Below are 109,313 nucleotides of genomic sequence, written 5' to 3'. Positions count from 1 at the left end.
GAAATCCGCCTGTGCCTCTTCGGTTTTCAAGGATACCGGATGACGCACCTCAAGGCCCAGCGCCTCTGCGCGGGCATGCACCGGAGTCGGGCGATCCTTTTTACCGCGTCCTGCCGGACGGGGCGGCTGGCAATAGACCGCCGCAATCTCGTGCCCGGCCCCAATCAAAGCATCCAGAACAGGCACAGAGAAATCCGGCGTTCCCATGAAAATGATACGCATAGCTACCTCCTGTTCACGGCCAAAGGCCTTGTTTAACCTTTAAGTTTTTGCGCCTTGCGCAGCAGCATGTCGCGTTTGGTCTTGCTGAGCTTGTCAAAATACATCCGCCCCGCCAGATGGTCGATCTGGTGCTGCACGCTGGTTGCTTCCAATCCGACAAATTCACCCCGCGCAATCACACCATCAGCGTTCAGATAGCGCACAGAGACCGCGCGCGGGCGGGTGATCTTGGCCGATACACCGGGCAAACAGGGGCTCGCCTCTTCATGCACATTTGGTTTTGCCGAGGATTCGATGACCTGTGGATTTGCCATCAGAATCCGTTTGTTCCGGTCACTGGAGGCATCGACCACGGCCAGTTGCAGCATCACACCGATCTGCGGCGCGCCAAGCCCCACGCCCGGCATGGCATCCATGGTATCGACCATATCCTGCCAGATCGTGCGAATTTCATCGGTGATCTCGCTTACCTCTTCGGCTTTGGTACGCAGACGTTTGTCGGGCCATTGCAGGATTTTGCGGACTGTCATTGTGCGTTATACTCCGCAATCAGGGCCGTGCGATCGTCAGCCGCAAGATGATCAAAGGTGACCACCCCGTCCAGATGATCCAGTTCATGTTGGACACAGGCGGCGGCAAAGCCGTCAAAACTTTGGACATAACGCCCGCCGTTCAGGCCGGTCCAAACAATTTGCACCTGTGCGGGCCGGTTCACGGATGCCGTCACCCCCGGAATGCTGAGGCAGCCTTCATCATTGACCTGCCGCTCTTCGCTGATTTCCTGCAACATCGGGTTGATACAGACCAGCGGGTCGGATTTGCCTTCTTTCCAGCCAGCGTCCATCACAAAAATCCGCTGCATCACGCCAACTTGCGGTGCGGCCAGCCCACGGCCGGGGGCGGCATACATCGTCTCCAGCATATCGGCAGCCAGTGTTTCGATCTCTGGTGTGATCTCTTCGACCGGCACAGCTGTCTCGACCAGACGCGGATCAGGCCAGAGCAGGATCGGCAGGATGCTCATCCGCGTGCCAGTTCACGTTTCAGTTTCACCATCTTGCGGGTCATCATCTGTCGTTTCAGCGGTTTCAGGTAGTCAATGAACAGCTTGCCATCCAGATGGTCAATTTCATGCTGCACACAAGTCGCCCACAGCCCGTCGAAGGTTTCGCTTTGGGCGTTGCCGTCACGGTCCATCCACTCCACATCCACCACCTTGGGGCGGGTCACATCGGCATAAAGGTCAGGCAGCGACAAACAGCCTTCCTCATAAGTGTTTTCCTCGTCTGAACTGGCCAGAATGCGTGGATTGAACATCACCAGCGGGCGGGGTTTCTCACCCTCTTCCTTGACGCAATCCAGCACGATCACCCGGTCCAGCACACCGACCTGCGGTGCGGCCAGCCCGATGCCGGGGGCCTCATACATGGTGCGCAGCATATCATCCGCCAACAGACGCAAATCGTCACTGAGATCAGCAACGGGTTTGGCCAGTTTCTTGAGGCGCGGGTCGGGGTGCAAAAGGATCGAGCGTTTCATTGGGCTGATGTAGGCCAAGCCCCCTGTCTGTGCAAGCAAGGGGTTGCAGCCCGCCTGTCAGTTGCTAGCTTGCGCTTCGACTAACAGGAGCATCCCCCATGAGTTTTGACGAAATCATCGACCGCCGTAACACCCATTGTGCCAAGTGGGACAAGATGGAGGCGCTTTATGGTGTGCCACGTGATGAGGGGATCGCGATGTGGGTTGCGGACATGGATTTCCGCCCGCCCGCGGTGGTGCAACAAGCCGTGCGGGATATGACTGATCATGGGGTTTACGGGTATTTCGGCGATGACAGCAAATACCTGAACGCAATCCAGTGGTGGATGAAAACGCGCCATAACTGGGAGATTGACCCCTCCTGGATCTTTACCACCCATGGTCTGGTGAATGGCACGGCGATGTGTGTGGACGCCTATACGGATGCCGGTGACGGGGTGGTTTTGTTCACCCCGGTATACCACGCCTTTGCACGGGTCATCGAAGCGGCGGGCCGCAAGGTCGTTGAATGCGAGATGCCGGTGGTCGCGGGCCGGTATGAAATGGACTTTGACGCCTGGGACGCGCAGATGACCGGCGGCGAAAAGATGCTGATCCTGTGTTCACCGCATAACCCCGGTGGCCGTGTCTGGAGCCGTGCAGAGCTGCAAGGTGTCGCCGATTTTGCCAAACGACATGATCTGATTCTGGTCTCTGACGAGATCCACCATGATCTGGTGATGCCTGGTAACTCTCACATCCCGATGGCGCATATCGAGGACATCAAGGATCGGCTGGTGATGATGACCGCCACCACCAAGACATTCAACATTGCAGGTAGCCATTCGGGCAATGTGATCATCGAAGACCCTGATTTGCGGGCAAAGTTTGCCGCACGGATGATGGCAATGGGGCTGTCAGCGAACTCTTTCGGGTTGTTCATGGCAACTGCCGCCTATTCGCCGGAAGGGGCCGCTTGGGTGGATGATCTGGTCACCTATCTGGATGGCAACCGGCAGCTGTTTGATGAGGCGGTCAATGCCATACCGGGGCTGAAGTCGATGAACCTTGAGGCCACCTATCTGGCTTGGGTCGATTTTGCCGATACTGGCATGGCGCGGGATGAATTCACCCGCCGCGTTCAGGAAGATGCCAAGATCGCGGTCAATCACGGCCCTACCTTTGGCAAGGGTGGCGAGAGCTTTTTGCGGTTCAACATCGCCACGCCCCGTGCACGGGTGCAAGAGGCGTGCACCCGTCTGGCAGAGGCGTTCCGCGACCTGCAATAGGCTCTCGCGGATCAGGATCAGCCCCCTTTGGACAGGTCCTGCGCAATCATCAGGGCGTTGCCGTCGGGGTCATAGAGAGAGGCGAGGCTGACCATACCTTCCATGGTTTCGGTCGGCCCGTCGAACTTCACGCCCGCCCCTTCCAAGGCACTGCGGGCAGCGGCGATGTCGGCCACACCAAATACCGGCACCGCGTTGCCCGGTACCGGCTCTGCCTGCTCTCCCAGACCCAGAACAACGCCTTTGGTATTTGTGGACATCTCGCTCCACCCGGCGTCATCTATATGAACATTCAGTGAAAACCCCAGCATCTCCTCATACCACTTCGCACTTGCGTGGCGGTCACGGACCGACAGCGCAATGGTGATCTGGTCATCAACGGTTACAACAGACATGGGCTTTTCCTTTGTATAAAAATTATATATACTATACTTTATGGACATAAATCTGATTGTCAAGATTACAACGCGCGCATGGTCGCTGCGCATTCTCGCTCTGCTGGATCAGGGCGTTCCCGGACGACAGGCTGCCTTGTTGCAAGCCACCAAGGCAGGGCGCACGGCCTTTGCCCAAAGCCTGCATCACTTGATCGACCTTGGTCTGTTGGAGCGCAATCCGGGGCATGGTCACCCCTTGCGACCGGAATACCGCCTGACGCCAAATGGCATCGAAGCCGCCGCCATGGCGCATCGCGTATTGTGTGCTGTACCCGATGAACAGGACGCCCCCTTGCTGAGACGCGCATGGACACTGCCGGTCCTGACGGTCAGCCCGGAACCGCGTTCCTTTACCCAGATTAAGACAGCCCTGCCTGCCATCACCGACCGCGCACTGTCGCAAACCTTCAAACAGCTACAGGGCCACGGCTGGCTGATGCGACATGTCGACACAGCGGCACATCCCCCGCGTGCAACCTACCATGCGGTGAACGCCGGATTACGCATCAACAAGGCCGTATTACTGTCTGCATAGCGCAGAAAGCCGCCGAAAATTACCCCTGAACAGATTATTAAGGTTCATCGCGCAAGTGTCGTTTGCGTGAACCGGCGATTGCTCTATGAAGGGGGCTAACAACAATGAAAAACAGGCACATGTCCGAACATTCCCCTACCACACCGCCGCAGGCCGAAACGCGCGCTGCAAGAGACTGGGTCAAAATTCTGGCCGAATACCGTGAACCAAGCAGCTGGCGCAGCTCTTTCGAACTGGCCGCAACGATCGGTCCGTTTTTGCTGATCTGGATACTTGCATGGCTCTCCCTCTCCGTCAGCAATTGGCTGACCTTTGGCCTTTCCCTGCTGAATGCCGCGTTTTTGCTGCGCCTTTTCGCGATCCAGCATGATTGTGGCCATGGTGCCTTCTTCAAGAACCGCACGCTGAGTGACTGGCTGGGCCGCGCGTTGGGGGTGCTGACGCTTACGCCTTATGATGTCTGGCAACGCACCCATTCGATTCACCACAGCTCTTCGGGCAACCTTGGACGCCGGGGCATGGGCGATGTTCACACGATGACATTGGCCGAGTATCGCGAGGCCGGGACGGTTGAACGTCTGATCTACCGCCTCTACCGCCACCCGATCATTCTGTTTGGCCTTGGGCCGGGATATCTGTTCTTTCTGCAAAACCGTATCCCCTTGGGTTTAATGAACAATCTGCGTTACTGGATCAGCGCCATGGGCACCAATCTGGTGATCCTCGCGGCCCTCGCGGCGATTCTGTACTTCGGTGGGCTGATGCCGATTCTGTTGATCTTTGTACCTTCGACGCTGTTGGCCGCGACTGCCGGTGTCTGGCTGTTCTACGTTCAGCACCAGTTTGAAACGACCCATTGGGAAAATGATGAGGACTGGCAATTGCACGAGGCCGCTTTGCATGGCAGCTCGCACTATGTAATGCCATCGATCCTGCAATGGCTTAGCGCCAATATCGGGGTGCATCACGTGCATCATCTATACAGCCGCATCCCGTTTTACCGCCTGCCCGAGGTGCTGCGTGATCACAGTGATCTGGCCGAAGGCAACCGGATGACGATCCGCGAAAGTCTGGCCAATGCCCGCCTGCACCTATGGGACGAGGAAGGCAGAAGACTGCTTTCCTTCTCGCAGGCCCGCGCGCGGTTCAAGGAACTTGCCAAACCGACCTGACTTTCGCCGCCTCTAGTCTGCGGCGATCAGGGCCACCGGCGCGTCAAAGGCGCGTTCAAAATCAAGCGCGGCTGCTGTTGCAACAGCGGTCGCGCGTTTGAATTCAAACTGCATTTCACCTTCTTCTTCCTGACTTGCGACAATCAGGCATTGAAACAGGTGGTCGCCGCCGTCGAACAAATCCACCAATCCACGCAGATGCGGCGCATTTTCAGCCGCAACCGCAAACCCGCTTTTCCACTTGCGCAGCACAGGGTAGCTTTGCCCCTCGACCTCCAGACGCAACCTTGACGCACGGCGCAGGTTTTCGCGGCGCGCGGCCTCAAGCCCCGCAAGTATCTCTTTCGACAACATCGCTTCCATATACATCTCCACCCCAATACTCCTAACGTGGCCTATGCCACAGAAAAATCAACCGAATTCGGGCTGTGCACTGATGCAGCCCCGCTGCGCCTCCGACTGATATGGGCAGAGTATGACAACAAGGCTACAATCCCGCTAACAGGCAAAGGAGCATGAAACATGGGGCTGTTGGTCGACGGAAAATGGCAGGACAAATGGTATGATACCAAGTCTTCTGGTGGCAAATTCGAACGCTCCGCTGCGCAGTTTCGCAATTGGGTCACCGCCGATGGCACTGCGGGTCCCTCAGGGCAGGCAGGGTTCAAGGCAGAAAGCGGGCGTTATCATCTTTACGTCAGCTATGCCTGCCCATGGGCCCACCGCACCCTGATCTTTCGTGCGCTGAAAGACCTGAGTGATCACATCACCATCAGCGTGGTACATCCCGAAATGCTAAGCGACGGCTGGACGTTTGACGACGGCTATCCCGGTGCCACGGGCGACACGCTTTTTGGTCTGCCATTTGCCCGCGACATCTATACCCGCGCAGATCCTGCGTTCACCGGCCGGGTGACCGTGCCGATCCTGTGGGACAAGGTGCAGGGCACCATTGTGTCCAACGAAAGTTCTGAAATTATCCGCATGTTCAACAGCGCGTTTGATGATATTACCGGCAATACTCAGGACTACTGGCCCGCGGACCTGCGCGACGCCATCGGTCCGGTGAACGACCGCATCTACGACAGTTTCAACAACGGCGTGTATCGCTGCGGATTTGCCACCACGCAGGATGCCTATGACGAGGCTGTTGTGCCATTGTTTGACACGCTTGACTGGATCGAGCAGCGGTTGTCAAAGAACCGCTATCTGATGGGTGCACAGCTGACCGAGGCCGATTGGCGGCTGTTCCCGACGCTGGTGCGGTTCGACATGGTGTATCATCTGCATTTCAAATGTAACCGCCGCCGGATCGTGGATTACCCGAACCTATGGGCCTATACCCGCGCATTGTATCAAACGCCCGGTATTGCCGCGACGGTGAACATGGATCACATTGTGCGCCATTATCACTACAGCCATGAAACCATCAATCCAAACCGGATCATCCCGATAAACCCCCAGCTTGATTTTAACGCCCCTCACGAACGCGCATGAAACTGGCGGCCTTGGGTGCCATAATGTTCGACCATGACGGCCAGATCTTCCGGCGGAGTGCCAGCGGGCAGAAAGGCCCGTGCATTTGCCGCAAGGCCAAAGATTGATCCATCCGAGAAAAAGCGGGTATTGGTCACAAAGATGATCCGCGCATCGGGTTGGTTCAGTGCGGCAAAATCAGAGACCGCCAGTGCAGACCCACCTTCGATCACCAGGTCCAGAATGATGATATCCACCTTATATTCAGCAACATAGGCCATTGCCGCGTTCTGCGTGGTCATACAGCTGACCTGCATCCCGTGACGCTCAAGATGCCGCTGCCAAAGCGCACCAAGCTCGGGTCGGCTTTCCACAATCAAGACCCTCATGAAGCTGTCCTGCACCTGCGCTAGGATATGATGCTCGGCACTCATAAGCCTGTCGTCCCTGTTTTTCGTTAACAAAGCGTTAATTCGGACCACAAAGGATTAACCAACCAAAACTTCCCTTGAAAAAGCGGCGTTTTTCCGCTCTGCCAGTGCAAGGTAACGGCACCGCTTTGCCGGAAGGGTTTGTAAAGGATACGCCAGATAGATGCAGGACAAGCGCGACCATGGCGGCAATCTGGACGCCGCGATCGACCGTTTCGGCGGCAACCGCGAAAGCTGGCTGGATCTGTCGACGGGCATCAACCCCGATTCCTACCCCCTGCCCCCGATCCCACAAGCCGCCTGGACTGCCCTGCCGGATGTGGCAGCACGGCATGCGCTGATCGACGCGGCCCGCCAGTTTTGGTCCGTGCCCGACAGCGCGGGTATTTTGCCCGTTGCCGGTGCCTCGGTTGCCATTGCGCATATTCCCCTGCTTGCCACGACAGGGCGCGTCAACATTCCCGGCCCTACCTATAATGAACACGCCGCCAGTTTTGCAGCCGCAGGCTGGGAGGTGGGTGATGCCGCCCCCCATGACGCCAACGTGCACGTCCACCCCAATAACCCCGATGGCCGGTTGTGGGGACCGCAGGACTGCATCGGCAGTTTACGCGTGATCGACGAGAGTTTCTGTGATGTTGCACCGGATAGAACTCTGATGGCCGAAGCCACCAAACCCGGCACGCTGATCCTAAAAAGTTTCGGCAAGTTCTGGGGCTTGGCAGGGGTGCGGCTTGGGTTTGTCATTGGCGATCCTGCGCTGCTGGACCGGCTGGCTGGGATGCTGGGGCCTTGGGCCGTTGCCGGGCCCGCGCTTGAGGTCGGCACCACTGCCTTGCGCGATCTGAACTGGGCGGAAGCCACGCGTGCGCGGCTGGCCCAGGATGCCATCCGGCTGGATAGGCTGTTCACCAAACAGGGTGCAAAACCCGTTGGCGGCACATCGCTGTTTCGGCTTTACGAGGTTGAGAACGCCAGCCAATGGCAGGACCGTCTGGCCCGCCACCACATCTGGAGCAGGGTCTTCCCCTATAATCCGCGCTGGCTGCGTCTTGGCCTTCCGGCCACCAACCGCTGGTCACAACTGGAGGCCGCTCTGGCATGAGCAGCGCCTGCATCCTGATCATTGCGCTTGTGCTTGATGCGCTCATTGGAGAGCCAAAATGGCTGTGGAACCGCCTGCCCCATCCCGCCGTTTTGATGGGCCGGCTGATCGGCTGGTGCGATCAACGTTTCAACCGTGGATCAGGCCGCAAGGGCAAAGGCATCTTCGTAGTGCTGGGGCTGGTTATGCTGGGCTGTATCCTTGGCGCATTGCTGAGCCTGTTTGGCCCCATCGTTGAAATGATCATTACCGCCATCCTTCTGGCCCATCGGTCACTCGTGCAACATGTCTGCGCTGTTGCGGACGGGCTGCGCCTGTCCTTGCCGCAGGGGCGGCGGGCTGTCGCAATGATTGTCAGCCGTGACACCCGGAACATGGACGCACCGGCGGTTGCACGATCTGCCATTGAAAGTGGTGCCGAGAACCTGAGCGACGGGGTGATTGCACCCGCCTTCTGGTTTCTGATCGGCGGGCTGCCCGGGCTGCTGGTCTATAAGTTGATCAATACCGCTGACAGTATGATCGGATATCTCACGCCCCGTTTCGCCGATTTCGGATGGGCCGCCGCGCGGCTGGATGATTTGCTGAACTGGGTGCCCGCCCGCCTTACCGCATTGCTGATCGCTTTGCCTGCGCATGGCCTGTCGCAATGGCCCGCAATCCGCCGCGATGCGGCGCTGCATAAATCGCCCAACGCTGGCTGGCCAGAGGCGGCAATGTCGCGTGCCATCGCTGTGGCGCTTGCCGGGCCACGTGCCTATGATGGCATCATGCAGGAATTTGCATGGGTGAACCCGCGAGGTGCGCGCACTATTGGTGCCCCCCATATTGATGCCTGCATCACCCGCCTGTGGCAGGCATGGGCGACAGGTCTGGCGCTTCTGTTTGTCATTGCGATGTTACTTGGTTGAGGATTTTCGATGCGACGTTTGTTACTTTCCCTTATGTTTGCCGGTCTGGCACATTCCGCGGCAGCCGAATGCGGCGGGTCCTTTACCAATTTCATCGGGGGGCTGAAATCCGAGGCCGCGGCAAAAGGCATTCCCCAAATCACCGCAGATGCATTCTTTGCCAGCGTCCGCCAAGATCCCGCAGTGCTGCAAGCGGACCGCAAACAGGGTGTATTTCAACTGCCTTTCGTTGAGTTCTCGCGCCGCCTGATCTCAAACGACCGCATCAACCGGGGCCGCGCAAATGGGGAAAGATATGATAGTATCTTTGACCGGATCGAGCGCGACTATGGCGTTGATCGCGGCGTGCTGCTGGCCTTCTGGGCGTTTGAAACCGACTATGGCAGCTTTCAGGGCGACTTTAACACCGCCAACGCTTTGGTGACCTTGGCCCATGACTGCCGCCGACCAGAGCTGTTTCGCCCGCAGGTCTTTGCCGCAATTGAGCTTTTCGCGCGGGGCCAGTTTGATCCGCGCAGCACCACGGGGGCATGGGCCGGAGAGATCGGGATGGTGCAGATGCTGCCCCGTGACATTCTGGAAAACGGTGTCGACGGCGATGGTGACGGCAAGGTTTCGTTAAAAACCTCTGCTCCTGATGCGCTGATGTCGGGGGGCAAGATGTTGCAGGATCTTGGCTGGCGCGCAGGGGAGCCGTGGTTGGCCGAGGTAACGATGCCTGCGACATTCGACTGGTCCTTGACCGGGCTCGAAACCGTTAAATCCACCGAAGACTGGCAGGCACTTGGCGTGACACCGCGCAACGGCCCGCTGCACGCCGGGCTTGAGGCGGCTATCCTGCTGCCACAGGGGCGCAAGGGGCCGGCCTTCCTCGCCTATCCCAATTTCCGCGTCTATTTCGACTGGAATCAAAGTTTCACCTACGTCATGACCGCCGCATATTTCGCCACGCGACTGCAGGGGGCACAGGTGTTTGATGCGGGCAACCCCGATCAGGGGCTTGAAGGTGGTGACATGAAAAACCTTCAAACCCGCCTGCAGGCCCGCGGGCATGATGTGGGCGGCATCGACGGTATTCTGGGGGCTGCCACCCGTGCTGCCGTGCGTGTCGAACAGGCGCGCCTTGGCATGGCTGTTGATGGCTGGCCCACCCCTGCGTTGCTGTCAAAACTCTAACCCAAAGGACATACCATGGCCCTGAAAACATCCGCCGCAGAAATGGTCGCCGCCGCACGGGCGCGCATTGAAGAGATCGAAACCGCAGACGGCATCGCAATGGTCAATGATCCCGCCGTCCAGATCGTTGATCTGCGCGATCCGCGTGAACGCGCGCGCAGCGGCTTTATCCCCGGCAGTTTCCACTGTCCGCGCGGGATGCTGGAATTCTGGGTCGATCCCGATAGCCCCTATTTCAAAGACGTGTTTGCCCAAGACAAGAAATTTGTCTTTCATTGTGCCTCAGGCTGGCGGTCGGCAATTTCCGTGGCAACCCTGCAAGATATGGGGTTTGACGCCGCGCATCTGAAAGAGGGTTTCGGGGCCTGGGAAAAAGCCGGCGGGCCGGTAGAGAAGGTCGCACCAAAGTAGCGGATCACGCGACCAGCGTTTCCGCCTTTTTCAGATCTACCGAGACCAGCTGGCTGACGCCCTGCTCGGCCATCGTCACACCAAACAAGCGGTCCATCCGCGCCATGGTCACCGCGTGGTGCGTGATGATCAAAAACCGCGTGTCAGTCTGGCGGCACATCTCGTCCAGCAGATCACAGAAGCGGGTAACGTTTGCATCATCCAAAGGCGCGTCAACCTCGTCCAGCACACAGATCGGCGCGGGGTTGGCCAAGAACACCGCGAAAATCAGCGCCATCGCAGTCAGGGTCTGTTCCCCCCCCGACAGCAGACTCAATGTGCTGAGTTTCTTGCCCGGTGGCTGGCACATAATCTCAAGACCAGCCTCCAGCGGATCGTCGGATTCCACCATCACCAGATTGGCATCCCCACCACCAAACAGATGGGTGAACAACATCGAGAAATTTGAATTCACCTGCTCAAAAGCCGTCAACAACCGTTCGCGTCCCTCGCGGTTCAGACTGGCGATGCCGGAACGCAGGGTTTTGATTGCCTCTTCCAGATCGCCCTTTTCGCCGGTCAGCGTGTCATATTCCTCCTGCACCTCTTTGGCGTCTTCCTCCGCGCGCAGGTTCACCGCGCCCAAGGCGTCCCGCTGACGTTTGAGCCGGTTCACATCCGCCTCCAATGCGCCGGCACCGGGCATCTTGTCAGGGGTTGCGTTCAAAGATGTCAAAAGCTCTTCCGGCGTCATCTGGCTGTCTTCTAAAATCCGCTCAGCGGCGGCGGCGACAGTTTCTTTCGCGGCTTCGGCACGGGCGTCGGAACGGGCCCGCGCCTCTCTGGCCTCGGAGGCATCCCGCTCTGCTTCACGTTCTGCAACGGTCGCTTCGCGCAACGCCATTTCCGCAGCCGACAGCGCATCAGCCGCGCCGGTTTTGCGGGTTTCGGCGGTCTGAATCGCCGCGCTTAACTCATCACGTTTGGCAGCAATTTCCGCCGGTGCGGCGCTGGCTTCCTTCAGCTCCGCTTCGGATGCTTCCTTGCGTTCGACCAGTTCCGCACTGCGCTTTTCCGCGGTCTCAAGCCGGTGCCGCCAGCCGCTGGTCTCTTTGGTCACTTCCTGTGACCGTTTGACCCGCGCATCCCCTTCACGGCGCAACTCATCATGGGCAGAACGGCGCGACATCATTGTGATCCGCGCGGCCTCAACCGTCATGCGCAGGTCTTCAATCCCGGCGCGGGCATCTGCCAGATCTCCCAGCTCGGCCAAGGCACGTTCAGCCTCCAGGACACGACCCCGGGCGGCCATCGCCTCGTCCTCGTGACGCTTTACCGCCAACCCCAGACTCTCCAACCGCCCCTCGGCAAGGTTGCGATCTGCCTCGACACGGCTAAGCGCACGGCCGGCATCGGCCACCGCCCGATCCGCATTCCGGCGGGCCTCGCGGGCGCGTTTGTCTGCGTCGGTCTGTTCTGCCAAGCGACGCGTCAGGCTGTCATGGGCGGCACGTGCGCCTTCGGCCTGCTGGCTCGCTTGTTCCAACGCCTGTTTCAGAACCTCAAGCCGGTTCAGCTGTTGCAAACGTAAGGCTGCTGCTGATGGTGCATCCTCGGCCCATGCCCGAAACCCGTCCCAGCGCCACAGATCCCCTTCAAGCGATACCAGCCGTTGTCCAGGCAGCAAGGCGGCCTGCAATCCCGGACCCTCGTCCGGGTCGACCAACCCAATCTGCCCCATCCGCCGGTCCAGAACATCAGGCACCGACACATGTTGTGACAGGGGTGTCACACCCGCTGGCAAGGACTGTCCCTGATCGTAGCGCGGCAACACCGCCCAGCCGGAGGGGCCATCGGCCTCCACCTCGGGTGCGCGCAGATCATCCGCCAAGGCAGCACCCAAGGCTTTTTCAAACCCGTGCTCCACCTGCAAACGGTCCAGTATCTGCCCGCCTTCGGCTGTGTCACGCTCCACCAGCTTGGCCAATGCGGCAACTTCGGCACGCAACGCGTTCATCTCGCCCTCAGCTTCGGAGCGTTCCCCACGGGCATCGGCCTCGCGGGCCTGCGTTTCGGCCCGCGCCTCTTCAGCGTTGAGCAGAGCCACTTCCGCCTGTTCCGCCGCCGCGACCGCCGCCACCTCCGCCGCCTGCGCAATTTCGAAACCCGCCTTGGCCTGATCCAATGTCAACTGGCTCTGCGCCGCTGCCTCTTGTGCCTTTTGCGCTTCGCTTTCGGATTTGGCCTGTGTTTTACGGCTGTCTTCCAACAGCCGTTGTGCCGACCCGTGGCGTGCGGCCAGACGGGCAACATCTTCGGTTTGTTCGGATAGGTCGCTCTCGCGGGCTTGCAGAACGCCCGCCGCTTCCTGCGCTGCCTGGGATGCGGCCTCAAGCGCCTCGGCATGGCCCTCGCCCGCCTTGGCCAGCTCGCCCGCCTCCCATTCCAAACGCGCAATTGTCTCACCCGCATCGCGGTTCAACCCTGCCTCGCGGTCGATATCACGGGTCAATTGCGCAATCCGACCAGTCAGGGTTTCTATCGTCTGCTGGGCGCGGGTTTCCTGATCGGTCAGCGTATCGCGCTGTACCGACAATCGCTGCATCACTGCCGCAGCAATCGCGTCTTCCTCGCGCAGGGCAGGCAGCGCATCCTCGGCTACCTGCCGCGCCTTGGCAGCGGCTTGCACAACCGCTTGGGCCTGCGTTGCGAGCGTTGTCTGATTGCGCAGCTCTGCCTCCGCCAAAGCACGGGCGTCCTCTGCCTCGCGCCAGCGGCGAAACAACAGCATGCCTTCAGAGCGGCGCAGCGCATCACCGATCTCGCGATAACGTGCTGCCTGACGGGCTTGTCGCGCCAACTGCGCCAGCTGGGTGGCCAATTGTTCGATCACATCATCCACCCGCGCCAGATTGGCCTCGGCACCGTTCAGCTTCAGCTCTGCCTCATGCCGACGTTGGTAAAGCCCGGAAATACCTGCGGCTTCTTCCAAGATACGGCGGCGGTTTTTGGGTTTGGCGTTGATCAGTTCGGCGATCTGCCCCTGACGCACCAGTGCGGGCGAATGCGCCCCGGTCGAGGCATCCGCAAACAGCATCTGCACATCACGGGCGCGCACATCCTTGCCCGCCGCCTTATAGGCGCTGCCCACATCGCGGGTGATGCGGCGCACGATCTCAAGGTTGTCACTGTCGTTGAATCCGGCGGGGGCCAGACGTTCAGAATTGTCGATATGCAGGGCAACTTCAGCAAAGTTGCGGGCCGGGCGGGTTGCGGCACCGGCAAAGATTACATCCTCCATGCCGCCGCCCCGCATCGCCTTGGGCCGGTTTTCCCCCATGACCCAGCGCAGCCCCTCTAGCAGATTGGACTTGCCACAGCCGTTTGGGCCCACCACCCCTGTCAGACCATCGGCGATGATCAGGTCGGTCGGGTCAACGAAGCTTTTGAAGCCGGTCAATCTGAGTTTGGAAAAGCGCACCTGTGCCGGGTTCCCGATGATTCCTGCGTTCTGTAAAATGCGTTTTGGCAGGGGCAGCTGTCAAGCGATCCCCACAAGGGATGCCCGAATGAGCGGAGTTATCCACAAGATATGGCGGGGTTAGGCCGGATCGCAGTCCAGATCGACCCGGATTTGGCCAATCTCGGGGATACTTGATCCGCGGAGCGGCACACAATCATAAGACTGTGGATTGGAGAGGATTGGCGCGGCACCAGATCCACAGTCCAACCGGCCAAAAGCCTGCGCCTGATCGCCGGTCACGCTGACCGCCCGACAACCGCTGACCAGCGCCATTGCCAACCCAGCCCGATCACGGATCGGGCCAAATCGCGGGCCGTATTGAGGATTAATGCGGATCGCCTCTGCACGATTGCCGCGCTGACGCACATCGAAAACAGAACCCTGAACGGTAACACGCGTGGGGGTGATCCCGCGATATTCAACACTGGGTAGATTGCAACTGGCCGACAGCAGGGCCAGCGATGGTAAAAGGACGCGAAACATCTCGTGATCTTGGGGTGCTGTGGTTAATCAACTCTTAACAAGACCGTGGCGAAAGCCGCCGGGAAACCCGTTCTGTCGCAGCGCGGTCATTGCTCCGCCGGGCCAGCGGTAATATGATCGAACCAATTCAAGGAAGGTCGCATGCCGTTTCAACCCGTCGCCTCGGAAAAACTGTCCACCGCTGTTGTTCGCCAGATCGAACTGCTGATCCTGCGCGGCATCTTGCGTGCCGGTGAACGTCTGCCGCCCGAAAGGGAGCTGGCAGAACGGTTGAAGGTCTCCCGCCCTTCTCTGCGCGATGCGATTTCAGAATTGCAGACCGTGGGGCTGCTAAGCGCGAAACCCGGTGCTGGCGTCTATGTTGCGGATGTTTTGGGAAGCGCCTTTTCTCCGGCGCTGGTTGCCCTTTTTGGCCGGCATGATGAAGCCGTTTTCGATTACCTGTCTTTCAGGCGCGACATGGAAGCATTGGCGGCAGAGCGCGCCGCGCGCCTTGGCTCGGACACGGATTTGGCGGTTGTGAACGCGGTGTTTCAAAAGATGGAAGCAGCGCATGAGAAACGCGTTCCCGATGAAGAGGCGCAGTTGGATGCGCAGTTTCACATGGCGATCATCGAGGCCAGCCATAATGTGGTGATGCTGCATATGATGCGGTCGATGTACGAGCTGTTGCGGGGCGGCGTGTTTTACAACCGGCAAGTCATGTTCAAACAGCGGACCAACCGTGCCGCTCTGCTGGACCAACATCGTGCGATCAACGATGCGCTACAGGCACGGGATGGCGATGCGGCCCGCGCTGCAATTGAGGCGCATCTGGATTTTGTTGAAGCCTCTCTGGCGGATCAACAAAAGGCAGAACGCAACGAACGCGTCGCCCGCCAACGTCTGGAACATGAAACCAACGGGTAAGCTGCTTTCCCAGGCTGTGGCAAGCCGGGGTAGACACTATGCCCCTAGTTTTGGGTCCACAAACGCAAAAGCCCCGACACAATGGTCAGGGCTTTTGTCTATTCTTTTGGGAAACCCGGCTTAGTGCAGCTTGGCATCCACTTGCGCAATCGCATCGTCAATCAGCGCGTTGCCATCAGCGGCAGACATCTGTTTGGCGATCACATCACGGGCAGCAGCAACAGCGATCGCTGCGGCCTGATCGCGCACTTCCTTGATGGCTGCAGCTTCGGCTGAACCGATCTGGTCTGCGGCAGCGGCCATGCGGCGTGCCACGGATTTTTCCAGATCAACCCGCGCCTGAGCGCCGGCAGCTGTTGCCTCTTCTTTGGCAGCGGCCACAATACGATCAGCCTGTTCCTGCACTTCCTTTTGCTTGCGCTCGTAAGAGGCCAGCAGGGTTTGTGCTTCCTCACGCAGTTTGCGGGCTTCATCCAGTTCTGATTTGATGCCTGCGGCGCGTTGATCCAGCATACCACCCAAAAGGCTAGGCACTTTGAAATAGAACAACACAGCAATGAACAGAAGAAAGGCCAGCAGCACGACAAAGTCGGTGTTGCGCAGCGAGAAGAACGGGCCGGATGCGGCAAATGCCGGAGAGGCGGCGACGGTGGCCAACGCGGCTGTAAGGGTCAAACGCATGGTGTTCATCCTTTCATCCGGGCTGTAACCGCGGCAGTGATCGTCTTGGCATCAGCCTTGCCACCAAGGGCAGCGACGATTTCTTTTGCGGTGTCTTTTGCCACAACCTTCACGTTCTCCATAGCAGAGGCGCGAATCTCGCTGATGGCTTTTTCGGATTCCGCAGCCTTGGCCGCAATCTCCGCATCTGCCTTCGCGATGGCGACATCAAGATCAGCCTTGATTTCTGCCTTGGCGTTTTCAACGATGTTATGTGCTTCGGCGCGGGCGTCGATCAATGCCTTGTCATAGGCGGCTTCAGCTTCGACAGCCTTGGCTTTCAGATCTTCGGCCGCAGCCAGATCGTTGGTGATCGTGCCTGACCGCTCTGCCAGAACCGCACCGATGCGGGGCAATGCGACCCGCGACAGGATCAGATAAATTGCAATAAGCGCCAGCACGAGCCAGAAGATCTGGTTGCCCCAAGTGGAAAAATCCAGCTGTGGCATGCCGGGGGCCGAGGCCACCTCTGCGCTATGTGTTTCAGTTGCCATTTTGGCTTCTCCTTGGAAACGAGACCCGAGCGATGTGGGACTTATGCGCGGCCAAGGAGTTACCCCTGCCCGCGCATAAGAAAGTCGTTACCGAAGATTAAACAGCGAACATCAACAGCAGAGCAACGAGGAACGCGAAGATCCCCAGGGCTTCCGCAAACGCGATGCCGATGAACAATGTGGCTGTCTGGGATGCAGCAGCAGATGGGTTGCGCAGAGCGCCTGCCAGATAGTTGCCTGCAACGTTACCAACACCGATTGCGGCTGCGCCGGAACCGATTGCTGCCAGACCTGCGCCGATGTGTGCGAGTTCGCCTTCCATGAGTATTCTCCTATGGGTTGGAAGTATAAGGTAGGGCGGGGGATATCCCCGCCGTCGTTAGTGTGAGGGGTGCAGCGCGTCCTTGAGGTACACGCATGTCAGGATCGTAAAGACATAGGCCTGAATGAAGGACACGAGGACCTCCAGACCGTACATCGCCGTAATGCCGAGGATCGCAACCGGGGATACCAGTGTAAGGGCTGCGAAGCCTGCGAAAACCTTGATCACCGCGTGACCCGCCATGACGTTGCCCGCCAGACGAATAGAGTGGCTGACCGGACGTACAAAGTAGGAAATCAGCTCGATGATCGCCAGAACCGGGCGGAGGGCCAGCGGGGCCGAAGACACCCAGAACAGGCCAAGAAACGCCGCGCCGTTTTTGACGAAACCAAGAACGGTCACTGTGATGAATACTGCGAAGGCCAGAACAACAGTTACCGCGAAGTGCGATGTTGGTGTAAAGGACGTCGGCAACAGGCCAAGGAAGTTAGAGCAGACAATGAACATGAACAGGGTCATGATGTAAGGGAAATACTTGACCCCTTCCTTGCCGCAGATGTCTTCAACCATCTTATACACAAAGCCATAGGCAAGTTCCGCAACCGACTGCATCCGGGACGGCACAACAGAGCGTTTGGAGCTGCCCAGAACCAACAACAGGAAGGTCGCGATCACGGCCAGAAACATCCAGACTGTTGCGTTGGTCACTGTGTACCACGCCACATCGCTGCCTTCACCGAGGAATGGCTTGACGATGAACTGGTCCATCGGGTGGAAAACCAATCCGCCTTCTTCAGCGCCGTGTGTCTCTGTGGCCATCTCAGGCTCCTTCGTTCTTGTCGTCCCCGAGGGGCGCGTTCCTGCTGGCCTCCTGGGCCATTTTCTTGCTCTGGATTTCTTGCGCCGAGCGGAGCATCGTTTTCACCCCCGCCGCAAGACCCAGCATGACAAACAGCACCATGAAAATAGGCAGCGTGCCAAACAGCACATCCAATCCGTATCCGATGCCGAAACCGATCCCCAGACCGGCCACCAACTCTATCACCATCCGCCAGGCAAGCTGCGCCTGTGAATAGTGTTCTTCCTGATGGGGTTTTGCCGGTGCCGAGCGCGCCTTGGCGGCTTCGATCTTGGCTTCGAGATCGCGAAGGTCTTGATCTGACACGGTGCAATTCCCCACTGGAATTCTTAAGGGGTTGCTAATCATCTCCGTGCGTAGAGTCAACCGAGGGAGTATATACGCCAAAGCATTGAAAAAAATTGGCATTTTTGATCCCCTTCAACAACCGCACCTCTGCCAGACAGGAATTCACCCAACCTCACACATTCAACCTTTTGGTTGATCTTTCATTCACCGGCCCCGCGCCACAGTGCCGTTTCGGCCATCAGCCAATCCCGAAACACCCGCACGGCCTTGCGGCGCATCACGCCCTCGCCCTGCAAAAGATAGTAGCCACCTTCACGAAACCCGACCTCTGAAATGCGGATCAGACGTCCCGCTGCAACCTCGCCGGCAACCACCTCATCCGAAACCAGCAGGATGCCCTGCCCGGCAACCGCAGCCTCGACCGCCAACACCGAACTCATCCGCCATGTGGATTGCGGCACCTCTTCCGGTGTGACCTCACCGGTTAGAGCAAACCACATGTCCCATGTGCCGCTGCTGCGATCCTTCAACAAAGGATAGGACAACAAATCACGGGTTGACGTGAGGGGCAACTCTAGCAACTTGGGAGAGGCATAGGGGTGCATCGGCGCATCGCTGATCAGCTCCGCCCCTGGATACCGGCTTTCAGGGCGCACAAACCGGATGGCGAGATCCGCCTCATACCGGGCCACATCCGCCAAATGGCGCGAGGCTTCCAACCTTATTTCAATATCCGGGTGCATTGTCGCAAACTCGCCCAATCGCGGGACAAGCAGCTTGGTCGCAAACAAGGTCTCTGAATTCACCCAGACGGTCCCTTTTGGCACTTCCGTCAGGGTCTCGGTGGCAGAGGCAATTGCATCAAGAGCGGGCGACACCTGCGCCAGATACGCCGCGCCATATTCCGACAGCTCAAGACCACGCGGCAGATCGCGAAACAGCTGCACCCCAAGGCGATCCTCAAGCCCGCGCACATGCCGGCTGATGGAGGAATGGCTGACCGCCAGCTCCGCCGCCGCCCGCGAGAAGCTTTGATGACGGCCCGCCGCCTCAAAGGCGCGCAGGGCATTCAGAGGTGGAAGTTGCCGAACCATTCTTATGTGTGCGTTTTTTGCACATAAATTGTCAAGGAATTGTCTTTGTGCCCGGATCGGATTTGCTGCAAACCTGAGTAAACCAGTTAAAAAGGATGTCTAAATGGCATATTTCCCAGATAACGCGCGTTTGCGCGACCCGAATAGTTGTGTCGAAATATCACCTATCGTTAATAGGCTCCGTGCCTTTTTGCGCAGGTTCAGACCAGGCAACCACCCTCATGTCCGAAACATCACGCCACGCCACGCCCGCGACATCGGCCTGACCGAAAGCGATATGGCGGCACACAGGCATCGCCTGCCGTCACAAAACACCCATCACCCCTACGGCTGAGCGCTTTCCCTGTCTTCATCTACGCGGTAAGTGTGGTGCATGACAAAAACCATTGATCAGGTCTTTGCCGCCTTGGCGGATCCGACGCGCCGCGCCATCCTTGCGATGTTGTTGGAAGACGATATGGCCGTCACCGATGTGGCAGAGCCGTTTGACATGTCATTGGCGGCGATTTCAAAGCATCTGAATGTGCTGATGACCGCTGGCCTGATATCACAGGAAAAGCGTGGGCGGGTGAAATGGTGCAAACTGGAGCCGGACGCGATGAAGGATGCATCGGTCTGGATGCAGGGTTTTGGTCAATTCGAACCGGTCAACCTTGAAGCGTTTGAGCGCTTCTTGGTTGGGGAATTGGATCAGGGCACCAAGGATGCCCCTTGATGCCCCATGAATTCAGTCTTTGCCGAGGTCACATGACGAAGCGGACAATCGCCAGAACAATCACAACCAAACCAACAAGATAAATAATGCCACGCATAGCGTTTCCTTTCACATTTCTGTGAGGGTAACACAGTCGGGGTCCAAAAGGTTCCCTAAATTCTTAACCTTTTGTGGCACTGTCATCACGCAGCAGCAAAAGCAGTGCCAGAATGGTCAGCGCGACCCCCCCTAGGATCAGCACCGGCGGTATCCCGTTGCCCAGAGCGATTTCCCAGACGATCACCCAGCTGGGGGTCAGGTAGGTATAGGCCATCACCTTGGCCGAGGGCAGACGCAGGGTTGCAAATTGCAACAGCACCACGGTCACTGCAGTTGCAAAAAAAGCGGTGTAGAAAAGTGTGATCCAAACCGTTACCGGCAATCTGGCCCAAGGTGCCGCAATAATTTCAGGCCATGCATAGGCAGTCAGCAGCGCCCCACCGGCAATCACGGTGCCAAAGGTGAAGGTCACAGCCGTTTCACCGCGATTCAACCGACGCACCATCGGGGTATAGATGGCATGAGCAACACAGCCGAAGAAATAGATCGCTTCGCCACGCCCGATGTCGAACCGCAGCAGCGCGTTCAAATCGGCGCGAAAAATCACCCAAAGCGCGCCAAAGCCGCCGATTATCAGGGCAAGCGCCATGCGCGGGGTCAAAAGCTGGCGCAACAACACCCATGCAAAACCCGCCGCCATCAGCGGCACCAATGTAAAGACGGCAGCCACGCTGACAGGAGGCGCGGTTTTCAGCCCCTCGAACATCAAAACAAAATAGATGCCAAACAAACCGCCCAGAATTGCAAAACGCCAGGGTGCCTTGAAGCTGCCCTTGCCAAAGCCGCCTCGCATCTGTGCCAGAATGCCGACAAAGACGGCAGCAAGCCAGAAACGCACTGCGGTAAATGCTGCCGGATCGATTTCATTGGCCATCAGGCTGCCCAAGGAAAATGATCCTGCCACCAAAGCCGAAAACGCCAGCATCGCCAGATGGCCCATCATGGCAGGGTTCACAAACCACCCTCGCGGACGTTTTCCTTGATAAACCGCAACAGCGCCTGAACTTTGGTGGTTCGGTGCAAATCAACATGGGTGACCAGCCACAGAGGTGCGGCCCATTCCGGTCTGGGGGCGTGAACCTCAACAATGTCGGGGATCTGGGCGGCCCCCATGTCCATCAAGAACCCGATCCCTGCACCGGCCTTGACCGCGGCAATGACTGCATTGGTATCGGTACACCGGAAGGTGATTGCGCTGTCGGGCACATGTTCACGCATCCAGGTGTTATGCGGCGCACGGCTGTTGCGGTTGTCATCACCAACAAATCTATGATGTGCATAGTCTTCCGGCCCCTTTGGGATCCCGTGCTTTTTGACGTACCCCCTGCTTGCATAGGCCGCAATCGGCAATTTCAGCAAGGGTTGGACAACATTATCAGGCTGGTCCGGCACCACACCCGCACGGATTGCCACATGGGCCTCACCATATTCCAGCCGGAACAGGCGTTCACCCGTGAGGTAGCGGACCAGAACATCAGGGTGTTCGGCCTGAAAGGCAATCAAGACCGGTACAATCTGGGTCGCCAGCGAGGCCAGCGATGTCACGACCAGTTCACCGGATACATCCGCACCGCGTCCCTTGATCCGCCCGGCCAATTGTCCAAATTGATCATCTGTCGCCTGCGCCACCTGTAGCAGGTCCAGCCCCGCTTCGGTGGGGGTGTATCCACGGGCATGGCGCTGGAACAGTTTGACACCCAGACGCCCTTCCAATGCATCGATATGTCGGATGACGGTGGCGTGATGCACGCCCAGAACCTCAGCGGCACCGCTGACCGTGCCCTTCCGGGCAACCTGAAATGCCGTTCTGATCTCGTCCCAATTTTCCATCGACTTCATTTTGACCGCCGCGACCTTAATCACAAGTTTCTATATCACAAATGCGGCCTCACTTACGCTTGGGAAACGCGTTTTTTGCCAATAAACACAGCAAAAAGGCGAATAACGTCGCCAAATTCGCCAAAAAGGGGTGAAACGGTGGCACAGCAGCAGTATACTGGCGCGGCCTCCCACCTTCGGTGAAAGTTCCGTATGAAAATTGTCCGCGAATCCGCCGATCAGTTGATCATCGAAAACAACCCGATCTGGCTGGCGGCTTTTGTGACCCTGTTTGGCCTTGTCTTCCTTGGCATCGGTCTGTCGGTATTTGGCACCGAACCAGGGACGGGACTGGCCTTTATCGCGGGCGGTCTTGGCATCGCCATCGGGTTCAACATGATCTTCGTGCGCCGCACCCAGTTGATCCTTGATAAGCCGCGTGATCTGGTGGAACTGCGCCGGCGGGGATGGCTGGGGTATTCCAGTCTGACCTGGGAGCTGCGTTATCTTGATCGGGCAATTGTCGAAACCTCGCGATCCGGTGATACGGACACCCACCGTGCCGCCCTTGTGATCAGCGGCGGCATGGACGCAGGCACCCATCCGATCACCTGGGTCTATTCCAGCGGGCGCGGGGCAAGTCGGGCCATGAATGCCGTGAACGGCTGGCTTGACTCACACCGTTCCAACGCCTAAACGCTCCCTAATTCCCGGAAGCCTTGCCTTCCGGTCCCATTGCCATTTGGCAGGGATCGCCCTCAGTCAGCGCGTTGCGCCCACTGGGGCATTTGTGCATTTTCGCGGGCGCTCCTATATCAGGGGCATCCCGCAACCGAACCGAGAAAGGGCATCTGCCCATGTTTGAGAACCTCAGCGAACGCCTGTCCGGCGTATTCGACCGCCTGACCAAACAGGGCGCTCTGTCCGAAGAGGACGTGAAAACCGCCCTGCGCGAAGTACGTGTGGCGCTGCTGGAAGCGGATGTTTCGCTACCCGTCGCACGTGATTTCGTCAAAGCGGTACAGGATAAGGCCACAGGTCAAGCCGTCACCAAATCCATCACACCGGGCCAGCAGGTCGTCAAGATTGTGCATGATGCGCTGATTGATGTGCTCAAGGGTGAAGGCGAACCGGGTGCCTTGAAGATCGACAACCCACCGACACCCATTCTGATGGTTGGTCTGCAAGGGGGCGGTAAAACAACAACAACCGCCAAACTGGCAAAACGGCTTAAGGAAAAAGACGGCAAGCGCGTGCTGATGGCGTCATTGGATGTGAACCGCCCTGCGGCGATGGAACAGCTGGCGATTCTCGGCACCCAGATCGGCGTGGACACCCTGCCGATTGTCAAAGGCGAAGATCCCGTTGCCATCACCAAACGCGCCAAGACGCAGGCGGGCTTGGGCGGCTATGACGTCTATATGCTGGATACCGCGGGCCGTTTGTCGATTGACGAAGAGCTGATGCAACAGGTCGAAGCGGTGCGCGATGTTGTCACGCCGCGCGAAACGCTGCTGGTGGTTGACGGTCTGACCGGTCAAGACGCAGTGCACACGGCTGAGAATTTCGACGAGCGCATCGGCATCACCGGTGTGGTCCTGACACGGATGGACGGCGACGGGCGCGGTGGTGCGGCCTTGTCCATGCGTGCGGTCACCGGCAAGCCGATTAAATTCGTCGGCCTTGGCGAAAAAATGGACGCGCTTGAGACCTTCGAGCCAGAGCGTATCGCGGGCCGTATCCTGGGCATGGGCGACATTGTTGCGCTGGTCGAGAAGGCGCAGGAAACCATCGAGGCTGAACAGGCCGAAAAGATGATGAAGCGCATGGCGAAGGGTCAGTTCAATATGAACGACCTCAAGATGCAGCTGGAACAGATGATCAAGATGGGCGGCATGCAAGGCATGATGGGCATGATGCCCGGCATGGGCAAAATGGCCAAACAGGTTGAAGAGGCGGGTATGGACGACAAGGTGCTGCTGCGCCAGATCGCCTTGATTCAGTCGATGACCAAGAAAGAACGCGCCAATCCTGCGCTGCTGCAGGCCAGCCGCAAGAAACGTATCGCCAAAGGTGCCGGCATGGAGGTTTCCGACCTCAACAAGCTGATGAAAATGCACCGCCAGATGTCCGACATGATGAAGAAGATGGGCAAAATGGGTAAAGGCGGCATGCTGAAACAGGCGATGAAGGGCATGATGGGCAAAGGCGGCATGGACCCGGCAGCAATGGCCGGCCAGATGGACCCCAAGGCAATGGAGGCGGCGGCCAAGGCGATGGGCGGTAAGCTGCCCGGCATGGGCGGCGGCATGGGCCTGCCCCCCGGGCTGTCAGGGTTTGGGAAGAAGAAGTGAATGCGCACGCGACATATCCTGCGACCCTTGATGCGGAGGGTTTGACCCTGCGCGTGCCGACGGCGCAGGATCTGCCGCATTATGCGGCCTTCTACGCCGTAAGTGACGTTGAGGTCGGCGGTTATCGCGGCAACCGCACCGACGCGGAAGTGCAGACGATCCTCAACCGCGACATCGCACATTGGGAGGCGAAGGGCATTGGCATTTTTCTCGTCTTTGAGGGCACGACCTTCATGGGCGGCACCGGGCTTGCCCATCCCGACGACTGGCCCTGCCACGAGTTGACATGGTGGCTAATGCCGCAGACACGCGGCAAAGGCGTGGCGACACGCGCCAGCCGCGCGGTGATCACATGGGCCTATGACACGCTGGGCTGGGACCGGGTCGAGACGCATATGCGCGACGAAAACACACCCGCCCGCCGCCTTGCGGAACGCCTTGGCGGGGAAATCGACCGCCGCCAGACCTTCCCTGATGGGGTAACACGCGACGTCTTTCTCCTGCCCCGGAGGATCGCATGACCACGACTCTGATCATCCCCACCGTCGAAACCGAACGCCTGCGCCTGCGCGCGCCGCAGTGGTCGGATTTCGACGCATTCGCCGCTTTCCGCATGAGCGATCGCACCAAACATCTGGGCGGTGCCTGCACCCGAACGCAAGCCTTTGACAAGCTGGGCGAGATCATCGGCCATTGGCATCTGCGCGGCTATGGGCGCTGGATGGTAGCGGATAAGGTAACGGATGCGCCGCTGGGTGTCGTTGGCTGTTTCTTCCCTGACGACTGGCCCGAACCCGAAATCGCATGGTCGGTTTTTGAAGGGGCCGAGGGACGCGGCATAGCTTCGGAAGCGGCACGCGCTTCACTCGCTTTCGCCTATGACACGCTGGGATGGACCACTGCGATCAGCTGTACCACGCCTGAAAACAGCCGTTCCAAAGCGCTTGCCATCCGGATGGGCGCAACCCGCGAGGACGACTTCACCACACGCGACGGCATGATCCTTGAAGTTTACCGCCACCTTGGGCCGGAGGCACTGAAGTGATTGCCATGACCGATCCCATTCCCGTGCTGGACACCCAGCGGCTAACCCTGCGCGCACCGCGCAAGTCGGATCTGCCGACATTGACCGCCTTCTTTGAAACAGAGCGCAGCCATATGGTCGGAGGCCCCGCAGATGCGAACGAGACCTTTGCAAAGCTTGCTTCGCGTATTGGTCACTGGGCAATTCGTGGGCATGGCGTTTGGCACATAGAGCATCGCAAGACCGGGGATTTTCTGGGCTGGGTCGGCATCGGTAATCCACCCGCATTTGATGAACCCGAATTGGGTTGGACGCTGTTTGCCCACGCCGAAGGCCAAGGCTATGCCTATGAGGCCGCCCGTGCAGCGCGCGCCTATGCCGCCGTGCATTTGGATCTCGACAGGCCAATCAGCTACATCCACGCAGATAACAGCCGTTCGCTCGCCCTCGCTGCCAAACTTGGCGCGACATACGAGCGCGAAGGCGTTGTCCTGAACAAACCCTGCCAGGTATGGCGCCACCCATCACAAGTGGAGACCGCATGACCGATACCGTTAAACTTGCCGCCGAGGTGTTGAAAGAACACCGCGCCTCCATCGACCGTCTGGATGCGATCCTTGTCTATACACTGGGCGAGCGGTTCAAACACACACAGGCTGTGGGGAAACTCAAAGCCGAACACGACCTTCCCCCGTCCGATCCAAACCGCGAAGCGGATCAGATCGCGCGGCTCGAAGATTTGGCGAACAAGGCTGACCTTGATCCCGAATTCGCCAAGAAGTTTCTAAACTTCATCATCGCTGAAGTCATTCAGCACCACAAAAGTCACCAATCGTAAGGTGGGTAAGACCCACCACGACACCAACCTAAAGGACTACACACCATGGCTATGAAAATTCGTCTCGCCCGCGGCGGCTCCAAAAAGCGCCCCTTCTACCGTATCGTTGCTGCGGACAGCCGCATGCCACGCGACGGCCGTTTCATCGAGAAACTGGGCACCTATAACCCGCTGCTGCCAAAAGACAGCGAAGAACGCGTGAAAATGGACGTCGAGAAAGTAAAAGAGTGGATGGCCAAAGGCGCACAGCCAACAGACCGCGTTCGCCGCATGCTGGAAGCCGCAGGCGCCCTGCCGAAAACAGAGCGTAACAACCCCAAGAAGGGTACACCGGGCAAGAAAGCGCAAGAGCGCGTTCAGGAGAAAGCCGACAAGGCCGCAGCGGCAGCAGAAGCTGCAGCAGCACCTGCCGAGGAAGCACCCGCAGAAGACGCGGCAGCAGAATAAGCAAACAGGCATTCCGGCATGGACACGTTTACAGACGCATTCCGTGCCGGGTTGCACGATCTGATGCGGTGGCGGCGCGATGTGCGCCAGTTCCGCACCGATCCGGTGGACGAGGCGCTGCTGCGCCAGTGCCTCGACACCTTTTCCCTCGCCCCTTCCGTTGGTCTGTCCGAGCCATGGCGCCTTTTGCGCGTCACCTCATCCGAGGCCCGCGCCAAAGCGATGGCAAATTTCGAAGACAGCAATGCACAGGCCCTTGCCGGCTATGGCGGTGATCAGGCCAAGCTTTATGCCTCCCTGAAACTCTCCGGCATGAAAGAAGCACCCGAACATCTGGCGGTCTATTGTGACGACACCACAGAGAAAGGGGCCGGTCTGGGGGTTGCCAGCATGCCCGAGATGCGGCGCTACTCTGTTGTGGGTGCCATCACGCTGATGTGGCTGACCGCGCGCAGCCTTGGGCTGGGAGTGGGATGGGTTTCTGTCCTTGACCCGACCCGCCTGAATGCTGATCTTGACGCACCGGAGGGGTGGTCGCTGGTGGCTTACCTTTGCATCGGCTGGCCACAGCAGAATACACTGACCCCGGAACTGGAAACCAAAGGCTGGGAGGTCCGCGCCCCCGCCCTGCATATTGAAAACCGATGATGTACCGATTAATCCTGCCGTTACTGACACTTATCCTCGGCTTTGCCCTTGGGGTCTGGTATGATCGTCAGCAAATGTCGGTGGAATGTGCCAATGGCGAAGGCGAATGGACCGGCACAATCTGTGTGAATTCGGAGTTACTGCAATGAGCATTGGCCGCGCAATTTTAAGACAGATCGCACTCCCGTCTATCGTGCTTTCCTGCGTATTCGCCGCTGGTTTCTTTACCGGCACATCCGCCAGCCTGTCCACGATGCAGACGGAATGCGCCCTTGTGCAAGGACAATGGAAAAACAGCCTCTGTGTTGTTTCGGAGATATCTCAATGACTGATCTGATCCCCGTGGGGGCCATCGCCGGGGCTTACGGCGTGCGCGGCGAGCTGCGCATCAAAAGCTATTGCGCGGTGCCAGAAGACATCGAAAACTACAGCCCGCTTTGGACCGAAGGGCGCGGCAAGCAGCTGGCGCTGGCCATTCTGCGCCCAATCAAAAACGGGTTCTCCGCCCGCATTCCTGATGTCGCCTCCAAGGAAGAGGCAGATGCGATGCGCGGTACGGTGCTATACGCGGACCGCAGCCAGCTTCCCTCGCTACCGGATGATGAGTTTTACTATGCCGATCTTATCGGGCTCGAGGTCTATGACACCGGGGGCGTCCTGCTGGGCCGTGTCAAAACCGTGAACAACCACGGGGCTGACGACCTGCTGGAACTGCAACTGGCGGGCAAGACTGACACGGTGTTCCTGCCCTTCACCAAAGCGGCGGTGCCCACCGTTGATCTGGCCGCCGGACGCATCGTGGCAGACCCGCCGCTGGGCATTTTACCCGAAAGTGAAACAGCCGAAAGCAGCGCCGACTGATGCCGCGCCGCATTATCCTTCATGCGGGTTTTCACAAGACGGGCACCTCCAGCATTCAGGCAACACTGCGTGAGAACCGTGTGGCGCTGAAGAAACAGATCGCCCTGCGGCTGCGCTGGCATCTCAAGGATATTGTTGTCGCCGCACGCGGCTATTCCACCGACCGTGATCCGCTGACCCTGATCAAGGTACAGTCGCGTTTTGGCGAAATGGTCAATGCGATCCCCGGCATGCCGCGCCGCACCCTAGTTATCTCGGCGGAAGAGCTGAGCGGCCATTTACCGGGGCGCGGGCCGCTGGCGGATTATTCTGCCGCGCCTGTCTTGCTATATGCCTATTGGGAGATCCTGCGCAGCGCCTATCCAGAAGCCGAGATCCTGATCTATCTGAGCACCCGCGCACCTGAGGCATGGCTGGCTTCCGCCTATTGGGAACATGTGAAATCTTCCGGCATGACAATGAACTTTGACGTTTTTGAACACACCTATGGTGAGGCTGCCAATCTGGATGCAATGGTCGCCGAAATCGCCAGTCGCGTGCCTGCGGTGGTAGAGGCCCGGCGGCTGGAAGACTGCGCCGACCTGCCGCTTGGCCCTGTGGATCCTTTGCTGGACTTATGCGATATCCCCTTGTCGCTGCGTCCTTCACTGGTTGCTGTACCGGCGGCCAACCGGCGGCCCCGTCAGGATGTTCTGGATGCGCTGTTAGAGGCGAACAGAACCCATAGCGACGCTGCCGCGCGCAATGCCGCCAAGAAATCAATCCTTTCAGCAGCGGGGCTGAGTGCATGAAACCTACACGTTCCCATGGCCGCCAATCGGTCAGCGCCTCGTTGAAACCGCGCGAGCTGATGCAGGATAAACCGGCCTATCGCGATGTCTGGCAAGCGCGGATTGTGACGCTGTTCCCCGATTTATTTCCCGGTGTGTTGGGGGCGAGCCTGACGGGAAAGGCGTTGCAAGACGGGTTGTGGCAATTGCATACCCATGATCTGCGCCGCTTTGGTATTGGCAAACACCGCAATGTTGACGACACGCCGGCGGGTGGTGGGGCGGGCATGGTGATGCGCGCCGATGTGGTTGGCCCCGCGATCGAAGCTGCACAGCAGGGCAGCCATGGCCGCTGGCCTATCCTCTATATGTCACCGCGCGGTCAACGGTTTGATCAGGCGATGGCGGCGGATCTGGCAACCTGCGCCGGTGTGACCATGCTCTGTGGGCGGTTTGAGGGCGTGGACGAAAGGGTAATCGAACATTACGGCATCACCGAAGTTTCCTTGGGTGATTTTGTGATGACCGGCGGAGAACTGGCCGCGCAGGCGATGATCGACGCCACTGTGCGTTTGCTGCCGGGGGTATTGGGCAATGCCGACAGCACGGTGGAGGAAAGCCATTCCAACGGCTTACTGGAACATCCGCAATATACCCGCCCTGCCACATGGGAAGGGCATGACATTCCCGAGGTGCTGATGTCAGGCAATCACAAGAAGGTTGCCGAATGGCGCAAGACCCAAAGCCTGGCACTTACCCGTGCCCGGCGGCCAGATCTGATCAGGGACAAAGACGGCGACATCTAACCGCCGCCGCATGTCCTGTTTCAGGCCAGATCAGCCTGCGCTTTGATATAGGCAAAAATCTGATCTTTCAGGGCCAGCCGTTCCTTGCGCATCGCGACCATATGGTCATCACTGGTCGGCTCAACATCTGTTTCGGCCCGGTGAATGGCCCGATTCAGGACGTGGTACCTGTCTGACAATTTGGCGAAATGGCCGTCGGATTGGCGCAGGATCGCCATTTCATTGGCCAGATCGTGGAATTCTTCGGCCAGTTCATGAGGGGTGTGTGACATCTTTTGTCCTTTCTGGGACTCTGGTCTGAGAGGTTCGGCTTTGGCGCAGAATCCACTGATCCTGTGCCAGAGATATTCAGGTTTTACGGCTCTGCGGATGCAGGGAAGACGCAAGAATATGATCGTTGTTACGCAGCAGCGTTTGCGCCTGATGAAAGATCAGCGGGTCCGGCGGTGAGGCCACCAGAAGATCCTTGTCGGGGTAATCCAATTTGGACAGGAAATGCCGCATGCAGGTCAGCCGCGCCCGTTTCTTGTCATTTGAGCGGATTACCGTCCATGGGGCATCCGCGGTATCGGTGTAAAAGAACATCGCCTCTTTCGCTTCGGTATAGTCATCCCATTTGTTCAGACTGGCACGATCAATCGGCGACAGCTTCCACCGCTTGAGTGGATCCGTTTCACGGGCGGAGAAGCGGCGCGCCTGCTCTTCCTGTGTGACCGAAAACCAATATTTGAACAGCCTAATCCCGCTGCGGGTCAACATCCGTTCAAACTCCGGCGTCTGACGCATGAATTCAAGATATTCAGCAGGGGCGCAGAAATTCATCACCCGCTCCACCCCGGCCCGGTTGTACCAAGACCGGTCATAAAGGACGATCTCACCAGCGGTGGGCAGATGTTTGACGTAGCGCTGAAAGAACCATTGACCGCGTTCCTCATCATTTGGCTTGTTCAGGGCCACAACCCGAGCACTGCGCGGGTTAAGGTGTTCGGTGAAACGTTTGATGGTGCCGCCCTTGCCCGCCGCATCACGCCCCTCAAACAGCAGCACGAACTTCTGGCCGGTTTCCTGCACCCAATGTTGTACTTTAAGCAGCTCCACCTGAAGCGCGGATTTCTCTGCTTCATAGGTGCGGCGGTCCAGCTTTTCGGCATAGGGGTATTTACCCTGCTCAAAGCCCGAAATCGCCTCTTTCCTGCTGGCCTGTTCAAGCGTTGCGTCCTTGTTGGTATCGTCCATGCGGGCCCCCTTCATTGATTGCATTTTCAGTTTGCGGGCACAGGCTACGACATCTTGGGAACCCGGTGCATTGACGTGGATCAACAGCATCCAAATGCGTGCAATACCCTTGATCCCACATCACAACCCACATATACGGCAGGCAACTGGAATCACTTTGCGTGACTCCGGTGTTTTGCGTTATGCGCAAAGCAGACAAGCAATGACGATGCTACCTTCGGTGGGTGCCTGCGGGTCACCCGAAAGACAGACCGAAGCTCTTGGATCACTGAACAACATTCGTGGAACACCACGATCATCATAGGAGAAGCGTCAGATGAACCTGATCGCAGAAATCGAGGCGGAACAAATCGCCGAACTGGGCAAAGAAATCCCAGACTTCCGTGCCGGTGACACCATCCGCGTCGGCTTTAAAGTTACCGAAGGTACACGCACCCGTGTACAGAACTACGAAGGCGTTTGCATCGCGCGTAACAACGGCCACGGCATTGCCGGTTCGTTCACCGTGCGTAAAATCAGCTTTGGTGAAGGTGTCGAGCGTGTCTTCCCGCTGCACTCCACCAACATCGACAGCATTACCGTGGTCCGCCGTGGCCGTGTGCGTCGCGCCAAACTGTATTACCTGCGTTCACGCCGTGGTAAATCCGCGCGTATCGTTGAGAATTCCAACTACAAGCCGAAAAAAGCGTAAGGGGCGGACTGATGAAAGCCGATACACATCCCGAATACCACACGATCAACGTCAAAATGACCGACGGTTCCATCGTGGAAATGAAATCAACCTGGGGCAAAGAGGGCGACCAGCTGGCGCTCGATATCGACCCTTCCGTGCACCCTGCATGGACTGGCGGCACAAGCCGCTTGATGGACACCGGTGGCCGCGTGTCCAAGTTCAAGAACAAATATGCAGGTCTGTCGCTGTAAGCGATTTAGGACTGCATTTGGTGCCTGCCGATTTGGTCCAATGACCAAGCTCCGGCAACACCAGCAGAAAATAAAAGGGGCGTAAAGCGATATGCTTTGCGCCCCTTTTTCGATCCAACTCCCAAAAGGGCAGGATCAGAATTTATATGACATTTTCACCTGCACTGTGGTCGCATCCGCGCTCAGATCCAGACCGTCAAAGTCGTCACCAAAGTCGTGATACAGCACTTCACCACCCAGCACGACATTTTCGGACACCAGATAGTCGACACCGAAGCCTGCCACATACCCGTTTTCGGAGAAGTCAGTGCCGCCGACATTAATGTCCGCCTTAGCTGCACCCAGAACACCATAAACCAGCGTCTGGCCCATATCATACCCGAGCTTCAGCTTGGCACGGGCAACGGAATCAAGTTCACCAATGGTACCGATGTCGATGTTTGCCGCGTTATAATCCAGTTCACCGCCAGCAACAAAATTGCCGAAGTCATGCATATAGCCGATGTGGGCACCACCTATGGCACCGTCACCGTCCAGACCACCGCCAAATGCGAAGGTTTCGTCAGCGGCATCCACATCCCCGTCGCCATCCCGGTCGATCTGGTTGGCAACATTCAGGTTACCATAGCCCAGCTGAATACCGGCATAGGCACCCGTCCAATCGGCAGAGACGATTTCAGGGGCCAGAACAGGTGGTGTTACGACAGGTTCTGCGAGGCTACCGGCAAGGGCGCTGCCTGCGCCGGCAAAGACTGTCAGTGTAGCGGTTGTAAGAAGACGTTTCATGTTAGGTCCTTTCAAGGGGAAGCCGTTGGGCGTTCATTGATATGAGGAAGATATTTGTCCTCGGACCGTGTTTTTCGAGAGATACAGCCCCGTTTCACTTCCGGCTTCGGGCCAATGTGGCCTGCACGTTGCACCCCGTTGAATCGGCAACATTTGGCGCAAATTTTATCTCGCTGTTTCAAAGGCTTGTCGGGACGCCAGCAAAAGAATGCCAATCCTGCAAAATCCGGGCGAAGAAAATGAAATCTGATGGAACCATTTATTCTGTTCTCTGGCGCGGCTCACAGCCACTTCCCAAAGCCGCCCACCCCACATATAGTGGTGTTCAATAGAAACTGCATAAATTGCAGTCGGGCAGAGGGACGCGTACATGGCGCATATAATCGTCGTCGGAAACGAAAAAGGCGGCGCGGGAAAATCCACCGTCTCCATGCATCTGGCGACGGCTTTGGCGCGGATGGGACACAGGGTCAGCGGCCTTGATCTTGACCTGCGGCAACGCACGTTCGGGCGCTATGTGGATAACCGCAATGCCTTTATCAAACAGGCCAATCTGGACCTTGCCAGCCCCAAGCTGTGCGAGCTCCCCGAGATTGAGGCAAGCAGCCTGAAACCGGGCGAGAATGTCTATGACCATCGGCTAAGCGCGGCGGTGGCGTCGATGGAGCCCGATAATGATTTCATCCTGATCGATTGCCCCGGCTCGCATACCCGCCTGTCACAGGTGGCGCATTCGCTTGCTGACACTTTGGTCACGCCGCTGAACGACAGTTTTGTCGATTTTGATCTGTTGGCCCATACGGACGCCATGGGTGACAAGATCACCGGCCCGTCAGTCTATTCCGAAATGGTCTGGACCGCGCGGCAGCTGCGGGCGCAGGCCGGGCTGGCCCCCATTGATTGGGTTGTAGTGCGCAACCGGATGGGCGCACAGCGGATGGTCAACAAGGATAAGATGGAAAAGGCGATCAAGAACCTGTCCAAGCGCATCGGCTTCCGCGTCGCACCGGGCTTTAACGAGCGGGTGATTTTTCGTGAATTGTTCCCGCGCGGGCTGACATTGCTGGATCTCAAAGATGTCGGCGTCAAACAATTGAATATTTCCAATGTTGCGGCACGACAGGAATTGCGCGATCTGATCAAGGCCCTGAACCTGCCCGGCGTGACGCCAGATTTCTAGGCGCGGGCAAGATATGATGGGCTGCCCTGCTTGACCGAATGCAGTGTCTCTTACGGTTTACGATCAAACATCGCACGCCCTGCTGACCTGCACCGGGCGTTCATCGTCGTAACCCCAAATGCAAGGGACACGGCGCGAAACACCCCGAGTATGTGACTCAAACCTGCCCGCTTGCCTCTATTCCGGATGCCCGTCATTCTGGGGCGCATCGTCGCAAATATTATACCACGAAGGTTTTTCGCCAACGAATTCATGCGATTGATTCATGAGTTCGATGTCCCCATCAAGCGCATTTGCCGCAATTGGAAAACTATCCTTGGGCGAAAGTATTTCACCCAGCGAGGTGCCGCAGATTTCGCAGAAACACCGGCCATAGACATAAGGGCTGATGGGTTCGAAAACGCGAACGGACTCCTTACCTGAAATCCACCTAAGGTCTTCCCTTTTGACAAATACGATGGTGCTTGCGCCCACCTTGCGACACCTTGAACAGTGACAGGTTCCCACAAATGACGGTGTCTTTGCCAATTCAAATTGAACCGCTTTGCAGCAGCAACTTCCCTTGATCATAGTCTTCTCTTTCCTGTTTCCCTGACCTTCCTCTCATGTTTGCCCAGCGACCGAAACATGGCATGCTGACAGCATCATGGCAGCATCAAACACGGGGACTGATTTTGCGCAAAGCGGAACGACTATTCGAGGTGATCCAACTTCTGCGCCTTGCGCGAGAACCGATCTCGGCACAGCAGATTGCAAAAGAACTGGGGTCGTCCCAACGTTCGGTTTATCGAGATATATCGGCGTTAAAGGCACAGAATGTTCCAATCAGGGGCGAGGCCGGCATCGGCTATATCCTTGAAAAGGGGTTTGACATGCCGCCTTTGATGTTGACCTCGGATGAGCTGGATGCGGCAGTTTTGGGTGCGCATTGGGTTGCAAGCCGCGGTGAGCCGGATTTGGCAAAAGCCGCACATAACTTTCTGGCAAAGATCGAAGTGGTCGTTCCAGAACGCCTGCGGGGACAGGTGCTGGAACCTGCGACAAGTGTTGCACCTGTTGTGCCAACAAAGGAGATGGTCAGCTCTTCGTTTCTAAGGAATGCCATCCGACTACACCGAAAGATATCGCTGGTATATGAAGATGGTTCTGGCGCTCGCACAGAGCGGGTGGTCTGGCCCATTCTGCTTGGGTATCGGGATGCGGGGCGTATTCTGGCGGCTTGGTGTGAGTGTCGAAGCGGCTTTCGGTACTTTCGAACGGAACGTATGATTTCAGCGGATATACAAGCGCAACGGATACCGGAAAATGCGCGGGCTTTGCGTGCGCGCTGGCGTTCTGCGATGGACCATGAACGGGCAAGCTATGCCAAGCAACCCAAGGGTGAGGAATAGCAGGTTTCGTTAGCCTTTGGCACGCCCCCAATCTTGCCGCCTTCTTTGGGAACGTCCGGTTCTGCGTTTGGTCATTGCTCGTGGAGAGTTCACATTCCAGACCTCAAATAATCGGATTTACACCCGCTGCCGCGTGTTGCGCCCATTGAACTGGCGCAGCAGCAAGACCAGGTTGGAAACCACCAGCGCGCCAATCACGATACCGCCCCCAAGCAGCGCATAAGCTCCGGGATTCTCGCCCACCACAGCCCATGCCAGCAACGGGGCCAGCACCGATTCCAACAAGACCAGAAGCCCCACCTCAGCCGAGGTGATGAAACGTGGCCCAATTGCCAACAGAACCGAACTGGCCAAAATGACCCCCGCATGCCCCAACACCAAAGGGGCCTGATCCAACGGCATCGATAAGGGATCCGCAAAGGGGGCGATCAGACAGGCGGCCAAAATATATGCCATGGCCACACCGGGCACCATCGACACGTTTCGCACGCGACGCGCGGCGGTAAGGGCTGCGGCGAACAGGGCGGAAACACTCAGCGCCAAAAGGTCGCCTGTTAGGCTGGCATTCTGGGTCTCTCCCGACCCGTAGGCAATGATCGCGAGACCCGGCACAACCGCAGCAATGGTCAACCATGTACGCACCCCAAAAGGTTCGCTCAGAAAAACGCGGCTAAGGATGGACGCAAAAATTGGCAGCGAGGCGATGATAAACACCACATTGGCCACTGAAGTCAGGCTGACGGCCACCACAAACAGTACCCCGCTGGCCCCGACACCAATCATATAGATCACACCATAGCGCCCGCTGCGCAGCACCGCGCGAAAAGGGTCCGTTCCCGCAGTGAGCAAAATCCAAAGCGCCGATAACCCGCCTGCCAACAGCAAACGCCAAAAGGCAATGGTCAGGGCGTCCGCCGCAATCAGGCGCACAAACAAGGAATCCGGTACCACAAAAAGGACGCCAAACAGCGTAATCAACAATCCTTTGGCCTGATCACTCATGCCAAAGCTGTGACGCGAAACACCCCCTAAGTAAAGTCGCGCGGGGTGCCCCCACCGAGTTTGACCAATGCCCGGCGCAGGGTCATCGCCTCTTCCGGGTCCAATTGTTTCAGTAACGTCGATTCATAATTTTCTGCCACGCTGCGCAAATCATCATAGGCCGCCCGCCCCTGTTTCGTCAGCGTCAGCCGTGTCACCCGCCGGTCAGAGCAATCCAAAGCGCGTTCAATAAAACGTCGTTCTGTCAGGCGCTGAACGGCGCGGCTGATCTTGGTCTTATGGGTTTTTGCACGCAGCCCAATCTCGCTTGCCGACATCTGCCCGTATAGCCCCAGATGAAACAGCACCCGCCACTCTGTCCGTAACATTCCGTACCGATTTTTATAAACCTGTTGAAATGTAAGGGAGCTGACCTCTGCAGCCTGATTCAACAAATAGGGGAGAAAAGACTGTAGTTCAAAATTGGATTGCATCATCGGAAGCCTGTTGTTGGTTACAAAAACAACCATTACATATGCAACTGAGTCTGAAAAGAGGACATTGGAGTGCCAAAGATGAACCGTCAGCTAACGCCAAGCGATATGACAACTGCTGCGACGCCCATGGGCACGCTTGAAGGCTATATGCCCGGTTTCGGGAATGATTTCGAAACCGAAGCTCTGCCCGGCGCGCTGCCTCAGGGTATGAATTCGCCACAGAAAGTGAACTATGGCCTTTATGGTGAACAGCTTTCTGGCACGGCCTTCACCGCCCCCTCGCATCAGAACGAGCGCACATGGTGCTACCGCATCCGCCCTTCCGTCAAACATTCGCACCGCTACGAACGGATTGAGCTGCCCTATTGGAAATCCGCGCCACACATCCCCGAAGATGTGACCAGCCTTGGCCAATACCGCTGGGACCCGGTGCCCCACGGCGAGGCCCCGCTGACATGGCTGACTGGCATGCGCACAATGACCACCGCCGGTGATGTGAATACTCAGGTCGGCATGGCCAGCCACATCTATCTGGTGACCGAAAGCATGGTCGACAGCTATTTCTATTCCGCTGATTCCGAACTGTTGGTGGTTCCGCAGGACGGGCGCTTGCGGTTTTGCACCGAGCTGGGCGTGATTGATCTGGAGCCCAAGGAAATCGCCATCCTGCCGCGCGGCTTGCTCTATCGCGTCGAGGTCCTTGAAGGGCCGGCACGCGGCTTTGTCTGTGAAAACTATGGTCAGAAATTTGAATTGCCCGGCCGTGGCCCCATTGGGGCCAACTGCATGGCCAACCGGCGCGACTTCAAAACACCCGTGGCGGCATTTGAGGACCGCGAGGTTGCCTCTACCGTGACGATCAAATGGTGCGGCCAGTTCCACGAGACACATATCGGCCATTCGCCGCTGGATGTGGTTGCATGGCATGGCAATTACGCCCCGGTGAAATACGACCTGCGCACCTATTGTCCGGTGGGGGCGATCCTGTTTGACCATCCCGATCCGTCGATCTTTACCGTGCTGACGGCGGCCTCCGGCGTGGAAGGCACCGCAAATATTGACTTTGTGCTGTTTCGCGAGCGCTGGATGGTGGCCGAAGATACCTTTCGTCCACCGTGGTATCACAAGAACGTCATGTCCGAACTGATGGGCAATATCTACGGCCAGTATGACGCCAAGCCCAAGGGGTTCATCCCCGGCGGCATGTCCCTGCACAACATGATGCTGCCACATGGGCCGGACAAAAACGCCTTTGAAGGCGCATCCAATGCTGACCTTGAGGCGGAAAAGCTCGACAACACCATGAGCTTTATGTTCGAGACACGTTTCCCACAGCACCTGACCGAATTTGCCGCCAAGGAAGCGCCGCTTCAGGATGACTACATCGATTGCTGGAGCGACATTGAAAAGAAATTCGACGGCACACCCGGTAAGAAGTGATCGAAGTTTTGGGTGTAATCATGCTGCTACTTATGGCGTTTGTCCTTTGCTTTATCTGCTGGGCGTGGTGGCAAAAGTTTGTCAATCAGCGCCCGGACAGATATGGCAAGGGGCCCGGCCACGATTTGCGCGGCCCTGAACGCGGACAATGGGACCGCCCCGACTAGTCAGAACACAGGCCCATGGCCAATATAGCCAATGAAGGGCCGATGGCCCGCTCATCCGATAGGACAGGAAAAAGAATGACACGACTGACATCATGGGTCGAAAGCGCCAATACCGCTGACACCGATTTCCCGCTGAACAATCTGCCTTATGGTGTGTTTTCAACCAACAGCCTTGAGGCGCGCTGTGGTGTGGCCATCGGTGACATGATCCTTGATATGGCCGCATTGGAAGAAGAAGGCATTGTGACGCTGGCCGAAGAAGCCGTATTCGACGTGCCCTATTGGAATGACGTGATGGAATTGGGCCCGGACACATGGGCCACCCTGCGCACCCGCTTGACCGAGATGCTGACCACAGATTCCGCGGAACAGGCCAAGATCGCGCCACATCTGGTGCCCATGTCCGAGGCTGTCCTGCATATGCCGATGGTTGTTTCGGAATATACCGATTTCTACGCTGGCCGCCATCACGCCACCAATGTCGGCACGATGTTTCGCGGGGCCGAAAATGCGCTGCCGCCGAACTGGCTGCATATTCCCATCGGTTATAACGGGCGTGCTTCAACGGTTGTCCCTTCTGGCACTGATATCATCCGTCCCAATGGCCAGCTGAAAGCCCCTGACGCAGACACACCGTCCTTCGGTCCGTGCAAACGCCTTGATATCGAACTTGAAATGGGCGCGATTGTCGGCACCTCCACCGATATGGGACGGCCCATCGGCGTGGCCGAAGCGGATGATATGATCTTTGGGTATGTGCTGCTGAACGACTGGTCGGCGCGTGACATTCAGGCTTGGGAATACCAGCCACTTGGCCCGTTTCAGGCCAAGGCCTTCGCCACTTCGATCAGCCCTTGGATTGTGACCAAAGCCGCGCTTGAACCCTTCCGCACCTCGACACCGGAGCGTGAATTCGAACTCCTGCCCTATCTGCAGGAACCCGGTCCCATGCTCTATGACATCGACCTGAGTGTTCTGATTGAACCAGAAGGGGGGCAACAAGAGGTCATCGCGCGGACCAATTACAATGAAATGTACTATTCCGCCGCCCAGCAACTGGCGCATCATGCCTCTTCCGGCTGCGCCATGAATGCCGGTGACCTGCTTGGCTCCGGCACCATCTCGGGCAAGGAAAAATCCGAACGCGGCAGCCTGCTGGAACTCAGCTGGGGCGGCAAGGAGCCAATCACCCTACAAGATGGCACCACCCGCAGCTTCCTGAACGATGGTGACACCATGATCCTGACGGGCCACGCTCAGGGCGACGGATACCGCATCGGCTTTGGTGCCTGTGCCGGTAAAATCGTCCCCGCTGTTGATTTCCCCTGACCCTTATCCTTCATCTTGCCCTTAAACTCACTGCTGCACTCTCCTCGTGCGCCCCATTCGAAAGAGCCCCCAATGGCCAAAGCATTTGCCTCCCAAGGCGACATGACCGAAAAGAAAATCACCTTTGACGAGGTCGGCCGCGACCTTTGGGCCTTTACCGCTGAAGGCGACCCCAATTCAGGCGTTATTATCGGCGATGACAGCGTGATGATTGTCGAAGCGCAGGCCACCCCGCGCCTTGCCAACAAGGTCATCGAAAAAGTCCGCGAAGTGACCGACAAACCGATCACCCATCTGGTACTGACCCACTATCATGCGGTGCGGGTGTTGGGGGCCTCGGCTTACGGTGCAGATCAGATCATTATGTCCGATGTCGCCCGTGGCATGGTCGAGGAACGCGGGCAGGAAGACTGGGACAGCGAATTCCAGCGCTTCCCCCGCTTGTTCGAGGGGCATGAGTCAATTCCCGGCCTGACCTATCCGACCACAACCTTCAGCGACAGCATGACCGTTTACCTTGGCAAGCGCCGGGTTGATATCAAACAGATCGGGCGCGCCCATACTGCGGGGGATGCGGTGATCCATATGCCGGACGAAAATGTGATGTTCACCGGTGACATCGTCGAAGATCACTCTGCCTGCTATTGCGGCGATGGGTATTTTGGCGACTGGGGCCAAACGCTAGACAATATCGCCGCCTATGATGTTGACGCCATTGCCCCCGGTCGGGGCGGCGCGTTGATCGGCAAAGAGGCTGTTACCCGCGCGATCGACTCCACCCGCGATTTCGTCAACAGCACCTACGCCCCGGCAGCACGGGTCGCGGCGCGCGGCGGTTCATTGAAGGAAGCATGGGACGCCGTGCGCGCCGAATGTGATCCCAAGTTCAAAGATTACGCCATCTATGAACACTGCCTGCCCTTTAACGTCGCCCGTGCTTATGACGAGGCCCGCGGCATCGCGCACCCACGCATCTGGACCGACAAACGGGATCTGGAAATGTGGGCCGCCCTTCAGGGCTAAGCCGCAAAACGACTCTGGCAGGGGATTCGTCTCCTGCCGGTCCTTCCCCGAATCCTTGCCACGAAAATAGCCGCAGCCGCGCATTTCCCTATGAAACCCGCTGCTCACACCATTTTCCAAAGGCTAAAAAATCCTTACCTTTATGTCGTGGAACAGGCCCCCGTTAGAATGAAACCGGCAGGGATGCTTGTACGCAAACGACATCGGGGCTGGACCAAAAGACGCCTGCGGGTTAATCTGCGCATTCCCATACATTTCCAACCCGCTTGGTCTTAACCCGTCAGGCAGACGCCTTGGACCAGACCGGGTTTCGCCCTGCATAACTTCGCAGCGCAGGGTTGACCTGTGGTCTCACTGTGATTGACTGTCTGTGATGTTTCGAACCGAAGCACAATAACGACGGCGAAGAACCGCATCACCTACTTGTGGGCCCAAGGGACCGCGACAACAGAAGAGGAAGAATAATGAGTTTTTTGACACGTAACGGGACCCCCCTGCCACAATCCGTTCTTGATTCTGCCGAAGCCGCCAAAAAAGACCCGGTCAACCGCCGCGAGTTTCTGGCGCTGGCCAGCGCCTTTGGTGCAACAACCGCAACTGCTTATGCGATGATCGGCATGCCTGCGCCGGCACAGGCAGCGGGCCATAAGGAAGGCGGCACCGTACGTTTCCAGATGGAAGTGCGCGCGCTCAAGGATCCGCGCACCTATGACTGGTCACAAATCGCGAACTTTTCCCGCGGCTGGCTTGAATACCTCGCCATTTGGGAAAACGATGGTACCTTTACCCCTGCCCTGCTGGAAAGCTGGGAAATCAACGATGATGCGACCGAATACACCCTGAACGTTCGCAAGGGCGTGAAGTGGAACAATGGTGACGACTTCACCGCGGATGACGTTGTGCGCAACATCAAAGGCTGGTGTGACAAGTCTCTGGAAGGCAATTCCATGGCCGGCCGTTTTGCCACGCTGATCGACGAAGCCACCGGTCAGGCGATTGAGGGCGCAATCACCGCAACAGACAGCCACACTGTTTCACTGAAACTGCCTGTCTCTGACATCACCCTGATCCCCGGCATGGCGGATTACCCTGCGGCGATCACCCATAGCTCTTTTGACGCAGAGAAGATGGTTGAAAACCCAGTCGGCACCGGCCCTTACCTGCCAGAGTCGCTGGAAGTCGGCGTTAAAGGGGTGCTGGTTAAGAACACCGACCACACATGGTGGGGCACCGAAGTCTACGGTGGTCCCTACATCGACCGTCTGGAATACATTGACTACGGCACAGACCCTTCCGCGTGGATCGCAGCATCCGAAGCAGAAGAAGTGGATGCGCATTATTCCATGGAAGGTGAATACATCGACATCATGTCCACACTGGACGGCTGGGTCGAGAACTCCATCGCCACGGCGGCGACGATTGTGATCCGCCCCAACCAGCTGGCCGAAGTTGACGGCAAGAAACCCTATGAGGACAAGCGCGTGCGGCAGGCCATCGCAATGGCTGTAGACAACGAAGTGCTGCTTGAGCTTGGCTATGCCGGTCGTGGTATCGTTGCCGACAACCACCATGTCGGCCCGATGCACCCCGAATTTGCGGAAATTCCACCCCGCAAGGTTGATCCGGCTGCGGCCAAGGCCCTGATGGATGAAGCGGGCATGGGCGATTACGAGCACGAGCTGTTCTCGATTGACGATGCATGGCGCAAGGACACCACCGATGCGGTGGCAGCCCAGTTGCGTGACGCGGGCATCAAGGTCAAACGGACAATCCTGCCGGGTTCCACCTTCTGGAACGACTGGACGAAATATCCGTTCTCCTCGACCAACTGGAACGCACGTCCGCTGGGTGTCCAGATCTGGGCCCTTGCCTATCGTTCTGGTGAAGCCTGGAACGAAGCCGGTTATTCAAGCGAGGCTTTCGATGCCCTTCTGACCGAAGCGCTTGCAACCGCAGACGTCGAAGCCCGCCGCGAGATCATGGCCAAGGGTCAGGCGCTGATGCAGGAAGATGGCGTAACGATCCAGCCATATTGGCGCTCTCTCTACAACCACACCAAAGAGGGTCTGGTTGGCGCAGAGCACCACATCGGCTTTGAGTACCATCCAGCACGGATGGCATGGACCTAAATCAGGTTTAACATATCGGGAAAGGGCTGCGCATTGCGCGGCCCTTTTCGTTTTCGCCATTCGGATTTGGTCGAACGGTAGCATCAAAGCCAGTCAGGCACCTTGCCCAACGGGAAGTGGATGGCACAGTGCAACAGCCGGATCAGCGTGTCCTCATCCATCCCCTCTGCACGCAGCCGCGCAGAGATCGGGCGCAAAGCATCATGCATTGCCGCAACAAGCGCCGCGTCGGACAGGGCAACGCGTGTGACCTTGCCGAACCATGCTTCCTCAAGGATCAGATCCTCAATCAGCGGGTCAATCACCGCGCCACCGCCACCGGGATAACGATAATACCCAACGCCCCCGCCCTTGCCCAGACGCCCTTCGGCCACCATGCGCGGCAGGATCGGCACCGTTCTTTCAGGATTGCGCGCCAGCACCTTGTCCAACCCCAGTAGATCCTGCGCCTCACAAGGGCCCATATCATAGCCCCAGCCGCACAGCGCCTCGTCCAGCTCCCAAGGGTTGGTATGGTGATACAACAGATACGCACCCGCCTGCCAAAAGGCATCCTGCACGGCTTGCACCGCCGTTTCGGTGGTCATCTTCCGATATCAAGAAACTGGTGTTTGGCCACCGCCGCCAGCAATGTGTTCAACGAGGACCCAACCGTGCGGTTTGAGGTATCAACCTGCGCTTCGGCACGCTCATAAAGTGGGGACCGCGCCTGCAACAGATCCTTGAGATGTGCCATGGCTGCGGGATTGCCTTGCATCGGGCGGTGATCCCCCTGCCCGCGTACCCGCTGCATATGTTCAGCCGGGCTGGTCCTGATCCAGACAGTATGAAACCGCTCAAGCAGATGGGCAAAGGTGCTTTCTTCGGCCACGATCCCGCCAGCCACAGCCAAAATCATCCGGTCGTGCCGTGCACTGACCCGCTCTAGCGCCTCGGCTTCCAGCTTGCGATATCCCGCCTCGCCGTAAAACGCCATCACCTCGGCCAGCGGCATATCCGCTGCCGCCTCAACCTCGCGGTTCAATTCGACAAAGGGGATGCCCAACGCCTGTCCCGCCCGTGCGCCTAGCGTCGATTTTCCCGCCCCGCGCAGCCCGATCAGACAGATACGCCCCGCCCGCAACAGGCGTGGGTTTTGCGGGGCAAGCATGCTGCACACACGTTGCTGCACCTCCTCAGGGGCCTGATGATAAAGTGCCGCCACCCGCAAGACATCATGATCCAGCGGGGCCTGTTCGGTCAGCAAGGCCTCTATCCGCACGTCCAGCGCCCCTGCCACCCGTTGCAACAGCAGCACAGAAATATTGCCCTCGCCCGCTTCCAGCTGGGCCAGATAGCGTGGTGATACGCCGGACCGCTCTGACAAGACGCGCCGGGACAGGCCGCGTTGCTTGCGCAGCATCGCGACCTTGGCCGCAAGGGTCTGGATCATCCGGGTTCCGGGATCCGGTGGCTTGGATGATGATCTGCTCATCTTGGCTACCTGTTGGGTCATGCGTGGCCCCGCCGCCCGGTTTTCGGCACGCACTTATGCATCACGTATCAACGGCTCAATCACATGGCGCATATAGTCGGGTGCGGGCTGGCTTTTGAACTTATCCGCGATGGTGAAAACACAGGTAAAACTACCCTCAAAACACAAGACCCCGTCTTGCGAGGCATTGACGGCAAAGGTGATCGATTTGGTCCCCAACTTTGTTGGAAAGGTTTCACACATCAAGGTATGGCGCGGCGTTACAGGACTTTGGAAATTCAACTCCATCCGCACAAAAGGCGTGCCGACGTTGCGGTCAATTTCCATCTGGAACCAACCCTCGCCGTCAAAATGCGCCTCCCACCATGCATTAATCGCATCCAGCGCAAAATACGGTAATCGCGCTGTATAGGCGATGCGCGCCGGGTCACAATCCCCCCATGTCACGTTGATCGGATGGATAAAGGGCGCGCTCATTCAATAGGTCTCCACATGATACCGGCCATCCTCGCGCATGGCGTCACGCAAAGCAGTCCATTGTTGCCCCGTGCTTTCCGCGATTGAGGTCAGGGCAAGCTCCACCCCTTCCTCCATCCCGCGCAAACCGCAGATATAGATATGGGTTTTATCATCTTGCAGGATTTCCGCGATGCTGTCTTGTTCGGCAATCATCCGGTCCTGTACATATTCCTTATCCTGATCCGGCAGACGGCTGAACACCAGATGCTTTTTCAACAGGCTGTCAGGAATTTTCTTGAGCGGGCCGAAGTATGGCAGGCTTTCTGGGCTACGTGCGCCGAAGAACATCGTCATGCCGCCTGTGGCCCCGCTGCGCTGGCGCTGCATGGTGAAGGCCCGCATCGGCGCAGAGCCGGTGCCGGTACAGATCAGCAGCAAATGCGCATCAGGGGTTGAGGGCAACAGGAAGGTTGCACCAAAGGGGCCGGTGACCTCGACGCTGTCGCCCAGTTTCAAATCACACAGGAAGTTCGAGGCAAGCCCCTTTTCCTCGCGTTTCACCGTCAGCGAAATATTGTGATAGCCAGGGCGCTCCCCGTCTCGCGGGCTGGAAACTGAATAGAGCCGTGGCAGATGCGCATTGCCATCGGCATCGGTGCCGGGTGGGATGATGCCCACGGATTGCCCTTCCAGCACGGGAAACGGCAGCGCGCCGGGATCAAGGATGATGTGGCGTACATCATGATCGGGATCATCGGTCAGGCGATAATTGCCCTGCACTTTCATGGTTGCAGGTTTGCCAAGATTATACATGTTGATTGCGGGTTTGGCCGCTGACGCCGGTGCTTTGGCCTTGCCGCCTGCCCCTTTATGCGCCTCGGCCAGCAGGGCCGCGATTGGATCAGCCGTTTCCGTTTCGGCGGCCACTTCGATGTCTTCCTGCTCTGGCAGTTCGTCCATCTCGTATTGCTGTTCCAGCGTGTAGGGCTCTGCCACAACGCGCCATTCGTCGATCGAGCCGGTCGGGCAGACTGGGATGCAGTCCATGCAAAAATTGCAAATCTCGGCGTTCACCACGACATTCATATCGTCATGTTCAATCGCGCCAATCGGGCAGGTCATTTCGCAGGTATAACAACGAATACAAATCTCTGGGTCGATCAGGTGCTGTTTGACGGGCTGGTTCATGGGTTGCGGTCTTTCAGGATCAGGTTCGGGATCAAGATCGAATCCAGAAGCGCCTGACAGATGCCCTTACAGTCGTCACACCCGACGCAGACCACGTGCTGGGCCTCAAGATCGCGGGCCAGTGCCCGGGTGCGGGGCGCATAGCCGATAGCTTGTTGAGCTTGCATGAAATGAACTCCCTTTTTCGATTGACCGGCGCCCCCCGCAGGCCATGTCAAACAGGGGGCGGCGGCGATGCCTTAAGCCATGTGCAGCTTAACATATTCGTAATCACCCGGCTTGTTATCGATCCCGACTTTGGGCGCGGCAATCCAGGAGGCATATTTACCCGGCTCATAGCAAGGCACCATCAGCGACTGGATGTAATCGCCATCCGCTTTGGTCGGCAGCCATTCGTCGCGGCGCTGGTGCCATTCATCTGCTGAAATCACATCCCCCTCGGGGCTGACTGCTACAGTCGAGAAGACACCGATCTGGCGGTGAAACCCTTCATGCGGCAGCTTCAATTCGAACTCGACGCCGGATTTGGCAATCAGCTTGTTCCAGCGCCCCACACCACCGGCCGCATCCCGCACGTAGTCATCCCGCAGGCGCATGTTGATCGCGGTCAACGCAGGCACGTCTTCGGTCAGGATTTTACCATCCTTGATCGAGGTCACCGGATATGTGTCATTCTTGAGCTGGTGATCATCATCAATCCGCTGCTCCATATACCGCCCCTTGATGCCATAGTTGAAGGCATTGGCGGCATTGGTCGACACTTCCTGACCGAACAGATCAAGCGACAGCGTGTAATGAAGGTTCAGCTTTTTCTGGATCGTCGGCAGGTCGATCACCCCCAGATCGCGGATCTTGTTGATGTCATAGGGGTCGGTGATGCCGTGCTTGTTCATTGCCTCAAGTGTAGCCTGAATGGTGCGGCCCACGCCGGTTTCACCCACAAACATATGATGCGCTTCCTCGGTCAGCATGAAACGGCAGGTGCGCGACAGCGGGTCGAACCCCGATTGCGCCAGGCTTTCCAGCTGCATCTTGCCATCACGGTCAGTGAAATAGGTGAACATGAAAAAGGACAGCCAATCCGGTGTTTCCTCGTTAAACGCGCCCAACATGCGCGGCGCATCTTCGTCACCGGAGGAGCGGACCAAAAGATCATTCGCCTCTTCGCGGCCATCACGGCCAAAATACTTTTGCAGTAGATAGACCATTGCCCAAAGGTGCCGGCCTTCCTCTACGTTCACCTGAAACAGGTTGCGCATGTCGTAAAGTGACGGCGCGGTCAGGCCCAGAAAGCGTTGCTGCTCAACCGACCCCGGTTCAGTGTCCCCTTGGATCACGATCAGGCGTTTCAACATATTTCGGTATTCACCGGGCACTTCCTGCCAGGCGGGTTCACCCATGTGTTCGCCCATCGGGATTTTACGGTCCTCGACGGCGGGTGCCAGCAGAACACCCCAACGGTATTCGGGCATTTTGACGTAATCGAATTTCGCCCAGCCCTTTGGGTCAACGCTGACCGCGGTACGCAAATAGACCATGCTTTCCTGAAAGTTCTGCGGGATCAGATCATTCCACCAGTTGATATAACCGGGGTGCCATTTCTCCAGCGCTTTCAATACCTTCTTGTCTTCAGACAGACCCACATTGTTTGGGATTTGCGTGTCATAGCTTACGTTGATCAGATCGAGCATTGGTTTCCTCCAGTTGGGGGTCAAATTCTTTTGAAGAATTTGGGCCGGATTTTTCAAAAAATCCGTGCCCGTTACACACGTTCCATATTGTATTTGCCGCGCACACCTGTGCCGTAGCGTTGCAGCGCGCCCTCTTCTCCCACCGCATTGGGGCGTTGGAAAATCCAGTTCTGCCACGCGGTCAGGCGCCCGAAAATCCGGGTTTCCATGGTCTCTGGTCCGGCAAACCGCAGGTTGGCTTCCATCCCTGTCATCGCATCCGGGCTAAAGCTGGCGCGTTCTTCCATGAACAGGCGCACCTCATCCTCCCAATCGATATCATCGTAGGCATAGGTGATCAGGCCCAGCTCCTCGGCGGCATCGGCCTCCAGCGCCTCTCCAATCGCGCTGCGCAGTTTTTCAACCTGCTCTGGCGTACCAAGGAAGCGGGTTTCCAATCGGGTCAGATCGTTGCTCATTTTGTAAGTGCCGAAATTCCCGTCGGACAGGGTGATCACCGCCAGCGGGCGGTCATCATCGTCAAACTCTTCCAGCATCATATAGCTGCGGTCCACCGCCCAGAGCAGTTCGGCCAATGGCCCCGCAAAACAGGACCCGTGTTCGACAATCGCGACCAAGCTGCGCGAGGTCATATCGATGCGTTTCAGCAGCCGTTTCCAGTAATGCAGCACCTCATTGGCCAGCCAGTGGTCACAGTTTTCCAACAACAGCGCCTCATGGGCCAATAGGATCTCAGGGTCGCCCTGTGTCTGAAACTCGATCAGCCCCAGCTCTTTTTCATTATTGCGCAGGTGCAGGATTGCATCGTCCAATTCGCGCGCGCAGCGCAGCATCCATGCCTCTGCACCTTCAGCCTCAAACACGGTCATGTCAGCGGGGGCGGCAGCATCCGGCCCTTTGACCCTCACAGTTGCCCGCATTTGCTTGCGATCAAGCGCAACTTCGATGGTGGAATAACGGATGCTGTCTTCGGCAAAGCTGCGGGTGATCGGGGTCAGCTCAATGCCTTTGGCAACATCTGCTTTGGTGGAGTCATCTGCCAGCTGTTTCGCCCGCTCGGCCACTTTTTCATCAAATGTGGAGTTCGGGAATACCTCATCAACCAGCCGCCATTCGACCGCGCGTTTGCCTTTCACACCTTCCTCGATGGAACAGAACACATCCGCCAGATCGCGCCGCACCTTGCGTTTGTCGGTCACGCGGGTCAGCCCGCCGGTGCCCGGCAAAACAGCCAGCAAAGGCACCTCTGGCAGGGCCACAGAAGAGGTTGAATCATCCGTCAGCATCAGGTGGTTACAGGCCAGCGCCAGCTCGTAACCGCCACCGGCACAGGCTCCTTTGATGGCGCAGATATAGTTTTGCCCGCTGTCCGCCAATGCCGCCTCATAGGTGTTGCGGGTCTCATTGGTGAATTTGCAAAAATTGACCTTATGCGCATGAGGTGCGCCGCCCAGCATGCGGATATTGGCACCGGCGCAGAACACCTTGTCCTTGGCAGAGCGCATCACCACAACCTTCACCTCGGGGTGTTCGAACCGCATCCGCTGCACCACATCCGAAAGCTCGATATCAACGCCCAGATCATAGCTGTTCAGTTTCAGCTCATAGCCATCAAACAGCCCGCCTTTTTCATCGACATCCATCGACAGCCAGGCAATCGGGCTATCGTATTCAACCTTCCAGTGGCGGTACTTGGACGGATCGGTCTGAAAATCGATAACCTTGGTCATACAGAGGCCCCTGTTGGTCGAGAATATAATTTTGCGTATTATATTTCATCCACCCCCAAGACCAATACGGGCAAGCCCACCAATTTATCGCCCTTTCTGCACTATCATGCAGAAAACCTCTTATTCAGGGTCAAGAAACAGGCGCAGCTTCTTAACTCGGGCCCGCACCTGCGCGGGTTTCACACCCAGAATCGGCGCAGAGCTGGCGCATTTGTCCATGTGATCCTCAACCATATCGCACAGCCGTTCTGCCGCATGGGGCCGCGCCATCAGGATTTTCAACTGCGCATTGGCCAGTTGGATCAGAGCCTGCACCATCTCGCGCTCTGGAGTGGCCGCCGGGGTCTGCATCCACACGGCTTCCAGCACCTCGTGACATTCCCAATAAAAGCCCGCGTCAAGATAGATCATCCCGGCGCGAAACGCTTGGGTATGCTGCAGGTCAGCCAGCGGGATACCAGTCTGCAGACTGCTTTTAATGCCATCAAACCAATCTTCTGGATGTCGGGTATTTTGCCCGGGCACATAGGCATGTGGCGGCATCGGGATCGGTGCCACCGGATCAGGCAATGGCGACTTCTTGCTGCTCCAACCGCCATAGACGGGCGCAAAATTCGTGGATCGCGGCCAAGGTCACATCCGGTTTTTCCAGATGCGGGGCATGGCCGCAGCCCTCAAGGATCACCGTTTCAATCGGCGCATAGATCCGCGTCTCGATCTCGTCAATCTGCGCCACTGTACCATAGGGATCGTCACGCCCCTGAATGGCCAGCACAGGAATGCGCAGATGATCAATCACATCCGCAACGTTCCATTTGGTAAAATCCGGGTCGGTCCAGGCATCATGCCAGCCATGAAACGCCACATCTACATCTCTGTGATACTTGGCCAATTTCGCCCGCAGATCACCCTCGCGGTAGGCTGTGCCCGCCGCGTGGATCGCGTCCAGACCAGATGCCTCAGCAAAGAAATGCGGCGCAATCAACACCAGCCCGCGCACCCGCATGTCAGACACAGAACCCCCATAGATCGTGGCAATTGTTGCCCCATCCGAATGGCCCAGCAGCACCGCCTGCATGATGCCAGCCGCGTCCATCACCGCGCCCAGCGTCTCTTCCGCCTCGCGGGTCATGTAATCCAGCGGGCGGGGCAGCGCGACAGAATCTGACGCCCCGTAGCCCGCCCGTGAATAGGCAAAGACGCCAAATCCCGTGGCCTTGGCCAGTGCCTGCGGCAGCCCCTTCCATTGCGCGACCGATCCCAACCCCTCGTGCAGCAATACCAGAGTGGGTGCCTGATCTGGGGGTGGCCCCCAGCAAGCGTATTCAAGTGCCTTGCCCTGCACCTGCATCCGCGCCTGTGGTGTCTCTGCCCATTGCAGTGCCATCACGCCTCCTCGCGCAGCTTGAAGCGCTGAATTTTTCCCGTGGCGGTCTTGGGCAGCTCTGTCACCCCTTCGATCCAGCGCGGGTATTTCCACAGGCCGATTTTGTTTTTCACCTGTGCCTTCAGCTCGTCCTTCAAAGGCTGATCCACCTCACCGGATTGCACCACGATATAGGCCTTGGGTTTTTCCAGCCCGTCCGCATCCCGATGTGCCACCACTGCCGCTTCCAGAACACGCGGATGATCGACCAAGGCGCTTTCAACCTCGAAGGGTGACAGCCAGATGCCCGAGACCTTGAACATATCATCGGTGCGACCACAATAGATCAGCCGCCCGTCTGCCCGGCGTTCGTATTTATCGCCGGTGCGGGTCCAGACCCCTTCAAAGGTTGCGCGGCTTTTGTCACGCTGGTTCCAGTAACAATTGGCCGCCGAGGCCCCGTTGACCAACAACTCGCCAATCTCGCCGGTGCCTACCTCTTCGCCTTTTTCGTCCACCAGTCGCAATTCATATCCCGGCACCGCAACGCCAGAGGTGCCATGCACAATGTCACCCGCGCGGTTGCTCAGGAAGATATGCAGCATCTCGGTTGATCCAACCCCGTCGAGAATGCCGACACCGGTGTGTTTTTCCCAGCGTTTGCTCACGTCTTCGGGCAGGGCTTCGCCAGCGGAAATACAGATCCGCATACGGGATTTGGGCGGGCCAGTTTCGTCCATCTGCGCCACCATCGCCGCGAATAATGTCGGCACACCGCAGAAGATCGTCGGTTGATGGCTGGTGATCGTGTCAAGCATCCCCGTTGGTGTTGGACGGCCAGTGAACAGCACGCTGGTGGCCCCGACCGAAAGCGGAAAGGTCATTTCATTGCCCAACCCATAGGCGAAAAAGAACTTGGCAGCAGAAAGCACAACGTCATCCTCCCGGATGCCCAGCACCTGCGCCCCATAGGTATCTGCCGTCGCCTGAAGGGCAGAGTGAACATGCGCCACGCCTTTGGGCTGACCGGTCGAACCGGAGGAATAGAGCCAGAAGGCAACCTCGTCCTTGCTAACGGCAGCGGTTTTAACTGTGGGGGCGTCTTTGATAAAGCCGTCGAAGGTCGTCATACCCTCGGGCGCGTCGCCAATGACAACCACCTGCCGGATATAGGGGTTGTCCGCCACCGCGGGTGCCACCACATCCCAAAGCGGGGCCGAGACAAACAGGATCGCGGCGCGGCTGTCGCGCAGGATGACGTCATAAACCGGCGTGGCCAGCAATGTGTTCAGCGGCACCGGCACCACGCCACATTTCAGCGCACCCCAAAAGATTTGCGGGAATTCGATCTGGTCCAGAACCAGCACTGCCGCGCGTTCTTCGGGGCGGAAACCAGCCTGCAAAAGGGCACCGGCAACCTGCCCCGCCCCCCGTGCCATCTGTGAAAAACTCAGCGCGCGCCCTGTCTCGGCCTCAACATAGGCCAGTTTGTCACCTCGCCCTTCAGTGATGTGGCGGTCAACAAAATACTGCGCCGCATTGGCGTGAACAGATGGCATCGGTCCCTCCCGTCTTTTCGCAACATTGTGCAGCTTGAGGGAGCAGTGGCAACGGTGAAACGGCTCTGGTGCATTTTAATGCCGCGCAGCATATCGCCACGCGGCATTTTGCTTATCCGGGCAGAAGGAACAAGGTAATCGCGGGAAAGGCGACCAGGATCACCACGCGCACAATGTCGGAGCCGACAAAGTACATCACCGCGCGATAGGTTTGTGTCATCGGGGTTTCCCGATCCATCGAGTTGATGATGAACAGGTTCATCCCCACCGGCGGTGTGATCAGCCCGACCTCGACCACAATCAGCACAAGGATACCAAACCAGATCGCCACATGTTCCGGCGACATGCCGAAATCCATTGCCATGATGACAGGAAAGAAGATCGGCACCGTCAACAGGATCATCGACAGGCTGTCCATCAGGCACCCGAACACCACGTAAAAGACAAGGATCACGCAGAGCACGAGCAAGGGTGAATACCCCTGCTCGACCACCCATCCGGCCATGAACTGTGGCACACCGGAGAGGGCCAGAAACCCGTTGTAGAACCCTGCGCCCAGCACGATGAAAAAGATCATACCGGTAGTGCGCGCTGTCCCCAGCAGGCTTTCACCCAGAACTTTCCAGTTCAGACTGCCGGACATCAAAGCCGCAATGCCGGTGCCTGCTGCCCCAATGGCAGACCCTTCGGTAGGGGTGAACCAACCAGCATAGATACCGCCAACCACAACGATAAAGATCGTCAGCACCGGCCAGCAATCAGCAAGGGCACGAAACCGCTCCGCCATCGGGATTGGCGCGCGGGTGCCCGCCGCATCGGGATGCAGGCGCACATAGATCGAAATCGTCAACATATAGCCAACAGCGGCCAGAATGCCGGGAATGAATGCAGCAAGGAACAGCTTGGCGATGTTCTGTTCCGTCAGGATGGCATAGATCACAAGGATCACAGACGGCGGGATCAGGATACCCAATGTACCACCAGCGGCCAAAGTCGCCGTCGAGAAACCGCCGGAATAGCCATAGCGTTTCAATTCCGGCAGGGCGACCTTGGACATGGTTGCAGCCGTGGCGAGTGACGATCCGCAGATCGCGCCAAAGCCCGCACAAGCACCAACCGCCGCCATTGCTACGCCGCCACGCCGGTGGCCCAGAAACCCCTCCGCTGCCTTGAACAGCGCCTGCGACATGCCCGAAAGGGTCGCGAATTGCCCCATCAGCAGAAACATCGGAATGATGCTCAGCGAGTAGCTGGAAAAGGTGGTGTAGGTCTCTGATTTCATCTTGGCCAGCAGCGGTGTGGGATTACCCCCCATGGCAAAATACCAGCCTCCAAAACCGCAAAGCAGCATCGCAAGGCCAATAGGCGCGCGCAAAAATACCATCAACAGCAAGACAGGGAAGGAATAAAAGCCCAGTTCAAGATTGCTCATATCAGTGTTCCCCATTCTCGGAAGGCAGGATGTTACGATTGCCCAACGCCTCGACTATCCGCACGACCGCACAATAGACCGCAACAATGCAGGCCACGACACCAGCGGCAAAGCTGGCGGCATAGGCCCACCAGACCGGAAACTGCAAGAACAAGGTGGTTTCACCATTCCCGAGATAACGCAGCATGCCCTCATACAGACGCCAGATGACCAGAATGATCGTCGCGGCCAGCACCACCTCCCAAAAAGCGGCGATCCAACGGTTTACCCCCCGCGACAACATCGAGGTAAAGACATCAACTGTCGCGTGAGCCCCGTAGAACTGACAGAGCGGCAGGAAGGAAAAAATCGCAAAAGCGACCCCCGCTTCAAGAACTTCATAGCTGCCGTTGATCTCTCCGACCCCCAGATCGAGAAGCCATTGTGCAGGCCCGGTAAAGCTTTGGGAGAAGAAGTCATTGTGCAGGAATTTATTGATGGCCCGTCCCACAATCGACAAGGACGTCAGCACGATCAACGCGATCAGAACGAGCCCCCCGGCCAATGCAGTTAAACGGGCAAGGGAGTGTACGGCGCGGTGCATAGGGAACTCACTTGTCATAAAAAACCTGCGCCGGCTCGTCGCTGACGCAGGTTATTTTTCTGGATCAAAGCTTATTTGTCGTAAGCGTCCATCAGAGCGCGGGCTTCATCGATCAATGCCTGACCGTCGATGCCTTTACCCTTCATATCAGCGATCCATTCATCATAGATCGGCTGGGCCACATCGCGCCATGCCTGCACATCGTCACCGCTGACGGTCACGATGGTATTGCCACGGTCCACAGCGGCCTGACGGGCAGGAATGTCACTGTCGGCCTGTGTGCCACCGGCAAAGATAGAGAACTCAAGGCCGGAGTTGTCATCGATCACCTTTTGCAGATCCGCAGGCAGCCCTTCATAGCGGTCCTTGTTCATCGCCAGAACAAAGGTCAGCACATAAAGCGCGTTGCCTTCAAACTCAGTGTGATTCGACACCAGCTCTGGCACTTTGAGGGCGGCGGTTACTTCCCAAGGGATCGTTGTCCCGTCGATTACACCTTTGGACAGACCTTCTGGAACCGCGGGCACCGGCATCCCAACCGGAGTTGAGCCGACTTTTTCCAGCAGCTGGTTCACCAGACGGGAGCCACCACGGATTTTCAGGCCTTCCATATCAGAGGGCGTTTTGACCTCTTTGTTGACGTGGATCATGCCGGGGCCGTGTACCCATGTGCCAAGGATATGCACATCCTTGAACTCTGTGTCCTTCATGTGTTTTTCGAACATCTGCCAATAGGCAGAAGACATCGCACGGGCATTTGTCATCATGAACGGCAGTTCAAACACCTCGGTCGATGGGTAACGACCCGGCGTATATCCAACCACGGTCCAGACGATGTCGGCAACGCCATCGATGGCCTGATCCATCAGCTCCGGTGGCTTACCGCCCAGTTGCATGGAGGGGTAACGCTCGATCTTGATGCGCCCTTCGCTTGCCGCTTCAACCTTATCCGCCCAGACGTCCAATACCAGCTTTGGCACATTGGCCTGTGGTGGCAGGAACTGATGCATGCGCAACGTGACTTCCTGCGCCATGGCGGTGGTCGCCATCAAGGTCGCAGCGACAGCAGCGCCGGCAATCCCCATCAGAGTTTTACGTAATTTCATCGACTTCTCCCATTTGTCGGTGTGCCACCCGTCTAAGCAGGTGATCAGTTTGTTAATTCCCAGGCAACCAGACATCAGTTGCCCTGTGCCGTCAATCAACGCCAAGTTGACAGACTATCCAATCAATCTGCATCAAAACAGCAAAAATTGTAACCATCAAGCGTCTTTGGTCCGCAAATCTGCAGGGTTCACGTGCAATAAACGAAGATACCCACAACGCTTAACGACCATCAGGCCGCAAGACGATTCCGCTATCGATCTGGATATTGAGAGAGGGAGAATGGTGGCGTTACCTGGATTTGAACCAGGGACCTAACGATTATGAGTCGTTCGCTCTAACCAACTGAGCTATAACGCCGTCGCCGCGTCGATTAAGCCAGCCCTCGGGCGCGGTCAAGCCTAAAACCTCGCTGAATGTAACGGCAATGTCGCTTTGCCGGAATAAACTTGGCCAAGAGTAGCATTTATTTATTATCTTGCTGCCTGATCTGGCCCAATATTTGCGCCCGGATGCTCGGACCGCAGTTGTGATCCGAAGGGGCAAAACAATCCTTGCCCACAGACATAGCAACCGGTTCCGGCGCTACATCACATACCTAATGCGCGGGGGCGCTTACCACGTCCAGCAAACTGCGCCCGCCATCCACCACCAGCACCTCACCGGTCATGAAGCTGGAGCTGTCAGCAGCTAGATATTGCACTGTATCACATAGCTCGTTTGGGGCTGCGATCCGGCCAAGTGGCGTGTGTTTACGGATATCTTCGCGCCATTCGCGGTTTTCCGCGACAGCCACCCGAAGCGAACCGCTCATCACGGACCCGAAGGAAATCGCGTTCACCCGGATGCGATGCGGGGCCAGTGTCAGTGCCATCGAACGGGTCATTTGCTGCACCGCCCCGGCGGCGATGGAGTACCCCATCAGTTCGGGCTGAATCTGGTTTGCTGCAATAGAGCTGAAGTTGATGATCGAGCCGACCTGCCCCTCTTCCTGCAGCTCGGCCTGTTTGATCATCCGCTTGGCGACATATTGCGTCAGTTGCAGCGCCGTCATCAGGTTCTGATCCAGCAACATCTGCACGGATGTATCTTCCACATCCAACGCATCTGTCGGCAGCAGTTGGCGCGACGCGTTGACCAGAATATCCACCTGATCAAAGGCATCAATTGTCGCGGAAACAAGGTTGGCAATTGTCAGACGCTGGCGCAGATCCCCGGCGAAAGTACGAATGTTGCCGTCTTCTGGGGCGGCACCAAACTCTTCTGTCAGCTTTTTCTCATGTGCATCAGCGCACATAACGTTTGCACCCTTGTCCGCCATGTGACGTGCAACAGCCAGACCAATCCCATTGGCAGCCCCTGTCACAATGACCGTTTTACCCTTGACCGAAAAAGACATGACCTGCCCCTTTATCCCCTGCGCCGCATCCTGATGGGCCGCGCGGCGTGAAACAGCTTGAACCGCGCGTCGCCACCGATCTCGGTGACCTGAGCAAAGCGCGTCTTAAGCTCCGCCTCATAAGGTAAATGACGATTCGCCACCATCCAGAGCCCACCGCTCGGCGATAAAATGCGCGCAGCGGCGGTCACAAATGCCTGCCCGATCTGCGGCTCTGCGGCCCGGCCCTGATGGAATGGGGGATTCATCACCACCGCATCTACCCGGTTAGGGGGCTGCCATTCGGTGGCATCCGCCCAATGAAATTCTGCCCGTTCATCGGTGACATTGCGCCTTGCGCATTCCAGCGCCAGATGCCCGGCCTCGACCAGATGCACGTGGGTCACCGCCGGACGTGTCAGAACATGCGCCGAAAGGAACCCCCAGCCAGCCCCCAGATCAACGACTGTCCCGCTCAGCTTTTCCGGCAGGGCATCCACCAGCAAGGCCGAGGCCAGATCAACATCATCCGCCGAAAACACGCCCGGCCCCGTCCAGAAACCGCCCGCAGTCTGTGATGGTCCCTCTGCCCAATCGGCAAAGAAATCCGCCGCCGGTTCGGATATCCAGAACAGTTTGCCATGGGCTTTGGACACCGGCCCGTTGACCGTCACCCGCCCGCGCATTTGTTTAAGAAAGGAATCCGCACCGTCAGTCTTTTGCCCATCAATGACGATAATGCCATCCGTCACCGCACAGGCCTGTGCAATCAATGTGCGGGCCTCTGCCTTGGCGCGGGGCAGGCAAACGATGGCGGCGGCATAGGGACCTTTGGGCGCGTGGCTGACCGTATATCCACGGGCCTCCCAACTGTCGTGAAACGGTTTGAAATCATGGATGATATCGCATCGGTCCACGTCCAGCCCGCGCAGATCCGCGTCAAGCGGTGCGCGAAACACCGCGATACGTCCTTCGGCAGGCAGGTCAAGTCCGCCGCCGTTCAGCGCCAATTGCAAACGAGCGTCAATCACGTGTTGTTCTTCTTTTTCCGCTGCGCGTCACTGCGCACTACTCTTGTTATTCCGTGGCGCATCACTGCGCATTATTCTTCTTTTTCCATAGTGCATTGCAGCGGGTGCTGGTGACGTCGTGCGAAATCCATCACCTGTGCCACCTTTGTCTCTGCAATCTCGTGACTGAAGACACCAACAACTGCCAGCCCCTTTTTATGCACCGTCAGCATGATCTCAAAGGCCTGCGCGTGGTTCAGCCCGAAAAAGCGTTCCAGCACCAGCACGACAAATTCCATCGGCGTGAAGTCGTCGTTCAGCAGCATTACCTTGTACAAGGGTGGCCGCGCTGTCTTGGGTTTGGTTTTGGTCAGCAGTCCGGTATCGTTTTCGTCGTCCGAACGGTCTGCCATCATGAAATCATCAGGGCGCATTTCTGCTCCGGCGGGTTTGAGTGAACGATTGTGAGTCGCGAGAGCCGTTATATAACCCGATAACCGATTTTTGAAAGAGGTATGCAGCAAATGAGCGTCACACTCACCACAATCGGGTTGGATGCGGATGATACGCTTTGGCATAACGAACGCTTCTTTGCTCTGACACAAGATCACTTTGCTGACCTACTGCGCGATCATACCGACAAAGAGCATTTGATGATACGGCTGCTGGCCGCAGAGCGCCGCAATCTGCCACATTATGGCTTTGGCATCAAAGGTTTCACCCTGTCGATGATCGAAACTGCAATCGAGGTCACCGATGGGAAGGTGCCGGCCAGTGTTATCGGTGAACTGTTGGATGCGGGGCGCGATATGCTGTCCCATCCGGTCGAATTGCTGCCGGATGTGGAGGCGACAGTGAAAGCGCTTAAACATGAGTTCAAATTGCTGCTGATCACCAAAGGCGACCTCTTAGATCAGGAACGCAAGCTGGCACAGTCCAGGTTACGCGGCTACTTTGACGCCATCGAAATCGTTTCGGACAAGACCCCAGCTGCCTATCACGACATCTTTCAGCGCCATGGCACCGGTGCCGATCAAGGGCTGATGGCAGGCAATTCAATGGCCTCTGATGTGCTACCGATGATGACGGCGGGGGGATGGGGTGTCTTCGTGCCGCACCCCCTGACATGGGCCATCGAACAGGAAGAAACGCCCCAAGACACCACACGTTTTGGCCAGATCGACCAGCTGTCTAAACTACTGGATTTTATCCACAAATTATCGTGAATCTGCGGCGCCAAAACCGGAAAAGGAATCTGGGCAAATCCGCCCAAGTCTTGCCTTATTCCCGCCACAATACTGTCCATGGTAGGAGGCACCTTGCCACCCCCCAAATGTTGACGGCACAGTCTCGCAAATTCCCGGATTTCCCTTGATTCATAGGGTTTATTGAAAATTCGACCTGTGTTAGCCTGACATCATAAAAATATGGCCAGTCGAAAAATCGGCGGTCTTGAGGCAGAACAAGGCAGTAATCATGAGAGCGCGACGCGTTTCCTCAGCCCGTTTAGGGTTGTATTTCATCACGGCTTTTTGGTTGATCGTCATCGTACCGCTGAGTGCGATGGCAGCCCCCTATGCGGCCTATGTGATGGATGCCCGCACCGGTAAGGTGATCCATTCACAGAACGCTGATACCCGATTGCACCCTGCCTCGCTCACCAAAATGATGACGCTATATATCGCATTCGAAGCCATCAAACGTGGTGAAATCTCTCTCGACAGTAAGGTCACGATCTCCAAAAAGGCCGCCGCCGAACCGCCCAGCAAACTCGGCCTGCGCGCCGGTCAGCGCATCGCGCTGCGCTACCTGATCCGCGCCGCCGCAGTGAAATCTGCCAATGATGCCGCCACCGCCATCGGTGAAGCGATCGGCGGATCAGAAGCCCGCTTTGCCCGCCGGATGAACCGCACGGCCAAAGCTCTGGGGATGAACCGCACAACCTTTAAAAACATGCATGGACTGACAGAGGCGGGCCACCTGTCCACCGCGCATGATATGTCCATTATGGGGCGGCATCTGCTCTATGACTTCCCTGAATACTACAATCTGTTTTCACGGGTCACCGCCGATGCAGGCGTGCGCAAGGTCAGCCATACAAACCGGCGTTTTCTGAATTCCTATAAAGGCGCGGACGGGATCAAGACCGGCTACACACGTGCCGCCGGGTTCAACCTGACCGCCTCTGCCGAACGGGGCAGCGAGCGGATTATCGTGACCGTATTTGGCGGCAAATCCACCACATCGCGCAATGCTCAAGTGACCAAATTGATGGACCTTGGCTTCCGCCGCGCGCCTTCCCGTGCGCCCCTGCGCAAACCGCAAAAACCAGTCTATGCCGATGTTGAAACCAGCCCAAGCACGCCCAGCACAAACCCCGGATCCGTGGCCGGCGGCGCGGGAAAGACCATCCGTCTGGTAGGTGCAGTCAAGAAATCCAAGCGCCCGCAACTGCGCCCCGGCACAGCGGCCCCGGTTTTGGTCGCCACGGTTCAGGAGCCGCTCGTGACAAATGCAGACATCACCGCCGCGCTGAAAGAAGCCGTCAAGACACCAGAGCCGCAAGCGGCCCCTGTGCCCAATGTGACCCTCGCAGCTGCAGGTGGTGCCGTCTTGCGCCCCGCACTTCGGCCCAGCTCTGCCGCCACCAAACCCGCCGCAAAGCGTCAGAAGCGCGTGGTTGAGCAAGAGATCGTCACCCGTGTCTCCACCTCGGGCGGGCGCCATTGGGGCGTGAACGTAGGGCGCTTCCCGAGCCGTTACGCCGCCGAAAAGGTTCTGTTGAAAACCGCGCTTGCCGAAATGTCGACGCTGGACGGATCATTGCGCAAGGTTGTGCGTCGCCCACAGGGGTTTGACGCGAACTTTCTGGGTATGACCCGCGAAACCGCAGATCTGGCCTGCCGGCGGCTGGCTGCGCGTCAGATCAGCTGCTTTATGATCGGGCCGGGCTGACCGCATTGGCCGCCGCGGCCTCGCGGCGCAACCAGCTGGTAAAGGCTTTGGCCCATTTGCGCTGTACACCGGGACGGGTGACGATGTGATACCCGTCGTTTGAACGCTCCTCGACATGAAGCTCGCGCAGCCGGCCCGCAGCGATATCACGGGCAACAAATTCGCGCACGGTAACCACCACCCCCTGCCCGTCCCGCGCACCGTCCAGCATCAAATTCCCCGGCACCTGCATCATGCCCAGCTTGGCTCTGGGCACGCCGAACCGCCTGAACCAATTGGTCGCCTCTGAGGTGCAGAATTCTTCCAACCAGGGAAAGTTTGACAGGTCTTTCAGATCCTCAAACGGCTTTTCCCCCACCAGAGACGGGGCGGCAACCACAACCATGGGCGATTGCAACAATATCTCTGCCTCAACCCCCGGCCAGCTGCCCGCGCCATAGCGGATCGCAACATCAATTCCGCTGCCTTCCAGCGCCACGACAAGCGGTGACGGGTCGATCATTAAATCAATTTCAGGATAGGCCTCGCGAAAGGTCGGCAGGCGCGGCATCAACCATGAGGCGGCAAAGGTAGGGGTGGTCGAAATATGCAGGGGACGGGTTTCATGCTGCCCGGTGATTTCCTCGACCACCTCGATCATACCGGCGAAACCGATGCGCAGTGCACCTGCCAGCCGCTCCCCTGCGATGGTCAGTGCAAGGCTGCGCCCGGAACGATCCAGCAAGGCAACGTCAAGATGACCCTCCAAAGCGCGCAATTGTTGGCTGATCGCTGCATGGCTGACGCCCAAGGCTTCGCCAGCGGCGACCACATTGCGGGTCTCGGCAAAAGCGGAAAACGCGCGCAGCGCCGATAGCGGGGGAAGGTTACGCCATTGCATATTAAACCTCAGCTTACATTACCTGATTTTAGATGACTCGCTAATTATTCGTATTTCCCCATAACTATAGACATCAAGTCAACACAGAAGGGAAAGAACATGTTAAATATTTACGCGCATTCCATGATGACCGCAACCCGCATGGGCTGTGTCCAGCTGCACGAGGTCCCCCCGGCCAAACCTGCAAAACGCCGCCGTTGGTTTTCTCCTCGCAAGGTAATCTGCCTTGACCTTGCAAAACTGTGAGCCGCAGCGTGCCCTCGCCAAAAGCTCTTATTCTGGTCGACATCCAGAACGACTATTTCACAGGCGGGCTTTGGCCGGTGGATGAAATGGCGCAAGTGGCAGAAGCCGCCCGCGCTGTTCTGGAGACCGCGCGGGCGGCGGGCGATCTGGTGATCCATGTCCGCCACGAAGCGGCCAGCTCCAAGGCTCCGTTTTTCCGCCCCGGCACCGCAGGGGCGGAAATTCATCCCAGCGTGGCACCGCTCCCCGGCGAGGCCATTGTCCTTAAACACCGGCCCAACAGCTTTCATGAAACCGACCTGCACGCCCGGCTGACAGAGGCGGGCATTGCGCAGCTGACCATTGTCGGGGCGATGACCCAGATGTGTATTGATGCAACCACACGCGCGGCGCGCGACTTCGGCTTTGACGTGACGTTGGTGGCAGCGGCCTGTGGTGCCAGGGCGCAAAGCTTTGGTGATGTTAATCTAACTGCGGCGCAGGTGCAGGCCGCGTTCCTCGGCCCCTTGGAGATGTCCTATGCAACCGTCCTTTGAAAACCCAACTCTCTCGTCCCGCCTCTGGCAGCGTCGCGCGCTCAACCGCGAGAAACTTGTTTTCCTTTTGAAATGGCTGGCCTCGATCATCCAGATCATGGGCTATACCGCCACAGCTTTTGGCATGACACCGTTGAACATCTATCTGTTTCTGGTCGGGCTGGTCGGTTGGTTTACCGTGGGCCTTTTGTGGAACGATAGGGCGATCATGTTGATCCATATCGTCGCCCTTGGCGCGATGCTGGCCGGTTTGATCAGCGCCTAAGCCCCATCGGAAAGGCTGCGGTAAAGATGCCATGTGGCATGTCCAAGGACGGGCATGACCACAAACAATCCCAGAAACATCGGCACCATCGCCAAGAGGGTCAGCACCGCCACCACAGCCCCCCAACACATGTAGACAAAAGGTGCCGCACGCACCGCAGCGATAGAGCGCAGCAGCGCGGTGATAAAATCAACGTCACGGTCCAGCAGCATCGGCATGCCCATGACAGAGATCGAAAAGACAAACAGCGCAAAAACAGCCCCAACCGCCGTGCCAAACCCCAGCATCATCAGCCCTTCGGTGGTCAGAAAAATGTCCAGCGACGTGGAAACATTGGTCATCGGCGACAGACCCAGAAACAGCGCAAAGATCATATGCCCCAGAAAGAACCAGAACAGAAACGCCACGATGATGATCGCCGCCAACCAGGGCAGTTGCTCACCCCGATGAAACCAGACCACCGATGCAACCTGAGACAGGGCCAGCGACTCGCCTGCCGCGCGGCGGCGGCTGACCTCGTAAAACCCCAAGGCAGCCAAGGCACCGAGCAAGGGAAACCCCATCACCGCAAGGATCAGCCAGAAGGTCGTGCCCGTGGCATAGGTAATTGCCGCCATCACAAGACCTGCGATAACAAAGAAGCTCGCGAAAAACAGATCGGGCACCGGCGCGGCCAGAAAGTCCTGCATGCCGGCGGCAATACTCTGACGTAGATCGGTGAAGGTCGGGGGCCGCAACTGGGGCGCGCCATGGGGTCTGGTGTTCATCCGGTCAGTATTGCGCAAGGAACAGGGGTGACGAATTGATCTGGATCAACCGCCCGCCTCTCAGGTCGTCGCTTGTAACAGGCTACGGGTATATTCCGACTGTGGCCGCTCATAAAGCTCCGCCGCCGGCCCGTATTCCACCACATCGCCACGTTTCATCACCATCACCTTGTGCGACATCGCCCGCACCACTTTGAGGTCGTGACTGATGAACAGATAGGCCAGCCCATATTTCATCTGAAGGTCGCGCAGCAATTCGACAATTTGCACCTGCACCGTCATATCCAGTGCCGAGGTCGGTTCATCCAGCACCAGCAATTTCGGACGCAGGACCATGGCGCGGGCGATTGCGATCCGCTGGCGTTGGCCACCGGAAAATTCATGCGGATAGCGGTCCATCGTGGCAGGATCTAATCCAACTTCACCCATCACCTCATGCACCAGCGTGCGCTGGTCGCGGCTTTGATCAACGCCATGAATGCTCAGCCCTTCGGCGATGATCTGGAAACAGGTCATGCGCGGAGACAGCGAACCGAAAGGATCCTGAAAAACGATCTGCATGTCAGAGCGCAGTTTGCGCAGCTCGCGGGTGGACCATTGCCGTACGTCCTGCCCCATAAAGGTGATGCCCCCCTCGGAGGCAATCAGCCGCATGATCGCCAGCGCCATCGTGGTCTTACCAGAGCCGCTTTCACCCACGATCCCAAGGGTTTCACCAGCCCGCACAGACAGGCTTGCATCGTTCACCGCCTTCACGTGCCCTACGGTCCGGCGCAGCAGCCCCTGGGTAATCGGAAACCAGACCTTCAGGTGTTCGGTGCTGACAACTTCCGCTGCATCTTCGGGCACCGGGTCGGGTTCGCCCGTCGGCTCCGCCCCCAGCAGTTTGATCGTGTAGGGGTGTTGCGGATTGTCGAAAATCTCGCGCGTCACCCCTTGTTCCACAATTTCGCCATGCTGCATCACACAGACACGGTCCGCAATGCGGCGCACGATGCCCAGATCATGGGTGATGAACAACAGCCCCATGCCCATCCGGTCCTTGAGGTCTTTCAACAGATCCAGAATTTGCGCTTGAATGGTGACGTCCAGCGCCGTTGTCGGCTCGTCCGCGATCAGCACATCCGGCTTATTCGCCAGCGCCATGGCAATCATCACACGCTGACGTTGCCCGCCGGACAGCTGATGCGGATAGGCACCCAGCCGACTTTCGGCATCGTTGATCCCGACCTGTTCCAGCAGCTCCAGAATGCGGCTGCGGGCCGTGGCACCGACAAGCCCCTGATGCAGGGCAAGGCTTTCACCCAGCTGCTTTTCGATGGTGTGCAGCGGATTCAAGGAGGTCATCGGTTCCTGAAAAATGAAACTGATGTCATTGCCCCGCACCTTGCGCAGCAGCGTATCATCCGCTCCGATCATCTGTTGCCCGTCATAGGTGACAGAGCCCGACACTTCGGCACTGTCGCCCAGCAAGGACACGGTTGAAAGTGCCGATACGGATTTGCCGGACCCGGATTCCCCCACCAGCGCCACGGTTTCGCCCCGCTCTACGTGAAAGCTGACACCTTTGACCGCCTCGGACAGCTTGCCATCCTGGCGGAACCCCACACGCAGGTCTTCGACTTCTAGCAGCGGCATCAGGAAAACGTCTTTCGCGGATCAAAGGCATCGCGGATGCCCTCAAAGATGAACACCAAGAGCGACAGCATGATCGCAAAGGTAAAGAAGGCGGTGAAGGCAAGCCACGGCGCTTGCAGGTTCTGTTTCGCCTGCAAGGTCAGCTCTCCCAGGGAGGGTGCCGAGGATGGCAAACCAAAGCCGAGGAAATCTAGGATCGCCAATGTGCTGATTGTACCGGTGATGATGAACGGCAACATCGTCAGCATCGCCACCATTGCATTGGGCAGCATATGGCGGAACATGATTGTGACGTTGCTGACACCCAGTGCCCGGGCGGCACGGACATATTCAAGGTTGCGCGCGCGCAGGAATTCAGCCCGCACCACACCCACAAGGGATGTCCAGCTGAACAGCACCAACAGGAACACAAGCAGCCAGAAACTGCGCCCTAAAATCGCAAACATGATGATGATGACATAAAGCGACGGGGTGGAAGACCAGATTTCGATCACCCGCTGAAAGATCAGATCAACCCAGCCGCCAAAGAACCCCTGCACCGCCCCCGCGATCACCCCAATCAGCGAGGCAAGGCCGGTGACAATCAGGGTAAACATGATTGACAGTCGGAAGCCGTGGATGACCCGCGCCATAACATCGCGTTTGGTGCCATCGGTACCCAGCCAGTTCTGCCCATTTGGCGGCAGAGGGGCAGCACCGGGGCGGTCAACGGCGGTGTTGAAGGAATAGGGGATGATCGGCCAGATCGCCCAGCCTTTGCTGATCTCCTCACCCTCGATCACACCGTCCTGCGCATCCTCGATATAGGCATCTGGATCATCGAAACACAGATCCAGACCACCGGTCGCGATCAGGCATTTCACCTCTGGATCGCGGTACACCGCTTCGGTCTGGAAATCGCCGCCAAACGCGGTTTCGGGGTAGAAGTTGAAAATCGGGGTATAATATTCGCCGCGATAGTTCACGAGGATCGGCTTGTCGTTGGCCACAAATTCCGCAAACAGGGAAATGCCGAACAGGATGGCGAAAATCCACAGGCTCCAATAGGCGCGGCGGTTGCGTGTGAAATTGCGCCAACGGCGTTGATTAAGCGGTGACAGGACCATCAACCTTCCCTCCGCTCGAAATCAATCCGTGGGTCAACCAGCACATACATCAGGTCAGACAGGATACCAACAACCAGCCCGATCAGGCCAAAAATGAACAGGGTGCCAAATACGATTGGGTAATCGCGCGCCACCGCCGCCTCAAACCCCAGCCGGCCCAATCCATCAAGGCTGAAAATCGTTTCAATGATCAACGATCCGCCAAAGAACACGCCGATGAACACCGCCGGGAATCCAGCAATCACGATCAACATGGCGTTGCGGAATACATGGCCGTAAAGCACCGCACGTTCCGACAATCCCTTCGCGCGGGCGGTCATGACATAGTGTTTCTTGATCTCGTCCAGAAAACTGTTCTTCGTCAGTAAGGTCAGCGTAGCAAATGCGCTGATGGTAGAGGCCAGCACCGGCAGGGTGATGTGCCAGAAATAGTCACCGATTTTACCCAACAGGCTGAGCTGGTCGAAGTTATCCGATGTCAGGCCGCGCAGCGGGAAAATCTGCCAATATGACCCGCCTGCGAACATCACCAGCAACAGGATCGCAAACAGGAAACCGGGGATCGCATAGGCGGCAATGATCGCACCCGAGGTCCATGTGTCAAATCGCGAGCCATCGCGCACCGCCTTGCGGATGCCCAGCGGGATCGACACCAGATAGGCAATCAAGGTCGACCATAGCCCCAGTGTGATCGACACCGGCAGTTTTTCCTTGATCAGATCAATCACCGAAATAGAGCGGAAGTAACTCTCCCCGAAATCAAAACGGACGTAGTTCCACAGCATGTTCACAAAACGCTCAACCGGCGGCTTGTCGAACCCGAATTCTTTCTCAAGCTCTTCGATAAATTCCGGCGGCAGGCCGCGTGCGCCGATGTAGGTACTGTCAGAAGCATTGTTCAGCGGGTCAGCACCGCCGTCATTGTTACTGCCGGAAAACCCGCCAAAAACATCGCCACCGCCCTGCGCACGGGCAATCGCCTGCTCCACCGGACCACCTGGTACAAACTGCACCAGCGCAAAGTTAATCAGCATGATCCCCAGCAGGGTTGGAATGATCAATAACAATCGTCGAAGGATATAGGCGCCCATGGGGGAGTCGTTACCTCAGCGCGCCAGCGGCCTTAAGCGCCGCTGCTTTTTCGGAATTGAACCACCACCAGTCAAGATAACCCAGCGCATAGGGCGGCTGCCCTTCCGGGTGTTCGTACTGATCGTAATAGGCGGTCCAATGGTTTTGTTTGTACCAAACCGGGATCATGATGAATTCGTGGCGCAACGCCCGATCCAGTGCCATCATGGCCGCATTTTCTTCTTCGCGGGTTTCAGCGTTCAGTGAAGCCTCAATGATGGCATCTACCATCGGGCTGGCCACCCCTGCCGGATTGAACAGGGAAAAGGCCGCGGCTTCGGACCCAAAGTACTGGCGCAGACCTGCACCGGTGCCCAACATGGCCGGATAGCTTTCGAACAACAGGTCATAGTCACGGTCCCGTTCACGGGCGGTGTATTGCGAGCTATCAACCTTCTCCAACACGACATCGACACCAAAGGTCTGAAGGTTTGCCACAAAATTCTCGATCACCGCGGTACCGGTGGGCGAACTGGCGGAATCAAACAGGAAGTTCAGGCGCAGGGGTTGCCCTTCGGCATTGACCCGCTTGCCGTTCACTACTGTCCAGCCTGCCTCTTCCAGCAGCTTGCCAGCCGCGCGCACATTGCGACGATCACGCAAGGATTTGGCATTTGAGGTATGCGGCACACGCGCCTCAGTTGTCAGCATTTCCGGCGCAATCACATCGCCAAGGCTTTTCAGCAGGGCAAGCTCTGCCCCCTCGGGCGCGCCCCGAGCCATCACAGGCGTATCCTGACTGAATGAGGCGCGTTGTTTGAACAGCCCGTATTGCAGGGACTCATTCGTCCATTCGAAGTTAAAGGCCAGCGCCACCGCTTCGCGCACCCGGCGATCTTTCAGGTTCTCGGAATTCAGGTTGAAAATGATCCCTGATGAGGTTGCAGGTGCACCATCTGGCAGTTCCTCGCGGACGATATACCCGTTCTGCACCTTGGGGAAATCATATCCTGTCGCCCATTTCTTTGAATCGCCTTCGCGCCGGAAGGTATATTCGCCAGCCTTGAAAGCTTCGAATGCTGCCGTATCGTCACTGAAAATTTCCAGCCTGATCCGGTCAAAGTTATGCCGGCCCTTGTTGATCGGCAAATCGCGTCCCCAATACTCTGGGTTTCGTTCCAAAACGATACGACGGGTCATATCGACACTCCCGACTTTGTAAGCGCCAGAGCCGGGAGGGTTCTCGATCCAGGTATCCTTGAGGCCCAGACCGGTTTTTTCAAACCACGCTCTGGGCCAGGCCGGTACGCCGCCCACGCTTTCGATCAAGCTGCGGCGGGAAATGCCGTCGGCGAAATAGAATTTGATGGTCAGATCATCAATCACTTCCACCTTGGGGATACGTTTGCGTACCGCATCCGCATAGGACTTCAGCCCCTCGTCAAGTAACAGGTTGTGAGAAAAGGCGATGTCATGTGCGGTGACCGGTGTGCCGTCGGAAAACCTTGCCTCAGGCCGCATATGGAAAATGACCCATGATTTATCCGCCGGATACTCAACAGTTTCACAAAGCAAGCAATAGTATTCGCCATAGACATCCGCCGGCACAGATTCCCCTGACGGAGCTTCTGCCAGAAGGCTTTCATAGCCGAAAACCGAAAACAGATGGGCGCGCCCTTTCCCCGAATAGGGGTTCATCGAATCAAGCGTGCCAACAAAAGCGATTGAGATCTCGCCCCCTTTGGGGGCGTCAGGGTTAACATACCCCAAATGCGAAAAATCCGCCGGGTAGGACAACTCACCATAGAAATTATACCCATGGCTCTTGATGATCTCATCCTGAGCGCGCACGGGGGCGGCCCAGAGCAATACCAAAGCCATCATCCAAAATGCACACCATCGCATCCATCGATTCTCTGTCGTTGGCCCAGCGGTGGAACGATTCTGGAAGTTGGTCATCAGGCACATCCTTTGTATCGCAAATCAACAAGTGTCGAGATCTAAGCTAACGGTGCCGCATACCAAGAGACAAGTTGCGAATATGTTATCTACCGTAACGCACATAAAAAAACCGCCCCGGCAAGGGCGGCTTTCTGTCTTGTCTGGGGCAGAACCTACTGAAGGCTACTCAGATAGGCGATGACATCCGCGCGGTCGGCGGGCTTTTTCAAACCGGCGAAACCCATGGTTGTGCCCGGCGCGTAGTTTTTGGGGCTTTCAAGGAAACCCATCAGCGCCTCAATTGTCCAGTTACCTTCAAGGCCGCCCAGCGCACCAGAGTATCCAAACCCGCCAACGGCAGCGATGTCACGATCCACAACGCCGTTCAGATGCGGGCCAACACCGTCTGTGCCGTCAACCTTGTGACAGGCGGTACACTTGCGAAACACCTTTGATCCCTTGTCCGCATCGGCACTAGCCATCAACGCAACCAGGTCGATTTCCTCGGCTGGTTCGTCTGTTCCGGCGCTCGCCACTTCGATCACATAGGACGGTTCACCATGGGCATCCGCATGGTACAGCTCTTCGCCGGCCCATTTGCCAAGCAACAGGATTAACCAAGCGCCACACAGGCCAGCGGCAATTTTCGTAAGGGTCATTGTGTCGAACATAGGTTTGGGTCCGTATCTGTCATTTGATGCGTTTCAGCCGCGTATCTATTGCTTTCCCTTATCGCAAGCAAGGTGTAGTTACCGCGACCAATCGCCCAAGGGGTGCTTTAATACCAAGGATTGCACAGATGTCGGACCAACACACGCCACGTATCGCGTTTCAAGGTGCCTTGGGGGCCTATAGCCACGAGGCCTGTCTGCAAGCCCGCCCCGAGATGATTCCCGTACCCTGCAATACCTTCGAGGGGGTGATCCGTGCAGTGCGCGAAGGCCGGGCGGAACTGGCTATGCTGCCGGTTGAGAACACCACTTACGGACGGGTTGCCGACATTCACCGCCTGTTGCCTAAGAGCGGGCTTCACATCATCGACGAAGCATTTGTCCGGGTACGTATCGCATTGATGGCGCGCCCCGGCGTGACGCTGGATCAGGTCAAACATGTGCGGGCCCATATGGTCCTTTTGCCGCAGGCCCGCAGCTATCTGGATGCGCAGGGCATCACCTTTGAGGCCGCCGCTGACAGCGCCGGTGCTGCCGCTGATCTTGCTTTGGCGGAAGGGTCTGTCGAAGGGGTGCTGGCCGGTGAAGTGGCCGCTGACATTCATGGTCTCGACGTATTGGCACGCGATATCGAGGATCTGGACCACAACACCACACGGTTTTTGCTGATGGCCCCCGACATCAACCTTGCGCGGCGCGGCGACAAGATGCTGACGACGTTTGTTTTCGAGGTCCGCAACATTCCGGCGGCGCTTTACAAGGCGATGGGCGGCTTTGCCACCAATGGCATCAACATGACCAAACTGGAAAGCTATATGGTGGACGGCTCCTTTACCGCCACCCAGTTTTATGCGGATATCGAAGGGCATCCTGACGATGTGAACGTCAAGCTGGCGCTGGATGAATTGGGGTATTACACTAACATGCTGGAAATTTTGGGCGTCTACCCGGCGCATCCCGGCCGCGGGTGACTAAGGCAAGCCGCTTTCTGCGCCAATACTGTCTGGTGATCTTTTGTGCGTTTCTGCCCTTCGCCGCCACTGCCGACAATCCAGCGCAAGCCCTCCTCGCGGACAAGCTGCGCGACTTGGAAACCCGCCATACTGCCCGCATCGGTGTGATGATCCGCGATGCCAGTTCCGCTTGGCATTGGGGGTATCGGGAAAACGAACGTTTCTTGATGAACAGCACGTTCAAATCAGTTCTTTGCGGGGCCGTCCTTGATCAGGTCGACCGCAATACACTTGATCTGAATACGACAATCAACATCACCCGGCAGGATATTCTGCACTACGCCCCGGTCACGCGGCGGCTCATTGGCGGGGCGCTTTCGATCGGTGCCTTGTGTTTCGCCACACTGGACAAAAGTGACAACACAGCTGCCAACTTGTTGATTGATGTACTGGGCGGCCCGCAACAGGTCACCGCCTACCTGCGCAGTATCGGCGATATGATCACACGTCTGGACCGGAGGGAGCCGAGCCTGAACCTGTTTGTGGCAGGCGATCCGCGCGACACCACAACACCTGCGGCGATCACCTCGACATGGCAGAAGCTGTTGACAGGTAACGCTCTGCAACCTGCATCACGGGTGCAATTGGCGGCGTGGATGCGTCCGGGCAGTGTGACACAGGAACTGCTGCGCAAAAGCCTGCCCATTGGCTGGCAGGCCGTTGATAAATCCGGCGGCGGACGAGATCACACCCGCAGTCTTGTCGCCATGGTAACCACACCCTCCACCAAGGCATATCTGATCGCGATATATGTGCCGGACACACCCAGTGACTGGAAAACACGAAACGCGCTCGTGGCTGAGATTAGCGCGGCTGTCATTGGTTTGATTGCGACTCGCTAGGCAACTCCCCGCCAGTTTTAGCTAAGGCGAAGGTGAAACACCTCCCACGCCACAACCATCCCTTGTTTTACGCCCTGATACGCGACTTCGATTTGCCGCTGTCACGTATTCATGAGGCAAGGAACACCGTTTTGTGTTAAGATCCATGTATTGAAATAATTTAATATTCCTAAGGACTGACACAAATGGCTCAAGATAAAATCGCCCAGGTACTTCAAAAAACCGATGGCAAACGCGCCAAAACCAAGACGTTGGATAAAATTCCGACGGGTACCAAATCCAAAAAACTACCCTCGGAAGTGATCAAGGCAATGGGGGAGAAATTTCCCGGTGCCAAACTTTCCACGATGAAGGTACACGTCGGGGCCGAAGCGACCGAAGCCTGTAAATCACTTGGTGCCAAAGCTTTTGTCAGCGGGTCCGATATTTTTCTTGCGAAATCCGGCGATGCCAAGGACAGCAGCCTATTGGCGCATGAATTGTCCCATGTCTTGCAGCAAAGCAAAGGCAAGGTGCCATCGGCCAAAAAGGGCAAAGTGTTTACGTCAAAGTAAGGTTTTGCTGCGCGACAGGCAGGCGCATAGCTGCGTCAAGGTCAGGGCCTTAGGCTTGTCGCGCGTATTTGTCTTCCATGCCCTTGGCGTATTCCGACACCCGCTGCTTGAACTTCTTCGTCAGCGAGCTTTTCGCCAGTTTCAACGATTGCACCAACAACCGCGCCGAGAGGTTCAGCGGTTTGATTTCCAACTCGACCTTCACCCGCGTGCTGCTGCGCGACAGGGCGATCAATTCAAAACCGGTAGTCGCCAGCAACCCCGGCGAGGTGCTTTCGAGGACAATCTCATTGGGACGGTCAAAGGTCACCATCTCGACCTCCATCTGACGTTGCTTGCCACGCAGGGTAAACGCAGCCTGCCACATCATCCCGACCCCGGGTTTATGTAGCTGGTCAATCCGCTGCACCTCGGCACCGCGCCGCATGGCAGAACGTTCAAACCCTTCAAAGTCGCACAACATCTCGAACACCGCGTCCGCGGGCGCTTCGATGTCCTCATTTGTCGAAAACTTCATGTCTGTGTCCTACCTTTACCATCGACTTATCTCTGTCGACTTGACCGGAGTTAACGCCCGGTTAATCAATTCTCGCGTCAATCCAAACGATCCGCAAGCCAGTTTTCCAGAAGAAAGTGGGCAATGGCCCCTTTACGTGCGGGCAAGATCACCGGATGGGTGCCCGCAAAAACCTCCATCATTTCCTCGCGCGGGACCCACATCGCATCCTCGATCTCGACCGGATCAATAGTAATTTCCTGGCTCAACGCCTCTCCACGACATCCAAACATCAAAGAAGCGGGGAAAGGCCAGGGCTGACTGGAAAGATAGTTAACGGCCCCCACTTGCACCCCCGCCTCCTCGAAAACCTCGCGGCGCACGGCGGCCTCCAGTGTTTCACCGGGCTCTACAAATCCTGCAAGCAGCGAAAACATCCCGCGTGGCCAACCGGGAGAGCGGCCCATCAGCACCGAATTGCCATGGGTGATCAACATGATCACCACAGGGTCGGTGCGGGGGAAATGGCATGTCTTGCAGACAGGGCATTGCCGTTGCCATCCGGCCTGCCCGATAGCCGACTTTGCCCCGCATTTGGCGCAAAACCCGTGACTTTCATGCCAACTGAGGATCGCCTTACCGGTGGCGGCCAGCTCCGCATCACGCGGATTAAGCCATGTCATCACCCGGCGCAGCTCGGCAAAGACCATATTATCGTGCAGCGCCGGGTGGCGTTGCTCTGACGGATCCAGAAAGGCCCCAAGGCTGGCCTCGTCCAATCCGTCGGGTTGCCAGGATGACAGGTCAAATGCGAAGCGCGCCGCACCCTCTTCACGCCCCAGCAAAATCGGTTCCTCCCTGGCATCGGCCAGAACCGGATGGTCCATCGGCAAGCGCACCAGCGATGCGGGCCGCTCGGGCGAGATCAGCGGTTTTCCGCGCCAGAACACAATCGCACGGCTGTCCGCAGCCGCGCGGGCATATTTCACTACCGCGGGATTGTTGCGGATTTCACCGGCCCGATCCAATGCGGACCCTCCGAAGGTCACCTGTTCTGCGTGGCGCATAAACCTATCCTTTGAAACGCTTTACCTGCCCCCTTTGTGTGGCATCTGATCCACGGACACAATCCGGCCAGTGATCATGCCGTCCCGCTGGTCGCCGGATCTCAAATGGTGCCGCACAAGCTGATACTTGCACACCGTCCTTCACGGGCCTATATGGAGCTTGAGAGGTTGGTGCGGGCAGGCGCCTCGCCAACCTGGTCAGAGCCGGAAGGCAGCAGCCACAACGAGTCCCGCTTGGGTCGTTATCAATCTCTCACCCAAACCTTTTTGCACAGCAGAAAGGCCCAGATGCGTCAGTCGTTCCTTGAGAACGATGAGAACATTCAAAATTTCCGAGTGGCATTCATGATCAAGCTGACAGGCACAGCCGATCCAAAGCGCTGATGCGCCTTGCCACACCAACGCCGCCCCTCACAAATCTTCCCATTTGCTCAGCTTGTGCCGCCGCCGCGCACGCGCGTAATAGGCCGCCATCAGCACGCCAAACAGGATTCCGGCGACAGCGGATGCCCCGACAGCACTCAACAGCGAGAACCCCTGTCCGCGCCAACTGGCAAACCACATCAACACCCCCCAGACCGGCCCGAACCACAGCGCATAACCGACTGCAATCCGCCAGAACCGCGCATAATGCGGCGGGCGCATCTTCCACCCCAACCGCCGCTGCAGTTTCATCATCGGCGGATTGTAATTGCTGCGCCAGATCTTCGTCGCTTCCAGCTCGGCCATGGCTGCTGCAAACCGACGGGCGTACTCCGTCACAGCCGACGCGCCGCAAAGGTGTCACATTGCCCGACATCACCGGTTTCGAACCCGCGTGCAAACCACCGCGCCCGCTGCTCTGAGGTGCCATGTGTAAAGGTATGCGGCTGCGGCACCCGTCCGGCCTGCCGCTGCAAATGATCATCGCCGATTTTGCGCGCCGCATTCAGCGCCTCTTGCAGATCACCCTTCTCCATCAGCCCTTGCACGTTCACTGCCCAAATGCCCGACAGACAATCCGCCATCAGCTCCAGTTTCACGGTCAACAGGTTCGCTTCCGCCTCGCTTGACCGTTGCCGCGCTGCGTTGACCTTGGGCAAGATGCCCAATTGATTTTGCACATGATGGGCCACCTCATGGGCAATCACATAGGCCGCCGCAAAGTCACCGCCTGCCCCCATCTGCTGGCTCAACATGGTGAAAAAGCTGGTGTCGAGATAGGCCTTGCTGTCCGCCGGGCAGTAAAACGGCCCTGTTGCTCCTGATGCCCCGCCACAGGGGCTTTGCGTCACACCGGAAAACACCACCAGTTTTGGCGGCACATAGTCGCGTCCCAACTGGTCGCGAAAGATCTTGGTCCAGACATCCTCTGTTGTGGCCAGCACCTGCGCCGAGAATTCCGTCGCCGGGCCGTCAGCCTGGCTGACCGGTGCGCTCTGCTGTGTTTGCGTGCCGCCTTGCAACAAGGGGCTGACATCGATGCCGGTGAAATATCCGATGGCAAGAACGGCCAGCACCCCCATCACGCCAAGCCCACCGGCCCTGCCGCCAACGCGTCGTCCACGCCCGCCTTTGCGCACCTCGACATTGCTGCTTCTTCTGATGCCCCGTAACCGCATACACGCCCCCTAAAGTACAAAACACCCGATCAGCGGACCGGCATACCAAACATATGATGCCCCAGTCCGTCCCGAATTCCAAGCAATCGGATGGCGTGGTTTACCTGCCCCGCTGCACCGCCTACTTTGGGTCGTGACGCCGAATCCTTTCTTGCCGGAGCATGCATGACCGACACCCCCGCCTACCGCGTATTGGCCCGCAAATACCGGCCCGAAACCTTTGTTGATCTGGTCGGGCAGGATGCGATGGTGCGCACCCTGCGCAACGCCTTTGAGGCGGATCGCATCGCGCAGGCCTTTATCATGACCGGGATCCGGGGTACCGGCAAAACCACCACTGCGCGGATCATCGCCAAAGGCATGAACTGTATCGGGCCGGACGGGAATGGCAAACCGACCACCGATCCTTGTGGCGTATGTGAACATTGCACCGCGATCATGGAAGGCCGCCATGTTGACGTGATGGAGATGGACGCCGCTTCCAACACCGGCGTCGCCAATATCCGTGAAATCATCGATTCGGTACATTACCGCGCCGCCTCTGCCCGCTACAAAGTCTATATCATCGACGAAGTGCATATGCTGTCGACCGGTGCTTTCAACGCCCTGTTGAAAACGCTGGAAGAGCCGCCCGAACACGTCAAGTTCATCTTTGCCACCACAGAAATCCGCAAGGTGCCGGTCACGGTCCTGTCGCGTTGCCAACGCTTTGATCTGCGCCGCATCGAACCCGAGGTGATGATTGCCCTGATGCGCAAGATCGCCACGGCCGAAGGCGCTGAAATCGCTGATGATGCGCTGGCCCTGATCACCCGTTCCGCCGAAGGTTCGGTGCGCGATGCCACATCCCTGCTGGATCAGGCGATCAGCCATGGCGCCGGGGAAACCACCGCCGATCAGGTGCGCGCCATGCTGGGGCTTGCGGATCGTGGCCGCGTGCTTGACCTGTTCGACATGATCCTGCGCGGGGATGCCGCCGGGGCGCTGACGGAACTTTCCGGTCAATATGCGGATGGCGCTGACCCGATGGCGGTGCTGCGCGATCTGGCGGAAATCACCCATTGGGTGTCAGTGGTGAAAATCACCCCCGAAGCAGCCGAAGACCCCACCATCTCGCCCGAGGAACGCAGCCGCGGCATGGAAATGGCCGAAACCCTGCCAATGCGCGTGCTGACCCGCCTGTGGCAAATGCTGCTCAAGGCACTGGACGAAGTGGCCTCTGCCCCCAATGCGATGATGGCCGCCGAAATGGCAATCATCCGTCTGACCCATGTGGCCGACCTGCCCAGTCCCGAAGAACTGGTGCGCAAGCTCAACAATGCCACACCACCCCCTGCCATTGCGCCCAACGGTGGTGGCGGCAGCGGTGCCTCCGGCCCGGCAAGTGGCGCGCAGGCGGTGAATCAGGCGCAGGCCCGTATGGCCGCTAACCCCACCGCGTCGGGGCAAACCACCGCCCTTGCACAGGATCTTGACGCGGCACTTGCCCGTTTCCCCAGCTTTGACCATGTGGTCGAACTGATCCGCGCCAACCGCGATGTGAAACTGCTGGTCGAGGTGGAAACCACCCTGCGCCTTGCCGCCTATCAACCGGGACGTATCGAATTTGTCCCGACAGACCGCGCGCCCCGCGACCTGGCCCAGCGCCTTGGCGCAAAACTGCAACTTTGGACCGGCAACCGCTGGGCCGTAACCATTGTGAACGATGGCGGCGGTGAAACCATTGCAGAGGTCAAGGACGCCAAACAGAACGCGCTGGTCGCCGAGGTAAAGGCCCATCCGCTCTGGCAGGCGGTGATCACCTACTTTCCCAAGGCCCGCATCGGTGACATCCGCACCCCCGAACAAATCGCAGCAGAGGCGGTCAGCGCCGCCCTGCCCGAGGTTGAGGACGAATGGGATCCCTTCGAGGACGGTTGAACCCGCCCCGCGCGGACCGCATATAGAGACAAACACAGATCAGGAGAAAACGATGCTCAAAGGACTAGGCGCGCTGGGTGACATGGCCGGCATGATGAAAAAGGCGCAGGAAATGCAGGGCAAAATGGCCCAGATGCAAGATGATATGGCCAATATCATGGTCACCGGCGAAAGCGGTGCCGGTCTTGTCAAAGCCACCTGCACCGCCAAAGGCGAGCTGAAAGGCCTCGACATCGATCCGTCCATTTTCAACGGCGATGACAAGGAAGTTGTCGAAGACCTGATCCTTGCCGCCATCAAAGACGCCCAATCCAAGGCCACCGACCGGGCACAGGAAGAGATGGCAAAGCTGACCGAAGGCATGGGCCTGCCAGCAGACATGAAGTTGCCATTCTAGGCGCTGCGCCCCGGCCTCATCTTGCCGCTAAACTCAATTCCGCCCTCACAAAAGGCACATTCCGTTGAGTTCGACACAGGACATTGACGCGCTGATCGACATGATGGCCAAGCTCCCCGGGCTTGGCCCGCGTTCGGCGCGCCGCGCGGTGTTGCATCTGATCCGCAAACGCGCCCTGTTGCTGACCCCTTTGGCCGACACCATGCAAACCGTTGCCGCCACCGCGCGTGAGTGCCTGAACTGCGGCAATATCGGCACCGCTGACATCTGTGACATCTGCACCGCCAACAAACGCGCCAACGGTGAAATCTGCGTGGTAGAGGATGTTTCCGACCTCTGGGCGATGGAACGCTCCGGCGTGTTTCACGGGCGCTATCATGTGCTGGGCGGCACCCTCTCCGCGCTGGACGCCATCGGCCCGCAGGAATTGCGCATCCCGCGCCTGATTGACCGCGTGGCCACCGAAGAGGTCACCGAGGTGATTCTGGCCCTGAATGCCACCATCGACGGGCAAACCACCGCCCATTACATCGCGGACCAACTGGAAGGGCAGGTTACCCTGACCTCTCTGGCACAGGGTGTACCGATTGGCGGCGAGCTGGACTATCTGGATGACGGCACCATTACCGCCGCCATGCTGGCCCGCAAGAAACTGTAACCCCCTTGTTGCGAAAAAGGATCCCGGAGCCTTGCAAGACTTCGCCCTTTGCAACACGCCGCCCTCAAACAAAATGGCCGCCCGCCCCTCCCAAAGCAGACGGCCTTTCCGATCGCGACGCAGCCGTTATAGAACGATCACATCCAGCGGCGGAAAACCATTAAACCCGACAGAGCTGTAAGAACTGGTATAGGCACCACAGCAGCGGATCATCACCTTATCGCCATCGCGCAGCGCCAAAGGCAGCTGCACCGGGCGTTTTTCATATAGAATATCAGCACTATCACAAGAGGGGCCTGCCAGTACACAAGGACCGGTTTCCTGCCCGTCATGCGGAGTCATCAGTTGATAGCGGATCGCTTCACCTTCGGTTTCGGCAAGGCCAGAGAAACGGCCAATGTCGAGATATACCCAGCGGTGCAGATCATCAGCGGATTTACGCGAAACCAGCATGACTTCCGCCGCGATATGCCCGGCCTCCGCCACCAGCCCGCGACCCGGCTCTGCCATCAGATGGGGCACGGTACCAAAACGGCCCTCAATGGCGCGCAGAACGGATGCGGCATAGCGACGAGGGGCTTCGATGTTCTGGCCGTAAAATGCCGGGAAACCGCCACCGATGTTCAGCAATTGCAGATCATGACCGGCCGCACGTGCCGCATGCCACAGGGGTGCAACCTGATCCAACACTGGGTTCCAGAACTCGGATTTGCGGGTCTGCGATCCCACGTGGAACGACAGGCCATAGGCAACCAGCCCCAATGCGCGGGCGGTGTCCAGCAAGCTTGGCAGCAGCGCCTCTGCACAGCCGAATTTACGGCTGAGCGGCCAGTCAGCCAGCGAGTTTTCAACAATCAGACGGATATAGACGCGCGCACCCGGTGCGTGGCGTGCGATCTTTTCCAATTCAGCTTCTGAGTCGGCGGCAAACAGAGTGATGCCTGCAGAATGGGCGAAAGCCACATCAGCCGCCCGTTTGATGGTATTGCCAAATGAAATATCGGATGGCTTGGCCCCTTGTGACAGGCACAATTCAATCTCTCCGCGTGACGCACAGTCAAAGCCTGACCCTTTGCGCACCAAGGTACGGATCACTTCCGGTGCCGGGTTCGCTTTTACAGCATAGTGGATATGCGCATAGCCAAGACCCGCACTCAATGCATCATATTGCGCCGCAACTTTCGCCCGTGATACCACCAGCGTTGGCCGGTCGAAATCATTCGCGCCAATATAGGCCGCAGCCGGATCGGCAACGTAGGATACAGCAAAAGGGGCAGCGCTCAATGCGCCGGGGACGGAAGCGTTCATGGTCATCTCCAAAGAGCAGGAGGGGCGGGAGCACCCCAAGTGTCATTTCAAGAGACGTTACCGTCGCTGCATAAACGCGGGTCAGTCAGTATGGGCTGACCGGCCAGAGGCGCGTGCGTTGGCGTCTGTAGCGCGGCATTTACGCCTGTTTCAGATTCGTACAAGTCAGAAAATGCACGGGACTGTATTTTTTCTCTCTCCACCAAACCCGCGACAAAAAGGGCACAAGGTTTCCCTCGTGCCCTTCCGGTTTCTGTTCATTCAAGACGACGATATCACCAAGCCCGACAGGCTCAGGATTTTGCCTCGTCTTCATCCTCACCTTTCGCAGAACCAGTGTCAGGCAAGGAAAAGAAGCTATCCGCATCAAGGTAGTTGCTGTCGTCTTTTTCCTCATCCTCGACCACCTCATCACCGGAGAGTGTAAAGGTCTCAAGACCCTCAATCGCGGTGGGGATCTTGGGCTCTGCATCCATGCCGAGGCTCTGCTCTGTGCTGACCAGCTTGCGGCGCTCGTCGTCGCTCATCACTTCACCAGCAGCCGCTTTTTTCGCCGCCGCCTTTTGCACAGCCGCATCCAGCTCGGACTGTTTACACAGCCCCAGCGCAACCGGATCAATCGGCTGAATGTTGGCGATGTTCCAATGGGTCCGCTCGCGGATCGCCTGAATGGTCGGCTTGGTGGTGCCGACCAGCTTGCCAACCTGACCATCGGTCAATTCGGGATGGAACTTCACCAGCCACAAAATCGACGCCGGACGGTCCTGACGTTTGGACAAAGGTGTATAGCGCGGACCGCGACGTTTTTCTTCGCCCTGTGCGGCAGCGTTGAATTTCAGCGTCAGCTTGTGCAGCGGATTCTTTTGTGCCGCATCGATTTCTTCCTGCGTCAGCTGGTTGTTGGCCACAGGATCAAACCCTTTGACGCCAGCAGCAACATCACCGTCAGCAATGCCCTGAACTTCCAACTCATGCATGCCGACAAAATCGGCGATCTGTTTGAAATTGATGGTGGTATTGTCCACCAGCCAAACGGCGGTCGCCTTGGCCATAATCGGTTTTGCCATGTTGGTCTCTCCTCTCAAAACGCAATTTTCCCGTCGCCTGAAAAGGCTGTCTCGGTGGATTGAGACGGTTTCCATTGTCGGGGAACTTGGCTGGCTTATACTGAGACCGAAAAGATAAGGAAAGACCCAATGCGCAAGCTCTTCGCGGCCGTCACAGCCGCGCTCATCGCCCTGGCCACAGCCGCGCAAGCGGAAAACGACAAGCCCGGTGCGTTTGATTATTACGTCCTGTCGCTCAGCTGGTCGCCGAACTGGTGTCTGGCGGAAGGCGACGCGCGCAATTCAGAGCAATGTGAGACGGGCAGCGGGCATGGCTGGATCCTGCACGGGTTATGGCCACAGTTTCACCGCGGCTACCCGTCCTTCTGTCAAACAGCCGAACGCCCGCCCTCGCGCGGGATGACGGCAAAGATGGCTGATATCATGGGCACCTCCGGTCTGGCCTGGCACCAATGGAAGAAACATGGCACCTGCACCGGTCTTTCCGCCGCCGCTTATTATGCGCTGTCCCGAGAGGCATATGCCCGCGTTGTCCGGCCGGCAATCTTTCGCAAACTTGACCGGAAGGTTCTTCTACCCGCCTCTGTCGTTGAAGAGGCCTTCCTGAAATCCAACCCAGAAATGGCCGCTGACGGCGTGACAATCACCTGTCGCAAAGATCGGATTCAAGAGGCACGGATCTGCCTGTCGAAATCTCTGGATCCTGTGCCTTGCGGGCAAGATGTTGTGAGGGATTGCACGTTGAAAAAAGCGGTTTTTGCGCCGCTGCGGTAGTGTGGTCAGACGGCACAATGCCGATGGTGCGGACAGTATATAAGGCCAAAAAGAGGAGAGAATTGCTTCTCCCCTCTTCGCAAGAACGTGACTGTTCTCTTCTTGGCACGGTCATCGGCACTGCTGCCTGTTCCGTATCTCCATAAACGACGATTTTGGTTAACAATTCGTTTCTTTTTGGCTGTATATACTGTCCGCACTCTCCATGGCCACCGCCCACCGGCGTTAGGCGGATCCAGATTAGTGTCGCGGGCTTGTCCCGCGTCCTTTGGATCAGCCGCCGATGCGCAGCACGATCTTGCCAATATGGCCACTGCTTTCCATACGGGCATGCGCGTCACTTGCATCCTGCATCGCATATTCACTGTCCATCACCGGTGCGATCCGGCCCGCATCCAGCAAGGGCCAGACAGCCTCGCGCAGTTCTTGGGCAATGCGTGCCTTTGCAAGATCACTTTGCGGGCGCAGGGTTGATCCCGTCATGGTCAGCCGGCGCGTCATCAGCATGGCAAAGTTCAGCTCCACAGAAGGGCCTTGCAGAAACGCGATCTGCACCAGCCGCCCATCTTCGGCCAAGGCCTTGATGTTGCGCGGGATGTAGTCACCGCCGACCATGTCGAGGATCAGATCCGCACCGCCTTCGGCACGCAATACGTCAACAAAATCCGTATCCCGATAGTTGATCGCGGCTTCTGCACCCAGCTTCATACAGGCGGCGCATTTTGCATCCGTACCTGCGGTGGTAAAAACACGAGCGCCAAAGGCATTTGCCAGCTGGATCGCCGTTGTACCGATACCTGAAGAACCGCCATGCACCATGAAGCGTTCGCCGGCTTTCAACCCACCACGCATAAACACATTGGACCAGACGGTGAAAAACGTTTCCGGCAGGCAGGCCGCCTCTTTCATACCCATCCCTTTTGGCACCGGCAGGCAATGGGCTGCGGGCGTGGCCACAAATTCCGCATAGCCTCCACCCGGCAGAAGGGCACAGACCTTATCACCGACGTTCAGATCGCTCACCCCTGCCCCGATGCTGACAACTTCACCAGAAGCTTCCAGCCCCGGCAGATCACTTGCTGTGGGGGGCGGCGCATATTTTCCGGCCCGTTGCAATGCATCCGGCCGGTTCACACCGGCATAGGCCACTTTGATCACAACCTGCCCATGTTTGGCCTGCGGAACGGGTCGCTCGGCCATCTGCAAAACCTCTGGCCCACCCGGTTCGGAAATTTCGATTGCGCGCATTGTATCGGTCATGGGGTATCCTCTTGGAGTGGCTCACCTGCATCCTAAGTCCGCGCGCGCCAAAGCGCACGCGGATTGTCATTTTCGGTCACAAGACCGGCCTTGCCCCCCGGCGCTCAGGCGCGCGACAGCACGCTGGCGGGACGGGCACGGGCAAGACCCGCAGTGATCAACCCGGCCAATACGGCCTTGATGATATCACCCGGAACATAAACACCAAGGATCGCCAGTGTTTCTCCCAGACCTTTGTTCAGCACCATCATAAAGCCAAGCACACCGCAGATATAAAGCACCAGAATGCCACCGATGACAGAGGCCACACCGGCCGCCACTGCAATCGACATCTTACGGGTTTGTTCCATTACGAAACCCGTGGCAAAGGCAGCAATCGGAAAGCCGATGATAAATCCGGCTGTTGGGCTGGCAAATACGCCCAGGCCACCTCGGCCACCGGCCAGCAAAGGCAGGCCAAGGGCAACCAGCGCCACAAACAGCAGCGCCGCCAGCCCGCCACGTTTCGCTCCCAGCACGGTACCGCAAAGCATGACACCAAGGCTTTGCGCAGTAATCGGAATGCCAGAAGCCAGCATCAATGTGGGCATCAGGCCAAGTGCCGCAATCAGGGCAGCGAAGACAGCGATAAGGGCAATTGAACGTTCCATAGGGGCATCCTTTGTTGGTTTGCAAGAGAGGTAAGTTAGTTTGCTTATGGCATCAACGTGAAACACCGCCCCGCGCGCGCAGCGCTTCGGCGACATGTTCTGCATCATCTATTGCCAGTACGGCAAATGGGATGATGATCCGCCAACCGGGGCGTTTCGGGCTGCGCGCCCGCCATGCCGCCACAAGGGCCTGACCTTTTAGTGCAAGCACCGGGGTGAACCGGATGACCAGTGCCATCGCCAATTCGATCCGGTGAGATTGAAGGCCAAAACGGTTCAGCGGTGACAGCAGGACGCGCACCACGTCCATCATATCACTTAGCCGGGTTGTCATGGTGACAAGATTGGCCAGCCCAACCGCCGTCACCATACGAAAACAGATTGCCGCCCCGGTTGCGATATCATGGGTAATCACATGCCAGACAAAGATCAGCGCCACAAAGGGCCACAGCCCCCACAGCCGCACCATGCCACTGCGGAAAAACACCCGTCCGGGCAGGGCGTAGAGCAGGGCGGTCGCCGTCATAAACGCAAGATGCCAGCCGATTTTCTGCACTGAGAACAGCACCACTGTTGCCACACATAAGGCGGCCAGCTTAGCACCCGCAGGCCAGCTATGGGCCGCCGTTCTAACTGGCGAGGTCAGAGAGATCATCACCATCCCCCAATTGCAGCATTTGCTCTTGAAATGCTTTCAGCACGGGTTCCGCCGCACCATCCTGCAGGATGCGCCCTGCCTCGATCCACAGCACACGGTCATACCCGTCCAGCATCGCAGGATCATGAGTGATCAGCACAAGGCAGAGGTCAAGACTGTCCAGCACCCGCGCCAGTTGACGCGTAGTAGGGATATCCAATCCGGCAAAAGGCTCATCCAGCACAATCACCCGCGGTGCCATGGCAAGCACCGACATCAGGCAGACAAGCTGTCGTTGGCCCTGTGACAATTGATGAATTGCCGCCTCTGCCCAATGGGCCTTGTCAAAGCGGTTCAACATGGCGGAGACAGCGGTTTTGATTTCCTGTTTGCTGTGACCCTGCTGGGCCAGCCCAAAGGCAATTTCCTCTTCGACGGTGGGGAAAATGATCTGATGATCGGGATTCTGAAACAGGATGCCCACAGCGCCCAGTGCCGCCTTGCGATCCCGTGCCACATCCACCCCGCCGATGCGCACGGTTCCGTCATCCACGCCAACCAGCCCCGCAATAACCCGGGCCAGGGTGGTCTTGCCAGAGCCGTTGCGCCCGACGATGCCAATGCGGCGCGCATCGGTTTCCAGCGTGATATCCGACAGAACCGGCTCGCTGTCCGGCAGATAAGACACATCGCGCAGGGCGATCAACGGAGGCGCAGTAGGGCTCATCACATCTCGCTTTATCAAGGTGATCCGCTGCCTAGCAGGTCACCTGATGAAGTAAAGGGAGCTCTTCGTCCTGGCAGTCACACCTTGTCAATCCCGCGGCGCAGTCCATGATCCAGGGAAATCGCCCTTTGAAAAACGCGCAGGTGGTTTGATCCGGCCCATCAGCCAATTCGGCCCCGCCATCAACTTGCTGAGTGCTGGGTTCTTATTGACCTGCGCCTTCACCTTTTCGATCTGCATCACATTATCAATGCGCCGGTCCAGAAATGCCCAGGTCGCGGCATGCCCCTCGCTGGTATCGCCCAGCCAGAACAACACCGTGGCCGAATATACCCCGCTAAGGGTCATGCGTTTGGAATACCAGTTGAAATCATCCGAGGTATCGCCCAGCGCGTTCCAAATCTGATCGACCGTGGCCCAGATCAGCTTGGCCCCCTCTGGCGCATGATGGGGCAAGGCAAACAGGGTTGTGGCGCGCCGCACCGCTTCCTTGTCTTCCACCGCCTCAAGACGCAAACGCACCGCATGGGCAATCCGGTCGCGAAACCGCATTTCGTTCAGATCGGCGGATTTGAGCGCCGCCAGCATCTGCGTATCGCCCTGCTGGTGATAGGCAACGGCCAGATCCACCGCCCCGCGGGGACAAACGGCGCGTGCCACGGTTGGCTCAATGCTACTGTCGCTGACCGCGGCTTTAAACGTCGCCTCAGTCCAGCCGTCAAAAGGCACATGCGGCAATGCGGCATCCAGCAATAGGTGTTTTGGGTCAGACATAGATGGTCCTTTCAGCAGGTCAGGAAGACTCGACAAACGCTTGTGACCTTGATATAGGCCGGTTTCCTGCAAATCCTTGCAACTTTATCCTAGAAAGGTGGTGAAAACCACATGCAGGTTAGTGTTCGTGACAACAACGTCGATCAGGCCCTTCGGGCTCTGAAGAAAAAACTCCAGCGCGAAGGCGTATTTCGTGAAATGAAGCTTAAGCAACATTTCGAGAAGCCGTCAGAGAAAAAAGCGCGTGAGAAGGCGGAAGCGATTCGTCGTTCCCGTAAGTTGGCTCGCAAAAAAGCACAGCGCGAAGGTATGATGTAAATCTTTCCCAACGTTTACGAAGAATGAGAAACCCCCGTAGCTGTGATGCTGCGGGGGTTTTTTACTGCGCGCGCTGTTTCTGCGAACCTATAAAAAGCTCCACTCGCCTGAGGAGTTTTCGTAAAGCCCCATCAGGATACTGGTGGATTCTTGTGTGTTTTCCGGGCTCACCGCGATATCCGCCAAAGCCAGCGCCTTGCTGATCGTTCCGGCATTTAGCAGATCCAGATAGAACTGCCGCCCTGCCGCGTCAGATGCCCGGTCAAGCACGTTCAGGTAGATCTGCTCAAGGAAGGCCGCGTTTGACAATGTGTTGGCATCGCCAAAGCTCGCGGTGAATTCGGGGCTTGTCATCAGATCCTGTGCCAGAAATTCGTCCGTCAGGCTGTCCCGCTCCGTCACACCGATGTAGAAATTCAGCCCCGGAAGATCAATATTGCCATCCCGGTTCAGCGCCGCTTCATACAGCAAGGCCACACGCTCGGCCGTAACAAAATCTTCCGGTGCCCCTGCCCCATCCAGCGCTGAACCCTCGTCCAGTTCGATAATACGGTCATCAAAGCGGATGTATTCCACACCAAAAAGTTTGTCGCGCGCGCCATCGGGACTGACGACAACAGCATAACCAATACCGCCGCGCACCTGATAATCATCCGAAAGGCCGTGATACCGCGCGATATCATCGGTGCCGCGCTCAAACATATTCGCACCCGCAAAGATGACGTCATTGCCCGCACCACCGGTCAGCACGTCAGCCATCGCACCACCAGAAATAATATCGTTGCCTTCACCGCCCAGTATCGCATCCGGCCCGCCCTCACCGGACAGGATATCGTCACCGCGATTGCCATCTATGAAATCGGATCGGGACGTGCCGGTCTGCTGATCGTCGTCACCCGTCAGGATATATTCATAGGTATTTGCAATGTTTTCAGGCACCTGCCCCAGAAAGGTCGAGGCATCCCTGACAAGAGTTTCCAATCCGGTAATGCCATAATCTTCTTTGACGTTCGCAACCGCCTGATCCACTGCCGCTTGTACTGCGGCGTCGATGCGTGCCCTGAAATCAGCTTCGCTTTCAAACGCCAAAGGAAAGGCGTTGGTAACTTCCCGGGTGATCGTAATACGAACTGCAGTGCCGGCTAGCAGCGACTGGGAGCTGAAAGGTTCACCGACAATATAGCTGGCTTCTCCCTGCTGCTCCGGTCTGCCGCCGGGGACGGCCGGATTTGAGGGTGGGTCGTATTGCACATTGGTCGCATCATAAAGCAGGTTCTCCATCGCGCTGACGATATCATCACCAAAGAAACGGTCATTATTCAGCGTATCCAAAGCAATTTTGATCTGTTCGTGCAAACCGGGAGAGCCCATCGGGCCATCCTCGACCACTTCGGCAACCGTCTGCCGTGCGGCGATGGCAAAGCTGACGGCGGCGTAATGGTGTGCAAGCGCCTCGAATGTCAGGCCCGCGTCCTTGATCGCCCGAACTTGTCCGACCACACCGTTCAGCCCTTCGTTGGCCAGCCGGATTGCGGATTGCCCGATATCCTGACGCAGTGCCGCATCCTCGGTATTGCTGAAACGTGCCAGCTCATTCAGGGCTGTCTGGGATTCCGATATCGATTCCGCGATCTGCGCATCAATGCCCGCAGTAACCAGCCCTTCGATATCGGCAAGCCTGTTCCTGATATCCGCCAGTGCGGCATCCCGCGTGGCATCACTTGCGTTCCCCCCGACAATCGACCCGACACCCAGCGCCGCTCCGGCGACCCCGAGCGTGATAGAAATTGCATCCACGACGCTCATCGCAAATTCCTTTCTGAAATAGTGAAGAACTCTGCATCCGAAGCCTTATCGAATCAAGTATCTTCTGTAGCTGCCCCTCGGCCCGGCCCTGCCCTTATCGACGACATCGAGGCGTCAACCCGCAACGGGACGACAGCCCAAACGGGCCATTCATTCCCCGGTTACCCCACCGGCAGGGCAGTTGTCTTGAACACCGTGCGCAGGGCAAAGCTTGATTGCATCCCCTGTACGCCGGGCAAGCGGGCCAGATATTGCCGGTGGATACGTGCGAAATCTTCGGTGTTTTCGGCCACCACCTTCAGCAGGTAATCCGCCGACCCTGCCATCAGATGACATTCCAGTACATCCGGTATCCGCGCCACTGATTTTTCAAAGGAATCCAGAATATCATCGGCTTGCCCGCGCAGGGTGATCTCTACAAACACCGTTGTCGGCACGTTCAGCTTTCGGGCATCCAGCAGGGCAACATAATCCCTGATGTACCCTTCCTTCTCCATCCGCTGCACGCGGCGATGACAGGCAGAGGGCGACAGATGCACATCCTCAGACAGTTCCGCATTCGACATGCGGCCATTGCGCTGCAAGGCCCGTAGAATACGCCGATCAATCTCGTCCAAGCTCATATGCGCAAAAATCTCGCGTTGAATGGTTGCTTTGCGCAAAGTTAAGCCAAAAAACACCCGAAACGCCACGGTTATTCGTGCCGCTTTGCGAGGGAACCTGCCTAAATTTCAGGCATAATGCGAACAAAAGGACGCAAAAATGAAAATAGGTTGCCCAACAGAGATCAAACCACAAGAATTCCGCGTCGGCCTGACGCCCAGCGCCGCGCTTGAAGCGGTCAATGCAGGGCATCAGGTAATCGTGCAGGCGGGGGCCGGGCTTGGTGCCGGATTTGAAGACAGCGATTATGAAGCCGCCGGGGCCAAAATCATGGGCACGGCCAAGGAAATCTTTGCTGCCGCCGATATGATCGTAAAGGTCAAGGAACCTCAGGCTGGCGAGCGCAAGATGCTGCGCGAAGGGCAGTTGCTGTTTACCTATCTGCACCTCGCGCCCGACCCTGAGCAGACCAAGGATTTGCTGGCTTCCGGTGCCACCTGTATCGCCTATGAAACCGTAACTGACCGTTCCGGCGGCCTGCCCCTTCTGGCGCCGATGTCCGAAGTTGCGGGCCGACTGGCCCCGCAGGTAGGCGCATGGACCTTGCAAAAGGCAAACGGCGGGCGCGGTGTTCTGATGGGTGGCGTGCCCGGTGTGGGTCCGGCCCGCGTCATGGTCATCGGCGGCGGTGTTGTTGGCACCCATGCGGCACGGATTGCGGCCGGTATGGGCGCAGATGTGACCGTTCTGGATCGTTCGCTTCCCCGCATGCGTTATCTGGATGACGTCTATGGCGGCACATTCAAAACCTCATATGCCTCGGCGCAGAACACCATCGAACTGGCCCGTCAGGCGGATATGATCATCGGTGCTGTCCTGATCCCCGGCGCGGCAGCCCCCAAACTGATCAGCCGTGCGCAACTAAGCGAGTTGAAACCCGGTGCCGCCCTTGTGGATGTGGCGATTGACCAAGGCGGCTGTTTTGAGACCTCCAAGGCAACCACACATCAGGATCCGGTGTATGAGGTCGATGGCATCATGCACTATTGCGTGGCCAACATGCCGGGCGCGGTTGCGCGGACCTCTACAATCGCCTTGGGCAACGCCACCATGCCTTTCATGCTGGACCTCGCCAATAAGGGCTGGCGTCAGGCCTGCGCGGATGATGAACATCTGCTGAACGGGTTGAACGTCCATGCGGGCCAGTTGACCTACCACGCAGTGGGCAAGGCGCTTGGTATTGACGTGCTGTCACCAAAGCTCGCGTTGAAAGCGTAAATCGACAGGCAGGCCGGACGACATGTTCCGGCCTGCCGTTTTTCTAAGGCCGCCGCGCCGAAACCGCACGGATCACCGCGATAGCATCGGCTGACGGGCTTTGTTCGATACGCCGATAATCCGTCCCATCAGCATTGCGCGACACCAGCTTCTGCCCGATCAGGCTGCGCCGCAGGATCGCTGCATCTTCAAACAGATGTGCCTTGTTCAACAGCCCGTTTACATCGCGTTCCTGCATCACTTCACCGCGCGGCAATTGTGACCACAGCGCCCAAAGGCAAAGCTCCTGCACATACCGTTTCGACGGCCAGCGGATCAGCCGCCCCACAGCGTCAAACTGTTGCAGCGTCTTCTCGACCCGTTTGAAATCCGCCGGTAGCGCGGAATCTTCCAGCCGTGCCTTGGCCGACCCTGAGGCCCGCATATGTTGATAGTTGCGAAACCCCGCAGCCCGCGCCAGCATGTTGAGCAATCCCAGATGGGAGGGCAGCGCGTCAGCTTCTTTCAACTGAAGCGAGAGGGCGCGCGCAAAGGGGGTGATATCCGCCACCAACAGCGGAATGGCTTCTTTTGACATGTCATGTCCTCTTGTGCCGCAATAGACCCGCTGGTCGCTGGCTTACGGACGCGGCATTGAACAAATGTGTCAATGAAGCGTGAACAGCAGTTTTAGCTTTCCTTGCGGAACAGCGACGCCTTGGTGACTGCCAACCAAGGGCTTTCTAACGCGAACAATCCCGCCCTCGCAACGAAAAAGCCCGCCATACTGGCGGGCTTTTGAAATACAATACGCTGGTATCGCAGCGGCTGCTTACTTGCCTTTGGCAAGAGAGTCGCGGATTTCCAGCAGAACATCCAATTCGGACGGGCCGGTATCGACTTCTGGAGCCACCTCTTCGGGGCTTTCCGCCTCCGCTTTGACGCGGTTCACCATCTTGACCAGCATGAACACCACAAAGGCGATGATCAGAAAGTTAATGACGGCCATAATAAACGAGCCATAGGCAAAGACAGACGCACCAGCTTCGCGGGCCGCCTCCAATGACGCACCGGCAGGCACTTCACCGCCCAGAACGGCGTAGTTATTGGTGAAATCAACGCCACCGGAAACCAGACCAATAATCGGATTGATCAGATCCCCCACCAGAGAGGTCACAATCGCCGTGAACGCAGCACCGATGATGATACCAACAGCCATGTCCATGACATTGCCTTTGGCGATGAAATCTTTGAATTCTTGAATCATTACTTGTCCCTTTTTTGATCAACGCACGTCCGCTGTTTGCTCAGTCGGTTCGCCGCCGCATATGCATTAGCACATCAATGCACATCAGTCAGACTGTTTTTCGGGGGAAAATTGCCTATCTAGTATCAACATATCTTCAGGAGCAAAAAATGTCCGACCTTTCAAATTTTCCGATTACCAAAAAATGGCCTGCACAGGATTCTTCGGTCCTTCAGCTCTATTCTTTTCCAACACCAAACGGGGTTAAAGTCTCTATCGCGCTGGAAGAAATGGGCATCCCCTACGAGGCGCATAAGGTGACCCTGTCGGATGCCGATGTAAAAAGCCCCGAATTCCTGTCCCTGAACCCCAACAATAAAATCCCCGCTATCATTGACCCCAACGGGCCGGACGGCGCACCCGTCGGCTTGTTTGAATCTGGTGCGATCCTGATTTACCTCGCGGAAAAATCCGGTCGTTTCATCGGCACCACTGCAGCCGAGAAAGCCAAGACCGTGCAATGGGTGATGTTCCAGATGGGGGGGCTTGGTCCAATGCTGGGCCAGCTTGGGTTTTTCTACAAATTCGCCGGTTCAGAATGGGAAGATAAACGCCCACAAGAGCGCTATATCGCTGAAGCCAAGCGCCTGCTTTCTGTTCTGGAAGGGCAAATGGACGGCAAGGACTGGATCACCGGTGAATATTCCATCGCCGATATGGCGATTGCGCCCTGGCTGCGGGCACTGGATTTCTATGGCACAAAAGAGCTGTTGGGCTGGGATGATCACAAGAACCTTGTGGCCTATCTTGACCGCTTTACCGCACGCCCAGCGGTGCAGACAGGGTTGGTAACGCCACCACGCGATTGATCATTTTGCAGGTCGTGTAATGAGCACGACCTGCATTTCGCAAAGGCAGGCAAAATCTTTGCCCCCAACATTTTGGTGGCGCAATTTTACGGCTTTCGCATCACTTTGAAATCGACCCGACGGTCACTGCCGTCTTCCTCGTCAGACCCTTGCGACAGGGGCGCACGGGCACCGTATCCCACAGCTTCGACAGCAAAAGGATCGACGCCCAGCAACAAGAGATGATTCAGCGTGCGATCAGCCCGTTCCCAGCTTAGCGCAAGGTTGATCGCATCATCGCCGCTGCCGTCCGCATGTCCGCCAACCACGACATAAGCCGCGTCACAGCCCATGATCAGATCCCCGACCTCTGTCATCAGGTCGATATGTGCGGCGGTAAGCGCTGCACTGTCTTCTTCAAAACGGACAATGGTGTCGGACAATACCTGATCCAATGTTTTCACACAGTCTTCACCGGAAGAGGCCAGAACAGGTGCCGCAGGTTCTGGCAGATCGCCAATCGAAAACGAACCCGGCGCAGGCGGGGCTGCCAGCCGCGTCATGGCAAGAAGCGCCAGATCGGGTTTGGCGGGTGCCGGTGTTTGGGCCTGCGCCCTTTCGGGGCGATCCTCATCAGCCGCTGTGCGCAGTGAAGTCAGGGTCGCGACCCCCAGCAATACAACTGCCACGCCGCCTGCAATCGCCCGGATTGTACCCGGACGGCCATGACGTGATGCAGGTTTGGCAGGGGTGAAAAAACGCACCGGCGACTCCTAGTGAATTCCACGAAATATAGAGTATTGCACTTAGCCTACCACTTTATGTGGCATTTGACCAAGGATACCTGCGGTAATTCCGGGCAACAAATGGATTTTTCTGTGGATAAGAGCGGATGCCGCCCCCGGTCCGTGGGTTGCATTTCCACAGGACCGCAAGTAGCACAAACCAAGCAAATTTCGAGGGTGCCCGATGGACGATCTCAAGCAAAAATACCTGAAGCTGATTGCGGATGCCGCAGATGAATCAGCGCTGGAAGACATCCGGCTGGCCGCAGTTGGCAAAAAGGGCGAGGTCGCGTTGAAAATGCGCGAGCTGGGCAAGATGACACCGGAAGAACGCCAGACCGCTGGCCCTGCGCTGAACGCGCTGAAGGACGAGATCAATTCGGCGCTGGCCGCAAAAAAGGCCGCCCTTGGTGATGCCGCCCTTGACGAACGGCTGCGCTCCGAATGGCTCGACGTGACCTTGCCCGTGCGCGCACAGCGGCAGGGGTCGATCCATCCCGTATCTCAGGTCACCGAAGAACTGACCGCGATTTTCGCCGAAATGGGGTTTTCCGTTGCCGAAGGGCCGCGCATCGACACCGACTGGTATAACTTTGACGCGCTGAACATCCCCGGCCACCACCCTGCACGCGCAGAGATGGATACGTTTTACATGGCCCGCGCCGAGGGCGACAACCGCCCGCCGCATGTTTTGCGCACCCATACGTCGCCGGTACAAATCCGCACAATGGAGGCCGAGGGTGCCCCGCTGCGCATCATCTGCCCCGGTGGTGTCTACCGCGCCGATTACGACCAGACCCATACGCCGATGTTCCATCAGGTCGAGGGGCTGGCGATCGACAAGGACATCTCGATGGCGAACCTTAAATGGACGCTTGAGGAATTCTTTTCCGCGTTCTTTGAAATTGACGGCATCAAAACCCGTTTCCGCGCTTCGCACTTCCCGTTCACGGAACCCTCTGCCGAGGTTGATATCCAGTGTTCATGGGTCGACGGCCAGTTGCGCATTGGCGAGGGCGACGGCTGGATGGAAGTGCTGGGTTCCGGCATGGTGCATCCGAAAGTGTTGCAGGCGGGCGGGATTGATCCTGACGTCTGGCAGGGTTTTGCCTTCGGCATGGGGATCGACCGGATTGCGATGCTAAAATACGGGATACCCGATTTGCGGGCGTTCTTTGATAGCGATCTGCGCTGGTTGCGGCATTACGGGTTTGCGAGCTTGGATCAGCCGAATTTGCATGGTGGTTTGTCACGGTAGATGTACCTGCTCGGGGTCTGGTTCGCGGCGTACTATGCCTGGTGGACTCGTTTAACAGCTTCTCGACCAAATGTTTGGGCCATTGGTATTCCCTGTACGTCGTTCCTATTGTTGTTTGCCGCGATCTATTTCCAGACAGGGCGTTGGATGTTTTTCTATTTCTTTGGTTCGGCGCTGATTTCTCCGGGCTTTGTCGCCGCGTCTAAACAAGAGCGATTTCAGCAAGAAAAGCGAAATGATGCATGGAAAGCGACCCGCAAAGTGCAGAGAATGATAGATCAGAGTCGAAAGCGATAGTCCTTCGAAGACCCCCCAGCACGGAATCAAGGCTGCTTGCAGCCACCGTGCCGTCGACGGCCCGCCCGGTCGCACCAAAGGTGCGCCCTTTGTAAGTCTCATCACAGCTGAAACATAAACTGCCAGAGAACCAGCGTCGTATCGCCCCCCCGCGGGCCATCGATTGCACCGCGCGCGTTGGTGCAATCGGCAAACCGCATTGATCCCCGCCCCGTTTGGCGATACCGACTGAACCCAAGCACACGCACGAGGATTGAGACATGAAATTCACACTATCATGGCTAAAAGACCATCTGGAGACCACGGCCACGGTCGATGAAATCTGCGAAACCCTGACCGATCTTGGCCTTGAGGTTGAGGGCGTCGAGGATCGCGGGGCGCGGCTGCGTGATTTTACCATTGGGTATGTCAAATCCGCCGAAAAACACCCCGATGCCGACCGGCTGAACGTCTGTCAGGTTGAGACCGATGAAGGCGTGATGCAGATCATCTGCGGCGCACCGAACGCCCGCGCGGGCATCACCGTGGTTGTTGCCAAACCGGGCGTCTATGTGCCGGGGATTGATACAACCATTGGCGTTGGCAAAATTCGGGGGGTCGATAGCTTTGGCATGATGGCCTCCGAGCGCGAGATGGAGCTGTCCGAAGAGCATGACGGCATCATCGAGCTGCCCTCTGGCGAGGTTGGGCAGTCCTTTGTCGATTGGCTGGCCGAACATGATCCGGCCAAGGTTGATCCGGTGATCGAAATTGCAATCACCCCGAACCGCCCTGACGCTTTGGGTGTGCGCGGCATTGCGCGTGATCTGGCCGCGCGAGGTTTGGGCACGTTGAAGGCGCGCGATTGCGAACCGGTTGCAGGCACGTTTCCTTGTCCGGTTAGCGTCACGATTGACGAGGACACGCTGGAACAATGTCCGGTGTTTTATGGCCGTGTGATCAAAGGTGTGAAAAACGGCCCCTCACCCGCGTGGTTGCAGGATTGCCTGCGTGCCATTGGCCTGCGCCCGATTTCCTTCCTTGTCGATGTGACCAACTTTTTCACCTATGACCGCAACCGCCCCTTGCACGTGTTTGATGCGGATAAGATTGCCGGCAACACCCTGCGCATCCACCGCGCCAAGGGTGGCGAAACCCTGATGGCGCTGGATGAAAAGGAATACACCTTTGCCGAAGGCATGACGGTGATTTCCGATGCCAATGGTGTTGAAAGTATTGGCGGCGTGATGGGCGGTCTGGCATCGGGCTGCACCGAAGAGACCACAAATGTCTTCCTTGAGGCGGCCTATTTCGATCGGGTCCGCACCGCCTATACCGGGCGGGCGCTTAAGGTGAATTCGGATGCGCGGTATCGGTTTGAACGCGGGATTGACCCGGAATGGACACCCCATGGCATCGAACATGCAACGCGGATGATCCTGGATCACGCAGGTGGTGAAGCCTCTGATGTGGTAGTTGCCGGGGCCATTCCCGACACCAGCCGGGCCTACAAACTGGACACGGATCGTGTGCAATCGCTGGTCGGCATGAGCATCCCGGCCGAGACTCAGCGGACAACATTGACAGCCCTTGGGTTCACGCTTGAGGGCGATATGGCCCATGTGCCCAGCTGGCGCCCCGACGTGCAGGGCTCTGCCGATCTGGTGGAAGAGGTGGCCCGGATCGCCTCCCTGACAAAGCTGGAAGGCGTGCCTTTGCCGCGTCTCAGCGCCGGTGTGCCCCGTCCGATCCTGTCCCCGATGCAGCGGCGCGAAGTGGCGGCGCGGCGGGCAGCGGCGGCTTTGGGATACAACGAATGTGTGACCTATAGTTTCATTGATCAGGCCTCTGCCGCATTGTTCGGCGGCGGGACGGATGAAACCCGTCTGGAAAACCCGATCAGCGCCGACATGAGCCACATGCGCCCTGCCCTGTTGCCCGGTTTGCTGGCCGCGGCAGCGCGCAATCAGGCGCGTGGATTTGCCGATATGGCCCTGTTCGAGGTCGGCCCCGCCTTTCACGGTGGCGAGCCGAAAGAACAACACGCGCTGGTCAGTGGCTTGTTGATTGGGCGAACCGGCCCAAAAGATGTGCATGGGGCCTCGCGCCCTGTCGATGTCTATGACGTCAAGGCAGATGCAGAGGCAGTGCTGGCCGCGATGGGGGCACCTGCGCGGGTGCAGATCCTGCGTGGTGCGCGCGAATGGTGGCATCCGGGGCGGCACGGGATGATCTGTCTGGGACCGAAAAAGGTGTTGGGCATCTACGGTGAGGTGCACCCGAAAATTCTGGCGGCGATGGATGTGAAAGGTCCGGCAATGGCCTTTACCCTGTGGCCTGAGCAGGTGCCAATGCCGCGCAAATCCGGTGCCACGCGTCCTGCGCTCAAGATCAGCGATTTGCAGGCGGTCGAACGTGACTTTGCCTTTGTGGTGGATGCCGATGTCGAGGCGTTGATTTTGGTCAATGCGGCGATGGGGGCCGACAAGGCGCTGATCACCGACGTGCGGGTGTTTGATGAATTCATCGGCGGCAGTCTGGGTGAGGGCAAAAAATCCTTGGCCATCACAGTGCGGCTGCAACCCGAGGGCAAGACCCTGAAAGATGCCGACATCGAGGCGGTCGGGGCCAAGGTCATTGAAAAAGTGGCCAAGGCAACGGGCGGCGTGCTGCGCGGGTAACCGCTAGCTCAGCGCCTCTGCAAGCAAATCAAACACCAGCCTGATACGCGGGCTGGTGTGGATCTCGCGGTGGGTGACCAGCCAGACCGGGTAGGTCACGTGCAGATGCTCCGGCAGGATCTTCTCAAGCTCGGGAGTTTTTGCCGCCACCTCTTCATCCATCGGGCTGATGCCCAGACCGGCCTTGCACATCTCCCATGCCGCCACGCCATTTTCAGAGAAGATGCGGAAATTTTCCAGCGTGATTGGGATGCCCATACCGACCATATAGTCGTGCATGCGGGGTACCGGCCCAAGGGCAATCCAGTCATGTTGTTTCAGGTCGTCCAGTGTTTTGGGCCGCCCGCGCGCATCCAGATAAGAACTTGCGGCATAGAACAAACCACGCCTCTCGCGCAGCAGCCGCGCCACGAGGTTGGGATGTTCTGGCCTGACATTCCGTACCGCGATATCCGCATCCCGTTGCATCAGGTTTTCAATGTCATTTGACGCCACAACTTCGACGGTGATCTGTGGTGCCCGCAAGCGGATCGCCCGCACAACCTGCGGCAGTTCATGCACCGATGTAACATCACTGGCGGTGATCCGCACCAGCCCGCCCAGCCCCGAGCGTTGACCACTGGCCGCCAGCGACAGCCGCGTCGCAGCGCCCCCCATTTCGCTGACATGCACCAGCAATTCGCGCCCCGCATCGGTCAATGACAGGTGCCGCCCGTTGCGTTCAAACAGCATCAGATCCAGCGCCGCTTCAAGGGCGGTGATCTGGCGACTCAGTGTTGGTTGGGTCAGGCCCAGTTTACGCGCGGCCGCAGAGAGTGATCCCTGTTCCACGGTCGCAAGAAATGCGCGCAGGTGATTCCAATCTGCTGACGGTAAATCCATACAAAAACGTATATATAACCTGCAAAATTCGTCAATTCTCCGCTCGTCTATGCGCTGCTATAGGGGTGTAAAGGAGAACCCCATGTCAGAAGCCTCGAAGTTCTGGGACAATGCCGCAGTGAAATACGCGGCTTCCCCGATCAAGGATCAGCAAGCCTATGCATTTACGCTTGAGCGCACGCGCAGCTATCTGAACGCCAATGATCATGTGCTGGAAATTGGATGTGGCACAGGTTCAACCGCAATCCTGCTTGCCCCTGAAGTGGCACAGTTCACCGGCACTGATATCTCTTCCGAGATGTTGCGGATCGCGCGGGAAAAGGCTGCGGCCTCGGGGGTCAAAGCACTGGATTTTCAGGTCGCCACAGCAGCAGAATCCGCGCAGGATGCAGCGGACATGACGGTTGTGCTGGGGTTCAATATCTTTCACCTGACCGAAAATCTGGAAGGCATATTGGCCGCCCTGCATCAGAACCTGAAACCCGGCAACCTTTTGATTACAAAGACACCTTGCCTGCGCGAACCTTCCATCGGCCTGATGCGGTTCCTGTTCCGCGCCCTGATTCCGGTTTTGCAGTTTCTCGGCAAGGCCCCTTTTGTGCGGGCCTTCAGCTTTCGCGAGCTGGAAGCGATGATCACCGCCGCAGGGTTTCAGATTGTCGAAACCGGCAGCTACCCCAAGATGAGCCGTTACATCGTGGCCCGCCGCACCGCTGACTAGCGGTCAGGCCCCATGGGCGGCATGTCCGCTCTCGCGCACCTCGGCAATTGTGGTGCTTGCAAGCCGCTCGATCAGACTGCGTTCAATGTCCGCCATCACAGCTGCGACTTTCTTCTGCAAGACATGCTCGATGGAGCAATCTGGCGTTTCCATCTCACCGCCGTTGGCAATCAAGCTTTCATCAAGCGCCAGATAGACATCCGCCAGTGTGATCTGCTGCGGGGAGCGGGCCAGCCGCCAGCCCCCGGCGTGCCCTTTCTCTGATGTCAGCAGCCCCGCCTCTCTGAGCTTGCCCAGTACCCGCCGCACAACAACCGGATTCGTACCCGCGTGATCAGCTATTTCTGCGGAGGTCTGCATTTTGTCAGGATCACCCGCCATGTGACCCAACGTGTGCAGCGCAAGCGACAGGCGCGAATTGCGTTTCATAAGCGTGTTTTCTCCAAGCGTCATTCCAATGTAACATTCGCTGTTGCATTGATCTAGTAACTGAGTAAGTTGCGTGATGCTTACAGCAACCTATGGAGCTAACAATGTCAGATACCCGCCTTCCCGTCACGGTCCTTTCCGGCTTTCTTGGTGCGGGGAAGACCACGCTGCTGAATCGTGTGCTGAACAACCGTGATGGGCGCCGCGTGGCCGTGATTGTCAACGACATGTCCGAAGTCAACATCGACGCCGATCTTGTGCGCGCGGATACCGAACTGAGCCGGACAGATGAAACACTGGTCGAAATGTCGAACGGCTGCATCTGCTGCACCCTGCGTGATGATCTGTTGGATGAGGTGCGGCGCTTGGCCGATGAGGGGCGCTTTGACTACCTGCTGATCGAATCCACCGGCATCTCCGAACCCCTGCCCGTTGCTGCAACCTTTGATTTCCGTGACGAGTTCGGCGAAAGCCTTGCCGATGTCTCGCGTCTGGACACGATGGTGACTGTTGTCGACGCGGCCAACCTGCTGAATGACTTTTCCAGCCATGATTTCCTGCGGGATCGTGGTGAAACCATGGGCGAAGAAGACGAACGCACCTTGGTACACCTGCTGACCGACCAGATTGAATTTGCCGATGTTGTGATCCTGAACAAGGTCACTGATGCCGGCCCCGAACGGGTTGATGCCGCGCGCAAGATCATTCGCAGTCTGAACGCCGATACCCGGATCATCGAGACCGATCATTCAGACGTCCCAGCCGAGGCCATTCTGGACACGGGCCTGTTTGATTTTGAAAAGGCCCATGAACATCCGATGTGGGCGAAAGAGCTTTACGGCTTTGCTGACCATGTGCCCGAAACCGAAGAGTATGGCGTGGCGTCTTTCGTCTATCGCGCGCGGTTGCCCTTTATTCCTGAACGTATTCTAGAAGTGCTGAACAGCGAACTGCCGGGTGTCATCCGCGCCAAGGGGCATTTCTGGATTGCCACCCGCCCCGATTGGGTTGCAGAATTTTCGCTGGCAGGGTCCTTGTCCAGCGTCAAGCCGCTTGGGACATGGTGGGCTTCGGTTCCAAAAGAGAACTGGCCGGATCACGACAGCGCCAAGGCCTATATGCAGGCCCATTGGGAAGAGCCCTGGGGCGACCGCCGTCAGGAACTTGTCTTTATTGGAGCTGGCATCGGCTGGCCCACGTTAAAGGCACGGCTGGACAGCTGTCTGGTGCCGGCGGTTGCCGCTACTGGCCCGGATAACCTGCCTGACTACCCTGATCCCTTCCCGCTTTGGCGCCGCGCCGAGGAGGCAGCATGATCCTTGAAACCGAAGCGGTAAAACAGCCGGTTGTCGGGGTCGCGGTGTCCCGCAGGCCGGAAGACCTGTCAATTCTGAAAACACCCGGCTGTGCGGCGGCCCTGTGGCATCGCCAGCCAGAGGCCGGTTTTCAGACCTGGATTGATGCACTTGATCCTCAACATCTTCCTGATGGGCGGGTGGTTCTGCACCGCGGATCAGTTCACAGGGCACTCAACGAATTATGCGATATCGCGGGCACCCCGCAGTGCGCGGAACGTGAACAATTGATCGAGGATGCCACTGCCCTGTCGGTTATCTTTGCCGACCTGATGGATGCGCAATATCTGCGTGTCCGCCTGCAAGCGGTGACAACAAACGCCTGCCGCAAGTTCCACATTGACGCGATCACCGCGCGGCTGGTCTGCACCTATCGCGGCACCGGTACACAATATGGTACCTCACCAGACCGCACAGTCCCTGCGCGGGTGTTCACTGTCCCGACTGGCGCACCAATCCTGCTGCGCGGTTCGCTCTGGCCAGAGACCCCGGCAGCAGGTTTGCTGCACCGCTCTCCACCGATCGAGGGTACCGATGAGACCCGGTTGGTTCTGGTGATTGATCCGATCACTGACCCCGAGAAAGCACGATGAACCGGAACCTCGGGGCGACAAGCCTGCGCCGCAAGAGACGATCCAACAATCCGATGCAAAGCTATGACAGCCTGCCAGAACCGCTGCGGCACTGGCTGTCACAGGCGGCACTGCCATGGTCGCCCACTTCGGCAAAACGACTGTGGCAAAAAGCCTGTGCAAAAGGCTTGAGCACGCAAGAGGCCCTGCACGAACTGTCCAGCGCAGAGGCACGCATGTTGGCACGTGACCGCCATTCCCCTTCCCAAGTTTTTCTACCGTGATCCGATGGGGATCTTTCACGCTTCCAATCAAGCGCCTGACCCCTGACAACTCGCTGTCAGCGGGGCTGATGCTAGGGTGAAAAGAAAGGATCAGACAAAAGACGCTCGAAACGCGCCGCTTGCATCAGTGAACAAGCCGTTCTTCGCCGGAGCGGTTTAGTCGTAAGCGTTGCATCTGACCCCCAGATTGCCACCTTACGCTAACTCGGTCGAAACAATACGATACCCAAAAGGAAATAGGTATCGTGAACACGCAAGGCCACAACGATCTCTCAAGTGACAAGAAAATCAGCAAGGTTTTCCACGCTTACGGCTATTCTATCCCGGTGCGGAAAGATGGTCGGCGTATGTGGCCTCCTAAATTCAAACGAGCCATGACATACAAGATCCGATCAAAAGAATTGAGCGTTAAAGAGGTCTCGGAAGTTTGCAAAACAGATCAGCTCACAGTCAAGCAATGGCGGCGGGAATACGGTAGGGAGGAAACTCTGGACGAAACAATCCACCCGGCCGAGCCCGTTTTTGCGCAGCTTACCTTGTCGGACAATGATGGCTCAACTCAGCGCTCGGCTGGCGACATAAGGGTCCACTGCAAAAGTTTTGATTTGACGCTTCCTGCAAATTACCCAGTGGAAGGTATTGTGCGGATACTAAAGTCTCTGGGTGGTGGATCATGATCTCACCAGCTGGCAACTTCAAATTCTATGTCGCGACTAAACCGGTCGATTTCCGAAAAGGCATGGATGGCTTGGCAGCGATTGTTCAGAACGAATTTGACCTCGATCCGTTCAGTGGTGCGATCTTCATCTTTCGCTCAAAACGCGCGGATCGCCTCAAACTGATTGTTTGGGATGGCACTGGCCTCGTGATGACTTACAAACGTATCGAAGGCAAAGGATTTGAATGGCCGCGTATTCAAGATGGGATAATCAACCTGACTAAATCTCAGTTTGAAGCGCTATTTGAAGGTTTGGATTGGAAACGGGTCACCGCTAGAAATATGCGTCGTCCCGTTGCCGTTTGAACACCCACTCTCTGAGTGCAAATCACCCATCTATAGTTTGTTGAAAAACCGGATCGAGGACCCGTGAATGAAAAAAATCATCCGCAATAGCGCGCGCTGCTTAAGATGTGGCGAAGAGGTCGAAAGCAAGGGCGTACATGACGCACAAACCTGTTCATGCGGAAACCTGATGGTTGACGGTGGTTACGAATACTTGAGACGGTCCATTCTCGACGAGACATTGGTCTCCGAAACGAGCGTCTGGAAACCTATGCCCAAAGAAAAAACCGACAGAACTTAGCAATCGCGATGTGTTTTAGCAGGATGGCTTCTGGAACAACCTATTTGACGGCAACCCAGATTGCAGAAGAGCCTTCAAAGGCTGGGAAAATAGCTCAATTCCTTCTGTATTTCGGTTGCTTTGTCGACCATCTCTTGGGTGACGTCCAGCAGCTCAATGTAAGCTAAGTCTGTTGAATATCCGATCTTGGAACTGCCCGGTTGGTCGGTCGCTATGCCTACGACACGTTGGGTGCCGGGCTGTTTGCATTGCACCACTAAACACCTTAATCCCAACTCACTAACCCTAGCTTCTCGATCTGAGCTGGGGGCGATTAGAAACACGAAGGCAGTTCCACCATATGCCAAAGCCAGCCGCGATCTGACTTTCAACTCTGACTTTCCCAAGATATCAAAAAACGCTTTGGATAGTTGCACTCTTGTATCTCGCGGCTGTAGGGCCATTTCAATCAGCGCCTGTTGGTCGTAGCTGACGGATTGGCTGTGCATGTCGAGCATAGCATCGGCAAGTAGGCCCTTGGAGTAGTGTTTTATAAGCGCATCCCAACGGTATGATTCCTTAAAGCGTTCTGCACAGTCCCTGTAGTCGTCAGAGTTTGCAAAGCTATCCCAGATGCCGCCGTCTAAAATCATCACGTCGGCGTCGCCTGTATCTCCAGAAAAACTAGGGAACGTGTAGCCATTTTGAATGAAGATCGCGGCCAAGTCTTCGATCCCACCGCCGTTGAAAACTACCTTGGGATCAGTCGTGACGAACGCCTCGGACGCCGTAAGAAACTCAACAAAATCGGTAATTGTGTCTAGCGCGCTGAAAACGATGCCTACGCTCTTTTCATCGCAGACGTGAAAAAAGCCATTTCCTAAGTCCCCCACGTGATCGGCACTTGCTGTTTGCCGCCCAGAGATACCGACACCCGATGATAAATACGTTCTAACTTTGGCGGCAGGGTGATTATCCTGCCATCGTGCCGTGTCACTTCATCGGAGGTATTTAGCCAGCGCTCAGCACCCCATATTTGGCTAGCCGATTTTTCAATTGCTGCACGATGCCAGCGCTCCCAACCACTGGTATCTCCGGTGTCTTTGTACTCAATCTCTTTTACCGAAATAATGACGATGTGTGGCCCGCAGACAATTAAGCAATCGCATAGTTCCTTTCCCTTTTTCCCTATAGGATTCGGATGGGTCCAAAGCTCAAGGAATGAACGCTCACAAAGCTGAGATACAAATTTTTCAGATCGGGTGAGACCAACTGGCATAGCATTTCCAAATCAAATGCGGGGTTAGTTATGTGCCGTCTCGGTATTGCCGCGACCGCGCCCGAAGCAAAAACGACCACGTGAATGGCATATAAGATATAGCGCGTTTACTCTATCAGCATGGTGCCTTTCCCCGTACTACCACTCTCCAGTAAATAGTTGTTTTTTCGAGACTTTCAACAGAAGCGTATTCGCTCCATCAATCTAAAAACAAACTATATTATTGAAAATAAACAATAAAATAAATATCACTATTGATTCGCTCTCTAATCTGAATATGATCCCAGATTATGAAGCGGAGTGCCGAAAAGTGAATTATACGAACAAATTATATGAATTTGCGCACGACGCAGCGGCATCTGAGCGACTTGAGCGTCATAAACTTGAGCGTCACGAATTCATAAAGAGCCAGCTAAGACTATCAGGGACATCGCTTGCAGAAGTGGCACGTGAACTGGGTGTTCAGAATGGCACCGTTTCGACCGTGTCCAAGGGGTTAGGTACTTCAAAGCGGATTCAGCTCAAACTGGCAGAAATCTTGCAGATTTCCCCAAGTTCTTTGTGGCCAGAGCGCTTTCCAAATTCAGATGAAGGAGAGAGCCCATGACTTAGATGCCAAGGGCTCTGAAATAGGCAAGGCCCCGAGGATTTTGGCGATCCTCAAGGGCCTTAAATCGTTTTCTAGCACGATATAGCTTAGATCATCCCATTCCCTCCCTGAAAAATCAAGTGAAAACGCGCCCGATGCTTCGGGCGCGGCCAGAGAGACTGCGTTTACGAAACACAAAAGGATGAAATATGGAAGAAATACAATCAACCTGCGCGATGCTCGCGCGGCATCCGGAGGAGTTTGTCGTCCAAAACGTCAAGCTCATCGCGAATGCAGATTTTCGAAGAGATGTCGAACACGACAATGCTATCGCGGCGCGAGACGCTTCGATTTCAACACTTACAGCAAAGCTAAAGGTAACGCGTTCAGACAATCGCTGGCTGCGCGCCAAGCTCAACAAGTTGACGGATATGCAGTTTGGTCAATCGAGTGAGAAAGGTGCGGGCTCGTCACAGAAGAAAGGTGGCGAACAAGAGCCTAATGCTGGTGGTGGCAACAACGAGGGTGGCCGTGGGGACTCGGGTGGCAAAACCGACGACGATGCGGAGCCACCAAAGAAACCGCGTGGTATGAAAGGGAAGCAAGCCGTTGTCATTCCCAATTACCTGTCACGAGAAGATCCAAGGGTTATTGAACCTGAAACGGGGGAGATCTGTTCATGTGGTTGTCAGATGCGCCCAATGGGTGAACAAATCATCGAACGCTTAACCTTTCGGCCTGCGCAAGTGCGGGTGATTAAAGAAATCTACCCCAAATATGTCTGCCGAACTTGTGATCGGTTCGTTCAAGCAAAAGTACCGCCTCGCGAATTCGACTACACAAAATTCGACGACCGACTGATTGCTGGTTTGGCTGTAAGCAAGTTCGCTGATTTCTTACCTCTGTATCGGCAGGAACAGATATTCAAACGCTCGGGCGTAAAGATACATCGGTCAACGATGGTTCGGCTCATGGATCAACTTTGCAATGCGTTGGAACCTGTGCATCAAGCTCTCGAAGCTGATCTGAAATCCAGCACCAAGCTTTCAATGGACGAAACGGTCCTTTCTCAACTGATGCCTGACAACGGCAAAACCAAGACATGCTATGTCTGGGCGTTATGTCGTGATGACCGCCGCTGGGCTGGCAATGCGCCTCCCGGCGTGGTGTTTCATTTTATGCAATCCAGAAAGGGTGAACACGCCGAAGAAATCCTTCAAGGTTTTTCAGGCAACCTGCAAGTTGACGGTTACGCTGGCTACAGGCGATTAATGTCCCCGGATCGACCCGGAGGGCAGATCAAGCTGGCGTACTGTTGGGCACACGTCCGACGGAAGTTCATTGATGTGGTTAAAGCAACCAAGTCAAAACGTGCTGAGGAGATTATTGATTTAATCAATACGATCTACACGATTGAAAAGAAAATCGCGGGCATGCCTTCAGTTGTTCGTCTCGCCGTTCGCGATGAAGAGGCCAAGCCTACCATCGATCAGCTATTCCAGCTTCTCGTAGAAACATCGAAATCGATCTCGATGAAGTCATCGCTTGGTGCAGCCATCACCTACACAATGAAACTGCGTGAAGGCTTGACGGTATTTCTCGAAGACGGTCGCGTCGAGTTCGATAACAACGCTGTTGAAAACACGATCCGCCCGATTGCGCTTCTTCGGAAGAACGCGCTCTTCGCGGGATCAGAAATCGGCGGTCGCAACTGGGCGATCATGGCAAGCATCATTGGAACGTGCCGAATGAATGGGATTGAACCCTATGCCTATCTGATTTGGTTGCTAGGGCGGATGGCGGCAGGTCACCCACGAAGCGAATACGACAAGTTGTTGCCGTGGCATTGTCCGAAAGGTAGGCACGGTATCGAATAGTTAAGTCATTCTACCAGAATACGTCTACCCGTCCGGTCTCGCCGGACGGGCATCAAGTATGTCCTGCAGAGAGCTGCCATTCGCTGCGTTTACTTAGTTTCGTGGTCGCTCTTGCGAAAGCTGCCGTTCGTATCAGAATTAATTTCACCCGTAGAGTTAATCACACCCACTTCGGTTGCGTAAGATTTCCACACTGTCTGGACACGGTTCGGTTGAGGGGGCACTCTTAATGCAAAATCAAGAAATGTGAGCAGTGCTTTGTCAAAAGATGATTTTCCAACACCTTCTGAGTATATGCGGGGGCGACGTCCGGAACAGTTTTCAGACTCGCGTGTCGAAGAGAACATCGAATTGGATGCAGGCTTTCTCGAGTACAAGCTGGAAAGCATAACAAGCCGCAGTGAAGAAAAACAATTCGAACATCTCGCAAGGCGTCTCGCTGAACGACTGATCTGCCCAAACCTCATACCTCAGACTGGGCCGACTGGCGGTGGCGACAGCAAAGTTGATACCGAGACGTACCCTGTTCACGAGGATATTTCGTCTCGTTGGTACGAGGGAAACGTCGAAGCGGCGAACGAACGCTGGGGGTTTGCCGTAAGCGCAAAGAAGCAGTGGCAGAGCAAGCTTCGTTCAGACATGGCTTCCATCGCATCCACCGGTCGCGGTTACAGAGTAGCTTATTTTTTTCTAATCAATTCATTAGTGACAAATCTAAGTCGAAATTTCAGGACGAGCTTTCAAAGGAGCACGGGTTTGAGATCCGGATTCTTGACCGTACTTGGCTGATGGAAGCGATCATTGAAAAGGGCAACGAAGACATCGCTGCTCAGGCACTGAATCTATCGAACTTCACGACTTCGAAGAAAATTGGTCCTAACGATCTCTCCAAACAGGAAGCCTTGGACGAGCTCGAAAAAGAAATCTCTGACACTGGTAGATATCAGGGAGTTGAATATCAACTTGTTGAGGATTGCATCTCAGCAGCGATAATCTCAAGGGAACTCGAGCTTGACCGGCACATTACGGAAGGTCGGTATGAACGAGCCATACGGCTTGCTAGGGAGCATGGAACCGAACGTCAGATCGCCAACGCATTGTATCAAAAGGCGTGGACTGCGGTGTACTGGCACGATGACTTTGGAGTCTTGCTTAGTGTCTATGATGAAATCGAGGCGTTCTCCCTTGGAAGCAGAAATTCGTCGGACATAGAGAAGGCAATCAACCTTTGGCAGACTCTGCATACTGCGGTCATTTCTGAAGCGCTTTCGTTGGAAGAAACGAAACTGGTGAATAGGGCAAATAGCTTGATCCACCATTTGGAAGAGCTTTCCGGCGAGACGGATAGGCCAAACAACGCCGCAAACTCAAAATGGCTTATGTTGGGGATGCGGATTGTCCAACACGCAGCCGACGAAAGCCAACGAGACAAGCTTCTGCGAGATTTTGGCGACTTGGTGACGGGTTCACAGCATCTCGGAGGTTTCGAATTCAATCGGGCATATGAGCAGTTTGAGGTACTTGGCGCACCCTTTGGCGAATTAGAGGTGTACGATGAGGTATTCGAGCAAGTTCTCCCAGTTTACCAAGAACGGCATAGCGATGTTGCCGTTGCAGATAAGCTCTTCAATCGCGGCATAGACAAACTTCGCACTGACAAGCTCATTTCTGGTATCGACCTGCTGGGGAGAGCGCTACCGAAGCTAATTAAGGCTGAGAAAAAGGAGCGCATGGTTCGCTGCCTCGCAGCGTTGGCTTCAGCTTACAGTTCAATGGATTTGTTTTGGGCTGCCTACTCAAACCACATGTCAGCTCTTTCGATACTGATCCAAGACTTCGGCGAAACCAGAGAGATAGATCCTTTGTTGCCAATGCTGTTGGAAAAAATGTTCTGGGGAGAAATCTCTACTGGACGCATTCCACATGCGCTGTGGTGTCTAGAATTGCAAATCTCGACCTTAAGGCAAACAGGCCTTGATGAAGAAGATAAAGGTTTTCAGGAAGACTACCAGTTGAAGGGTGGGGTGTTGGCAATGCTCCTGCTGAAGGCTGATGCAAGCCAGTTGAATGAGTTTACAGGTCTAGTGAATTTCTTTGAGCAGAATGGTCTGATTGCTTGTTCATTAGCTCTATTGTTTTCTTTCGGAGGTCCTGATTACCTTCGACAGCATGAATACGTCCCAGATTCTGAAAGTGACACAGATATTTGGGAGATGATGAAGAGGCTGTGGGATCAGCCTGCGCAGGATAGCTTGCCTGAACGTATTGACACGTTTGGAGGCAAGAGCGTGAGCCTGATATCCCGGTTGCTGGGAACACGATGGGAAATTGTTTGCCAGCATAATCCTTGGTGCGTGAGAATCGGGGAAAGCTATATGGGCTTCCTCGAAGCTTTTCTTGCAACCAGCCTTTCTCATCAGGCGGTCGGCACGATGGAACGAGCGAAAATGCGTTTCCAATTGGCATCCGAGGGCGAGGCTTGCCCGAATGAACAGGGATTGGAACTTCGCCCTGGGTCGAGGAGCGAGTTGGCCACCGTAGTGATATGGCCGGAGAGATTTCCGTTATCCAACGATGGAAGGCCACCTGACTTCCACTTTGAACTTTCGATTCTGAAACGAGAAGTTGTGATCAGGGAAGCTTGGACTATCGGACTCAATGATCCTGATGGTATTGCAGTTTCCCCAAGCATAGATCCAATCATCCCAGAAGGTCAGGAGAACGCACCAATACTCGAGTTGATTGAGTGGCAGAAGAAACGCGGCAAGTGAAGTCCAGCTTGCCGCCAAGGTCCGCTTTGGGGATGCTGCGACGCGATATTGGCTTGGATTGCAAACGGCAGGTTTGGGCCGCAATGCCCTAATTTTGCTTTGCCGTATTGGCTACGGCCAATATAAGTCCTGTTTAGATAGCCGAGAAGCCACTAAATAGGGGGTCGGATGCAACGCTTACGTTCAATAAATACGCGACCAAGCATAACTTGGCACCGTTTAAGATTGAGTGTAGTTATAATTTTATCGTTAGAGAGATGTGTTTGTTATTTGGAGTGATTATTAGGTTTGGCGATGACCTACTCTCCCACGCCTTAAGACGCAGTACCATCGGCGCTAAGGCACTTAACGGCTGGGTTCGGGATGGAACCAGGTGTTTTGCTCTCGCTATGATCACCAAACCAAAAAAGCACTCCAAAGCTTGTTTCGCATTTACATTATGTGGGAAGGGTATTCCCTGTTTCTCGCTATCCTTAATAGGCATTGCGGAGGTGTATTTGCGATACAAGCGACATCGCCATCTTTCCTGATGGCGACGTCTAACGCGTCCAAGTCATGTACATCTAATGTATTGTGTATGC

Annotated in this window: 123 protein-coding genes, 1 tRNA gene, 1 rRNA gene and 1 other RNA gene (1 of these 126 running past the window's edge); 58 read left to right on the top strand and 68 right to left on the bottom strand. The window is 57.1% G+C overall.

Annotated features, from left to right (window positions below; all coding sequences use genetic code 11):
* The 4 genes in view from fmt to def (QQL78_RS00615) are tightly spaced (at most 32 nt apart) and all read right to left on the bottom strand, a layout consistent with a single transcriptional unit that may run on beyond the window.
* Positions 1–222: the 5' portion of a methionyl-tRNA formyltransferase gene (gene fmt / locus QQL78_RS00630; protein WP_284369542.1), read on the bottom strand. 693 nt of this gene lie to the left of the window's left edge; the window shows 222 of its 915 coding nt (coding positions 1–222); its start codon is at positions 220–222; the stop codon falls past the left edge of the window.
* 32 nt (positions 223–254) lie between these two features.
* Positions 255–752, bottom strand: coding sequence for a peptide deformylase (gene def, locus QQL78_RS00625; protein WP_284369540.1), 498 nt, complete (start codon positions 750–752; stop codon positions 255–257).
* Positions 749–1,246, bottom strand: coding sequence for a peptide deformylase (def, locus tag QQL78_RS00620; protein WP_284369538.1), 498 nt, complete (start codon positions 1,244–1,246; stop codon positions 749–751). Before def (QQL78_RS00620) ends, def (QQL78_RS00625) begins: the two co-directional genes overlap by 4 nt.
* Positions 1,243–1,761, bottom strand: coding sequence for a peptide deformylase (def, locus tag QQL78_RS00615; protein WP_284375387.1), 519 nt, complete (start codon positions 1,759–1,761; stop codon positions 1,243–1,245). The genes def (QQL78_RS00620) and def (QQL78_RS00615) overlap by 4 nt, the downstream gene beginning before the upstream one ends.
* Positions 1,762–1,859: 98 nt before the next feature.
* Here def (QQL78_RS00615) and QQL78_RS00610 point away from each other — a divergent pair, with 98 nt between their 5' ends.
* The gene (locus QQL78_RS00610; protein ID WP_284369534.1) at positions 1,860–3,029 is read left to right on the top strand and encodes a MalY/PatB family protein; all 1,170 of its coding nucleotides are present in this window, start codon (positions 1,860–1,862) and stop codon (positions 3,027–3,029) included.
* Between the two features lie 17 nt (positions 3,030–3,046).
* On the opposite strand, the gene QQL78_RS00605 is transcribed toward QQL78_RS00610, so the two are convergent.
* The gene (locus QQL78_RS00605) at positions 3,047–3,424 is read right to left on the bottom strand and encodes a VOC family protein (RefSeq protein ID WP_284369532.1); all 378 of its coding nucleotides are present in this window, start codon (positions 3,422–3,424) and stop codon (positions 3,047–3,049) included.
* A 40-nt stretch (positions 3,425–3,464) separates the two neighbouring features.
* Here QQL78_RS00605 and QQL78_RS00600 point away from each other — a divergent pair, with 40 nt between their 5' ends.
* Both QQL78_RS00600 and QQL78_RS00595 read left to right on the top strand, forming a co-directional pair.
* The gene (locus tag QQL78_RS00600) at positions 3,465–4,001 is read left to right on the top strand and encodes a winged helix-turn-helix transcriptional regulator (protein ID WP_284369530.1); all 537 of its coding nucleotides are present in this window, start codon (positions 3,465–3,467) and stop codon (positions 3,999–4,001) included.
* A 104-nt stretch (positions 4,002–4,105) separates the two neighbouring features.
* The gene (locus QQL78_RS00595; protein WP_386258671.1) at positions 4,106–5,173 is read left to right on the top strand and encodes a fatty acid desaturase; all 1,068 of its coding nucleotides are present in this window, start codon (positions 4,106–4,108) and stop codon (positions 5,171–5,173) included.
* Between the two features lie 12 nt (positions 5,174–5,185).
* On the opposite strand, the gene QQL78_RS00590 is transcribed toward QQL78_RS00595, so the two are convergent.
* Positions 5,186–5,536 carry a hypothetical protein gene (locus QQL78_RS00590; protein WP_284375383.1) on the bottom strand — a complete coding sequence of 117 codons (351 nt, stop codon included), beginning with the start codon at positions 5,534–5,536 and terminating at the stop codon, positions 5,186–5,188.
* A 159-nt stretch (positions 5,537–5,695) separates the two neighbouring features.
* On the opposite strand from QQL78_RS00590, the gene QQL78_RS00585 reads away from it, so the two are divergent.
* Complete coding sequence (locus tag QQL78_RS00585) at positions 5,696–6,670, top strand: glutathione S-transferase family protein (RefSeq protein ID WP_284369528.1); 975 nt, start codon at positions 5,696–5,698, stop codon at positions 6,668–6,670.
* Here QQL78_RS00585 and QQL78_RS00580 read toward each other — a convergent pair.
* Positions 6,655–7,038 (bottom strand): response regulator, encoded by a 384-nt coding sequence (locus QQL78_RS00580; protein ID WP_284369527.1) that lies wholly within the window; start codon positions 7,036–7,038, stop codon positions 6,655–6,657. The genes QQL78_RS00585 and QQL78_RS00580 overlap by 16 nt on opposite strands.
* A gap of 205 nt (positions 7,039–7,243) precedes the next feature.
* On the opposite strand from QQL78_RS00580, the gene QQL78_RS00575 reads away from it, so the two are divergent.
* Genes QQL78_RS00575 through QQL78_RS00560 form a run of 4 tightly spaced genes read left to right on the top strand, consistent with a single transcriptional unit; the run spans position 7,244 to position 10,683 of the window.
* Positions 7,244–8,185, top strand: a complete 942-nt coding sequence (locus QQL78_RS00575) for a threonine-phosphate decarboxylase (RefSeq protein ID WP_284369525.1) — start codon at positions 7,244–7,246, stop codon at positions 8,183–8,185.
* Complete coding sequence (gene cbiB / locus QQL78_RS00570; protein WP_284369523.1) at positions 8,182–9,096, top strand: adenosylcobinamide-phosphate synthase CbiB; 915 nt, start codon at positions 8,182–8,184, stop codon at positions 9,094–9,096. The genes QQL78_RS00575 and cbiB overlap by 4 nt, the downstream gene beginning before the upstream one ends.
* Before the next feature lie 9 nt (positions 9,097–9,105).
* Entirely contained in the window at positions 9,106–10,272 is a 1,167-nt protein-coding gene (locus QQL78_RS00565; RefSeq protein WP_284369521.1) for a lytic murein transglycosylase, read from the top strand.
* Positions 10,273–10,287: 15 nt separating this feature from the next.
* Entirely contained in the window at positions 10,288–10,683 is a 396-nt protein-coding gene (locus QQL78_RS00560; RefSeq protein WP_284369519.1) for a rhodanese-like domain-containing protein, read from the top strand.
* Positions 10,684–10,687: 4 nt separating this feature from the next.
* Here QQL78_RS00560 and smc read toward each other — a convergent pair whose 3' ends face one another.
* Positions 10,688–14,143 (bottom strand): chromosome segregation protein SMC, encoded by a 3,456-nt coding sequence (gene smc / locus QQL78_RS00555; RefSeq protein ID WP_284369517.1) that lies wholly within the window; start codon positions 14,141–14,143, stop codon positions 10,688–10,690.
* A 120-nt stretch (positions 14,144–14,263) separates the two neighbouring features.
* Complete coding sequence (locus QQL78_RS00550) at positions 14,264–14,668, bottom strand: hypothetical protein (protein WP_284369515.1); 405 nt, start codon at positions 14,666–14,668, stop codon at positions 14,264–14,266.
* Between the two features lie 141 nt (positions 14,669–14,809).
* Between QQL78_RS00550 and QQL78_RS00545 the strand changes: the two genes are divergently transcribed.
* The gene (locus QQL78_RS00545) at positions 14,810–15,577 is read left to right on the top strand and encodes a FadR/GntR family transcriptional regulator (protein ID WP_284369513.1); all 768 of its coding nucleotides are present in this window, start codon (positions 14,810–14,812) and stop codon (positions 15,575–15,577) included.
* 120 nt (positions 15,578–15,697) lie between these two features.
* Here QQL78_RS00545 and QQL78_RS00540 read toward each other — a convergent pair whose 3' ends face one another.
* From QQL78_RS00540 to QQL78_RS00515, 6 genes are all read right to left on the bottom strand, one after another.
* Positions 15,698–16,258 (bottom strand): F0F1 ATP synthase subunit B, encoded by a 561-nt coding sequence (locus QQL78_RS00540; protein WP_284369511.1) that lies wholly within the window; start codon positions 16,256–16,258, stop codon positions 15,698–15,700.
* A gap of 5 nt (positions 16,259–16,263) precedes the next feature.
* On the bottom strand, positions 16,264–16,791 hold the full coding sequence (locus QQL78_RS00535) for a F0F1 ATP synthase subunit B' (protein ID WP_284369510.1): 528 nt from the start codon (positions 16,789–16,791) through the stop codon (positions 16,264–16,266).
* 97 nt (positions 16,792–16,888) lie between these two features.
* Positions 16,889–17,113, bottom strand: a complete 225-nt coding sequence (locus tag QQL78_RS00530; protein ID WP_011567586.1) for a F0F1 ATP synthase subunit C — start codon at positions 17,111–17,113, stop codon at positions 16,889–16,891.
* Between the two features lie 57 nt (positions 17,114–17,170).
* Entirely contained in the window at positions 17,171–17,932 is a 762-nt protein-coding gene (locus QQL78_RS00525; protein ID WP_284369496.1) for a F0F1 ATP synthase subunit A, read from the bottom strand.
* Position 17,933: 1 nt separating this feature from the next.
* Entirely contained in the window at positions 17,934–18,320 is a 387-nt protein-coding gene (locus QQL78_RS00520) for an AtpZ/AtpI family protein (protein WP_386258943.1), read from the bottom strand.
* Between the two features lie 140 nt (positions 18,321–18,460).
* Positions 18,461–19,354 (bottom strand): LysR substrate-binding domain-containing protein, encoded by an 894-nt coding sequence (locus QQL78_RS00515; protein ID WP_284369493.1) that lies wholly within the window; start codon positions 19,352–19,354, stop codon positions 18,461–18,463.
* 373 nt (positions 19,355–19,727) lie between these two features.
* Here QQL78_RS00515 and QQL78_RS00510 point away from each other — a divergent pair, with 373 nt between their 5' ends.
* On the top strand, positions 19,728–20,069 hold the full coding sequence (locus QQL78_RS00510; protein WP_284369491.1) for an ArsR/SmtB family transcription factor: 342 nt from the start codon (positions 19,728–19,730) through the stop codon (positions 20,067–20,069).
* A 160-nt stretch (positions 20,070–20,229) separates the two neighbouring features.
* Here QQL78_RS00510 and QQL78_RS00505 read toward each other — a convergent pair whose 3' ends face one another.
* Positions 20,230–21,111, bottom strand: a complete 882-nt coding sequence (locus tag QQL78_RS00505; protein WP_431358331.1) for a DMT family transporter — start codon at positions 21,109–21,111, stop codon at positions 20,230–20,232.
* Between the two features lie 8 nt (positions 21,112–21,119).
* On the bottom strand, positions 21,120–21,998 hold the full coding sequence (locus QQL78_RS00500) for a LysR family transcriptional regulator (RefSeq protein ID WP_284375382.1): 879 nt from the start codon (positions 21,996–21,998) through the stop codon (positions 21,120–21,122).
* A 201-nt stretch (positions 21,999–22,199) separates the two neighbouring features.
* Here QQL78_RS00500 and QQL78_RS00495 point away from each other — a divergent pair, with 201 nt between their 5' ends.
* The 12 genes from QQL78_RS00495 (at position 22,200) to trmD (ending at position 29,734) form a co-directional block, all read left to right on the top strand.
* Positions 22,200–22,682, top strand: coding sequence for a hypothetical protein (locus tag QQL78_RS00495; RefSeq protein WP_284369487.1), 483 nt, complete (start codon positions 22,200–22,202; stop codon positions 22,680–22,682).
* Between the two features lie 161 nt (positions 22,683–22,843).
* Positions 22,844–24,340 carry a signal recognition particle protein gene (gene ffh / locus QQL78_RS00490; protein WP_284369485.1) on the top strand — a complete coding sequence of 499 codons (1,497 nt, stop codon included), beginning with the start codon at positions 22,844–22,846 and terminating at the stop codon, positions 24,338–24,340.
* Positions 24,337–24,861: a GNAT family N-acetyltransferase gene (locus QQL78_RS00485; protein WP_284369483.1), complete on the top strand. Its 525-nt coding sequence runs from the start codon at positions 24,337–24,339 to the stop codon at positions 24,859–24,861. The genes ffh and QQL78_RS00485 overlap by 4 nt, the downstream gene beginning before the upstream one ends.
* Positions 24,858–25,385 carry a GNAT family N-acetyltransferase gene (locus tag QQL78_RS00480; RefSeq protein ID WP_284369482.1) on the top strand — a complete coding sequence of 176 codons (528 nt, stop codon included), beginning with the start codon at positions 24,858–24,860 and terminating at the stop codon, positions 25,383–25,385. The genes QQL78_RS00485 and QQL78_RS00480 overlap by 4 nt, the downstream gene beginning before the upstream one ends.
* Positions 25,386–25,390: 5 nt before the next feature.
* A complete protein-coding gene (locus QQL78_RS00475; RefSeq protein WP_284369480.1) occupies positions 25,391–25,909 on the top strand; it encodes a GNAT family N-acetyltransferase in 519 nt (172 codons plus the stop codon).
* A complete protein-coding gene (locus tag QQL78_RS00470) occupies positions 25,906–26,202 on the top strand; it encodes a chorismate mutase (protein WP_284369478.1) in 297 nt (98 codons plus the stop codon). The genes QQL78_RS00475 and QQL78_RS00470 overlap by 4 nt, the downstream gene beginning before the upstream one ends.
* Positions 26,203–26,247: 45 nt before the next feature.
* Positions 26,248–26,649 (top strand): 30S ribosomal protein S16, encoded by a 402-nt coding sequence (gene rpsP, locus QQL78_RS00465; RefSeq protein ID WP_284369475.1) that lies wholly within the window; start codon positions 26,248–26,250, stop codon positions 26,647–26,649.
* Between the two features lie 18 nt (positions 26,650–26,667).
* Positions 26,668–27,297, top strand: coding sequence for a 5,6-dimethylbenzimidazole synthase (gene bluB, locus QQL78_RS00460; protein WP_284369474.1), 630 nt, complete (start codon positions 26,668–26,670; stop codon positions 27,295–27,297).
* Positions 27,297–27,446: a hypothetical protein gene (locus QQL78_RS00455; protein WP_284369471.1), complete on the top strand. Its 150-nt coding sequence runs from the start codon at positions 27,297–27,299 to the stop codon at positions 27,444–27,446. The genes bluB and QQL78_RS00455 overlap by 1 nt, the downstream gene beginning before the upstream one ends.
* A gap of 175 nt (positions 27,447–27,621) precedes the next feature.
* Positions 27,622–28,158, top strand: a complete 537-nt coding sequence (rimM, locus tag QQL78_RS00450) for a ribosome maturation factor RimM (protein WP_284369469.1) — start codon at positions 27,622–27,624, stop codon at positions 28,156–28,158.
* Complete coding sequence (locus QQL78_RS00445; RefSeq protein ID WP_284369467.1) at positions 28,158–28,949, top strand: hypothetical protein; 792 nt, start codon at positions 28,158–28,160, stop codon at positions 28,947–28,949. Before rimM ends, QQL78_RS00445 begins: the two co-directional genes overlap by 1 nt.
* Positions 28,946–29,734 carry a tRNA (guanosine(37)-N1)-methyltransferase TrmD gene (gene trmD, locus QQL78_RS00440; RefSeq protein ID WP_284369465.1) on the top strand — a complete coding sequence of 263 codons (789 nt, stop codon included), beginning with the start codon at positions 28,946–28,948 and terminating at the stop codon, positions 29,732–29,734. Before QQL78_RS00445 ends, trmD begins: the two co-directional genes overlap by 4 nt.
* A 20-nt stretch (positions 29,735–29,754) precedes the next feature.
* Here trmD and QQL78_RS00435 read toward each other — a convergent pair whose 3' ends face one another.
* Complete coding sequence (locus QQL78_RS00435; protein ID WP_284369463.1) at positions 29,755–30,006, bottom strand: HP1242/YdcH family protein; 252 nt, start codon at positions 30,004–30,006, stop codon at positions 29,755–29,757.
* A 76-nt stretch (positions 30,007–30,082) separates the two neighbouring features.
* Complete coding sequence (gene ppk2 / locus QQL78_RS00430; protein ID WP_284369461.1) at positions 30,083–30,970, bottom strand: polyphosphate kinase 2; 888 nt, start codon at positions 30,968–30,970, stop codon at positions 30,083–30,085.
* 316 nt (positions 30,971–31,286) lie between these two features.
* Here ppk2 and rplS point away from each other — a divergent pair, with 316 nt between their 5' ends.
* Both rplS and rpmE read left to right on the top strand, forming a co-directional pair.
* A complete protein-coding gene (rplS, locus tag QQL78_RS00425) occupies positions 31,287–31,661 on the top strand; it encodes a 50S ribosomal protein L19 (protein WP_203209142.1) in 375 nt (124 codons plus the stop codon).
* A gap of 11 nt (positions 31,662–31,672) precedes the next feature.
* Entirely contained in the window at positions 31,673–31,894 is a 222-nt protein-coding gene (gene rpmE, locus QQL78_RS00420; protein WP_025043451.1) for a 50S ribosomal protein L31, read from the top strand.
* Between the two features lie 135 nt (positions 31,895–32,029).
* Here rpmE and QQL78_RS00415 read toward each other — a convergent pair whose 3' ends face one another.
* Positions 32,030–32,680 (bottom strand): outer membrane protein, encoded by a 651-nt coding sequence (locus tag QQL78_RS00415; RefSeq protein WP_284369456.1) that lies wholly within the window; start codon positions 32,678–32,680, stop codon positions 32,030–32,032.
* A gap of 370 nt (positions 32,681–33,050) precedes the next feature.
* On the opposite strand from QQL78_RS00415, the gene QQL78_RS00410 reads away from it, so the two are divergent.
* Entirely contained in the window at positions 33,051–33,860 is an 810-nt protein-coding gene (locus tag QQL78_RS00410; RefSeq protein WP_284369454.1) for a division plane positioning ATPase MipZ, read from the top strand.
* Positions 33,861–34,037: 177 nt separating this feature from the next.
* On the opposite strand, the gene QQL78_RS00405 is transcribed toward QQL78_RS00410, so the two are convergent.
* On the bottom strand, positions 34,038–34,430 hold the full coding sequence (locus tag QQL78_RS00405) for a GFA family protein (RefSeq protein ID WP_284369452.1): 393 nt from the start codon (positions 34,428–34,430) through the stop codon (positions 34,038–34,040).
* A gap of 104 nt (positions 34,431–34,534) precedes the next feature.
* Here QQL78_RS00405 and QQL78_RS00400 point away from each other — a divergent pair, with 104 nt between their 5' ends.
* Positions 34,535–35,251 carry a helix-turn-helix transcriptional regulator gene (locus QQL78_RS00400; RefSeq protein ID WP_284369450.1) on the top strand — a complete coding sequence of 239 codons (717 nt, stop codon included), beginning with the start codon at positions 34,535–34,537 and terminating at the stop codon, positions 35,249–35,251.
* Between the two features lie 117 nt (positions 35,252–35,368).
* Here QQL78_RS00400 and QQL78_RS00395 read toward each other — a convergent pair whose 3' ends face one another.
* Together QQL78_RS00395 and QQL78_RS00390 are read right to left on the bottom strand one after the other, a co-directional pair.
* Entirely contained in the window at positions 35,369–36,253 is an 885-nt protein-coding gene (locus QQL78_RS00395) for a DMT family transporter (protein WP_284369448.1), read from the bottom strand.
* Between the two features lie 26 nt (positions 36,254–36,279).
* On the bottom strand, positions 36,280–36,726 hold the full coding sequence (locus tag QQL78_RS00390) for a MarR family winged helix-turn-helix transcriptional regulator (protein ID WP_386258636.1): 447 nt from the start codon (positions 36,724–36,726) through the stop codon (positions 36,280–36,282).
* Between the two features lie 81 nt (positions 36,727–36,807).
* Here QQL78_RS00390 and hmgA point away from each other — a divergent pair, with 81 nt between their 5' ends.
* The 4 genes from hmgA (at position 36,808) to QQL78_RS00370 (ending at position 42,817) form a co-directional block, all read left to right on the top strand.
* The gene (gene hmgA / locus QQL78_RS00385) at positions 36,808–38,169 is read left to right on the top strand and encodes a homogentisate 1,2-dioxygenase (protein WP_386258634.1); all 1,362 of its coding nucleotides are present in this window, start codon (positions 36,808–36,810) and stop codon (positions 38,167–38,169) included.
* 242 nt (positions 38,170–38,411) lie between these two features.
* Positions 38,412–39,665: a fumarylacetoacetase gene (gene fahA, locus QQL78_RS00380; protein ID WP_284369445.1), complete on the top strand. Its 1,254-nt coding sequence runs from the start codon at positions 38,412–38,414 to the stop codon at positions 39,663–39,665.
* A gap of 72 nt (positions 39,666–39,737) precedes the next feature.
* Positions 39,738–40,688 (top strand): MBL fold metallo-hydrolase, encoded by a 951-nt coding sequence (locus tag QQL78_RS00375; RefSeq protein ID WP_284369443.1) that lies wholly within the window; start codon positions 39,738–39,740, stop codon positions 40,686–40,688.
* Positions 40,689–41,152: 464 nt separating this feature from the next.
* Complete coding sequence (locus QQL78_RS00370; RefSeq protein ID WP_284369441.1) at positions 41,153–42,817, top strand: ABC transporter substrate-binding protein; 1,665 nt, start codon at positions 41,153–41,155, stop codon at positions 42,815–42,817.
* Positions 42,818–42,900: 83 nt separating this feature from the next.
* Here QQL78_RS00370 and QQL78_RS00365 read toward each other — a convergent pair whose 3' ends face one another.
* The 17 genes from QQL78_RS00365 to clpS all read right to left on the bottom strand — a co-directional run bounded on the left by QQL78_RS00365 (position 42,901) and on the right by clpS (position 58,225).
* Positions 42,901–43,404: a 3-hydroxyacyl-CoA dehydrogenase family protein gene (locus tag QQL78_RS00365; protein WP_284369439.1), complete on the bottom strand. Its 504-nt coding sequence runs from the start codon at positions 43,402–43,404 to the stop codon at positions 42,901–42,903.
* Positions 43,401–44,291, bottom strand: a complete 891-nt coding sequence (locus tag QQL78_RS00360) for a helix-turn-helix transcriptional regulator (RefSeq protein ID WP_284369437.1) — start codon at positions 44,289–44,291, stop codon at positions 43,401–43,403. The genes QQL78_RS00365 and QQL78_RS00360 overlap by 4 nt, the downstream gene beginning before the upstream one ends.
* A 54-nt stretch (positions 44,292–44,345) precedes the next feature.
* Positions 44,346–44,768, bottom strand: a complete 423-nt coding sequence (locus QQL78_RS00355; RefSeq protein ID WP_284369435.1) for an acyl-CoA thioesterase — start codon at positions 44,766–44,768, stop codon at positions 44,346–44,348.
* A complete protein-coding gene (gene boxA / locus QQL78_RS00350; protein ID WP_284369434.1) occupies positions 44,769–45,938 on the bottom strand; it encodes a benzoyl-CoA 2,3-epoxidase subunit BoxA in 1,170 nt (389 codons plus the stop codon). It abuts the gene before it with no gap.
* Entirely contained in the window at positions 45,935–46,105 is a 171-nt protein-coding gene (locus QQL78_RS00345) for a hypothetical protein (RefSeq protein WP_284369432.1), read from the bottom strand. Before QQL78_RS00345 ends, boxA begins: the two co-directional genes overlap by 4 nt.
* Positions 46,106–46,177: 72 nt before the next feature.
* Positions 46,178–47,629 (bottom strand): benzoyl-CoA 2,3-epoxidase subunit BoxB, encoded by a 1,452-nt coding sequence (gene boxB, locus QQL78_RS00340; protein ID WP_284369430.1) that lies wholly within the window; start codon positions 47,627–47,629, stop codon positions 46,178–46,180.
* Between the two features lie 71 nt (positions 47,630–47,700).
* The gene (gene boxC / locus QQL78_RS00335; RefSeq protein WP_284369428.1) at positions 47,701–49,359 is read right to left on the bottom strand and encodes a 2,3-epoxybenzoyl-CoA dihydrolase; all 1,659 of its coding nucleotides are present in this window, start codon (positions 49,357–49,359) and stop codon (positions 47,701–47,703) included.
* Positions 49,360–49,479: 120 nt separating this feature from the next.
* Complete coding sequence (locus tag QQL78_RS00330) at positions 49,480–49,929, bottom strand: DUF309 domain-containing protein (RefSeq protein ID WP_284369426.1); 450 nt, start codon at positions 49,927–49,929, stop codon at positions 49,480–49,482.
* On the bottom strand, positions 49,922–50,746 hold the full coding sequence (locus tag QQL78_RS00325) for an alpha/beta fold hydrolase (RefSeq protein ID WP_284369424.1): 825 nt from the start codon (positions 50,744–50,746) through the stop codon (positions 49,922–49,924). Before QQL78_RS00325 ends, QQL78_RS00330 begins: the two co-directional genes overlap by 8 nt.
* Positions 50,746–52,284, bottom strand: a complete 1,539-nt coding sequence (locus QQL78_RS00320) for a benzoate-CoA ligase family protein (protein WP_284369422.1) — start codon at positions 52,282–52,284, stop codon at positions 50,746–50,748. The genes QQL78_RS00325 and QQL78_RS00320 overlap by 1 nt, the downstream gene beginning before the upstream one ends.
* Positions 52,285–52,396: 112 nt before the next feature.
* A complete protein-coding gene (locus QQL78_RS00315) occupies positions 52,397–53,716 on the bottom strand; it encodes a TRAP transporter large permease (protein ID WP_284369420.1) in 1,320 nt (439 codons plus the stop codon).
* 1 nt (position 53,717) lies between these two features.
* Complete coding sequence (locus QQL78_RS00310) at positions 53,718–54,299, bottom strand: TRAP transporter small permease (RefSeq protein WP_284369418.1); 582 nt, start codon at positions 54,297–54,299, stop codon at positions 53,718–53,720.
* A 71-nt stretch (positions 54,300–54,370) separates the two neighbouring features.
* Entirely contained in the window at positions 54,371–55,405 is a 1,035-nt protein-coding gene (locus QQL78_RS00305) for a TRAP transporter substrate-binding protein (RefSeq protein WP_284369416.1), read from the bottom strand.
* 281 nt (positions 55,406–55,686) lie between these two features.
* A tRNA-Met gene (locus QQL78_RS00300) sits at positions 55,687–55,763 on the bottom strand.
* 238 nt (positions 55,764–56,001) lie between these two features.
* On the bottom strand, positions 56,002–56,802 hold the full coding sequence (locus QQL78_RS00295; protein WP_284369414.1) for an SDR family NAD(P)-dependent oxidoreductase: 801 nt from the start codon (positions 56,800–56,802) through the stop codon (positions 56,002–56,004).
* An 11-nt stretch (positions 56,803–56,813) separates the two neighbouring features.
* Positions 56,814–57,812 (bottom strand): class I SAM-dependent methyltransferase, encoded by a 999-nt coding sequence (locus QQL78_RS00290; protein ID WP_284369412.1) that lies wholly within the window; start codon positions 57,810–57,812, stop codon positions 56,814–56,816.
* 71 nt (positions 57,813–57,883) lie between these two features.
* Entirely contained in the window at positions 57,884–58,225 is a 342-nt protein-coding gene (gene clpS, locus QQL78_RS00285; RefSeq protein WP_284369410.1) for an ATP-dependent Clp protease adapter ClpS, read from the bottom strand.
* Between the two features lie 90 nt (positions 58,226–58,315).
* Between clpS and QQL78_RS00280 the strand changes: the two genes are divergently transcribed.
* Both QQL78_RS00280 and QQL78_RS00275 read left to right on the top strand, forming a co-directional pair.
* Complete coding sequence (locus tag QQL78_RS00280) at positions 58,316–59,017, top strand: HAD family hydrolase (protein ID WP_284369408.1); 702 nt, start codon at positions 58,316–58,318, stop codon at positions 59,015–59,017.
* A gap of 250 nt (positions 59,018–59,267) precedes the next feature.
* Positions 59,268–60,746: a D-alanyl-D-alanine carboxypeptidase family protein gene (locus tag QQL78_RS00275; protein ID WP_284369406.1), complete on the top strand. Its 1,479-nt coding sequence runs from the start codon at positions 59,268–59,270 to the stop codon at positions 60,744–60,746.
* Here QQL78_RS00275 and QQL78_RS00270 read toward each other — a convergent pair.
* Complete coding sequence (locus QQL78_RS00270; protein WP_284369404.1) at positions 60,727–61,626, bottom strand: LysR family transcriptional regulator; 900 nt, start codon at positions 61,624–61,626, stop codon at positions 60,727–60,729. The two genes, QQL78_RS00275 and QQL78_RS00270, sit on opposite strands and share 20 nt — an antisense overlap.
* 254 nt (positions 61,627–61,880) lie before the next feature.
* On the opposite strand from QQL78_RS00270, the gene QQL78_RS00265 reads away from it, so the two are divergent.
* Both QQL78_RS00265 and QQL78_RS00260 read left to right on the top strand, forming a co-directional pair.
* A complete protein-coding gene (locus QQL78_RS00265) occupies positions 61,881–62,408 on the top strand; it encodes a cysteine hydrolase family protein (protein ID WP_284369402.1) in 528 nt (175 codons plus the stop codon).
* A complete protein-coding gene (locus QQL78_RS00260; RefSeq protein ID WP_284369400.1) occupies positions 62,392–62,673 on the top strand; it encodes a DUF6552 family protein in 282 nt (93 codons plus the stop codon). The genes QQL78_RS00265 and QQL78_RS00260 overlap by 17 nt, the downstream gene beginning before the upstream one ends.
* Here the strand turns inward: QQL78_RS00260 and QQL78_RS00255 are convergent.
* The 6 genes from QQL78_RS00255 to QQL78_RS00230 form a co-directional block, all read right to left on the bottom strand.
* Positions 62,670–63,440 carry a DUF2189 domain-containing protein gene (locus tag QQL78_RS00255; protein WP_284369398.1) on the bottom strand — a complete coding sequence of 257 codons (771 nt, stop codon included), beginning with the start codon at positions 63,438–63,440 and terminating at the stop codon, positions 62,670–62,672. The genes QQL78_RS00260 and QQL78_RS00255 overlap by 4 nt on opposite strands.
* Positions 63,441–63,500: 60 nt before the next feature.
* The gene (locus QQL78_RS00250) at positions 63,501–65,078 is read right to left on the bottom strand and encodes an ABC transporter ATP-binding protein (protein WP_284369396.1); all 1,578 of its coding nucleotides are present in this window, start codon (positions 65,076–65,078) and stop codon (positions 63,501–63,503) included.
* A complete protein-coding gene (locus QQL78_RS00245; RefSeq protein WP_284369394.1) occupies positions 65,078–66,184 on the bottom strand; it encodes an ABC transporter permease in 1,107 nt (368 codons plus the stop codon). The genes QQL78_RS00250 and QQL78_RS00245 overlap by 1 nt, the downstream gene beginning before the upstream one ends.
* The gene (locus tag QQL78_RS00240; RefSeq protein WP_284369392.1) at positions 66,184–67,275 is read right to left on the bottom strand and encodes a microcin C ABC transporter permease YejB; all 1,092 of its coding nucleotides are present in this window, start codon (positions 67,273–67,275) and stop codon (positions 66,184–66,186) included. The genes QQL78_RS00245 and QQL78_RS00240 overlap by 1 nt, the downstream gene beginning before the upstream one ends.
* 10 nt (positions 67,276–67,285) lie before the next feature.
* Entirely contained in the window at positions 67,286–69,139 is a 1,854-nt protein-coding gene (locus QQL78_RS00235; RefSeq protein WP_284375377.1) for an extracellular solute-binding protein, read from the bottom strand.
* A gap of 230 nt (positions 69,140–69,369) precedes the next feature.
* Positions 69,370–69,867, bottom strand: a complete 498-nt coding sequence (locus QQL78_RS00230; protein ID WP_284369389.1) for a c-type cytochrome — start codon at positions 69,865–69,867, stop codon at positions 69,370–69,372.
* Between the two features lie 128 nt (positions 69,868–69,995).
* Here QQL78_RS00230 and QQL78_RS00225 point away from each other — a divergent pair, with 128 nt between their 5' ends.
* The 3 genes from QQL78_RS00225 (at position 69,996) to QQL78_RS00215 (ending at position 72,276) form a co-directional block, all read left to right on the top strand.
* Entirely contained in the window at positions 69,996–70,838 is an 843-nt protein-coding gene (locus tag QQL78_RS00225) for a prephenate dehydratase (RefSeq protein WP_284369387.1), read from the top strand.
* Positions 70,835–71,722: a class A beta-lactamase gene (gene bla, locus QQL78_RS00220; RefSeq protein WP_284369384.1), complete on the top strand. Its 888-nt coding sequence runs from the start codon at positions 70,835–70,837 to the stop codon at positions 71,720–71,722. The genes QQL78_RS00225 and bla overlap by 4 nt, the downstream gene beginning before the upstream one ends.
* A 185-nt stretch (positions 71,723–71,907) precedes the next feature.
* Positions 71,908–72,276 carry an eCIS core domain-containing protein gene (locus tag QQL78_RS00215; protein WP_284369377.1) on the top strand — a complete coding sequence of 123 codons (369 nt, stop codon included), beginning with the start codon at positions 71,908–71,910 and terminating at the stop codon, positions 72,274–72,276.
* 49 nt (positions 72,277–72,325) lie between these two features.
* Here the strand turns inward: QQL78_RS00215 and QQL78_RS00210 are convergent, their stop codons facing one another.
* Together QQL78_RS00210 and nudC are read right to left on the bottom strand one after the other, a co-directional pair.
* Positions 72,326–72,793: an SRPBCC family protein gene (locus QQL78_RS00210; RefSeq protein WP_284369375.1), complete on the bottom strand. Its 468-nt coding sequence runs from the start codon at positions 72,791–72,793 to the stop codon at positions 72,326–72,328.
* A gap of 77 nt (positions 72,794–72,870) precedes the next feature.
* Positions 72,871–73,839, bottom strand: coding sequence for an NAD(+) diphosphatase (gene nudC / locus QQL78_RS00205; protein WP_284369373.1), 969 nt, complete (start codon positions 73,837–73,839; stop codon positions 72,871–72,873).
* A 161-nt stretch (positions 73,840–74,000) separates the two neighbouring features.
* Here nudC and ffs point away from each other — a divergent pair.
* Positions 74,001–74,098, top strand: an RNA gene (gene ffs, locus QQL78_RS00200) — signal recognition particle sRNA small type.
* Between the two features lie 152 nt (positions 74,099–74,250).
* Here the strand turns inward: ffs and QQL78_RS00195 are convergent.
* Together QQL78_RS00195 and ypfJ are read right to left on the bottom strand one after the other, a co-directional pair.
* The gene (locus QQL78_RS00195) at positions 74,251–74,601 is read right to left on the bottom strand and encodes a DUF6404 family protein (RefSeq protein WP_284369371.1); all 351 of its coding nucleotides are present in this window, start codon (positions 74,599–74,601) and stop codon (positions 74,251–74,253) included.
* A complete protein-coding gene (gene ypfJ, locus QQL78_RS00190; RefSeq protein WP_284369369.1) occupies positions 74,598–75,440 on the bottom strand; it encodes a KPN_02809 family neutral zinc metallopeptidase in 843 nt (280 codons plus the stop codon). The genes QQL78_RS00195 and ypfJ overlap by 4 nt, the downstream gene beginning before the upstream one ends.
* A gap of 165 nt (positions 75,441–75,605) precedes the next feature.
* Here ypfJ and QQL78_RS00185 point away from each other — a divergent pair, with 165 nt between their 5' ends.
* From QQL78_RS00185 to recR, 3 genes are all read left to right on the top strand, one after another.
* Positions 75,606–77,360, top strand: coding sequence for a DNA polymerase III subunit gamma/tau (locus QQL78_RS00185; RefSeq protein ID WP_284369367.1), 1,755 nt, complete (start codon positions 75,606–75,608; stop codon positions 77,358–77,360).
* A gap of 52 nt (positions 77,361–77,412) precedes the next feature.
* Positions 77,413–77,757: a YbaB/EbfC family nucleoid-associated protein gene (locus QQL78_RS00180; RefSeq protein ID WP_284369365.1), complete on the top strand. Its 345-nt coding sequence runs from the start codon at positions 77,413–77,415 to the stop codon at positions 77,755–77,757.
* 64 nt (positions 77,758–77,821) lie between these two features.
* Positions 77,822–78,415, top strand: a complete 594-nt coding sequence (gene recR, locus QQL78_RS00175; RefSeq protein ID WP_284369363.1) for a recombination mediator RecR — start codon at positions 77,822–77,824, stop codon at positions 78,413–78,415.
* 126 nt (positions 78,416–78,541) lie between these two features.
* On the opposite strand, the gene QQL78_RS00170 is transcribed toward recR, so the two are convergent.
* Positions 78,542–79,729 (bottom strand): type III PLP-dependent enzyme, encoded by a 1,188-nt coding sequence (locus tag QQL78_RS00170; protein WP_284369361.1) that lies wholly within the window; start codon positions 79,727–79,729, stop codon positions 78,542–78,544.
* Between the two features lie 287 nt (positions 79,730–80,016).
* Positions 80,017–80,790, bottom strand: a complete 774-nt coding sequence (locus tag QQL78_RS00165) for a DUF1013 domain-containing protein (protein WP_284369359.1) — start codon at positions 80,788–80,790, stop codon at positions 80,017–80,019.
* 129 nt (positions 80,791–80,919) lie between these two features.
* Between QQL78_RS00165 and QQL78_RS00160 the strand changes: the two genes are divergently transcribed.
* Entirely contained in the window at positions 80,920–81,564 is a 645-nt protein-coding gene (locus QQL78_RS00160) for a ribonuclease T2 family protein (RefSeq protein WP_284369357.1), read from the top strand.
* A gap of 273 nt (positions 81,565–81,837) precedes the next feature.
* Here the strand turns inward: QQL78_RS00160 and QQL78_RS00155 are convergent, their stop codons facing one another.
* From QQL78_RS00155 to QQL78_RS00135, 5 genes are all read right to left on the bottom strand, one after another.
* Positions 81,838–82,824 carry an NAD(P)H-quinone oxidoreductase gene (locus tag QQL78_RS00155; protein ID WP_284369355.1) on the bottom strand — a complete coding sequence of 329 codons (987 nt, stop codon included), beginning with the start codon at positions 82,822–82,824 and terminating at the stop codon, positions 81,838–81,840.
* 104 nt (positions 82,825–82,928) lie between these two features.
* Positions 82,929–83,474 carry a biotin transporter BioY gene (locus QQL78_RS00150; protein ID WP_284369353.1) on the bottom strand — a complete coding sequence of 182 codons (546 nt, stop codon included), beginning with the start codon at positions 83,472–83,474 and terminating at the stop codon, positions 82,929–82,931.
* A 52-nt stretch (positions 83,475–83,526) separates the two neighbouring features.
* Complete coding sequence (locus QQL78_RS00145) at positions 83,527–84,129, bottom strand: energy-coupling factor transporter transmembrane component T family protein (protein WP_284369351.1); 603 nt, start codon at positions 84,127–84,129, stop codon at positions 83,527–83,529.
* Positions 84,104–84,838, bottom strand: coding sequence for an energy-coupling factor ABC transporter ATP-binding protein (locus tag QQL78_RS00140; RefSeq protein ID WP_284369349.1), 735 nt, complete (start codon positions 84,836–84,838; stop codon positions 84,104–84,106). The genes QQL78_RS00145 and QQL78_RS00140 overlap by 26 nt, the downstream gene beginning before the upstream one ends.
* 87 nt (positions 84,839–84,925) lie before the next feature.
* Complete coding sequence (locus tag QQL78_RS00135) at positions 84,926–85,612, bottom strand: COQ9 family protein (RefSeq protein WP_284369347.1); 687 nt, start codon at positions 85,610–85,612, stop codon at positions 84,926–84,928.
* Between the two features lie 111 nt (positions 85,613–85,723).
* On the opposite strand from QQL78_RS00135, the gene rpsU reads away from it, so the two are divergent.
* The gene (gene rpsU / locus QQL78_RS00130; RefSeq protein WP_025043397.1) at positions 85,724–85,930 is read left to right on the top strand and encodes a 30S ribosomal protein S21; all 207 of its coding nucleotides are present in this window, start codon (positions 85,724–85,726) and stop codon (positions 85,928–85,930) included.
* Positions 85,931–86,017: 87 nt separating this feature from the next.
* Here rpsU and QQL78_RS00125 read toward each other — a convergent pair whose 3' ends face one another.
* Both QQL78_RS00125 and QQL78_RS00120 read right to left on the bottom strand, forming a co-directional pair.
* On the bottom strand, positions 86,018–87,736 hold the full coding sequence (locus tag QQL78_RS00125) for a DUF4214 domain-containing protein (protein ID WP_284369342.1): 1,719 nt from the start codon (positions 87,734–87,736) through the stop codon (positions 86,018–86,020).
* Positions 87,737–87,897: 161 nt separating this feature from the next.
* The gene (locus QQL78_RS00120) at positions 87,898–88,359 is read right to left on the bottom strand and encodes an Lrp/AsnC family transcriptional regulator (protein WP_284375375.1); all 462 of its coding nucleotides are present in this window, start codon (positions 88,357–88,359) and stop codon (positions 87,898–87,900) included.
* Between the two features lie 139 nt (positions 88,360–88,498).
* On the opposite strand from QQL78_RS00120, the gene ald reads away from it, so the two are divergent.
* Complete coding sequence (gene ald / locus QQL78_RS00115; RefSeq protein WP_284369340.1) at positions 88,499–89,617, top strand: alanine dehydrogenase; 1,119 nt, start codon at positions 88,499–88,501, stop codon at positions 89,615–89,617.
* Positions 89,618–89,660: 43 nt separating this feature from the next.
* Here ald and QQL78_RS00110 read toward each other — a convergent pair whose 3' ends face one another.
* Entirely contained in the window at positions 89,661–90,194 is a 534-nt protein-coding gene (locus QQL78_RS00110; RefSeq protein WP_284369338.1) for a DUF2087 domain-containing protein, read from the bottom strand.
* Between the two features lie 234 nt (positions 90,195–90,428).
* Complete coding sequence (mscL, locus tag QQL78_RS00105; protein ID WP_284369336.1) at positions 90,429–90,863, bottom strand: large conductance mechanosensitive channel protein MscL; 435 nt, start codon at positions 90,861–90,863, stop codon at positions 90,429–90,431.
* A gap of 149 nt (positions 90,864–91,012) precedes the next feature.
* On the opposite strand from mscL, the gene QQL78_RS00100 reads away from it, so the two are divergent.
* Positions 91,013–91,711 carry a glutathione S-transferase family protein gene (locus QQL78_RS00100; protein WP_284369334.1) on the top strand — a complete coding sequence of 233 codons (699 nt, stop codon included), beginning with the start codon at positions 91,013–91,015 and terminating at the stop codon, positions 91,709–91,711.
* Positions 91,712–91,797: 86 nt separating this feature from the next.
* Here QQL78_RS00100 and QQL78_RS00095 read toward each other — a convergent pair whose 3' ends face one another.
* The gene (locus QQL78_RS00095; RefSeq protein ID WP_284369332.1) at positions 91,798–92,454 is read right to left on the bottom strand and encodes an OmpA family protein; all 657 of its coding nucleotides are present in this window, start codon (positions 92,452–92,454) and stop codon (positions 91,798–91,800) included.
* 205 nt (positions 92,455–92,659) lie between these two features.
* Between QQL78_RS00095 and pheS the strand changes: the two genes are divergently transcribed.
* Positions 92,660–93,733 carry a phenylalanine--tRNA ligase subunit alpha gene (pheS, locus tag QQL78_RS00090; protein WP_284369330.1) on the top strand — a complete coding sequence of 358 codons (1,074 nt, stop codon included), beginning with the start codon at positions 92,660–92,662 and terminating at the stop codon, positions 93,731–93,733.
* Positions 93,734–94,290: 557 nt separating this feature from the next.
* The gene (gene pheT, locus QQL78_RS00085; RefSeq protein ID WP_284369328.1) at positions 94,291–96,690 is read left to right on the top strand and encodes a phenylalanine--tRNA ligase subunit beta; all 2,400 of its coding nucleotides are present in this window, start codon (positions 94,291–94,293) and stop codon (positions 96,688–96,690) included.
* 3 nt (positions 96,691–96,693) lie between these two features.
* Here the strand turns inward: pheT and QQL78_RS00080 are convergent, their stop codons facing one another.
* Entirely contained in the window at positions 96,694–97,572 is an 879-nt protein-coding gene (locus tag QQL78_RS00080) for a LysR family transcriptional regulator (RefSeq protein ID WP_284369326.1), read from the bottom strand.
* 82 nt (positions 97,573–97,654) lie between these two features.
* Between QQL78_RS00080 and QQL78_RS00075 the strand changes: the two genes are divergently transcribed.
* Positions 97,655–98,293, top strand: a complete 639-nt coding sequence (locus QQL78_RS00075; protein ID WP_284369323.1) for a class I SAM-dependent methyltransferase — start codon at positions 97,655–97,657, stop codon at positions 98,291–98,293.
* Between the two features lie 3 nt (positions 98,294–98,296).
* On the opposite strand, the gene QQL78_RS00070 is transcribed toward QQL78_RS00075, so the two are convergent.
* On the bottom strand, positions 98,297–98,722 hold the full coding sequence (locus QQL78_RS00070; RefSeq protein WP_284369321.1) for an RrF2 family transcriptional regulator: 426 nt from the start codon (positions 98,720–98,722) through the stop codon (positions 98,297–98,299).
* A gap of 104 nt (positions 98,723–98,826) precedes the next feature.
* Here QQL78_RS00070 and QQL78_RS00065 point away from each other — a divergent pair, with 104 nt between their 5' ends.
* From QQL78_RS00065 to QQL78_RS00040, 6 genes are all read left to right on the top strand, one after another.
* Complete coding sequence (locus QQL78_RS00065; protein ID WP_284369319.1) at positions 98,827–100,038, top strand: GTP-binding protein; 1,212 nt, start codon at positions 98,827–98,829, stop codon at positions 100,036–100,038.
* Positions 100,035–100,670 carry a DUF1826 domain-containing protein gene (locus QQL78_RS00060; RefSeq protein WP_284369317.1) on the top strand — a complete coding sequence of 212 codons (636 nt, stop codon included), beginning with the start codon at positions 100,035–100,037 and terminating at the stop codon, positions 100,668–100,670. Before QQL78_RS00065 ends, QQL78_RS00060 begins: the two co-directional genes overlap by 4 nt.
* A complete protein-coding gene (locus QQL78_RS00055; RefSeq protein ID WP_284369314.1) occupies positions 100,667–100,933 on the top strand; it encodes a DUF6525 family protein in 267 nt (88 codons plus the stop codon). Before QQL78_RS00060 ends, QQL78_RS00055 begins: the two co-directional genes overlap by 4 nt.
* Positions 100,934–101,178: 245 nt before the next feature.
* A complete protein-coding gene (locus QQL78_RS00050; RefSeq protein WP_284369312.1) occupies positions 101,179–101,610 on the top strand; it encodes a hypothetical protein in 432 nt (143 codons plus the stop codon).
* The gene (gene tnpB, locus QQL78_RS00045) at positions 101,607–101,957 is read left to right on the top strand and encodes an IS66 family insertion sequence element accessory protein TnpB (protein WP_284369310.1); all 351 of its coding nucleotides are present in this window, start codon (positions 101,607–101,609) and stop codon (positions 101,955–101,957) included. Before QQL78_RS00050 ends, tnpB begins: the two co-directional genes overlap by 4 nt.
* 67 nt (positions 101,958–102,024) lie before the next feature.
* Positions 102,025–102,237 carry a DUF7695 domain-containing protein gene (locus QQL78_RS00040; protein WP_284369308.1) on the top strand — a complete coding sequence of 71 codons (213 nt, stop codon included), beginning with the start codon at positions 102,025–102,027 and terminating at the stop codon, positions 102,235–102,237.
* A 74-nt stretch (positions 102,238–102,311) separates the two neighbouring features.
* On the opposite strand, the gene QQL78_RS00035 is transcribed toward QQL78_RS00040, so the two are convergent.
* Together QQL78_RS00035 and QQL78_RS00030 are read right to left on the bottom strand one after the other, a co-directional pair.
* On the bottom strand, positions 102,312–103,109 hold the full coding sequence (locus QQL78_RS00035; protein ID WP_284369306.1) for a hypothetical protein: 798 nt from the start codon (positions 103,107–103,109) through the stop codon (positions 102,312–102,314).
* Positions 103,097–103,495, bottom strand: a complete 399-nt coding sequence (locus QQL78_RS00030; protein WP_284369304.1) for a hypothetical protein — start codon at positions 103,493–103,495, stop codon at positions 103,097–103,099. Before QQL78_RS00030 ends, QQL78_RS00035 begins: the two co-directional genes overlap by 13 nt.
* A gap of 223 nt (positions 103,496–103,718) precedes the next feature.
* On the opposite strand from QQL78_RS00030, the gene QQL78_RS00025 reads away from it, so the two are divergent.
* From QQL78_RS00025 to QQL78_RS00010, 4 genes are all read left to right on the top strand, one after another.
* Positions 103,719–104,102, top strand: a complete 384-nt coding sequence (locus QQL78_RS00025) for a helix-turn-helix domain-containing protein (RefSeq protein WP_284369302.1) — start codon at positions 103,719–103,721, stop codon at positions 104,100–104,102.
* A 191-nt stretch (positions 104,103–104,293) separates the two neighbouring features.
* The gene (gene tnpC / locus QQL78_RS00020) at positions 104,294–105,961 is read left to right on the top strand and encodes an IS66 family transposase (RefSeq protein WP_284369300.1); all 1,668 of its coding nucleotides are present in this window, start codon (positions 104,294–104,296) and stop codon (positions 105,959–105,961) included.
* 258 nt (positions 105,962–106,219) lie between these two features.
* Positions 106,220–106,750: a hypothetical protein gene (locus QQL78_RS00015; RefSeq protein ID WP_284369298.1), complete on the top strand. Its 531-nt coding sequence runs from the start codon at positions 106,220–106,222 to the stop codon at positions 106,748–106,750.
* On the top strand, positions 106,750–108,732 hold the full coding sequence (locus tag QQL78_RS00010) for a hypothetical protein (protein WP_284369296.1): 1,983 nt from the start codon (positions 106,750–106,752) through the stop codon (positions 108,730–108,732). The genes QQL78_RS00015 and QQL78_RS00010 overlap by 1 nt, the downstream gene beginning before the upstream one ends.
* Before the next feature lie 286 nt (positions 108,733–109,018).
* Here QQL78_RS00010 and rrf read toward each other — a convergent pair.
* Positions 109,019–109,133: ribosomal RNA gene (gene rrf / locus QQL78_RS00005) — 5S ribosomal RNA — on the bottom strand.
* Positions 109,134–109,313 lie beyond the last annotated feature (180 nt).

The organism is Sulfitobacter pacificus (assembly GCF_030159975.1).
Taxonomy (GTDB): Bacteria; Pseudomonadota; Alphaproteobacteria; order Rhodobacterales; family Rhodobacteraceae; genus Sulfitobacter; species Sulfitobacter pacificus.
Note: the sequence above shows the minus strand (reverse complement) of the source record. Positions and strands in the feature narration are given on the sequence as shown.

Excerpts from the sequence above, each read along its gene's own strand:
- def (WP_284369540.1), bottom strand. The coding sequence starts at position 752 with ATGACAGTCCGCAAAATCCTGCAATGGCCCGACAAACGTCTGCGTACC.
- def (WP_284369538.1), bottom strand. The coding sequence starts at position 1,246 with ATGAGCATCCTGCCGATCCTGCTCTGGCCTGATCCGCGTCTGGTCGAG.
- def (WP_284375387.1), bottom strand. The coding sequence starts at position 1,761 with ATGAAACGCTCGATCCTTTTGCACCCCGACCCGCGCCTCAAGAAACTG.
- QQL78_RS00610 (WP_284369534.1), top strand. The coding sequence starts at position 1,860 with ATGAGTTTTGACGAAATCATCGACCGCCGTAACACCCATTGTGCCAAG.
- QQL78_RS00605 (WP_284369532.1), bottom strand. The coding sequence starts at position 3,424 with ATGTCTGTTGTAACCGTTGATGACCAGATCACCATTGCGCTGTCGGTC.
- QQL78_RS00600 (WP_284369530.1), top strand. The coding sequence starts at position 3,465 with ATGGACATAAATCTGATTGTCAAGATTACAACGCGCGCATGGTCGCTG.
- QQL78_RS00595 (WP_386258671.1), top strand. The coding sequence starts at position 4,106 with ATGAAAAACAGGCACATGTCCGAACATTCCCCTACCACACCGCCGCAG.
- QQL78_RS00590 (WP_284375383.1), bottom strand. The coding sequence starts at position 5,536 with ATGGAAGCGATGTTGTCGAAAGAGATACTTGCGGGGCTTGAGGCCGCG.
- QQL78_RS00585 (WP_284369528.1), top strand. The coding sequence starts at position 5,696 with ATGGGGCTGTTGGTCGACGGAAAATGGCAGGACAAATGGTATGATACC.
- QQL78_RS00580 (WP_284369527.1), bottom strand. The coding sequence starts at position 7,038 with ATGAGGGTCTTGATTGTGGAAAGCCGACCCGAGCTTGGTGCGCTTTGG.
- QQL78_RS00575 (WP_284369525.1), top strand. The coding sequence starts at position 7,244 with ATGCAGGACAAGCGCGACCATGGCGGCAATCTGGACGCCGCGATCGAC.
- cbiB (WP_284369523.1), top strand. The coding sequence starts at position 8,182 with ATGAGCAGCGCCTGCATCCTGATCATTGCGCTTGTGCTTGATGCGCTC.
- QQL78_RS00565 (WP_284369521.1), top strand. The coding sequence starts at position 9,106 with ATGCGACGTTTGTTACTTTCCCTTATGTTTGCCGGTCTGGCACATTCC.
- QQL78_RS00560 (WP_284369519.1), top strand. The coding sequence starts at position 10,288 with ATGGCCCTGAAAACATCCGCCGCAGAAATGGTCGCCGCCGCACGGGCG.
- QQL78_RS00550 (WP_284369515.1), bottom strand. The coding sequence starts at position 14,668 with ATGTTTCGCGTCCTTTTACCATCGCTGGCCCTGCTGTCGGCCAGTTGC.
- QQL78_RS00545 (WP_284369513.1), top strand. The coding sequence starts at position 14,810 with ATGCCGTTTCAACCCGTCGCCTCGGAAAAACTGTCCACCGCTGTTGTT.
- QQL78_RS00540 (WP_284369511.1), bottom strand. The coding sequence starts at position 16,258 with ATGCGTTTGACCCTTACAGCCGCGTTGGCCACCGTCGCCGCCTCTCCG.
- QQL78_RS00535 (WP_284369510.1), bottom strand. The coding sequence starts at position 16,791 with ATGGCAACTGAAACACATAGCGCAGAGGTGGCCTCGGCCCCCGGCATG.
- QQL78_RS00530 (WP_011567586.1), bottom strand. The coding sequence starts at position 17,113 with ATGGAAGGCGAACTCGCACACATCGGCGCAGGTCTGGCAGCAATCGGT.
- QQL78_RS00525 (WP_284369496.1), bottom strand. The coding sequence starts at position 17,932 with ATGGCCACAGAGACACACGGCGCTGAAGAAGGCGGATTGGTTTTCCAC.
- QQL78_RS00520 (WP_386258943.1), bottom strand. The coding sequence starts at position 18,320 with ATGATTAGCAACCCCTTAAGAATTCCAGTGGGGAATTGCACCGTGTCA.
- QQL78_RS00515 (WP_284369493.1), bottom strand. The coding sequence starts at position 19,354 with ATGGTTCGGCAACTTCCACCTCTGAATGCCCTGCGCGCCTTTGAGGCG.
- QQL78_RS00510 (WP_284369491.1), top strand. The coding sequence starts at position 19,728 with ATGACAAAAACCATTGATCAGGTCTTTGCCGCCTTGGCGGATCCGACG.
- QQL78_RS00505 (WP_431358331.1), bottom strand. The coding sequence starts at position 21,111 with ATGATGGGCCATCTGGCGATGCTGGCGTTTTCGGCTTTGGTGGCAGGA.
- QQL78_RS00500 (WP_284375382.1), bottom strand. The coding sequence starts at position 21,998 with ATGGAAAATTGGGACGAGATCAGAACGGCATTTCAGGTTGCCCGGAAG.
- QQL78_RS00495 (WP_284369487.1), top strand. The coding sequence starts at position 22,200 with ATGAAAATTGTCCGCGAATCCGCCGATCAGTTGATCATCGAAAACAAC.
- ffh (WP_284369485.1), top strand. The coding sequence starts at position 22,844 with ATGTTTGAGAACCTCAGCGAACGCCTGTCCGGCGTATTCGACCGCCTG.
- QQL78_RS00480 (WP_284369482.1), top strand. The coding sequence starts at position 24,858 with ATGACCACGACTCTGATCATCCCCACCGTCGAAACCGAACGCCTGCGC.
- QQL78_RS00475 (WP_284369480.1), top strand. The coding sequence starts at position 25,391 with ATGACCGATCCCATTCCCGTGCTGGACACCCAGCGGCTAACCCTGCGC.
- QQL78_RS00470 (WP_284369478.1), top strand. The coding sequence starts at position 25,906 with ATGACCGATACCGTTAAACTTGCCGCCGAGGTGTTGAAAGAACACCGC.
- rpsP (WP_284369475.1), top strand. The coding sequence starts at position 26,248 with ATGGCTATGAAAATTCGTCTCGCCCGCGGCGGCTCCAAAAAGCGCCCC.
- bluB (WP_284369474.1), top strand. The coding sequence starts at position 26,668 with ATGGACACGTTTACAGACGCATTCCGTGCCGGGTTGCACGATCTGATG.
- QQL78_RS00455 (WP_284369471.1), top strand. The coding sequence starts at position 27,297 with ATGTACCGATTAATCCTGCCGTTACTGACACTTATCCTCGGCTTTGCC.
- rimM (WP_284369469.1), top strand. The coding sequence starts at position 27,622 with ATGACTGATCTGATCCCCGTGGGGGCCATCGCCGGGGCTTACGGCGTG.
- QQL78_RS00445 (WP_284369467.1), top strand. The coding sequence starts at position 28,158 with ATGCCGCGCCGCATTATCCTTCATGCGGGTTTTCACAAGACGGGCACC.
- trmD (WP_284369465.1), top strand. The coding sequence starts at position 28,946 with ATGAAACCTACACGTTCCCATGGCCGCCAATCGGTCAGCGCCTCGTTG.
- QQL78_RS00435 (WP_284369463.1), bottom strand. The coding sequence starts at position 30,006 with ATGTCACACACCCCTCATGAACTGGCCGAAGAATTCCACGATCTGGCC.
- ppk2 (WP_284369461.1), bottom strand. The coding sequence starts at position 30,970 with ATGGACGATACCAACAAGGACGCAACGCTTGAACAGGCCAGCAGGAAA.
- rplS (WP_203209142.1), top strand. The coding sequence starts at position 31,287 with ATGAACCTGATCGCAGAAATCGAGGCGGAACAAATCGCCGAACTGGGC.
- rpmE (WP_025043451.1), top strand. The coding sequence starts at position 31,673 with ATGAAAGCCGATACACATCCCGAATACCACACGATCAACGTCAAAATG.
- QQL78_RS00415 (WP_284369456.1), bottom strand. The coding sequence starts at position 32,680 with ATGAAACGTCTTCTTACAACCGCTACACTGACAGTCTTTGCCGGCGCA.
- QQL78_RS00410 (WP_284369454.1), top strand. The coding sequence starts at position 33,051 with ATGGCGCATATAATCGTCGTCGGAAACGAAAAAGGCGGCGCGGGAAAA.
- QQL78_RS00405 (WP_284369452.1), bottom strand. The coding sequence starts at position 34,430 with ATGATCAAGGGAAGTTGCTGCTGCAAAGCGGTTCAATTTGAATTGGCA.
- QQL78_RS00395 (WP_284369448.1), bottom strand. The coding sequence starts at position 36,253 with ATGAGTGATCAGGCCAAAGGATTGTTGATTACGCTGTTTGGCGTCCTT.
- QQL78_RS00390 (WP_386258636.1), bottom strand. The coding sequence starts at position 36,726 with ATGCAATCCAATTTTGAACTACAGTCTTTTCTCCCCTATTTGTTGAAT.
- hmgA (WP_386258634.1), top strand. The coding sequence starts at position 36,808 with ATGAACCGTCAGCTAACGCCAAGCGATATGACAACTGCTGCGACGCCC.
- fahA (WP_284369445.1), top strand. The coding sequence starts at position 38,412 with ATGACACGACTGACATCATGGGTCGAAAGCGCCAATACCGCTGACACC.
- QQL78_RS00375 (WP_284369443.1), top strand. The coding sequence starts at position 39,738 with ATGGCCAAAGCATTTGCCTCCCAAGGCGACATGACCGAAAAGAAAATC.
- QQL78_RS00370 (WP_284369441.1), top strand. The coding sequence starts at position 41,153 with ATGAGTTTTTTGACACGTAACGGGACCCCCCTGCCACAATCCGTTCTT.
- QQL78_RS00365 (WP_284369439.1), bottom strand. The coding sequence starts at position 43,404 with ATGACCACCGAAACGGCGGTGCAAGCCGTGCAGGATGCCTTTTGGCAG.
- QQL78_RS00360 (WP_284369437.1), bottom strand. The coding sequence starts at position 44,291 with ATGAGCAGATCATCATCCAAGCCACCGGATCCCGGAACCCGGATGATC.
- QQL78_RS00355 (WP_284369435.1), bottom strand. The coding sequence starts at position 44,768 with ATGAGCGCGCCCTTTATCCATCCGATCAACGTGACATGGGGGGATTGT.
- boxA (WP_284369434.1), bottom strand. The coding sequence starts at position 45,938 with ATGAACCAGCCCGTCAAACAGCACCTGATCGACCCAGAGATTTGTATT.
- QQL78_RS00345 (WP_284369432.1), bottom strand. The coding sequence starts at position 46,105 with ATGCAAGCTCAACAAGCTATCGGCTATGCGCCCCGCACCCGGGCACTG.
- boxB (WP_284369430.1), bottom strand. The coding sequence starts at position 47,629 with ATGCTCGATCTGATCAACGTAAGCTATGACACGCAAATCCCAAACAAT.
- boxC (WP_284369428.1), bottom strand. The coding sequence starts at position 49,359 with ATGACCAAGGTTATCGATTTTCAGACCGATCCGTCCAAGTACCGCCAC.
- QQL78_RS00325 (WP_284369424.1), bottom strand. The coding sequence starts at position 50,746 with ATGGCACTGCAATGGGCAGAGACACCACAGGCGCGGATGCAGGTGCAG.
- QQL78_RS00320 (WP_284369422.1), bottom strand. The coding sequence starts at position 52,284 with ATGCCATCTGTTCACGCCAATGCGGCGCAGTATTTTGTTGACCGCCAC.
- QQL78_RS00315 (WP_284369420.1), bottom strand. The coding sequence starts at position 53,716 with ATGAGCAATCTTGAACTGGGCTTTTATTCCTTCCCTGTCTTGCTGTTG.
- QQL78_RS00310 (WP_284369418.1), bottom strand. The coding sequence starts at position 54,299 with ATGCACCGCGCCGTACACTCCCTTGCCCGTTTAACTGCATTGGCCGGG.
- QQL78_RS00305 (WP_284369416.1), bottom strand. The coding sequence starts at position 55,405 with ATGAAATTACGTAAAACTCTGATGGGGATTGCCGGCGCTGCTGTCGCT.
- QQL78_RS00295 (WP_284369414.1), bottom strand. The coding sequence starts at position 56,802 with ATGTCTTTTTCGGTCAAGGGTAAAACGGTCATTGTGACAGGGGCTGCC.
- clpS (WP_284369410.1), bottom strand. The coding sequence starts at position 58,225 with ATGCGCCCTGATGATTTCATGATGGCAGACCGTTCGGACGACGAAAAC.
- QQL78_RS00280 (WP_284369408.1), top strand. The coding sequence starts at position 58,316 with ATGAGCGTCACACTCACCACAATCGGGTTGGATGCGGATGATACGCTT.
- QQL78_RS00275 (WP_284369406.1), top strand. The coding sequence starts at position 59,268 with ATGAGAGCGCGACGCGTTTCCTCAGCCCGTTTAGGGTTGTATTTCATC.
- QQL78_RS00270 (WP_284369404.1), bottom strand. The coding sequence starts at position 61,626 with ATGCAATGGCGTAACCTTCCCCCGCTATCGGCGCTGCGCGCGTTTTCC.
- QQL78_RS00260 (WP_284369400.1), top strand. The coding sequence starts at position 62,392 with ATGCAACCGTCCTTTGAAAACCCAACTCTCTCGTCCCGCCTCTGGCAG.
- QQL78_RS00255 (WP_284369398.1), bottom strand. The coding sequence starts at position 63,440 with ATGAACACCAGACCCCATGGCGCGCCCCAGTTGCGGCCCCCGACCTTC.
- QQL78_RS00250 (WP_284369396.1), bottom strand. The coding sequence starts at position 65,078 with ATGCCGCTGCTAGAAGTCGAAGACCTGCGTGTGGGGTTCCGCCAGGAT.
- QQL78_RS00245 (WP_284369394.1), bottom strand. The coding sequence starts at position 66,184 with ATGGTCCTGTCACCGCTTAATCAACGCCGTTGGCGCAATTTCACACGC.
- QQL78_RS00240 (WP_284369392.1), bottom strand. The coding sequence starts at position 67,275 with ATGGGCGCCTATATCCTTCGACGATTGTTATTGATCATTCCAACCCTG.
- QQL78_RS00235 (WP_284375377.1), bottom strand. The coding sequence starts at position 69,139 with ATGATGGCTTTGGTATTGCTCTGGGCCGCCCCCGTGCGCGCTCAGGAT.
- QQL78_RS00230 (WP_284369389.1), bottom strand. The coding sequence starts at position 69,867 with ATGTTCGACACAATGACCCTTACGAAAATTGCCGCTGGCCTGTGTGGC.
- QQL78_RS00225 (WP_284369387.1), top strand. The coding sequence starts at position 69,996 with ATGTCGGACCAACACACGCCACGTATCGCGTTTCAAGGTGCCTTGGGG.
- QQL78_RS00215 (WP_284369377.1), top strand. The coding sequence starts at position 71,908 with ATGGCTCAAGATAAAATCGCCCAGGTACTTCAAAAAACCGATGGCAAA.
- QQL78_RS00210 (WP_284369375.1), bottom strand. The coding sequence starts at position 72,793 with ATGAAGTTTTCGACAAATGAGGACATCGAAGCGCCCGCGGACGCGGTG.
- nudC (WP_284369373.1), bottom strand. The coding sequence starts at position 73,839 with ATGCGCCACGCAGAACAGGTGACCTTCGGAGGGTCCGCATTGGATCGG.
- ypfJ (WP_284369369.1), bottom strand. The coding sequence starts at position 75,440 with ATGCGGTTACGGGGCATCAGAAGAAGCAGCAATGTCGAGGTGCGCAAA.
- QQL78_RS00185 (WP_284369367.1), top strand. The coding sequence starts at position 75,606 with ATGACCGACACCCCCGCCTACCGCGTATTGGCCCGCAAATACCGGCCC.
- QQL78_RS00180 (WP_284369365.1), top strand. The coding sequence starts at position 77,413 with ATGCTCAAAGGACTAGGCGCGCTGGGTGACATGGCCGGCATGATGAAA.
- QQL78_RS00170 (WP_284369361.1), bottom strand. The coding sequence starts at position 79,729 with ATGACCATGAACGCTTCCGTCCCCGGCGCATTGAGCGCTGCCCCTTTT.
- QQL78_RS00165 (WP_284369359.1), bottom strand. The coding sequence starts at position 80,790 with ATGGCAAAACCGATTATGGCCAAGGCGACCGCCGTTTGGCTGGTGGAC.
- QQL78_RS00160 (WP_284369357.1), top strand. The coding sequence starts at position 80,920 with ATGCGCAAGCTCTTCGCGGCCGTCACAGCCGCGCTCATCGCCCTGGCC.
- QQL78_RS00155 (WP_284369355.1), bottom strand. The coding sequence starts at position 82,824 with ATGACCGATACAATGCGCGCAATCGAAATTTCCGAACCGGGTGGGCCA.
- QQL78_RS00150 (WP_284369353.1), bottom strand. The coding sequence starts at position 83,474 with ATGGAACGTTCAATTGCCCTTATCGCTGTCTTCGCTGCCCTGATTGCG.
- QQL78_RS00145 (WP_284369351.1), bottom strand. The coding sequence starts at position 84,129 with ATGATCTCTCTGACCTCGCCAGTTAGAACGGCGGCCCATAGCTGGCCT.
- QQL78_RS00140 (WP_284369349.1), bottom strand. The coding sequence starts at position 84,838 with ATGAGCCCTACTGCGCCTCCGTTGATCGCCCTGCGCGATGTGTCTTAT.
- QQL78_RS00135 (WP_284369347.1), bottom strand. The coding sequence starts at position 85,612 with ATGTCTGACCCAAAACACCTATTGCTGGATGCCGCATTGCCGCATGTG.
- rpsU (WP_025043397.1), top strand. The coding sequence starts at position 85,724 with ATGCAGGTTAGTGTTCGTGACAACAACGTCGATCAGGCCCTTCGGGCT.
- QQL78_RS00125 (WP_284369342.1), bottom strand. The coding sequence starts at position 87,736 with ATGAGCGTCGTGGATGCAATTTCTATCACGCTCGGGGTCGCCGGAGCG.
- QQL78_RS00120 (WP_284375375.1), bottom strand. The coding sequence starts at position 88,359 with ATGAGCTTGGACGAGATTGATCGGCGTATTCTACGGGCCTTGCAGCGC.
- ald (WP_284369340.1), top strand. The coding sequence starts at position 88,499 with ATGAAAATAGGTTGCCCAACAGAGATCAAACCACAAGAATTCCGCGTC.
- QQL78_RS00110 (WP_284369338.1), bottom strand. The coding sequence starts at position 90,194 with ATGTCAAAAGAAGCCATTCCGCTGTTGGTGGCGGATATCACCCCCTTT.
- mscL (WP_284369336.1), bottom strand. The coding sequence starts at position 90,863 with ATGATTCAAGAATTCAAAGATTTCATCGCCAAAGGCAATGTCATGGAC.
- QQL78_RS00100 (WP_284369334.1), top strand. The coding sequence starts at position 91,013 with ATGTCCGACCTTTCAAATTTTCCGATTACCAAAAAATGGCCTGCACAG.
- pheS (WP_284369330.1), top strand. The coding sequence starts at position 92,660 with ATGGACGATCTCAAGCAAAAATACCTGAAGCTGATTGCGGATGCCGCA.
- pheT (WP_284369328.1), top strand. The coding sequence starts at position 94,291 with ATGAAATTCACACTATCATGGCTAAAAGACCATCTGGAGACCACGGCC.
- QQL78_RS00080 (WP_284369326.1), bottom strand. The coding sequence starts at position 97,572 with ATGGATTTACCGTCAGCAGATTGGAATCACCTGCGCGCATTTCTTGCG.
- QQL78_RS00075 (WP_284369323.1), top strand. The coding sequence starts at position 97,655 with ATGTCAGAAGCCTCGAAGTTCTGGGACAATGCCGCAGTGAAATACGCG.
- QQL78_RS00070 (WP_284369321.1), bottom strand. The coding sequence starts at position 98,722 with ATGAAACGCAATTCGCGCCTGTCGCTTGCGCTGCACACGTTGGGTCAC.
- QQL78_RS00065 (WP_284369319.1), top strand. The coding sequence starts at position 98,827 with ATGTCAGATACCCGCCTTCCCGTCACGGTCCTTTCCGGCTTTCTTGGT.
- QQL78_RS00060 (WP_284369317.1), top strand. The coding sequence starts at position 100,035 with ATGATCCTTGAAACCGAAGCGGTAAAACAGCCGGTTGTCGGGGTCGCG.
- QQL78_RS00055 (WP_284369314.1), top strand. The coding sequence starts at position 100,667 with ATGAACCGGAACCTCGGGGCGACAAGCCTGCGCCGCAAGAGACGATCC.
- tnpB (WP_284369310.1), top strand. The coding sequence starts at position 101,607 with ATGATCTCACCAGCTGGCAACTTCAAATTCTATGTCGCGACTAAACCG.
- QQL78_RS00040 (WP_284369308.1), top strand. The coding sequence starts at position 102,025 with ATGAAAAAAATCATCCGCAATAGCGCGCGCTGCTTAAGATGTGGCGAA.
- QQL78_RS00030 (WP_284369304.1), bottom strand. The coding sequence starts at position 103,495 with ATGCCAGTTGGTCTCACCCGATCTGAAAAATTTGTATCTCAGCTTTGT.
- tnpC (WP_284369300.1), top strand. The coding sequence starts at position 104,294 with ATGGAAGAAATACAATCAACCTGCGCGATGCTCGCGCGGCATCCGGAG.
- QQL78_RS00010 (WP_284369296.1), top strand. The coding sequence starts at position 106,750 with ATGGAAGCGATCATTGAAAAGGGCAACGAAGACATCGCTGCTCAGGCA.